This window comes from Micromonospora cabrerizensis, from assembly GCF_022230955.1.
In the GTDB taxonomy this organism is placed as follows: Bacteria; Actinomycetota; Actinomycetes; order Mycobacteriales; family Micromonosporaceae; genus Micromonospora; species Micromonospora cabrerizensis.
The window spans coordinates 57672-168243 of record NZ_JAKKFI010000047.1 but is presented as its reverse complement, the minus strand read 5'-3'; the positions used below and the strand labels follow the sequence as shown (position 1 = coordinate 168243).

110 protein-coding genes, 1 tRNA gene and 2 pseudogenes (2 of these 113 only partly in view) are annotated in these 110572 nt (G+C 72.0%); 47 read left to right on the top strand and 66 right to left on the bottom strand.

The genetic code is table 11. The annotated features are described in order from the left end of the window. The 10 genes in view from LADH09A_RS07460 to LADH09A_RS07415 are tightly spaced (at most 47 nt apart) and all read right to left on the bottom strand, a layout consistent with a single transcriptional unit that may run on beyond the window. Window positions 1–208: the 5' portion of a 3-hydroxyanthranilate 3,4-dioxygenase gene (locus LADH09A_RS07460; RefSeq protein ID WP_238644127.1), read on the bottom strand. Its footprint begins 317 nt before the window's first position; only the first 208 of its 525 coding nucleotides appear in the window; its start codon is at window positions 206–208; its stop codon lies off the left edge, out of view. After that, window positions 205–627, bottom strand: a complete 423-nt coding sequence (locus LADH09A_RS07455) for a RidA family protein (RefSeq protein WP_238644126.1) — start codon at window positions 625–627, stop codon at window positions 205–207. Before LADH09A_RS07455 ends, LADH09A_RS07460 begins: the two co-directional genes overlap by 4 nt. Then, complete coding sequence (locus tag LADH09A_RS07450; protein ID WP_238644125.1) at window positions 624–1397, bottom strand: 2-keto-4-pentenoate hydratase; 774 nt, start codon at window positions 1395–1397, stop codon at window positions 624–626. Before LADH09A_RS07450 ends, LADH09A_RS07455 begins: the two co-directional genes overlap by 4 nt. Further along, complete coding sequence (gene dmpG, locus LADH09A_RS07445; protein ID WP_238644124.1) at window positions 1394–2458, bottom strand: 4-hydroxy-2-oxovalerate aldolase; 1065 nt, start codon at window positions 2456–2458, stop codon at window positions 1394–1396. Before dmpG ends, LADH09A_RS07450 begins: the two co-directional genes overlap by 4 nt. After that, window positions 2455–3390: an acetaldehyde dehydrogenase (acetylating) gene (locus LADH09A_RS07440; protein WP_238644123.1), complete on the bottom strand. Its 936-nt coding sequence runs from the start codon at window positions 3388–3390 to the stop codon at window positions 2455–2457. Before LADH09A_RS07440 ends, dmpG begins: the two co-directional genes overlap by 4 nt. Beyond that, window positions 3387–4184, bottom strand: a complete 798-nt coding sequence (locus tag LADH09A_RS07435; protein ID WP_238644122.1) for a 2-keto-4-pentenoate hydratase — start codon at window positions 4182–4184, stop codon at window positions 3387–3389. Before LADH09A_RS07435 ends, LADH09A_RS07440 begins: the two co-directional genes overlap by 4 nt. A 47-nt stretch (window positions 4185–4231) precedes the next feature. Then, window positions 4232–5713: a 2-hydroxymuconic semialdehyde dehydrogenase gene (locus LADH09A_RS07430; RefSeq protein WP_238644147.1), complete on the bottom strand. Its 1482-nt coding sequence runs from the start codon at window positions 5711–5713 to the stop codon at window positions 4232–4234. A 23-nt stretch (window positions 5714–5736) separates the two neighbouring features. Next, window positions 5737–7074, bottom strand: coding sequence for an FAD-dependent oxidoreductase (locus tag LADH09A_RS07425; protein WP_238644121.1), 1338 nt, complete (start codon window positions 7072–7074; stop codon window positions 5737–5739). After that, entirely contained in the window at window positions 7071–8411 is a 1341-nt protein-coding gene (gene kynU / locus LADH09A_RS07420; protein WP_238644120.1) for a kynureninase, read from the bottom strand. The genes LADH09A_RS07425 and kynU overlap by 4 nt, the downstream gene beginning before the upstream one ends. A 14-nt stretch (window positions 8412–8425) precedes the next feature. Next, window positions 8426–9328, bottom strand: a complete 903-nt coding sequence (locus LADH09A_RS07415; RefSeq protein WP_238644146.1) for a tryptophan 2,3-dioxygenase — start codon at window positions 9326–9328, stop codon at window positions 8426–8428. A gap of 148 nt (window positions 9329–9476) precedes the next feature. Between LADH09A_RS07415 and LADH09A_RS07410 the strand changes: the two genes are divergently transcribed. From LADH09A_RS07410 to LADH09A_RS07400, 3 genes are all read left to right on the top strand, one after another. Beyond that, entirely contained in the window at window positions 9477–9941 is a 465-nt protein-coding gene (locus LADH09A_RS07410) for an Lrp/AsnC family transcriptional regulator (RefSeq protein WP_238644119.1), read from the top strand. Window positions 9942–10045: 104 nt separating this feature from the next. Further along, window positions 10046–10567, top strand: a complete 522-nt coding sequence (locus tag LADH09A_RS07405; protein ID WP_238644118.1) for a hypothetical protein — start codon at window positions 10046–10048, stop codon at window positions 10565–10567. Between the two features lie 12 nt (window positions 10568–10579). Then, window positions 10580–11416, top strand: a complete 837-nt coding sequence (locus tag LADH09A_RS07400; RefSeq protein ID WP_504854031.1) for a class F sortase — start codon at window positions 10580–10582, stop codon at window positions 11414–11416. A gap of 7 nt (window positions 11417–11423) precedes the next feature. Here LADH09A_RS07400 and LADH09A_RS07395 read toward each other — a convergent pair whose 3' ends face one another. Then, window positions 11424–11960, bottom strand: coding sequence for an HNH endonuclease (locus LADH09A_RS07395; RefSeq protein ID WP_030333470.1), 537 nt, complete (start codon window positions 11958–11960; stop codon window positions 11424–11426). 266 nt (window positions 11961–12226) lie between these two features. Between LADH09A_RS07395 and LADH09A_RS07390 the strand changes: the two genes are divergently transcribed. The 3 genes from LADH09A_RS07390 to LADH09A_RS07380 all read left to right on the top strand — a co-directional run bounded on the left by LADH09A_RS07390 (window position 12227) and on the right by LADH09A_RS07380 (window position 15398). Continuing rightward, window positions 12227–13285, top strand: coding sequence for a mechanosensitive ion channel family protein (locus LADH09A_RS07390; RefSeq protein WP_372492239.1), 1059 nt, complete (start codon window positions 12227–12229; stop codon window positions 13283–13285). 233 nt (window positions 13286–13518) lie between these two features. Then, entirely contained in the window at window positions 13519–14901 is a 1383-nt protein-coding gene (locus LADH09A_RS07385; RefSeq protein WP_238644116.1) for an MFS transporter, read from the top strand. 68 nt (window positions 14902–14969) lie between these two features. After that, window positions 14970–15398: a globin gene (locus LADH09A_RS07380; RefSeq protein ID WP_088949784.1), complete on the top strand. Its 429-nt coding sequence runs from the start codon at window positions 14970–14972 to the stop codon at window positions 15396–15398. An 18-nt stretch (window positions 15399–15416) separates the two neighbouring features. Here LADH09A_RS07380 and LADH09A_RS07375 read toward each other — a convergent pair whose 3' ends face one another. The 4 genes from LADH09A_RS07375 to ettA all read right to left on the bottom strand — a co-directional run bounded on the left by LADH09A_RS07375 (window position 15417) and on the right by ettA (window position 18996). Continuing rightward, a complete protein-coding gene (locus LADH09A_RS07375) occupies window positions 15417–16001 on the bottom strand; it encodes a type III secretion system chaperone family protein (protein WP_238644115.1) in 585 nt (194 codons plus the stop codon). A gap of 131 nt (window positions 16002–16132) precedes the next feature. Further along, the gene (locus LADH09A_RS07370) at window positions 16133–16864 is read right to left on the bottom strand and encodes a DUF8185 domain-containing protein (protein WP_238644114.1); all 732 of its coding nucleotides are present in this window, start codon (window positions 16862–16864) and stop codon (window positions 16133–16135) included. Next, window positions 16861–17307, bottom strand: coding sequence for an acyl-CoA thioesterase (locus LADH09A_RS07365; protein ID WP_238644113.1), 447 nt, complete (start codon window positions 17305–17307; stop codon window positions 16861–16863). The genes LADH09A_RS07370 and LADH09A_RS07365 overlap by 4 nt, the downstream gene beginning before the upstream one ends. 12 nt (window positions 17308–17319) lie before the next feature. Beyond that, on the bottom strand, window positions 17320–18996 hold the full coding sequence (gene ettA / locus LADH09A_RS07360) for an energy-dependent translational throttle protein EttA (protein ID WP_238644144.1): 1677 nt from the start codon (window positions 18994–18996) through the stop codon (window positions 17320–17322). Window positions 18997–19325: 329 nt separating this feature from the next. On the opposite strand from ettA, the gene LADH09A_RS07355 reads away from it, so the two are divergent. Both LADH09A_RS07355 and otsB read left to right on the top strand, forming a co-directional pair. After that, window positions 19326–20726 (top strand): alpha,alpha-trehalose-phosphate synthase (UDP-forming), encoded by a 1401-nt coding sequence (locus LADH09A_RS07355; protein ID WP_238644112.1) that lies wholly within the window; start codon window positions 19326–19328, stop codon window positions 20724–20726. A gap of 26 nt (window positions 20727–20752) precedes the next feature. After that, a complete protein-coding gene (otsB, locus tag LADH09A_RS07350; RefSeq protein WP_238644111.1) occupies window positions 20753–23332 on the top strand; it encodes a trehalose-phosphatase in 2580 nt (859 codons plus the stop codon). Between the two features lie 54 nt (window positions 23333–23386). Here the strand turns inward: otsB and LADH09A_RS07345 are convergent, their stop codons facing one another. From LADH09A_RS07345 to cobC, 4 genes are all read right to left on the bottom strand, one after another. Further along, window positions 23387–24673, bottom strand: coding sequence for a hypothetical protein (locus LADH09A_RS07345; protein ID WP_238644110.1), 1287 nt, complete (start codon window positions 24671–24673; stop codon window positions 23387–23389). A gap of 159 nt (window positions 24674–24832) precedes the next feature. Beyond that, window positions 24833–26074: a uroporphyrinogen-III C-methyltransferase gene (gene cobA, locus LADH09A_RS07340; RefSeq protein WP_238644109.1), complete on the bottom strand. Its 1242-nt coding sequence runs from the start codon at window positions 26072–26074 to the stop codon at window positions 24833–24835. 40 nt (window positions 26075–26114) lie between these two features. Then, on the bottom strand, window positions 26115–27311 hold the full coding sequence (locus LADH09A_RS07335; RefSeq protein WP_238644143.1) for a nicotinate-nucleotide--dimethylbenzimidazole phosphoribosyltransferase: 1197 nt from the start codon (window positions 27309–27311) through the stop codon (window positions 26115–26117). Continuing rightward, window positions 27311–28396: an Rv2231c family histidinol phosphate aminotransferase CobC gene (cobC, locus tag LADH09A_RS07330; RefSeq protein WP_238644108.1), complete on the bottom strand. Its 1086-nt coding sequence runs from the start codon at window positions 28394–28396 to the stop codon at window positions 27311–27313. Before cobC ends, LADH09A_RS07335 begins: the two co-directional genes overlap by 1 nt. 121 nt (window positions 28397–28517) lie before the next feature. Here cobC and LADH09A_RS07325 point away from each other — a divergent pair, with 121 nt between their 5' ends. Then, window positions 28518–30650 carry a transglycosylase domain-containing protein gene (locus LADH09A_RS07325; RefSeq protein WP_238644107.1) on the top strand — a complete coding sequence of 711 codons (2133 nt, stop codon included), beginning with the start codon at window positions 28518–28520 and terminating at the stop codon, window positions 30648–30650. 14 nt (window positions 30651–30664) lie between these two features. On the opposite strand, the gene LADH09A_RS07320 is transcribed toward LADH09A_RS07325, so the two are convergent. Beyond that, window positions 30665–31234, bottom strand: a complete 570-nt coding sequence (locus LADH09A_RS07320) for a GNAT family N-acetyltransferase (RefSeq protein ID WP_238644106.1) — start codon at window positions 31232–31234, stop codon at window positions 30665–30667. Next, on the bottom strand, window positions 31231–32634 hold the full coding sequence (locus LADH09A_RS07315; protein WP_238644105.1) for a cobyrinic acid a,c-diamide synthase CobB: 1404 nt from the start codon (window positions 32632–32634) through the stop codon (window positions 31231–31233). Before LADH09A_RS07315 ends, LADH09A_RS07320 begins: the two co-directional genes overlap by 4 nt. Before the next feature lie 206 nt (window positions 32635–32840). On the opposite strand from LADH09A_RS07315, the gene LADH09A_RS07310 reads away from it, so the two are divergent. Further along, window positions 32841–33662, top strand: coding sequence for an SURF1 family cytochrome oxidase biogenesis protein (locus tag LADH09A_RS07310; RefSeq protein WP_238644104.1), 822 nt, complete (start codon window positions 32841–32843; stop codon window positions 33660–33662). Window positions 33663–33778: 116 nt separating this feature from the next. After that, window positions 33779–34600: a hypothetical protein gene (locus LADH09A_RS07305; RefSeq protein ID WP_238644103.1), complete on the top strand. Its 822-nt coding sequence runs from the start codon at window positions 33779–33781 to the stop codon at window positions 34598–34600. 4 nt (window positions 34601–34604) lie between these two features. Here the strand turns inward: LADH09A_RS07305 and LADH09A_RS07300 are convergent, their stop codons facing one another. The 5 genes from LADH09A_RS07300 to LADH09A_RS07280 form a co-directional block, all read right to left on the bottom strand. Next, window positions 34605–36197, bottom strand: coding sequence for an ATP-dependent DNA ligase (locus tag LADH09A_RS07300; protein WP_238644102.1), 1593 nt, complete (start codon window positions 36195–36197; stop codon window positions 34605–34607). 84 nt (window positions 36198–36281) lie between these two features. Next, window positions 36282–36488 (bottom strand): hypothetical protein, encoded by a 207-nt coding sequence (locus LADH09A_RS07295; protein ID WP_030333429.1) that lies wholly within the window; start codon window positions 36486–36488, stop codon window positions 36282–36284. A 77-nt stretch (window positions 36489–36565) separates the two neighbouring features. Next, entirely contained in the window at window positions 36566–37927 is a 1362-nt protein-coding gene (locus LADH09A_RS07290) for a dipeptidase (protein WP_238644142.1), read from the bottom strand. Between the two features lie 36 nt (window positions 37928–37963). Then, complete coding sequence (locus tag LADH09A_RS07285; protein WP_238644101.1) at window positions 37964–39109, bottom strand: M48 family metallopeptidase; 1146 nt, start codon at window positions 39107–39109, stop codon at window positions 37964–37966. Between the two features lie 98 nt (window positions 39110–39207). Then, window positions 39208–39822 (bottom strand): uridine kinase family protein, encoded by a 615-nt coding sequence (locus LADH09A_RS07280; RefSeq protein ID WP_238644100.1) that lies wholly within the window; start codon window positions 39820–39822, stop codon window positions 39208–39210. 550 nt (window positions 39823–40372) lie between these two features. Between LADH09A_RS07280 and LADH09A_RS07275 the strand changes: the two genes are divergently transcribed. Beyond that, on the top strand, window positions 40373–40774 hold the full coding sequence (locus LADH09A_RS07275; protein ID WP_145785474.1) for a rhodanese-like domain-containing protein: 402 nt from the start codon (window positions 40373–40375) through the stop codon (window positions 40772–40774). Window positions 40775–40952: 178 nt separating this feature from the next. On the opposite strand, the gene LADH09A_RS07270 is transcribed toward LADH09A_RS07275, so the two are convergent. From LADH09A_RS07270 to LADH09A_RS07260, 3 genes and pseudogenes are all read right to left on the bottom strand, one after another. After that, on the bottom strand, window positions 40953–42500 hold the full coding sequence (locus tag LADH09A_RS07270) for a cobyric acid synthase (RefSeq protein ID WP_238644099.1): 1548 nt from the start codon (window positions 42498–42500) through the stop codon (window positions 40953–40955). A 197-nt stretch (window positions 42501–42697) separates the two neighbouring features. Continuing rightward, a pseudogene (locus tag LADH09A_RS07265) lies at window positions 42698–43702 on the bottom strand (cobalamin biosynthesis protein); the annotation flags it as partial. Window positions 43703–43998: 296 nt separating this feature from the next. Then, complete coding sequence (locus LADH09A_RS07260) at window positions 43999–44754, bottom strand: single-stranded DNA-binding protein (RefSeq protein WP_238644098.1); 756 nt, start codon at window positions 44752–44754, stop codon at window positions 43999–44001. Between the two features lie 305 nt (window positions 44755–45059). Between LADH09A_RS07260 and LADH09A_RS07255 the strand changes: the two genes are divergently transcribed. Beyond that, window positions 45060–45500 (top strand): HPF/RaiA family ribosome-associated protein, encoded by a 441-nt coding sequence (locus LADH09A_RS07255; protein ID WP_238644097.1) that lies wholly within the window; start codon window positions 45060–45062, stop codon window positions 45498–45500. 160 nt (window positions 45501–45660) lie between these two features. Continuing rightward, window positions 45661–46731: pseudogene (locus LADH09A_RS07250) on the top strand (alpha/beta hydrolase); the annotation flags it as partial. Between the two features lie 213 nt (window positions 46732–46944). Here LADH09A_RS07250 and LADH09A_RS07245 read toward each other — a convergent pair. Beyond that, window positions 46945–47649: a hypothetical protein gene (locus tag LADH09A_RS07245; protein WP_238644096.1), complete on the bottom strand. Its 705-nt coding sequence runs from the start codon at window positions 47647–47649 to the stop codon at window positions 46945–46947. Window positions 47650–47807: 158 nt separating this feature from the next. Here LADH09A_RS07245 and LADH09A_RS07240 point away from each other — a divergent pair. Beyond that, window positions 47808–47880, top strand: a tRNA-Arg gene (locus LADH09A_RS07240). 586 nt (window positions 47881–48466) lie between these two features. Here the strand turns inward: LADH09A_RS07240 and LADH09A_RS07235 are convergent. Next, window positions 48467–48769 carry a MerR family transcriptional regulator gene (locus LADH09A_RS07235; protein ID WP_238644095.1) on the bottom strand — a complete coding sequence of 101 codons (303 nt, stop codon included), beginning with the start codon at window positions 48767–48769 and terminating at the stop codon, window positions 48467–48469. A gap of 658 nt (window positions 48770–49427) precedes the next feature. Here LADH09A_RS07235 and LADH09A_RS07230 point away from each other — a divergent pair. Together LADH09A_RS07230 and LADH09A_RS07225 are read left to right on the top strand one after the other, a co-directional pair. Next, the gene (locus LADH09A_RS07230; protein WP_238644094.1) at window positions 49428–49925 is read left to right on the top strand and encodes a SigE family RNA polymerase sigma factor; all 498 of its coding nucleotides are present in this window, start codon (window positions 49428–49430) and stop codon (window positions 49923–49925) included. After that, a complete protein-coding gene (locus LADH09A_RS07225; RefSeq protein ID WP_238644093.1) occupies window positions 49925–50977 on the top strand; it encodes a hypothetical protein in 1053 nt (350 codons plus the stop codon). The genes LADH09A_RS07230 and LADH09A_RS07225 overlap by 1 nt, the downstream gene beginning before the upstream one ends. 22 nt (window positions 50978–50999) lie before the next feature. On the opposite strand, the gene LADH09A_RS07220 is transcribed toward LADH09A_RS07225, so the two are convergent. The 3 genes from LADH09A_RS07220 to LADH09A_RS07210 all read right to left on the bottom strand — a co-directional run bounded on the left by LADH09A_RS07220 (window position 51000) and on the right by LADH09A_RS07210 (window position 52878). Continuing rightward, a complete protein-coding gene (locus LADH09A_RS07220) occupies window positions 51000–51398 on the bottom strand; it encodes a nuclear transport factor 2 family protein (RefSeq protein WP_238644092.1) in 399 nt (132 codons plus the stop codon). Window positions 51399–51495: 97 nt separating this feature from the next. Further along, the gene (locus LADH09A_RS07215; RefSeq protein WP_238644091.1) at window positions 51496–51963 is read right to left on the bottom strand and encodes an STAS domain-containing protein; all 468 of its coding nucleotides are present in this window, start codon (window positions 51961–51963) and stop codon (window positions 51496–51498) included. A 168-nt stretch (window positions 51964–52131) separates the two neighbouring features. Beyond that, complete coding sequence (locus tag LADH09A_RS07210) at window positions 52132–52878, bottom strand: GAF and ANTAR domain-containing protein (RefSeq protein WP_238644090.1); 747 nt, start codon at window positions 52876–52878, stop codon at window positions 52132–52134. A gap of 418 nt (window positions 52879–53296) precedes the next feature. Here LADH09A_RS07210 and LADH09A_RS07205 point away from each other — a divergent pair, with 418 nt between their 5' ends. Beyond that, window positions 53297–53620, top strand: coding sequence for a plasmid stabilization protein (locus LADH09A_RS07205; protein WP_238644089.1), 324 nt, complete (start codon window positions 53297–53299; stop codon window positions 53618–53620). 56 nt (window positions 53621–53676) lie between these two features. On the opposite strand, the gene LADH09A_RS07200 is transcribed toward LADH09A_RS07205, so the two are convergent. From LADH09A_RS07200 to LADH09A_RS07190, 3 genes are all read right to left on the bottom strand, one after another. Continuing rightward, the gene (locus LADH09A_RS07200) at window positions 53677–54084 is read right to left on the bottom strand and encodes a four-helix bundle copper-binding protein (protein ID WP_238644088.1); all 408 of its coding nucleotides are present in this window, start codon (window positions 54082–54084) and stop codon (window positions 53677–53679) included. A gap of 79 nt (window positions 54085–54163) precedes the next feature. Continuing rightward, a complete protein-coding gene (locus LADH09A_RS07195; RefSeq protein ID WP_238644087.1) occupies window positions 54164–54877 on the bottom strand; it encodes a GAF and ANTAR domain-containing protein in 714 nt (237 codons plus the stop codon). Window positions 54878–55126: 249 nt separating this feature from the next. Then, window positions 55127–56128: a hypothetical protein gene (locus LADH09A_RS07190; RefSeq protein WP_238644086.1), complete on the bottom strand. Its 1002-nt coding sequence runs from the start codon at window positions 56126–56128 to the stop codon at window positions 55127–55129. A 103-nt stretch (window positions 56129–56231) separates the two neighbouring features. On the opposite strand from LADH09A_RS07190, the gene LADH09A_RS07185 reads away from it, so the two are divergent. The 6 genes from LADH09A_RS07185 (at window position 56232) to LADH09A_RS07160 (ending at window position 61144) form a co-directional block, all read left to right on the top strand. Continuing rightward, a complete protein-coding gene (locus LADH09A_RS07185) occupies window positions 56232–56693 on the top strand; it encodes a hypothetical protein (RefSeq protein WP_238644085.1) in 462 nt (153 codons plus the stop codon). Between the two features lie 78 nt (window positions 56694–56771). Beyond that, a complete protein-coding gene (locus tag LADH09A_RS07180) occupies window positions 56772–57167 on the top strand; it encodes a VOC family protein (protein WP_238644084.1) in 396 nt (131 codons plus the stop codon). A 119-nt stretch (window positions 57168–57286) separates the two neighbouring features. Further along, window positions 57287–58465 carry a sensor histidine kinase gene (locus LADH09A_RS07175; protein WP_238644083.1) on the top strand — a complete coding sequence of 393 codons (1179 nt, stop codon included), beginning with the start codon at window positions 57287–57289 and terminating at the stop codon, window positions 58463–58465. Continuing rightward, window positions 58455–59663: a hypothetical protein gene (locus LADH09A_RS07170; RefSeq protein ID WP_372492237.1), complete on the top strand. Its 1209-nt coding sequence runs from the start codon at window positions 58455–58457 to the stop codon at window positions 59661–59663. The genes LADH09A_RS07175 and LADH09A_RS07170 overlap by 11 nt, the downstream gene beginning before the upstream one ends. Next, window positions 59636–60349: a response regulator transcription factor gene (locus LADH09A_RS07165; protein WP_238644082.1), complete on the top strand. Its 714-nt coding sequence runs from the start codon at window positions 59636–59638 to the stop codon at window positions 60347–60349. The genes LADH09A_RS07170 and LADH09A_RS07165 overlap by 28 nt, the downstream gene beginning before the upstream one ends. 72 nt (window positions 60350–60421) lie before the next feature. Continuing rightward, window positions 60422–61144, top strand: a complete 723-nt coding sequence (locus LADH09A_RS07160) for a hypothetical protein (protein WP_238644081.1) — start codon at window positions 60422–60424, stop codon at window positions 61142–61144. Here the strand turns inward: LADH09A_RS07160 and LADH09A_RS07155 are convergent. From LADH09A_RS07155 to LADH09A_RS07135, 5 genes are all read right to left on the bottom strand, one after another. Continuing rightward, entirely contained in the window at window positions 61026–62006 is a 981-nt protein-coding gene (locus LADH09A_RS07155; protein WP_238644080.1) for a GlxA family transcriptional regulator, read from the bottom strand. The genes LADH09A_RS07160 and LADH09A_RS07155 overlap by 119 nt on opposite strands. 4 nt (window positions 62007–62010) lie before the next feature. Continuing rightward, on the bottom strand, window positions 62011–62619 hold the full coding sequence (locus tag LADH09A_RS07150) for an isochorismatase family protein (protein WP_238644079.1): 609 nt from the start codon (window positions 62617–62619) through the stop codon (window positions 62011–62013). Between the two features lie 79 nt (window positions 62620–62698). Continuing rightward, window positions 62699–63451 carry a lysophospholipid acyltransferase family protein gene (locus LADH09A_RS07145; protein WP_238644078.1) on the bottom strand — a complete coding sequence of 251 codons (753 nt, stop codon included), beginning with the start codon at window positions 63449–63451 and terminating at the stop codon, window positions 62699–62701. A 94-nt stretch (window positions 63452–63545) separates the two neighbouring features. Beyond that, window positions 63546–65606 (bottom strand): amylo-alpha-1,6-glucosidase, encoded by a 2061-nt coding sequence (locus LADH09A_RS07140; RefSeq protein ID WP_238644077.1) that lies wholly within the window; start codon window positions 65604–65606, stop codon window positions 63546–63548. Next, on the bottom strand, window positions 65606–65977 hold the full coding sequence (locus LADH09A_RS07135; RefSeq protein WP_238644076.1) for an SCP2 sterol-binding domain-containing protein: 372 nt from the start codon (window positions 65975–65977) through the stop codon (window positions 65606–65608). The genes LADH09A_RS07140 and LADH09A_RS07135 overlap by 1 nt, the downstream gene beginning before the upstream one ends. 196 nt (window positions 65978–66173) lie before the next feature. On the opposite strand from LADH09A_RS07135, the gene LADH09A_RS07130 reads away from it, so the two are divergent. After that, window positions 66174–67280: a winged helix DNA-binding domain-containing protein gene (locus LADH09A_RS07130; protein WP_238644075.1), complete on the top strand. Its 1107-nt coding sequence runs from the start codon at window positions 66174–66176 to the stop codon at window positions 67278–67280. 77 nt (window positions 67281–67357) lie between these two features. Here the strand turns inward: LADH09A_RS07130 and LADH09A_RS07125 are convergent, their stop codons facing one another. Continuing rightward, a complete protein-coding gene (locus LADH09A_RS07125; RefSeq protein ID WP_238644074.1) occupies window positions 67358–67774 on the bottom strand; it encodes a CBS domain-containing protein in 417 nt (138 codons plus the stop codon). Then, a complete protein-coding gene (locus LADH09A_RS07120) occupies window positions 67771–68538 on the bottom strand; it encodes a TMEM175 family protein (RefSeq protein ID WP_238644073.1) in 768 nt (255 codons plus the stop codon). Before LADH09A_RS07120 ends, LADH09A_RS07125 begins: the two co-directional genes overlap by 4 nt. Window positions 68539–68667: 129 nt before the next feature. Here LADH09A_RS07120 and LADH09A_RS07115 point away from each other — a divergent pair, with 129 nt between their 5' ends. Then, a complete protein-coding gene (locus LADH09A_RS07115) occupies window positions 68668–69249 on the top strand; it encodes a nucleotidyltransferase family protein (protein ID WP_238644072.1) in 582 nt (193 codons plus the stop codon). A gap of 16 nt (window positions 69250–69265) precedes the next feature. Here LADH09A_RS07115 and LADH09A_RS07110 read toward each other — a convergent pair whose 3' ends face one another. The 4 genes from LADH09A_RS07110 to LADH09A_RS07095 form a co-directional block, all read right to left on the bottom strand. Beyond that, the gene (locus tag LADH09A_RS07110; protein WP_308194491.1) at window positions 69266–69706 is read right to left on the bottom strand and encodes a PPOX class F420-dependent oxidoreductase; all 441 of its coding nucleotides are present in this window, start codon (window positions 69704–69706) and stop codon (window positions 69266–69268) included. A gap of 163 nt (window positions 69707–69869) precedes the next feature. Further along, on the bottom strand, window positions 69870–70895 hold the full coding sequence (locus LADH09A_RS07105; RefSeq protein WP_238644071.1) for an aspartate-semialdehyde dehydrogenase: 1026 nt from the start codon (window positions 70893–70895) through the stop codon (window positions 69870–69872). 218 nt (window positions 70896–71113) lie between these two features. Further along, window positions 71114–72457 (bottom strand): M16 family metallopeptidase, encoded by a 1344-nt coding sequence (locus LADH09A_RS07100; RefSeq protein WP_238644070.1) that lies wholly within the window; start codon window positions 72455–72457, stop codon window positions 71114–71116. Beyond that, entirely contained in the window at window positions 72454–73743 is a 1290-nt protein-coding gene (locus LADH09A_RS07095) for a M16 family metallopeptidase (RefSeq protein WP_238644069.1), read from the bottom strand. The genes LADH09A_RS07100 and LADH09A_RS07095 overlap by 4 nt, the downstream gene beginning before the upstream one ends. 101 nt (window positions 73744–73844) lie before the next feature. On the opposite strand from LADH09A_RS07095, the gene LADH09A_RS07090 reads away from it, so the two are divergent. After that, the gene (locus LADH09A_RS07090) at window positions 73845–74594 is read left to right on the top strand and encodes a phosphodiesterase (protein WP_238644068.1); all 750 of its coding nucleotides are present in this window, start codon (window positions 73845–73847) and stop codon (window positions 74592–74594) included. Here the strand turns inward: LADH09A_RS07090 and LADH09A_RS07085 are convergent. Further along, window positions 74561–74779 carry a hypothetical protein gene (locus LADH09A_RS07085; RefSeq protein ID WP_238644067.1) on the bottom strand — a complete coding sequence of 73 codons (219 nt, stop codon included), beginning with the start codon at window positions 74777–74779 and terminating at the stop codon, window positions 74561–74563. The genes LADH09A_RS07090 and LADH09A_RS07085 overlap by 34 nt on opposite strands. Window positions 74780–75051: 272 nt before the next feature. On the opposite strand from LADH09A_RS07085, the gene LADH09A_RS07080 reads away from it, so the two are divergent. From LADH09A_RS07080 to LADH09A_RS07070, 3 genes are all read left to right on the top strand, one after another. After that, complete coding sequence (locus LADH09A_RS07080; RefSeq protein WP_238644066.1) at window positions 75052–76146, top strand: 3-deoxy-7-phosphoheptulonate synthase; 1095 nt, start codon at window positions 75052–75054, stop codon at window positions 76144–76146. A 438-nt stretch (window positions 76147–76584) separates the two neighbouring features. Next, the gene (locus LADH09A_RS07075) at window positions 76585–76818 is read left to right on the top strand and encodes a hypothetical protein (RefSeq protein WP_218907803.1); all 234 of its coding nucleotides are present in this window, start codon (window positions 76585–76587) and stop codon (window positions 76816–76818) included. 23 nt (window positions 76819–76841) lie between these two features. Further along, window positions 76842–77036 (top strand): hypothetical protein, encoded by a 195-nt coding sequence (locus LADH09A_RS07070; protein ID WP_238644065.1) that lies wholly within the window; start codon window positions 76842–76844, stop codon window positions 77034–77036. Between the two features lie 64 nt (window positions 77037–77100). On the opposite strand, the gene LADH09A_RS07065 is transcribed toward LADH09A_RS07070, so the two are convergent. The 3 genes from LADH09A_RS07065 to LADH09A_RS07055 are packed head-to-tail and all read right to left on the bottom strand — an operon-like array spanning window position 77101 to window position 78373. Further along, window positions 77101–77655: a DUF1360 domain-containing protein gene (locus LADH09A_RS07065; protein WP_238644064.1), complete on the bottom strand. Its 555-nt coding sequence runs from the start codon at window positions 77653–77655 to the stop codon at window positions 77101–77103. A 38-nt stretch (window positions 77656–77693) separates the two neighbouring features. Then, window positions 77694–78032, bottom strand: coding sequence for an SRPBCC family protein (locus LADH09A_RS07060; RefSeq protein ID WP_238644063.1), 339 nt, complete (start codon window positions 78030–78032; stop codon window positions 77694–77696). Next, complete coding sequence (locus LADH09A_RS07055) at window positions 78032–78373, bottom strand: DUF6158 family protein (RefSeq protein WP_238644062.1); 342 nt, start codon at window positions 78371–78373, stop codon at window positions 78032–78034. Before LADH09A_RS07055 ends, LADH09A_RS07060 begins: the two co-directional genes overlap by 1 nt. Before the next feature lie 121 nt (window positions 78374–78494). Between LADH09A_RS07055 and LADH09A_RS07050 the strand changes: the two genes are divergently transcribed. Beyond that, window positions 78495–78917, top strand: a complete 423-nt coding sequence (locus LADH09A_RS07050; RefSeq protein WP_238644061.1) for a hypothetical protein — start codon at window positions 78495–78497, stop codon at window positions 78915–78917. Window positions 78918–78942: 25 nt separating this feature from the next. Continuing rightward, window positions 78943–79272 carry a DUF3817 domain-containing protein gene (locus tag LADH09A_RS07045; protein ID WP_238644060.1) on the top strand — a complete coding sequence of 110 codons (330 nt, stop codon included), beginning with the start codon at window positions 78943–78945 and terminating at the stop codon, window positions 79270–79272. A 48-nt stretch (window positions 79273–79320) separates the two neighbouring features. Here the strand turns inward: LADH09A_RS07045 and LADH09A_RS07040 are convergent, their stop codons facing one another. After that, a complete protein-coding gene (locus tag LADH09A_RS07040; RefSeq protein WP_238644059.1) occupies window positions 79321–79842 on the bottom strand; it encodes a DUF6232 family protein in 522 nt (173 codons plus the stop codon). 492 nt (window positions 79843–80334) lie between these two features. Between LADH09A_RS07040 and LADH09A_RS07035 the strand changes: the two genes are divergently transcribed. Then, window positions 80335–81312 carry a C40 family peptidase gene (locus LADH09A_RS07035; protein ID WP_238644058.1) on the top strand — a complete coding sequence of 326 codons (978 nt, stop codon included), beginning with the start codon at window positions 80335–80337 and terminating at the stop codon, window positions 81310–81312. A gap of 69 nt (window positions 81313–81381) precedes the next feature. Here the strand turns inward: LADH09A_RS07035 and LADH09A_RS07030 are convergent, their stop codons facing one another. The 4 genes from LADH09A_RS07030 to LADH09A_RS07015 form a co-directional block, all read right to left on the bottom strand. Continuing rightward, window positions 81382–82371, bottom strand: a complete 990-nt coding sequence (locus LADH09A_RS07030) for a sigma-70 family RNA polymerase sigma factor (RefSeq protein WP_238644057.1) — start codon at window positions 82369–82371, stop codon at window positions 81382–81384. Window positions 82372–82751: 380 nt separating this feature from the next. Then, entirely contained in the window at window positions 82752–83708 is a 957-nt protein-coding gene (gene murQ, locus LADH09A_RS07025) for an N-acetylmuramic acid 6-phosphate etherase (protein ID WP_238644056.1), read from the bottom strand. After that, the gene (locus LADH09A_RS07020; RefSeq protein WP_088949842.1) at window positions 83705–84619 is read right to left on the bottom strand and encodes a MurR/RpiR family transcriptional regulator; all 915 of its coding nucleotides are present in this window, start codon (window positions 84617–84619) and stop codon (window positions 83705–83707) included. The genes murQ and LADH09A_RS07020 overlap by 4 nt, the downstream gene beginning before the upstream one ends. A gap of 73 nt (window positions 84620–84692) precedes the next feature. Further along, entirely contained in the window at window positions 84693–85709 is a 1017-nt protein-coding gene (locus LADH09A_RS07015; protein ID WP_238644055.1) for an NAD-dependent epimerase/dehydratase family protein, read from the bottom strand. A gap of 163 nt (window positions 85710–85872) precedes the next feature. On the opposite strand from LADH09A_RS07015, the gene LADH09A_RS07010 reads away from it, so the two are divergent. Further along, on the top strand, window positions 85873–86562 hold the full coding sequence (locus tag LADH09A_RS07010; RefSeq protein WP_238644054.1) for an SDR family NAD(P)-dependent oxidoreductase: 690 nt from the start codon (window positions 85873–85875) through the stop codon (window positions 86560–86562). Here LADH09A_RS07010 and LADH09A_RS07005 read toward each other — a convergent pair. After that, window positions 86547–87218 (bottom strand): dTMP kinase, encoded by a 672-nt coding sequence (locus tag LADH09A_RS07005; protein WP_238644053.1) that lies wholly within the window; start codon window positions 87216–87218, stop codon window positions 86547–86549. The two genes, LADH09A_RS07010 and LADH09A_RS07005, sit on opposite strands and share 16 nt — an antisense overlap. Window positions 87219–87399: 181 nt before the next feature. Between LADH09A_RS07005 and LADH09A_RS07000 the strand changes: the two genes are divergently transcribed. The 5 genes from LADH09A_RS07000 (at window position 87400) to LADH09A_RS06980 (ending at window position 89867) form a co-directional block, all read left to right on the top strand. Then, on the top strand, window positions 87400–87984 hold the full coding sequence (locus LADH09A_RS07000; RefSeq protein WP_238644052.1) for a nucleotidyltransferase: 585 nt from the start codon (window positions 87400–87402) through the stop codon (window positions 87982–87984). Continuing rightward, a complete protein-coding gene (locus LADH09A_RS06995) occupies window positions 87981–88256 on the top strand; it encodes a BON domain-containing protein (RefSeq protein WP_238644051.1) in 276 nt (91 codons plus the stop codon). Before LADH09A_RS07000 ends, LADH09A_RS06995 begins: the two co-directional genes overlap by 4 nt. A gap of 10 nt (window positions 88257–88266) precedes the next feature. Next, on the top strand, window positions 88267–89043 hold the full coding sequence (locus LADH09A_RS06990; protein ID WP_238644050.1) for a metallophosphoesterase family protein: 777 nt from the start codon (window positions 88267–88269) through the stop codon (window positions 89041–89043). Beyond that, window positions 89034–89177, top strand: a complete 144-nt coding sequence (locus LADH09A_RS06985; protein ID WP_007464364.1) for a GPGG-motif small membrane protein — start codon at window positions 89034–89036, stop codon at window positions 89175–89177. The genes LADH09A_RS06990 and LADH09A_RS06985 overlap by 10 nt, the downstream gene beginning before the upstream one ends. 195 nt (window positions 89178–89372) lie before the next feature. Then, window positions 89373–89867 (top strand): TspO/MBR family protein, encoded by a 495-nt coding sequence (locus LADH09A_RS06980; RefSeq protein ID WP_238644049.1) that lies wholly within the window; start codon window positions 89373–89375, stop codon window positions 89865–89867. Between the two features lie 52 nt (window positions 89868–89919). On the opposite strand, the gene LADH09A_RS06975 is transcribed toward LADH09A_RS06980, so the two are convergent. Then, window positions 89920–90693, bottom strand: a complete 774-nt coding sequence (locus LADH09A_RS06975) for a M23 family metallopeptidase (protein ID WP_238644048.1) — start codon at window positions 90691–90693, stop codon at window positions 89920–89922. A gap of 250 nt (window positions 90694–90943) precedes the next feature. Between LADH09A_RS06975 and LADH09A_RS06970 the strand changes: the two genes are divergently transcribed. The 5 genes from LADH09A_RS06970 to LADH09A_RS06950 all read left to right on the top strand — a co-directional run bounded on the left by LADH09A_RS06970 (window position 90944) and on the right by LADH09A_RS06950 (window position 97216). Further along, window positions 90944–92290 (top strand): ABC transporter substrate-binding protein, encoded by a 1347-nt coding sequence (locus LADH09A_RS06970; protein WP_238644047.1) that lies wholly within the window; start codon window positions 90944–90946, stop codon window positions 92288–92290. Between the two features lie 30 nt (window positions 92291–92320). Next, a complete protein-coding gene (locus LADH09A_RS06965) occupies window positions 92321–93367 on the top strand; it encodes a carbohydrate ABC transporter permease (RefSeq protein WP_238644046.1) in 1047 nt (348 codons plus the stop codon). A 1-nt stretch (window position 93368) separates the two neighbouring features. Continuing rightward, entirely contained in the window at window positions 93369–94337 is a 969-nt protein-coding gene (locus tag LADH09A_RS06960; protein WP_238644045.1) for a carbohydrate ABC transporter permease, read from the top strand. A 68-nt stretch (window positions 94338–94405) separates the two neighbouring features. Then, window positions 94406–95452: a LacI family DNA-binding transcriptional regulator gene (locus LADH09A_RS06955; RefSeq protein WP_238644044.1), complete on the top strand. Its 1047-nt coding sequence runs from the start codon at window positions 94406–94408 to the stop codon at window positions 95450–95452. Between the two features lie 93 nt (window positions 95453–95545). Then, window positions 95546–97216 (top strand): glycoside hydrolase family 13 protein, encoded by a 1671-nt coding sequence (locus tag LADH09A_RS06950; RefSeq protein WP_238644139.1) that lies wholly within the window; start codon window positions 95546–95548, stop codon window positions 97214–97216. A gap of 127 nt (window positions 97217–97343) precedes the next feature. On the opposite strand, the gene LADH09A_RS06945 is transcribed toward LADH09A_RS06950, so the two are convergent. From LADH09A_RS06945 to xylA, 3 genes are all read right to left on the bottom strand, one after another. After that, the gene (locus LADH09A_RS06945) at window positions 97344–98798 is read right to left on the bottom strand and encodes an MFS transporter (RefSeq protein ID WP_238644043.1); all 1455 of its coding nucleotides are present in this window, start codon (window positions 98796–98798) and stop codon (window positions 97344–97346) included. A 93-nt stretch (window positions 98799–98891) separates the two neighbouring features. Beyond that, window positions 98892–100319: a xylulokinase gene (xylB, locus tag LADH09A_RS06940; RefSeq protein WP_238644042.1), complete on the bottom strand. Its 1428-nt coding sequence runs from the start codon at window positions 100317–100319 to the stop codon at window positions 98892–98894. Between the two features lie 9 nt (window positions 100320–100328). Next, window positions 100329–101516, bottom strand: a complete 1188-nt coding sequence (gene xylA, locus LADH09A_RS06935; RefSeq protein ID WP_238644041.1) for a xylose isomerase — start codon at window positions 101514–101516, stop codon at window positions 100329–100331. 81 nt (window positions 101517–101597) lie between these two features. Between xylA and LADH09A_RS06930 the strand changes: the two genes are divergently transcribed. After that, entirely contained in the window at window positions 101598–102836 is a 1239-nt protein-coding gene (locus tag LADH09A_RS06930; protein WP_238644040.1) for an ROK family transcriptional regulator, read from the top strand. A gap of 126 nt (window positions 102837–102962) precedes the next feature. After that, window positions 102963–104573: a PP2C family protein-serine/threonine phosphatase gene (locus LADH09A_RS06925; RefSeq protein ID WP_238644039.1), complete on the top strand. Its 1611-nt coding sequence runs from the start codon at window positions 102963–102965 to the stop codon at window positions 104571–104573. 66 nt (window positions 104574–104639) lie between these two features. On the opposite strand, the gene LADH09A_RS06920 is transcribed toward LADH09A_RS06925, so the two are convergent. Next, entirely contained in the window at window positions 104640–105293 is a 654-nt protein-coding gene (locus tag LADH09A_RS06920) for a MarR family winged helix-turn-helix transcriptional regulator (protein WP_238644038.1), read from the bottom strand. A 66-nt stretch (window positions 105294–105359) separates the two neighbouring features. On the opposite strand from LADH09A_RS06920, the gene LADH09A_RS06915 reads away from it, so the two are divergent. After that, entirely contained in the window at window positions 105360–106490 is a 1131-nt protein-coding gene (locus tag LADH09A_RS06915; protein WP_238644037.1) for a PP2C family protein-serine/threonine phosphatase, read from the top strand. Between the two features lie 9 nt (window positions 106491–106499). Here the strand turns inward: LADH09A_RS06915 and LADH09A_RS06910 are convergent, their stop codons facing one another. The 3 genes from LADH09A_RS06910 to LADH09A_RS06900 all read right to left on the bottom strand — a co-directional run. Then, window positions 106500–107981 carry a sugar transferase gene (locus LADH09A_RS06910; RefSeq protein ID WP_238644036.1) on the bottom strand — a complete coding sequence of 494 codons (1482 nt, stop codon included), beginning with the start codon at window positions 107979–107981 and terminating at the stop codon, window positions 106500–106502. Window positions 107982–108193: 212 nt separating this feature from the next. After that, complete coding sequence (locus LADH09A_RS06905; RefSeq protein WP_238644035.1) at window positions 108194–109948, bottom strand: substrate-binding domain-containing protein; 1755 nt, start codon at window positions 109946–109948, stop codon at window positions 108194–108196. 158 nt (window positions 109949–110106) lie between these two features. Next, window positions 110107–110572: the end of a lactonase family protein gene (locus tag LADH09A_RS06900; protein WP_238644034.1), read on the bottom strand. Its footprint extends 572 nt past the window's final position; 466 of the gene's 1038 nt are visible here — the last part of the coding sequence; its start codon lies beyond the right edge, outside the window — the gene reads right to left on this strand; it ends in the stop codon at window positions 110107–110109.

Here is a 110572-nt window from a genome sequence, read left to right as displayed (position 1 = left end):
TGATGTGCATGTTGCCCTTGACCTGGTAGAAGAACTCCTCGTACGGGTCCACGTGGAAGTCGGTGCGCTGGTTGGGCCCACCGACCACCATCACGATGAAGTCGTCCCCGCCGGGGAACATCTCCTTGTTGCCCACCGGCGGCTTCAACAGGTGCTGGTTGTCCGCGATCCACCCGGGAAAGCTGAACGGTTCGGCGATCTCACTCACGACTGACCTCCCGAGGGAAGAAGGGCCACGGCCTGGATCTCGATGAGCAGGTGCGGGTGCGGCAACTGGTGCACGGCCACCGTGGTGCGGGTCGGCCCGGACGCGTCGAAGAACTCCGCCCACACCTCGTTGTAGCCACCGAAGTCATTCATGTTGACCAGGTACGTGCTCACCTGGACGAGGTCGGCGAGGTCCGCGCCGACCGAGCGCAGCAGGTCCCGCACATTTTCGATGACCGCTCGCGTCTGCACCCGGATGTCGAGGTTCGTCGTGCCGAACCCGTCCACCTCGACACCGGCGAAGCTGTTGTCCGGCCGTCGCGACGACGTACCGGAGACGAAGACGAACCCGCCCGCGACCTTGACGTGCGGAAAGGCCCCCCGAGGCACGGCCTTCCCCGCCACCACCCGGGCGGTCACGACGAGGCCCGCAGCGATGCGGTGCCGAGCTTCTCCACGACCGCACGGACATGGGCGCCGGGACGCAGCGGAACGGCGGCGGTGGCGGCGCCGGCCAGGAAGACCCAGCCGGACTCCAGCCGCACACCGTGCCGGCCGGCCAGCCGGATGCCCTCGTCGAGGGCCCGGCGAGGATCGCCGAGGATCGCCGCCGTCGAGCCGACCTGCGCCACCCGGCCGTCGACCTCCAGCAGCACACCCAGGTTGTTTAGCCCCGCCGGCACCGGCGACCACGGCCCGATCACGAACGCGGCGGCCGAGGTGTTGTCGGCGATCACGTCCGGCAGCGAGAAGCGGAAGTCCGCGTACCGGGAGTCGATCAGCTCGATGGCCGGGGCGACCGCGCGGACCGCGCTGGTGAAGTCTCCGACCGGCTCACCCGGCTCGGGCAGCCGGTCCAGCAGGAACGCCACCTCCGGCTCGACCCGGGGGTGGATGTACGCGGACCGGTCCACCACGCCACCGTCGGGCACCCGCATCGCGTTGGTGAGCCGCCCCCAGATCACCTCGTCCACGCCGACCTGGGCCATCTTCGCCCTGCTGGTCAGCCCCATCTTCAGCCCGACGAGCCGCTCACCGGCGTCCACCCGCCGCCGCAGCAGCGCGGCCTGCACGCCGTACGCGGCGTCCACGTCGAGGCCGGTCTCGGCGGCGAGCTGCGGAATCGCGGTGGCCGTGGCCGCTGCCACGCCCAGCTTCTCGGCGATCCCGGCGATGTCCGGTCCGATCATGACTGTTGCTCCTTGCCGGCCAGGTCGAGTGCGACGTCCACGATCATGTCCTCCTGGCCGCCGACCATCCGGCGGCGGCCCAGCTCGACCAGGATCGACCGGACGTCCACGCCGTACTTGGTGGAGGCCCGCTCGGCGTGCCGCAGGAAGCTGGAGTAGACCCCCGCGTACCCCAGGGAGAGCGTCTCCCGGTCCACCTGGACCGGCCGGTCCTGCAACGGGCGGACGATGTCGTCGGCCGCGTCCATCAGCGCGAACACGTCGCAGCCGTGCTTCCAGCCGTGCAGCTCGGCGACCGCCACGAAGACCTCCAGCGGCGCGTTGCCGGCGCCCGCGCCCATGCCGGCGAGGGACGCGTCGACGCGGACGGTCCGGCCGTGCGCCGCGTCCGGGCCGACCGGGGCGGACCCGGTGACCCGACCGTGTTCGACGGCGAGCACGCTGTTGGCGACCCCGAGCGACAGGTTGTGGTGCGCGTGGATGCCGATCTGCGTGTCCGGGGAGAGGACCTGCCGGTACGCGTCGACCCGCTGCGCCACGTCGGACATCAGCAGCCGACCGCCGGAGTCGGTGACGTAGACGCAGTGCGCGCCGTAGGACTCCATGAGCTTGGCCTGCCCGGCGAGCGCCGCCGGATCGTTCATGTGCGACATCATCAGGAACCCGGCCACGTCCATGCCGTTCTCCCGCGCCCAGGAGATGTGCTGGGCGGAGATGTCCGCCTCAGTGCAGTGGGTGGCGATCCGGACGCTTGTCACCCCGAGAGCCTTCGCGGCCTTCAGGTCGGCGATCGTGCCGATGCCCGGCAGCAGCAGCGTGGTCAGCTTCGCCGTGGTGAGCACCTCGGCGGCTGCGGAGATCCACTCGGCGTCGCTGGCCGCGCCGTGGCCGTAGTTGACGCTGGAACCGGCGAGCCCGTCGCCGTGCGCCACCTCGATCGCGGCCACCCCGGCGGCGTCCAGCGCGGCGGCGATGGTGCGGACCTGCTCGACGGTGTACTGGTGGGCGATGGCGTGCATGCCGTCGCGCAGCGTCACGTCCTGGATGTACAGGTCGGTCATGGCGCGACCACCTCCGAAGAACGCAGGGCGACCAGCCGCTCCGCGGTACGCAGCGCGGCGGAGGTCATGATGTCCAGGTTCCCGGCGTACGCCGGCAGGTAGTGACCGGCACCGGAGACCTCCAGGAAGACCGACACCTGCAACGCGGTGAGCTGCCGCCCGAGCGTCGGCACGTACGCCTGCACCCGGTCGAACTGCACGTCCTGCTTGAGCCGGTAGCCGGGGACGTACTCCTGCACCGCCGCCACCATCTCCGCCACCGAGGCGGCGATGGCGTCGGTGTCGGCGTCCGCGTCCGGGCAGAGGCAGTAGACGGTGTCCCGCATGAGCAGCGGTGGGTCCGCCGGGTTCAGCACGATGATCGCCTTGCCCCGCTCGGCCCCACCGACCACCTCGATGGCCCGAGCGGTGGTCTCGGTGAACTCGTCGATGTTGGCCCGGGTGCCCGGACCGGCCGACCGGGACGCGATCGAGGCGACGATCTCCCCGTACGCCACCGGGGTGACCCGGCGTACCGCGGCGACGATCGGCACTGTCGCCTGCCCGCCGCAGGTCACCATGTTGACGTTCGACTCGTGCAGGTGCTCGTCGAGGTTGACCGGCGGCACCACGTACGGGCCGAGCGCGGCCGGGGTCAGGTCGACCACCGTGCGGCCGTGCGCGCGCAGCACCTCGTCGTGGCGTCGGTGCGCGCCCGCCGAGGTGGCGTCGAAGACCAACTGGACGTCGGCGAACTCGGGCATCGCCACCAGCCCGTCCACGCCGTCGGCGGTGGTGGCCACGCCGAGCCGGCGGGCCCGGGCAAGCCCGTCGGACTCCGGGTCGATGCCGGCCATCGCCACCATTCGCAGGCTGTCACTCAGCCGCAGCACTTTGATCATCAGATCGGTGCCGATGTTTCCCGATCCCAGCACCGCCACGTTGGTGGTCACTGGCCGCTCCTGTCGCTGAAGGAGGTCCGCACCGAGCCGAGCCCGGAGATCCGTGCCTCGTACGCGGCTCCCGGGGTGACCGGCACCATCGGGCCGAGCGCCCCGGAGAGCACCACGTCCCCGGCGCGCAGCGGGTCACCGGCGCGAGCGAGCGTGCCGGCCAACCAGTGCAGGGCGTGCAGCGGGTTGCCCAGGCAGGCCGCGCCCGCGCCGACCGAGACCGGCTCGCCGGCGTGCTCCAGCACCATCCCGCACAGTCGCAGGTCCACGTCGGCGAGCCGGCGCGGCGTGGTGCCGAGCACGAAGAGCCCGCTGGAGGCGTTGTCGGCGACGGTGTCCACGATGGAGATGTCCCAGCCCGCGATGCGCGAGTCGACGATCTCGATCGCCGGCAGCACGTGGTCCACCGCGCGGATCAGGTCGACAGTGGTGATCTGCGGGTCGGCGAGGTCCTTGTCGAGCACGAACGCGATCTCCGCCTCGACCCGCGGCTGGAGCAGCCGGTCGATGTGCACCTCGACCCCGTCGCCGACCGCCATGGCGTCGGTCAGCATCCCGAAGTCCGGTTGGAACACCCCGAAGGTCTCCTGCACCGCCCGGGAGGTCAGCCCGATCTTCGCGCCGACCCGGCGCTCGCCGCGGCCCTGCCAGGCCCGCGCCTGGAGCTGCTGCACGCGGTACGCGGACTCGACGTCACCCTCCGGCAGCAGCCGCCCGCGCAGCGGTGGGCAGGGCTTGCCGGTGCTGCGGGCGTCGGCCAGCTCCCGGTTGGCGGCCTCGATGTCAGCTTCCATGCCCGCTCCCTCGCTACGACTCACGACAGGTCCACGCTCGCTACCGCTCACGACAGGTCCACGCAGACGTTGGTGAGTTCGGAGTAGAAGTTCAGCGAGTGCACGCCGCCCTCCCGGCCGATGCCGGACGCCTTCACCCCGCCGAACGGGGTACGCAGGTCCCGCAGGAACCACGTGTTGACCCACACGATGCCGGCATCCAGCCGGGCACCGGCCCGGTGTGCGACGCCCACGTCCCGGGTCCACACGGTCGCCGCGAGGCCGTACTCGGTGCTGTTGGCGAGCGCGTACGCCTCGTCCTCGGTGTCGAACGGCGCGACGTGCACCACCGGGCCGAAGATCTCCTCGCGGTTGGTACGCGCCTGCGCGCCGAGCCCGGTGAGCACTGTCGGCTGCACGTACGACCCGCCGTCGCGGGCGTCGCCGAAGGTGGGCGTGCCGCCACCGGTGAGCACCTCGGCGCCCTCGGCGCGGGCCAGCTCGTACGCGCCGAGCACCTTCGACCGGTGCTGGTGGGAGATCAGCGGCATCGTCGCGGTGGCCTCGTCGGTCGGCCACCCGTACGTCAGCTCACCGGCCCGCTTCGCCAGCCGGGCCGTGAACTCCTCGAAGACCGGGCGCTGCACGTAGATGCGTTCGGTGCAGAGGCACACCTGCCCGCCATTGGTGAAACTGGAGCGCACCGAACCGGCCACCGCGGCGTCCAGGTCGGCGTCGGCGAAGACCAGGCCCGCGTTCTTGCCGCCCAGCTCGAAGCTGACCGCCTTCACACCGTCGGCGGCGGCCCGCATGATCGCGCCGCCGGTGGCCGACTCGCCGGTGAAGGTGATCGCGTCCACTCCGGGGTGGCGGGTGAGGAACTCCCCCGCCGAGTCCGGCCCGAACCCGTGCACCAGGTTGAACACCCCGGCCGGTACGCCAGCGGCGGCCATCACCTCGGCAAGCACCGTCGCCGAGGCGGGTGTCTCCTCGCTGGGCTTGACCACCACGGCGTTGCCGCAGGCCAGCGCCGGGGCGACCTTCCACGTGAGCAGCAGCAGTGGCAGGTTCCACGGCACGATGACCGCGACCACGCCGACCGGCTTGCGCAGGGCGTAGTTGAGCGCCCGGCCACCGGTCGGGGTGACCGTCGTGAACGACTCGGTGGGCGCGGTCGCGACGATCTCCGCGAACGCCCGGAAGTTCGCCGCACCGCGAGGAATGTCCAGCGTGCGGGCCTGGGCGATGGACTTGCCGGTGTCGGCGACCTCGGCGGTGACCAGATCGTCGAAGCGGCGCTCCAACTCGTCGGCGACCCGGCGCAGCACCTCGGCGCGTTCCCGTTCGCCCATCCGGCCCCACGGCCCGCGCAGAGCCGCCCGGGCGGCGGCCACGGCGTCGTCCACGGTGGACCTCGACGCCTCGTCCACCTCGAAGACCTGGTCCCCGGTGACGGGGCTGGCCTTGGCGAACGTCGACCCGCCGTCGACGAACTCGCCAGCGACGAAGTTGCGCAACCGCTGCGGGCCACCCGGCGCGTGGCCGGCCATCAGTCGCGGGTCCCACAAGCCGGTCATGCCTGCCTCCCTCGGCTCAGTGCCGCGCCGATCGCGCCGACCAGCAGCAACGCGGCCGCACCGACGACCGCCCCCAGCACCCGGTGCTGTCGACGCACCTGGCGGCGCACCTCCGCGTACGGGGTGGTGGAGAACGACACCAGCTCGTACTGCGAAACGTACCGGCCGGGGAGGGCTCGCTCCAGCGCGTGCTCCACCCGCCGCCGCGCCTGGAAGACCGGGGAGGCGACCTTGTCTCGCATCTCCACGAAGTTGGTCAGCGCCATCGTCGCGATGGCCTCGGCGTTCTCCTGCCGGCGTCGCTGGAACAGGGGCAGCGCCGCCAGCCAGTCGTCGGTGCACTCGTCCAGGCAGCGGTCCAGCTCGACCACGTCCTCGAAGGCGCAGTTGGCGCCCTGCCCGTAGAAGGGCACGATCGCGTGCGCCGCGTCCCCGAGCAGGCCGACGCTCCCGTTGACCTGCCAGGGCGTGCAGCGAACCGTGCCGAGCACGCCCACCGGGTTGTGCTGGTAGTCGTCGACGAGGTTCGGGGCCAGCGGGATGACGTCCGGGTAGTGCTCGGCGAAGTGCCGCTCGATCTCGGCCGGGCCGGTCAGCGAGGCGAAGCTGCCGACGCCGTCGTTGGGCCAGAACAACGTGCAGGTGAAGGAGCGGTCCGGGTTCGGCAACGCGATCATCATCGAGGTGCCGCGCGGCCAGATGTGCAGGGCGTCCGGGTCCAGGGAGAAGTCCCCGCCCAGCGGCGGGATCGTCAACTCCTTGTAGCCGTAGTCGAGGAAGTCCACGCTCTCGTTCAGCAACCCGTACGCCAGCAACTGCCCCCGCACCGCGGAGCCGGCGCCGTCGGCACCCAGCACGACCGACGCCTTGGCGGCGACAGTGCCCTGCGGGGTCTCGAAGCTCAGCGAGCCGTCGGTCGGGTCGAGCCCGACCAACCGGTGGTCGAAGACGACCCGCACACCGGGCAGCGCGGTGGCCTCGTCCAGCAGGGCGTTGTTCAGCGCGCCCCGGCTGATCGAGTTGATCGCCCGGTCGCCGGCCGCGCTGTACGACTGGAACTGCTGCTCCCCCTCGACCGGGTGGATCATCCGGCCCCGCATCGGCAGCGCGTCGGTCATCACCTGCTCGGCGAGCCCGATCCGGCGCAACGCGTCCAGGCCGCGCTCGGAGAGCGCCAGGTTGATCGAGCGGCCCCGCTCGGCCGTACCGGCCCGCGGGTCGGAGCGGCGCTCGTAGAGCGCCACCGGGTAGCCGCGCCGGGCCAGAAAGCAGGCGGCCAGACAACCGGCCAGGCCGGCACCGATGATCGCGACCTCGTCGCGCCGCGCGGTCACGGGTTCACCTTCCCCACGGTCGCCGCGAGCGCCGCCGCGGCCCGCCAACAGTCGTGGTACGTGGAGTAGAGGGGCACCGGGGCGAAGCGGACGACGTCCGGTTCGCGGGCGTCGGCGATGACGCCGTGCTCGTGTCGCAGGCGTTTGGTCAGCTCCGCCGCGCTGCCGGCGCCGATGCGCACCGAGAGTTGGCAGCCCCGCCGGGCCGGGTCGCGCGGGGTGACCACGCGCAGCGGCCGGCCCACCACGACCTCGTCGAGCAGCGACTCCAACCAGCCGGTGAGCCGCAGGCTGCGCGCGCGCAACGCCGGCATACCGACCGCGTCGAACACCTCCAGCGAGGTGCGCACCGGGCCCATCGCGAAGATCGGCGGGTTGGAGATCTGCCAGGCCTCCACGGTGGCGGGTGGCCGCGACACCGGGGTCATCTCGAAGCGGGTGGCCGCCGCGGTGCTCCACCACCCCTCGAAGCGGGGCAGGGTCTCGTCGCCGAGGTGCCGCTCGTGCACGAAGACGCCGGCCAGGGCACCAGGGCCCGAGTTGAGGTACTTGTAGGAACACCACGCGGCGAAGTCGACATCCCAGTCGTGCAGGGACAGCGGCACGTTGCCGACCGCGTGGGCCAGGTCCCAACCGACCACCGCGCCGGCCGCCCGGCCGGCAGCCGTGATCGCCGGGATGTCCAGCAGCTCACCGGTGAGGTAGTTGACCCCGCCGAGCAGCACCAGCGCCACCCGCTCGCCCTCGGCGGCCAGGTAGTCGGTCACGTCCTCGGTGCGCAGGGCGTCCTCACCGTCGCGCGGGCGCAGCCGGACCACGGTGTCGTCCGGGTCCAGGCCGTGGAACCTGGCCTGGCTGCGCACCGCGTAGCTGTCCGACGGGAAGGCCGCGTCCTCGATGACGATGCGCGTGCGCACGCCGGCCGGGCGGTAGAAACTCACCATCAGCAGGTGCAGGTTGACCGTGAGCGAGTTCATCACCACGGTCTCCGCCGGTCGGCCGCCAACCAGTCGCGCGGCCGGCGCGGTCAACAACTCGTGGTACGGCAGCCAGGCCCGCGCCGCCTCGACATGCCCCTCGACGCCGAGCCGCGCCCAGGCGTCCAGGTCGGCGAGGAGTTCGTCGCGGGTGGCCCGGGGTTGCAGGCCGAGCGAGTTGCCGGCCAGGTACGCCGACTCGGGGTGGTCGCCGCCGTCTGCCGGGGGTACGTGGAACAGGTGCCGGTGACCCGGGTCAACCTCGTCGAGGCGGTGGGCTTCGGCCTCGCCTCCGGCGAGGCGGTGGGCTTGGGCCTCGCCTCCGGCGAGGCGGTGCGCCTCTTGTTCTGGGGTGTGCATGTCTCGCTCTCCGGTCACATCGCGGTGCGGGCCGACCACAGCTCCGGGAAGACCACCCGGGCCATGCTGCGTTGCAGCCACGCCAGGCCGGCGGAGCCTCCGCTGCCGACCTTGGCGCCCATCGTGCGCTGCACCGCCTTGACGTGGTTCCACCGCCAGTCGCCGAACTCCTCGGCGACGGCGCTCAGCGCCTCACCGAGCAGTCGCAGGTGGTTGTCCGGGCCGCCGTCGTCGTAGATCCGCACCCAGGCCGCCTCGACCGACGGCTGCGGGTCGTGTTCGACGGCCACGTCCCGGTCGAGCAGGTCGGCGGGCAGGTCGAAGCCGCGTCGGGCGAGCAGCGCGAGCACATCGTCCCAGAGGCTCGGGGCGGCCAGCGCGTCGGTCAGCGCCGCGTACACCTCGGTCTGCCGACGGAACGGGCGGATCAGCGTCGGGTCGCGCAGCCCGAGCAGGAACTCCAACTGCCGGTACATGGCCGACTGGAAGCCGGAGGCCTCGCCGAGCAGGTTGCGGAACCGGTTGAAGTCGGCCGGGCTCATCCACCGCAGGCCCTGCCAGGCGGCGTTGAGCCCCTCCAGGTGCAGCTTGGCCCGGCGCAACGGGGCCATCGCCTCCCAGACCTGGTCGGCGCGGATCAGCCGCTGGGCCTCCCGCAACTCGTGGCAGGTCAGCCCGAAGTACAGCTCCATGATCTGACTGACCATCAGGAAGGACATCTCGCCCGGGTCGTCGCTGAGCGGCTGCTGCATCCGGTGCAGGGCGCTGGCCTGCACGTACGCGTCGTACGGCACCATGTCGGCGAACTCCAGCGTGGGCACGCCACCGGTGCGCGCCGCCTGGGCGACCCGCTGCCCCGGGGTCACCGGTCGCACCGTGGCGGGGCGGTTCGGCGCCCGCCGCTCCGTCTGATCCACCATCTCGTCTCCCTCCCCCGGACTGGTCGAGGTCATGATCCCTCGGTCGGATCGGCCTACGGAATGCCGGATCAACGGCTCTCGCCGCCTTCTCCTGACGAACCAAAGGCAACTAGGCGAAGTCGGTTCACGAAAGTAAGGTCTGAGCGTGGATGACATGGACTGGGCGCTGCTGCGCGAGTTGCAGGCCGACGCGCGGCTGTCGTTCAGCGAGTTGTCCCGGCGGGTGCACCTGTCCCCACCGGCGGTCGCCGAGCGGGTCCGGCGGCTGGAGGAGTCCGGTGTCATCACCGGCTACCACGCCCACGTCGACCTCAGCCGAGCCGGCCGCACCGTGATCGCGCTGATCAGGATGTCCTGCTACGGCGCGCGGTGCATCCTGCACGACCCGACGGTGGCGGCCTGGCCGGAGATCCTGGAGATCCACCGGATCACCGGGGACGCGTGCAGCGTGCTGAAGGTGGCCGCCGGCTCGATCGGCGCGTTCGAGGGGGTCATCGACCGACTCGCCCCGTACGGCCAGCCGTCGAGCACGATGGTCCTGTCGTCCCCGCTGGGCTGGCAGCCGGTCACGCCGCTCCCCCCGACCGGGGTCGCCCCGCGTCAGCGCTGACCCACCCACCCCCACCGTCTACGGGTTTGCTCCCGCGCCAGCGGGAAAGCAGCGCGCGTGCCCAGGGGAGGGTTCCGGCGGTCGTCGCCGGTTGGGGGGAAATCATGCAGGGAATCCGCACGATCAACCGCGCGCTCTCGTCCGCACTGACACTGGTCGGGCTGGTCGGGGCGTTCGTCCTGATGTCTGTGGCGCCGGCCCGTGCCGGCGAGAACACCTTCGTCGAGGTGACGCCGAACAGCGCCCAGGCCGGTAGCCGGGTCACGATCCGGGCGAGTTGCGACAACGACAACAACAGGCAGGCCAACGTGCACTCCGAGGCCTTCGATCACGTGATGCTCAGACCGGACAACGGCTTCCTCAAGGGGCAGGTCAGCATTCCGGGCAACAAGCAGGCCGGCGACTACGCGGTCGACCTGCGCTGCCAGAACGGCCAGACGGCCACGACGAACCTGACCGTGCTGAACATGGCGTCGCCCAGCAAGGGGCCGGCGACCGGGGGCGGCGGAACGGCCGGCGGTCGCGGCACCGGCTCGCTGCTGGTGCTCGGCGGCGTCGCGCTGGTGGCCACGGCGATCGCGCTCGGCATGGCGGGCGGCCGGCGTCGGACCGGGGCCGGCTCCTGAGCCGGACGACCCATGACTCGCAGATCCGCGCGTGCGCGGCCGGACCGCCGCGTCCGCCTCCGGGCCGGGCCGGCCCTGCGCGCCTCCGGCCGGCTGGTGGCCCGCGCCTCCGGCCGGCTGCGCCGCGTCGCCGGTCAGGCCGGGTCGGCGAGCTTCACCACCACCGATCCCACGGCCGCGCCGCTGCCACCGAGGCGTCCGGCCGGGTCGCCGTTGGCCGGACGCCGGATCGGTAGGGGACCAGGGTTGCCGGTCCTGGCCGTCGCCGCGCTGATGGTGCTGATCGTGGCGATGCTCGGCGTCGAGCAGGTGACCGGCATGAGCCTGTTGCCGGAGCAGCTCAGCGCCGGCTTCCGACCGCCGCCGAAGAAGTTCCCGGTGCTGTCGTCCAGCCGTCCGACCAGCGTCGCCATCGACAAGATCGACGTGCAGGCGCCGGTGCACGACGTGGGCATCGCCCCGGACGGCACCATCGCCGTGCCGGACGCGGCCCGCGCCCAGGAGGCCGGCTGGTACGACCAGGGGCCCACCCCCGGCCAGTACGGCCCGGCCGTGATCGTCGGGCACGTCGACACCACCAGTGGCCCGGCGGTCTTCCACCAACTTCGCGAACTGCGCTCCGGTGACCAGATCGAGGTCACCCGCACCGACCGGAGCGTGGCGGTCTTCGAGGTGGACTCGGTGGAGCGGTTCGACAAGGGGCGACTGCCGGTGGACGAGGTGTACGGCGACTTCAGCCGCCCGAGCCTGCGACTGATCACCTGTGGCGGTCAGTGGGTTGGCGGCGACACCGGCTACTCGGACAACGTGGTGGTCTTCGCGTCGCTGACGAAGGCGCGTACGGGCTGACGGCCGGTCAGGCTGCTGCTTCGGGCTCGCGCAGGTCCAGCCAGTCGGCCCAGCGGGGGTCGGGGGCACGGTGCCCGAGCACCCGCCAGGCGGTGCCCTTCGGCGCGGCCGGCAGCGCGTGCAGCCGCCACCCCATCTCCGCCGGGGTCTTGTCGCCCTTGGTGTGGTTGCACCGGGCGCAGGCGGCGACCACGTTCTCCCACGCGTGCCGGCCACCGCGGCTGCGCGGGAAGACGTGGTCGATGGTTTCGGCCGGGCCCCGGCAGTAGGCGCACCGCCACCCGTCCCGGGCGAAGATCGCCCGGCGGGACAGCCCCACGTGGGTCCGGTAGGGCACCCGGACGAAGCGCGTCAACCGGACCACGGACGGCACCGGGAGCGCGTCCCGGGCGCTGTGCAGGATGCCGTCACCGTCGGCGACGCAGACCGCCTTGGCGGAGAGGACGAGGATCGCGGCGCGGCGCACCGACACGACACACAGCGGCTCGTAGGTGGCGTTGAGGACCAACGCGCCGGAGCCCACCGTGGGTCGTATGTCAGGCATCGCGCTCACCCTCCCGGTCAAGCGGCTGCTGCGAACCGCCGCCGACCGGGGCCGGGCACGCCGGCCCACCCGGTCGACGCCGGGCCGATCACCGACGTCCGTTGCGCCAATAGTCCCTGATCGGACCCCGGATTGCACGCACTAATCCGGGGTCGGACATGAAGCTCTCTCCCGCACCTGTCACGATGGCCGGTTCGCCCCGTTCCGGTCGCGCCCTCTGCGGCAGTTCACCCGGCCGGTGGGTCGGCGGCAGCCGGTCGGGCCCCTTGCGGTACGAAGACAGGGTGAGTGCCGCCAGCGTGACGCCCCTTGCCCTGTCCACCGCCGATTCGGTGAGCTGCCAGGGCAGCACCTCCTGCGAGTGGATCTACAACATCACCAAATCGGCCTGGTTCGCCGAGGGCAGTTACTGGATCCTGCTCAAACCGCTGCGGGTGCTGCTGATCCTGGCGCTGGCGATGGTGGCCCGCTGGGCGCTGCACCGGACCATCGACCGGCTGGTCCGGACGACCACCGACGGTGCCGTGCCGACGATGCTGCGCCCGCTGCGCGAACGGGTGCCCACCACGACGGGTGACCCGGCGGAGTTCGTGCCCGAGCGACGCCGGCAGCGGGCCGAGGCGATCGGCTCCGTGCTGCGCAGCCTGACCACCGCGTTCGTCTTCGGCATCGCGCTGCTGATGATCCTGCGCGAGTTCAGCTTCGACCTGGCGCCGCTGCTGGCCAGCGCGGGCATCGCCGGCGTGGCACTGGGTTTCGGCGCGCAGAGTCTGGTCAAGGACCTGATCGCCGGCCTCTTCATGCTGATCGAGGATCAGTACGGCGTGGGGGACAACGTCGACCTGGGCGAGGCGATGGGCGTGGTCGAGTCGGTCGGGCTGCGGGTGACCACCGTGCGCGACGGTCGCGGGGTGCTCTGGTACATCCGCAACGGCGAGATCATCCGGGTGGGCAACAAGAGCCAGGGTTGGGCCCTCGTGGTGGTGGACCTGCCGATCGGTTTCAACAGCACCGAGGAGGCCACCGCCGTCCTGCGGACCGCGGCCGCCTCGATCGCGGTGGACCCGGAGCTGTCGCCGGAGATCGTCGAGGCGCCGGAGGTGCTGGGTGTCGAGCAGGTGACGGTGGACGGTGCGGTCATCCGGACGGTGGTGAAAACCACGGCCGACGGCCAGTTCGCGGTGGGCAGGGAGCTGCGTCGGCGGCTCGCCGAGGCGCTGGAGAACTCGGGGATCACCGCGCAGATCGCGGCTGCCCGTATCTATCCCGGGCTGCCGCCGCGGCCGTTGCCCGACAGTGAGACCGGCCAGGGTGGCGCCACCTGACCCAGGCGACACTGTCCGCCGATGCAGGGGTCGCCAGCCGCCCGGCCCCTCAGGTATCGTCCGTTCGTTCAGTCGGGGAAGCGACGATCGATCCGTTCGCCCTAGCTAGTTGTCAGACGATCGGGCAGAATCCGGGACACGCGTTCCCGCCGGAGCGTGATCACATACTCGCTGATCCGCAGATCTGACGAGGGCTTCCGGCCTGGCTGCCACGAGCGGCCGAACCGGAGCCGATGGAGGCGACGGTGCCCGACGAGCGACCTTCCGCGGAAGGCCCCGCCACCTTTCGCGAAGTGTTCGCCCAGCACGAGTTTCGGGCCGTGTTCGTGGCTGGTGCTCTCTCCTGGGTCGGTGACTACGTCGCGAAGGCCGCGGTCACCCTGCTCGTCTACCAGCAGACCCGGTCCGTCGCGCTCTCCGCGGCGGCCTTCGCGGTCAGCTTCCTGCCCTGGCTGCTCGGTGGTCCCGTGCTCGCCGCACTGGCGGAGCGGTACCCGTACCGCCGGGTGATGGTGGCGTGCGACGTCATCCGGATGCTGCTGATGCTGCTCATCGCCATCCCGAACCTGCCGTACCAGGCGGTGTTGGTGCTGATCTTCGCTGCCACGCTGGCCAACCCTCCCAGCCAGGCAGCGAAGTCCGCGCTGATGCCGCAGATGCTCACCGGGGACCGGCTGGTGCTCGGGCTGTCGCTGAACAGCAGCGTCGGGCAGGCCGCCCAGGTTGTCGGGTACGTGTTCGGCGCAGCGGTCGCCTCGATCGACCCGGAGGTCGCGTTGCTGTTCAACGCGGCGACGTTCGGCCTCTCAGCGCTGCTGGTCCGCCTCGGTGTGCGCGACCGCCCGGCGTCGATGACCCCCGCGCATCGCAGCCACCTGCTGCGGGAGACCCGCCAGGGGTTCAGCATCGTGTTCGGCACCCCGGTGCTGCGGTCGATCGCGGTGCTGGTCTTCAGCTCCATGCTCTTCTCGATCGTCCCCGAGGGGCTCGCGGCCGCCTGGGCCAACGAGGGCGCGCGGGGCGACCTGAGCAGGGGTGCGGCGCAGGCGGTGATCATGGTGGCCAACCCCGCCGGGTTCATCCTGGGCGGGTTGCTGGTGAGCCGGCTGTTCGGGCCGGCCCGCCGGATGAAGCTGATGCGGCCACTCGCGGTTCTCGCCCCACTGGTGCTGGTGCCGGCGCTGTTCGACCCGTCCCCGCTGGTGGTGGCGTTGCTGGCCGCCCTCTGCGGGTTCGCGGTCGCCGGCATGCTGCCGATGGCCAACGGGCTGTTCGTCCAGGCACTGCCCGACGGCTTCCGCGCCCGCGCCTTCGGCGTGATGGCCACCGGTGTCCAGGTCATCCAGGGCCTCTCGGTGCTGGTCACCGGTCTGCTCTCCGAGCGGTTCCCCATCCCGGTGGTGGTCGGGTTGTGGAGCGCGGCCGGGGTGGTGCTCATGGGGGTGGCCGTGCTGCGCTGGCCGGACCGGCAGATGGTGGACGACGCGATCGCCGCGGCCACGGCGGCCAACGCCGAGCCGCCCCACGAACCGGACAGCCCCGTCAGGGACGGCACGGCGGCGGGCACTCCCGAGCCGCGCTCCGGCGACGGGCACCGCCGTCACGCGGTCACCTGACCCCGGCGTGATCCGACGCACGCCGCACGGGTCGGGCCGGTACGGAGCGCACCTGGCAGGATGGAACGGTGAATCCCGCAGGTGAATCCGACCGTCCCGGTGCGTCGATGACCCTCTTCGAAGCGGTCGGCGGCGAGCCCACCTTCCGCAAGCTGGTCGATGAGTTCTACGCCGGCGTCGCCACCGACCCCCTGCTGCGGCCCATGTACCCGGAGGAAGACCTGGGGCCGGCCGCGGATCGGATGACCCTGTTCCTCATGCAGTACTGGGGCGGCCCCAACACGTACTCCGCCCAGCGCGGCCACCCGCGGTTGCGGATGCGGCACGCGCCCTTTCGGATCGGGGCCGCCGAGCGGGACGCCTGGCTGCGGAACATGCGTCGCGCCGTGGACCGGCTCGACCTCGAGCCGGAGATCGCCGCCACTCTCTGGGACTACCTGGAGCGGGCCGCGTACTTCATGGTCAACGCCGAGGAGGACCCAGCCAACGGCGGCTGATCGCCGGGCCGGACACCGTCAGAGCAGTGCGCCCTCGTCGTGCAGCCAGTCCACGAAGCTGGTGGCCACCGCCGCGCCGCAGTCGAGCATCTCGACCAGGAGCGCGTCGTGGGTGCCCGCGCCGAGCGGCACCTGAAGCTCGGCGTAGATCGGTAGCTGCCCGCGCTCGGTCGGGTCGCCGATGTACGCCTTGCAGAACCGGCGGGTGTGGTTCCACTCGTTGACCACCCGGTACGCCCGGTCAGCCCAGTCCGGCGGGACGGTGGCATGTGGGCGTGCCCGCATGACCAGGATCTCGTCCTCCGGCCCTTCGAGGGTGACCAGCACGGCGTGCCGTTCCCACATGGCCAGCAGGTTGCCGTCGCCATCGGCCAGGTAGCGCACGTCGAGCAGGTCGAGTGCGTCACAGACCCGGCGCAGACTCACCGGCTCGACGTTGACGGGCATCTCGGACAGCACCGGCCGCTCGTTGGCCGGGCAGTCGTCCCCCGGCTGGCGGGGGCTGGGCGGCCCGACCCGGACCGCGCTCTCCACTGTGATCCCGCTTCGGGTTTCCGGATCGCCGCCGTCGGCGGGACCGGGGCGCCATGACCACCACGGCATCGCTCGCGCACCTCACTCCCCAGCGGATCCAGCCGCCTACGGTGCGTTGGATCCGAGGATGGACGGTACCCGGACAGCCGAGTTGAAGCACCCCCCCAACGACCGCCCCAGCCCAGAAGAATGAGCAGGGGTCAGCCGTTCGGACGAGTAGTCAGGGGTGTCACGGCAAGATCCGTGGCCTTCTGCGACCATGCCGCTCCGTATGGTCCCACCAGGCCGACCCAACGACCCGCCACCCGCACCTGAACGTCGGGGTCGGCGGGGACGGCGGCCGGGCGGTCGGCGGCGCCGAGGAAGCCCATCCGGACCACCGCCTGCACCAGCCGCTGCGGCACCTCGACCGGCTCGGCGGGCGACCCGTCCGGGGTGACCAGCACCGCGACGTGGTCGAGCAACGCGTCGCGCAGCGCACGCTGACCCACCGCGCGGCCGGCCACCCCCTGCTCGCTCGCCGTCCGCAGGGTGCCCGCCGCGGCCTGCGCGATCCGCCGCAGCTCGGCGACCGGCAGCGCCTCCACCTGCCGGCTGCGCACCGGCGGCAGCGGCCACCGCCACTGCGCGTCCCGACGGGTCGGCAGGGTCACGCCGCCGCGCTCCAGCTCGGCCAGCAGCTCGGCGGCGGCCACCGTGACGTCCTCGGCCGGCCCACCGGCCACCGTGCGGACCACGAGGACCTGCCACGGCAGCCGGGCCCAGAGAGCGACCCGGCCAGGCCCACCGGCCGGCCGCAGCCGGACCGGTGCGACCGGGTCCAGCCGGACCAGCCGGGCCAGGAAGGCGCCCGCGTCCGCCACCCCGGCGACACCGTGCGTCGGGGTCGACGCGGCCGACCGTCCCGGCTCGGCCGTACCCGGTCGGGTCATGCCACGCCGCCCTGTGGGGCGTACGTGAGCAGGAACTCCCGCTCTTCGCCGGTGATCCGGCGGGGCACCTGGCGGGTCAGGTCGAACGGCACCAGCACGGAACGGGCCCGGCTGGCCAGCACCTCGCCGTCGTACAGCTCGTAGGCGACGGTGAACCGGGAGGCCCGGATCTCCTCCACCCACAGCTCGATCCGAACGGTGGGCGCCGCCTCCGCGGTGGCCCGGCCCAGCGCGTAGTCGACCGGGCGCAGATAGTCGACCTCGTGCCGACGGATCACCACCCCGTCGGCGAACGAGCCGACCCCCCAGGCCCGGCCGCCGGCGAACATCAACGCCACCCGCGCCTCCTCGTACAGGGTGAGGAAGCGCGAGTTGTTGATGTGGCCGTACGCGTCCAGGTCGGACCAGCGCAGCGTGCAGTGGTAGACGAACCGGTCAGACACCTTCTCGGCCGGTCAGTCGCGGGTCAGCTTGCGGTAGGTCACCCGGTGTGGCCGGGCAGCCTCCGCGCCGAGGCGGTCGATCTTGTTCTTCTCGTACGCCTCGAAGTTGCCCTCGAACCAGAACCACTTCGTCGGGTCCTGGTCGTCGCCCTCCCAGGCCAGGATGTGCGTGGCGACGCGGTCAAGGAACATCCGGTCGTGCGAGATGACCACGGCGCAGCCGGGGAACTCCAGCAACGCGTTCTCCAGGCTGGACAGCGTCTCCACGTCCAGGTCGTTCGTCGGCTCGTCGAGCAGGATGACGTTGCCGCCGATCTTCAGGGTCAGCGCCAGGTTGAGCCGGTTGCGCTCACCGCCGGAGAGCACCTTCGTCGGCTTCTGCTGGTCCGGTCCCTTGAAGCCGAACGCGGCGATGTACGCCCGCGACGGCATCTCGACCTTGCCCACCATCAGGTAGTCCAGCCCGTCGGAGACGACCTCCCAGACGGTCTTGTCGCCGTTGAGGCCCTCGCGGTTCTGGTCGACGTACGACAGCGAGACGGTGGGGCCGACCCGGACCTGGCCGCCGGTCGGCTCCTCCAGCCCGACGATGGTCTTGAACAGGGTGGTCTTGCCGACGCCGTTGGGGCCGATGATGCCGACGATGCCGTTGCGCGGCAGCGAGAACGACAGGTTGTCGATCAGCAGCCGGTCACCGAAGCCCTTGCTGAGGTCGACCGCCTCGATCACCGTGCTGCCCAGGCGCGGGCCCGGCGGGATCTGGATCTCCTCGAAGTCGAGCTTGCGGGTCTTCTCCGCCTCGTTGGCCATCTCGTCGTACCGGTCCAGGCGGGCCTTGGACTTGGTCTGCCGGGCCTTGGCGTTGGAGCGGACCCACTCCAGCTCCTCGGTGAGGCGCTTCTTCATCTTGGCGTCGCGGCGACCCTCGACGGCCAGGCGGGCGGCCTTCTTCTCCAGGTAGGTGGAGTAGTTGCCCTCGTAACCGATGGCCCGGCCGCGGTCCAGCTCCAGGATCCAGCCGGCCACGTTGTCGAGGAAGTACCGGTCGTGGGTGATCGCCATGACGGTGCCGGCGTACTTGGCGAGGTGCTGCTCCAGCCAGGAGACGCTCTCCGCGTCCAGGTGGTTGGTGGGCTCGTCGAGCAGCAGCAGGTCGGGCGCTTCCAGCAGCAGCTTGCAGAGCGCGACCCGGCGGCGCTCACCACCGGAGAGCTGGGTCACGTCGGCGTCCGGCGGCGGGCACCGCAGCGCGTCCATGGCCAGTTCGAGCTTGGAGTCGACGTCCCAGGCGTCGAGGTGGTCCAGCTCCTCCTGGAGCTTGCCCATCTCCTCCATCAGCTCGTCGGAGTAGTCGGTCGCCATCTGCTCGGCGATCTTGTTGAAGCGCTCCAGCTTGGCCTTGGTCTCGGCGACCGCCTCCTCGACGTTGCCGAGCACGGTCTTGGCCTCGTTGAGCGGGGGCTCCTGAGCGAGCATGCCGACGGTGTAGCCGGGCATCAGCCGGGCCTCGCCGTTGCTCGGCTTGTCCAGCCCTGCCATGATCTTGAGGAGGCTGGACTTACCGGCGCCGTTCGGACCGAGCACACCGATCTTGGCTCCCGGCAGGAAGCTCAACGTCACGTTGTCGAGCACGACCTTGTCGCCGTGCGCCTTGCGGGCCTTTTCCAGGACGTAGATGTACTGGGCCACGGTGCGGGCTACCTCCGTCGGTTGCTGTCGCTGATCGGCGGCGCGGGCGCGGGCTGCGAGGACCGCCCGCCGCCGCCGGCCGGTGACCGGCCGCGCGCACGCCATCGTCAATCCTGACAGGTACGACGCGCTTCGCCCACATCACCCCGCCTCAGGAGTACGCGAGCGTGCCGCGTCGCCGCTCGGACCCGCGGCCTGTCGACAAGATCACCTTTAGGATTCGGTCGGACCGAGGCGGGTAGGAGACTCCGGCACGGGGCACCAGACGCCGCAGCTACGCTCAGTACGCTCATCGCGGTGGACCCGTCAGTACCCGGAGGTGGCCGATCGTGACCGTCCGAAGCTCCTTTGTCGTAGTGGCGAACCGTCTGCCGGTCGACGAGGTGAGCACACCCGAGGGGCGGCAGTGGCGACGTAGCCCCGGTGGGCTGGTCACCGCGCTGCATCCCGTGCTCGCCGAACACCAGGGCACCTGGGTCGGCTGGGCTGGTGGCACCGGCCCGGCTCCCGAGCCGTTCGACCTGGAGGGGATCCGGCTGCACCCGGTCCCGCTCAGCGCCGAGGAGCTGGAGCGCTACTACGAGGGCCAGTCCAACGCGACGATCTGGCCGCTCTACCACGACGCGGTGGAGACTCCCGCCTACAAGCGCCGCTGGCGGGAGGCGTACCGGCTGGTCAACGCGCGGTTCGCGGAGGCCGCTGCGGACGTCGCGGCCGAGGGTGCCACGGTCTGGGTGCAGGACTACCAGTTGCAGCTGGTCCCGGCGATGCTCCGCGAGCTGCGCCCGGACCTGCGGATCGGGTTCTTCCTGCACATCCCGTTCCCGCCGATCGAGCTGTTCATGCAGATGCCGTTCCGCACCGAGATCCTGCGCGGTCTGCTCGGCGCCGACCTCGTCGGCTTCCAGCAGCGGCTGGCCGCCCAGAACTTCGTCCGGCTGGCCCGGCACCTGCTCGGGCTGCGTTACGAGGGGCAGATGATCCAGGTTGACGGTCGGCAGGTGAAGGCGGGTGCCTTCCCCATCTCGATCGACACCCAGGAGATGGAGCGGATGGCCGCCGACCCGGCGATCCAGGCCCGGGCCAAGCAGATCCGTGCCGAGCTGGGCGACCCGAAGACGATCATCCTGGGCGTGGACCGGCTGGATTACACCAAGGGCATCGAGTTGCGACTCAAGGCCTTCCGCGAGCTGCTTGCTGACGGAAAGTTGACAGTCCCCGACGCGGTTATGGTGCAGGTGGCCACGCCCAGCCGAGAGCGCGTGGAGCACTACCAGGCACTACGGGTCAAGGTGGAGCGCGAGGTTGGTCGGATTAATGGCGAATTCGGCCGGGTCGGCGTGCCGGCGGTGCATTACCTGCATCAGTCGTACAGTCGCAGTGAGCTGGCGGCGATGTACGTTGCTGCCGACGTGATGATGGTGACCCCGCTGCGAGACGGCATGAACCTCGTGGCAAAGGAATACGTAGCATCACGTGCCGACCAGGGTGGTGCGCTCGTACTCAGTGAGTTCGCCGGCGCCGCCACCGAGCTTCGCCAGGCATTTTTGTGTAACCCGCACGACCCGGACGCGGTCAAGGACGCCCTCCTCCGGGCAGTGCACGTGGAGAAAACCGAGGCACGCCGCCGGATGCGGACAATGCAACGTCACCTGCGTACCCACGACGTGGGCCACTGGGCCAAGTCTTTCCTCTCGGAGCTTGGGGTTTCCGAGGCGGAGGCCGAGTGAACACGACCGTCAACGATGGAGCGGCAATGGCCACCGGGGTGATGGACCCCGAGCTGCGCTCCGCCATCGGCCGGATAGCCCGGGTCCCCCAGCTCCTGGTCGCCTGCGACTACGACGGCACACTGGCGCCGATCGTGGAGGACCCGAGCACGGCCGTCCCGCTGCCCGAGTCGGTCGCCGCGGTCCGCGCGCTCGCCGCGCTGCCGCAGACCACCGTGGCGGTCGTCTCCGGCCGGGCGCTGCGCGACCTGGCCGCACTGTCCCGACTGCCCAGCGAGGTGCACCTCGTCGGCAGCCACGGCTCCGAGTTCGACATCGGCTTCGTCGAGCGGCTCTCCCCCGAGCTGGTCGCGGTGCGCCAGCAGGTGCGCAACGCGCTGCGCGACATCGCCTCCGCGCACCCTGGCATCCGGCTCGAACGCAAGCCGGCCAGCGTCGCCGTGCACACCCGAGGGGTCGACCCGGAGGTCGCCGCCGCCGCCATCGAGGCGGTCCGCAACGGCCCGGCCACCTTCGACGGGGTCACCGTGACCCAGGGCAAGGAGGTCATCGAGCTCTCCGTCGTGGCCACCCACAAGGGCACCGCACTCGACCAGTTGCGGACCCAGCTCGCCTCCAGCGCGGTGCTGTTCATCGGCGACGACATCACCGACGAGAACGCGTTCGGCCACCTGCACGGTCCCGACCTCGGCATCAAGATCGGCCCCGGGGACACCCAGGCCAGCTACCGTGTCGCCGACCCGCTGGAGGCCGCCCGCGCGCTGGCGCTGCTGCTGGAGACCCGTCGACACTGGCTGTTCGGCGAGCGGGCGGTGCCGATCGAGCGGCACTCCATGCTGGCCAACGGTCGTACCGTCGCTCTGCTCACCCCCGAAGCCAAGGTGAGCTGGCTCTGCCACCCCAAGCCGGACTCGGCGGCGATCTTCGCCGACCTGGTCGGTGGCAGCCCGGCCGGTCACTTCAGCGTCGCCCCGGAACGCGGCGGCATCCCGCTGGGCCAGCGCTACCGCTCCGGCACGATGACCGTGGAGACCCGCTGGTCCGGGCTCACCGTCACCGACTGGCTGGACAAGCCGGCCCGGGAGACCACCCCGGACGACAGCCCCGCGGTCATCACCGGCGACTCGACCCTGATCCGGGTGCTCACCGGCAGCGGCAAGGCCCGCGTGGAGTTCGCGCCGAGGCCCGAGTTCGGTCAGGTCGCCGTGCAGTTGCAGCCGATCGGCGACGGTCTGCTGGTGCTCGGCTCCAACGAGCCGGTCGCGCTCTACGCCCCCGGCGTGGAGTGGGAGGTCGGCAACGACGGCGGGTACGAGACCGCCAAGGCGATCGTCGACCTCTCCGCCGCCGGCGGGCAGGTCGTGCTGGAGTTGCGCTTCGGCACGCACAGCCTGGAGCACCACCGGGTGCCCATCCACGAGCGGCAGGCCGCCGCCGAGCAGCCGTGGAAGGACTGGGTGGCCTCACTTCGGCTGCCGTCCACCGCTCGTGACCTGGTCGCCCGCAGCGCGCTCACCCTGCGGGGGCTCTGCCACGAGGCCACCGGCTCGATCCTGGCCGCGGCGACCACCTCGCTCCCCGAGGAGCTGGGCGGCGTCCGCAACTGGGACTACCGCTACTGCTGGCTGCGCGACGCGGCGCTGACCGCCCGCGCGCTGGTCGACCTGGGTTCCGTCGAGGAAGCCGAGGCGCTGCTGCGCTGGGTGGACGGCTGCATCGAGCGCACCGGCGGTCACCCGGAACGCCTGCACCCGCTCTACACCATCGACGGGTACGAGCTGGGCGCCGAAGCGGTCATCGACACGCTGCCCGGGTACGCCGGCTCCCGGCCGGTCCGGGTCGGCAACCTCGCCAACCACCAGTTGCAGCTGGACGTCTTCGGCCCGATCGCCGACCTGATCGCGGCCGTCGCCGACGCTCGCGGCTCGGTCCGCGACGACGAGTGGCGGGTCCTGGAGAACATGGTCGAGGCGGTACGCCGCCGCTGGCACGAGCCGGACCACGGCATCTGGGAGGCCCGGCTGCCACCACGGCACCACGTCTTCTCCAAGGTGATGTGCTGGATGACCGTGGACCGTGCCCTGCACGTGATGCGCGAGCACGGCGGCGAGGACCGGCCCGAGTGGAAGGACCTGCGCGACCGGATCGGCTCCAACGTGCTGGAGCACGGCTGGCACTCCGACGTCGAGGCGTACAGCGTCGCGTACGGGGACGAGGACATGGACGCCTCGTCGCTCTGGATCGGGCTCTCCGGCCTGCTCGCGGGCGACGACCCGCGCTTCCTGTCCACCGTCCTGCGCATCGAGGCGGACCTGCGCAGCGGCCCGGTCGTCTACCGCTACCACTGGGACGACGGCCTGCCCGGCCGTGAGGGCGGGTTCCACATCTGCACGGCGTGGCTGATCGAGGCGTACCTGCGCACCGGCCGCCGCACCGACGCCGAGGAGCTGTTCGCGCAGATGGTGCTCACCGCCGGCCCGACCGGGCTGCTTCCCGAGCAGTACGACCCGCTCGCCGAGCGCGGTCTGGGCAACCACCCGCAGGCGTACAGCCACCTCGGGCTGATCCGCTGTGCGCTACTGCTGGACAACATGCTCAAGCAGTAGTTCGACAGCACGTACGACGACGGGGCCGGAGCGCATACGCTCCGGCCCCGTCGGTCACTGCGGGTACGGCAGGCTCGGTTGCCACCCGTTCAGGTGGGCTCCGAGGTCGGTGGGCACCGTCCAGTGCACGTACGGCAGCACAGCGCTGCTGCCGGTATGGATCAGACACAGTAGTGGGGCGTCGCCGGTGTGGTCGAGCGCGAGCTTCGGTTTACGGGCCGCGCCGACGCCACCGAGGCCGAACAGGACAACCGGGTCCCGGACCGGAAGTCCCTGTGCCTGTCGAGCGTCACGCCACCCTCGGTACGCCGCGTCCAGCCGCCAAGGCGCGAGGTCGGCGAGACCGCGGTACAGGTTCGCCACCCAGGTCGGTGTGAGTTCGGCGTCGGAGAGCCGGTACGGCACCCCGGTCAGCAACGCGTCGAGCTCCGGATCCGTCTGGACCCCGGCGTCGGTCAGCGCCTCGGCCAACGCGCCACGGCGGACGGCCGCTACCGCAGGGGCGGCTTGCTCGACCCGATCGACCTGCCAGCGAAGCCCTGCCGGGGTGGTCGCCGCCCGACGGTCCCACAGCCAGCGGGCGCCGTCCCAGCGGTGCCGTTGGTTGGCCGGGATCAGGTCGTCGATGCCGATGACCAACTCCTCGCCCTCGGCCCGTGCGGTGAGCCACCGGCCCCGCAGGTGCGGCCGCTGCTCGTCGTAGCCGGCCAGTGCGACCACCGCGGACCGCAGGTAGGCGCCGGTGTTCCCGCGCGGGAAGTGCCAGCACAACGCGGACAGGTCGAGGGCGTCGAGGTCGGCGGCTGCCTCGTCCGACACCACGCCGATCCGGACCGGCGGCGATGCGGCGCTCTCCTGGCGATTGTCAAACTGTCGACGGTCCCGGCGCTGCCGTGTCTCGGCCTGCTCCACGGACGGGCTGACCGAGTAAGCCGCCTTCTTCCCGGCCCACCGCAGCACCTCCGCCCCGGCGGCCTGCGGGTCGCCGAAGAGCCGGAACGCCAGAAGCTCGGGCTCGTCGGACCCGTCGTCCTCGGTCACCTGTAGCTCGTACACCAGGTCGCCGGGCGAGTCCAGGTCGTAGGCGGCGTGCGGGTCACGGCCGAACTCGTTGCCGACGAGCGAGTCGGCAGGCTGTTGGCGATAGCCGCGGACCACCGTGACCAGGACGGCCCAGGAGCCGTCCGCGTCCGTGCATCTCAGCGCCCGGACCGGGGCATTGCGCCATCGCGAGGGCAGGTCCTCGAAGGTGGTGGTCAGGCCGGGGCCTTCGCACCGCAGCGCGACGGGTGTGAGCAGTTCCGTTCGCCACGTCTCGTGCGGGTCCTTCACGGTGAGCATGAGCGACATTGTGTCCACAGCCACCGACAACCGCCGCCGCTCGCAATCTTGGACAGTTTCCGTTACGCGCTAACGGAAACTGTCCAAGATCTACCGTGTCAGTGCCCTCCGAAGCCCGGGTCCACCGCCGGACGGGTCGCCGGCGCTTCCGATCGCCGGTCAGCCGTCGAGCGCGCCCACCACGTCGCCCACCACCACGACGGCGGGCGGGCGTAGGTCGGCCGTACGCAGGTCGGCCGCGATCTCGCCCAGCGTGGACCGCAGCACCCGCTGGGTGCCCGTCGTGGCCTCCTGGACGACAGCGGCCGGTGTCTGCGGTGACCGGCCGTGCGCGATCAGGGTGGCCGTGATGGCGGCGAGGTTCTTCAGCCCCATCAGGATCACCAGCGTGCCGCGCAGACCCGCGAGGGCGTCCCAGCGCACCAGGGAGGCCGGCGAGTCGGGTGCCAGGTGCCCGGAGACCACGGTGAACTCGTGCGCCACTCCCCGGTGGGTGACCGGGATGCCGGCCGCGGCCGGCGCGGCGATCGAGCTGGTCACCCCCGGCACCACGGTCACCGGTACGCCGGCCTCCGCGCACGCCAGCAGCTCCTCGCCGCCCCGCCCGAAGACGTACGGGTCTCCACCCTTGAGCCGCACCACGAAGGCACCGGCCAGGGCGCGGTCGACCAGGATCTGATTGATCTCCTCCTGAGCCCGGGACGGGCCGTAGGGGATCTTCGAGGCGTCCACCAGCTCGACGTCGGGGCGCAACTCGTCCAGGAGCAGGCCCGGCACCAGGCGGTCGGCGACCACCACGTCCGCCTCGGTGAGCAGCCGCCAACCCCGGACGGTGATCAGCTCGGGGTCACCCGGCCCCGCCCCGACCAGCGCCACCCGCCCGGTCCGCCGCCCACCGGTCGTCCCGGTGGAAGCGTCGGGCCGGCCAGCGATCCCGTCCGTTGCCAGGCGGACGGCGAGAAGGTCGCGGATCGCGTCGCGGACCGTCATCGCCCGGCGCGGGTCGCCGCCGCCGAGCACCGCCACGGTCACCGGGCCGTGGCGGGTCACCGCCGGGGTCCAGGCGGTGGCGGCCGTGCGGTCGTCGGCCCGGACGCAGAAGATCCGCCGCTCGGCGGCCACGGCGCTCACCGAGGCCGCCGCCATCGGGTCGTCGATCGCGACCTGGACCAGCCACGCGCCGTCCAGGTCCTCGGGCACGAACCGGCGCGGCACCCAGTGCAGCCGTCCCGCGTCGACCCGGGCGCGCAACGCCGGGGTCAGCTCCGGGGCCACCAGCAGGACGTCCGCACCGGCGTCCAGCAGCGCCGGCACGCGCCGGGTGGCGACCGCGCCACCACCCACCACGACCACCCGCCGGCCGTCGAGCCGCAGACCGAGGGGGTACGGATTGGAGGTCACGCCGCACCACCCAGGCGGACAGCTCGCTCGCTGCGCACTGTCACTTCTCGGCCACGCCGGCGGAGTCGAAGGTGGCGACCTCGTGCAGCACCCGAACGGCGCCGGTGACCACGGGCAGCGCCAGCAGAGCGCCGGTGCCCTCGCCGAGGCGCAACCCCAGGTCGATCAGCGGGTCGAGGCCGAGGTGCCGCAGTGCCACCGTGGCTCCCGGCTCCGCCGAACGGTGACCGGCGACCATGGCGCCGACCGCCGCCGGGGCGAACGCGGCGGCGGCGAGCGCGGCCGAGACCGCGATCACGCCGTCCAGCAGCACCGGTGTACGGCGGGCTGCGGCACCCAGGATCAGCCCGGCCAGCGCCGCGTGCTCCAGGCCACCGACGGCGGCCAGCACACCCAGCGGGTCGGTCGGGTCGGGCGCGTGCCGGACCAGCGCGGCCCGCACCACCGCGACCTTGTGGGCGTACGTCGGGTCGTCGATCCCGGTGCCCCGGCCGGTGGCGTCGAGCGGATCGGCACCGGTGAACGCGGCGATCAGCGCGGCGGCCGGGGTGGTGTTGCCGATGCCCATGTCACCGGTGAGCAGGATGCCGGCCCCGGCGTCGATCAGCTCGTCGGCGATCCGGATGCCGGTCTGCACCGCCGCCAGCGCCTCGTCCCGGGTCAGTGCGGCGGTCACCGTCAGGTCGCGGGTGCCCCGTCGGACGGACGCGACAACCAGTCGCGGCACGGCCGGGTCGAGCACCGTCGCGTCGCGCCCAGCCGGGTCGGGCCGAGTTGGGTCGGGCAGCGCGGACTCGGGCGCAGCCGGGTCGAGCCCAGCCGGGTCGGACGCAGCAGCCGGGTCGGACGCAGCAGCCGGGTCGGCGACCGGTCCGGTGGGCAGCGGGGTGGCCACGCCGACGTCGACCACGGTGACCGACGCGCCGGCCTGCCGGGCGAACGCGTTGACCACCGCCCCACCCGCCAGGAAGTTGCCGATCATCTGCCCGGTGACCTCCTGCGGCCACGGGCTGACCCCCTGGGCGTGCACCCCGTGGTCGCCAGCGAAGATCGCCACCGCGGCCGGCTCGGGCAGCGGCGGTGGGCAGGCCCCGGCCAGGCCGGCGAGGCGTACCGAAAGCTCCTCCAGCAAGCCCAGCGAACCCGCCGGCTTGGTCAGCCGGCCGTGCAGCTCGCGGGCGGCGGCCATGGCCCCCTCGTCCGCCGGTCGGATCGCCGCGATCGTGGTCTCCAGCATCATGCCTCCATGGTCTCGCGCAGCACCTCGATGAACGCGTCGGTGGTGTTACGGTCGCGCACCGCCACCCGCAGCCAGTCGGGGCCGAGGCCGGGGAACGTGTCGCCCCGGCGCACCGCCCAGCCCCGCTCCCGCAGTGCGGCTCGGATCGCGCTCGCGCCCGGCAGGTGCAGCAGGACGAAAGCGCTGGCCGGGTGGCCGACGACGCGTACACCGGGCAGGTCGGCCAGGCGGGCGACCAGGTGGTCGCGGTCGGCGGCGAGATCGGCGGCGATCGCGCGTTCGGCCTCGACCGCGACGGTGCTGGCGCAGGCCGACGCGGCGGCCAGCGCGGGCGTGGAGACGGCCCAGAGCGGCTGGACGGCGGCCAGCCGGGTCAGCAGCTCCGGAGCCCCGAGCAGGTAGCCGATCCGGAGGCCGGCCAGGCCCCACGTCTTGGTGAGGCTGCGCACGACGAGCAGCCCGGGCAGGTCGCGCCGCTCGGCCAGCGACTCCGGCTCGCCGGGGTGACCGGGGGTGATGGTGGTGTCGGCGAACGCCTCGTCGACCACCAGCACCCGGCCGGGGCGGGCCAGGGCGGCCACCGCCCGCGCCGGGTGCAGCACCGACGTGGGGTTCGTCGGGTTGCCGATCATCACCAGGTCGGCGTCGGCGGGCACCCGGGACGGGTCGAGTCGGAAGTCGTCGGCGGGGTCCAGCAGCACCCGCTCGACCAGGTGTCCGGCGGCCCGCAGCGCCGCCTCCGGCTCGGTGAACTGGGGGTGCACCACCACCGGTCTCCGCACTCCGCGCAGCGCCTGGGCGATCAGCACGAAGCCCTCGGCCGCGCCGGCCGTGAGCAGCACCTCGTTCGGGTGACGGCGGTGTCGGGCGGCGACCGCTGCCCGGGCCGGCGTCGGGTCCGGATAGCGCGCCAGGTCGGTCAGGGTCGCGGCGATCGGGCCGGCCAACCAGGCGGGAGGCGCTGCACGGCGGACGTTGACGGCGAGGTCGATCAGGCCCTCGGTCGCCTCCGCGTCGCCGTGGTGCGCGAGGTCCGGCTCGGCCCCGGCGGGCGGCACCATCCCACTCGGCTGATCAGACATGCCCGCGATCCTGCCGGGAAGGTGGCCGGTGGGACAGTCGATCTCGGCGTAAGCCACGTCACCACCGGCCGGTTTAAGAGTTCTTCTCAGGTACGAATCGGAAATGTCATAACTTGGCCATGTGAGCAACCGACCCCTTGCTGCCGCTGGTCGACTCGTCCCTCTACTTCGCGCCGGGCTGATCGCCGGAATCGTGATCGCCGCCGCCGCGTACCCACTGGTCGCCCTCACCGGGCTCGGTGCCAAGGCGACCGCGCACGCCACCGAGCAGAAGACCAGAATGCTGACCACCGCCCTGCCCGCCGAGACCTCGTACGTCTACGCCCCGGACGGCAAGACCGTGCTGACCATGTTCTACGAGGAGTACCGGCAGTACACCAAGCTGTCGGACATGTCGCCGAACATCCAGCAGGCGATCGTCGCCGCCGAGGACTCACGCTTCTACCAGCACCACGGCGTCGACCCCAAGGGCGTGGCCCGCGCCTTCGTGTCCAACGCCCGCTCCAGCGGCGTCTCCCAGGGCGCGTCGACCCTGACCATGCAGTACGTCCGGATGGCCCTGCGGGACAGCGCGACCACGCCCAAGGAGGTCCAGGAAGCCACCCAGCAGACCAGCCTGCGCAAGGTCAAGGAGATGCGGATGGCGCTGGACCTGGAGAAGGAGATCAGCAAGGACCAGATCCTGGAGCGCTACCTGAACTCGGCGTACTTCGGGCACCGGGCGTACGGCATCTACGCGGCCAGCGAGATCTTCTTCTCCAAGACCCCGAAGAACCTCACTCCGGTCGAGGCCGCCACCCTCGCCGGGCTGGTCAAGTCCCCGTCGGAGTACGACCCGGCCGACTCCGATCAGAAGGAGGCCACCGGGCGGCGTGACTACGTGCTGGACCGGATGAGCCAGCTCGGTTACCTCTCCCCCGACTCGGCTACCGCCGCCAAGTCCGAGCCGATCCGGCTGAAGCTGACGACCCCGCCGCACGACTGCGCCGCGGTGGCGGAGAAGTACAACAGCTGGGGGTTCGCCTGCGACTACCTGAAGAACTGGTGGAGCGCGCAGCCCGCCTTCGGGGCGAACCGGCTGGAACGCATGGACAAGCTGCGCCGGGGCGGCTACCGGATCGTCCTCAGCATCGACCCGAAGATCCAGGAGGCGGCGGAGAAGAACGTCGGTTCCAAGGAGGCCACCGGGAGCCCGTTCGCCAACGGGATCGTGGTCTCCGAGCCGGGCACCGGACGGGTCAAGGCAATGGCGGTGAACCGGACGTACTCGCTCGACCTCGCCGACAACCCGCAGAGTTCCAATCCCGAGGCCGGGCCGAAGGTGAAGGCCAACTACCCGAACACGGTGGCGCCGCTGCTCGGTGGCGGTGACCTGGCGGGCTACCAGGCCGGGTCGACGTTCAAGATGTTCCCGATGCTGGCCGCGCTGGACTCGGGGATGACCCTCAACACCTCGTTCAACGCCCCGCACCGCTACCGGTCGTCCGTCTACGACGGGTGGGCGCCCTCCAACGCCAGCGGCGCGATGACCGGCCAACAGACCATGTGGTCCGGCTTCGGCAAATCGGTCAACACGTACTTCGTTTGGCTGGAGGAGAAGGTCGGCGCGGACCGGGCGGTCCGGTTGGCCGAGCAGCTCGGGCTGCGCTGGCGCACCGACGTGGACCGGGACCACGCGTCCCCGGAGAAGGCGAAGAAGTGGGGCGCGTTCACCCTGGGCGTCTCCGACGCCACCCCGCTGGAGATGGCGAACGCCTACGCCGCCATCGCCGCCGACGGCCGCTACTGCGAGGCGATCCCGGTGCAGTCGATCATGAACCGGGACGGCACGCCGACCACGTACGCCACCCCCGGTGGCATCCATCGTGAGGTGGCCAAACCCCGCTGCCGGCAGGTGGTCAGCGCGGACGCCGCCCGGGCTGCCACCGACGCGGCCCGCTGCCCGACCGGGGACACCCCGGCGCGCGGTAGCTGCGGAGGCTGGTCCACCGCCGACAGCGTGCGGGGCACGGTCGGACGCCCGGTGGCCGGTAAGACCGGTACCACCGACAGCACCCGGTCCGCCTGGTTCGTCGGCTACACCCCGGAGTTGGCCGCGGCGAGTTTCATCTCCGACCCGGACAACCCGTTCAACGCGGTCGGCGACGGGCAGTCCCAGATCCCGATCAAGGCGGTGTCAGAGACTCTGCGCGACGGCCTGAAGGGCACACCGACGCGCCAGTTCACCCCACCGTCGGACGCGATCGTCGGCTGACCGCCCCGGCGGGGTCAGCGCAGGTCGGCGGCGACGAACGACCAGAGTTCGAGATCCACCCGGCCGCCGCCGACCAGCCCGGCGTTGCGCAGCAGGCCCTCGTAGCTGAACCCGCCCTTCTCGGCGACCCGGCGCGAGGCCAGGTTGCCGGGCGCCACCCGCAGCTCGACCCGTTGGAAGCCGTGCTCCAGGATCAGCGCGATAGCCACCGCGTCGACGGCCTCGGCGGCGAAACCGAAGCCCCGCGCGTGTGGCGCCATCGCGTAGGAAATTTCGGTGAGCCGGGCACCCCAGTCGGTGCGCCGCGTCCACAGCGAGCCCACCACCTGGTCGTCCTCGCGTCGGACCACCGCGTAATGGTCACCCTCGCCGCTGTCGCGCCGCTGCCGGGCCAGTTCGGTGCACCAGGCGTGCCCGTCGATCGGGCCGGAGTTGTCAGGCAACGGCAGCCAGCGCCGGGTCAACTTGTCGGCGAAGATCTCACCGGCCGCCTCCGCGTCCGCCGCGATGTGTCGCCGCACCTCCGTACGCGGGGTGGAGACGGTCAACGCCGGGAAACGGCGCACCGCCACCTGACCGATCACGCCGGCACCACACCGGGCTGCGCCGGCACCGCCTCGGTTGTCGGCTCGACCGCCGCGGCGGCGACCAACCGGGCCGCCGTCGCCGGATGACCCGCCCAGTGCAGGGTGAGCTGCGAGGCGTGCACGTTGCGCCAGACGAACCCCTCCGGCGTGCCGCCCTCCCAGCTCCACGCCGGGCGCTGACCAGCGCGGGGGGTGAGCACCGCACGGTGCGCCTTGTGGCCCACCAGCACCGTGCCCTGGGCGGCGACCACGCTGTCGGTCTGGGCGGTCGCCTCCCGGTAGCCGGCCACCAGACCGTCCCGGCTGACACCGATCGCGTCCAGCACACCGCACATCGGCAGACCGTCCAACTCCCGGGCCAGCCACAGCAGCCCGGCGCCCTCGGCGACCACCGGACGCCCGGTCCGCGCCAACTCGGCCACCGCGATGCAGAGCCGCCGGTTGGCCGACAACTGCTCGGCGTACGCCTCGGGCAGCGCGCCGCCGATGACCAGCGCGCGGGTGCCGACCGGCAGTGCCTCGTCGCGTAGCGGGTCGACGGTGACGATCTCGGCACCGGCCGCGCGCAGCAACTCAGCGGCCTCCGGGTGGCCGAAGCTGCCGCCCGGCCCGCCGGCCAGCGCCACCAACGGCCGGTCCGCCGGGGCGGTGAACGCGGCGAGTGCCTCCTCGGGAGACCAGGCGGGGGCGGGCAACGCAGGGGCGGAGCGGGCCAGCCCGAGCAGTCGTTCCAGGTCGACCGTGGCGGCGACGGCCTCGCCCAGCCGCCGGACCGCGCGGGCGGCGTCGGCGGAGCCGTCGACCACCGGCGCCACCCCGTGCCGCCGCGACGGCAGCACCGCCGGCAGGTCCTGACGCCGCAGCGCCCCGTAGACCGGCACGCCGACGTCGTCCAACGCCTCGCGCAGCATCGCCTCGTGCCGCGACGACGCCACCCGGTTGAGGATCACCCCGCCGAGCCACAACTGCTCGTCGTACGAGCGGAAACCGTGCACCAGGGCCGCCACCGACTGACCCATCGCGGCCACGTCGACGACGAGCACCACCGGGCTGCGCAGCGCAGCGGCCGCGGCGGCCGTCGACTCCTGCTCCGGGCGACCACCGACCGCGTCGTACAGGCCCATGCTGCCCTGCACCACGGCGAGCCCGGCACCGGCGGCACCGTGCGCCACCAGCGGGGCGAGCCGGTCCATGCCGACCAGCCGGGGATCGATCACCCGACCCGGCCGACCGGAGGCCAGGCCGAGGTAGGCGGCGTCGACGTGGTCGGGCCCGAGCTTGAACCCGGCGACGTCCACCCCCCGCTCGGCGAGCGCGGCGAGCAGCCCGATCGCCAGCGCGTTCTTCCCGTGCCCGGAGGACGGTGCGCTGAGCACCAGGCGCGGCACGACGGTCATCATCGACTCCTCGCGAGCGGTGGCGGGTACGCGACGGGACGACCGGGGCCGATCCGTCGGCGTGACGATACCCGTCCGGTCAAAGACCTGAGCACCGCCAACCGGAGCGGCTGACCCTTGCCTGGCAGGGCCCCGGGACCTCGGTCCCGGCCGGGTCCGGCCCGGTCCAGGTCAGTGGCGCCGGTCATACGAGTAGCCTCGGTGCCGTGTACCGGTTCCTGCTGAGCCCACGCTGGCTGGGCGCTCTCGCGTTGACCCTGGTTGCCGCCGCCGTCATGGTGTTCCTCGGCAACTGGCAGCTGGACCGCTACCGGGGGCGTACCGAGGTCAACGAGCGGATCGACGCGGGCCAGCGGATGGCTCCGGCCCCACTGGCCGACGCTCTGCGTGCCCCCACCGGCGGCGCGGGCACGGCAGGTCCGGCCCCCGCCAAGGAGAAGGTCTGGACCCGGGTCACCGTCACCGGCCGGTACGACCCGACGAACACCGTGCTGGTCCGTGGTCGGACGGTGGACAGCCGGGTCGGCTTCGAGGTGCTGACCCCGCTGGTGCTCGCGGACGGCACGGCACTGCTGGTGGACCGGGGCTGGATCCCACCGGCGCCGGGTGGGGCCACCGCCCAGCCGCCGGTGCCGGCCGTACCGACCGGTGACGTGACAGTGGTCGGCCGGGTGCACGAGACGGAGAGCGGCGCCGGCACGGTGGCGCGACGCGACGGTCGGCTGGAGATCCGGCGGATCGGGGTGTCGCGGCTGGCCGGCGAACTGCCCTACCCGGTGTACGGCGCCTATCTGCTGCTGGACGAGCAGACCCCCGCGGCCGACCCGGTGTTCAAGGCGGTGCCGGTCGGGCACACCAACAACTGGCAGAACTTCGGCTACGTCGTGCAGTGGTGGCTCTTCGCGGTGATGGCCCTGTTCGGCTACGGCTGGGTGGCCCGCCGCGAGGCCCGCCGGGCCGCCGGCCTCGGCACCACCCCGGCCCCGCTGGACCGGGCGGCCGAGCCCACACCGAGCGCGTCCGCCTGACCGGACGGGCCCCGACCCGGGCCGTTCCGGCGCGACAAACGGACACTCGGGGGCAGCCGGGACACCACGGCAGCCGGTAGTCTCCGCCGGGTGTTCACCTCACGTCAGGGGTCCCGATGAACGCGGATCCCACGGCACCACTGCCCGAGCCGGTTCCGGAGACCCGGGCGCACCCGCCGATCGACCCGTGGGCCGCCGAACCACCGACCGCGCCACTGCCGACCAGCGCACCGACCGAGCCGTTCCCGACGACGGCACCCCCGGCCGCCGCCCCCTCCGGCCTGCCGCCGACGGCACCGTTCCCGGCCACGCCGCCACAGTTCTCCGGACCGCCCTTCTCCGGGCCTCCGGCGCAGTCCTCCGCACCGCCCTTCTCCGGGCCTCCGGCGCAGTCCTCCGCACCGCCCGCGCCCTACTCCGGGCCCCCGGCGGCGTGGTCGTCCGCTGAGCCGGCCGGGGCGTGGCCGTCTGCTCAGCCCGCCGGATCGTGGGCACCTGCTCAGCCGGCGGGGGCGTGGCCTCCGGCCGGGCCGTACCCACCGACCCCGATGGCGACGCCGACTATCGGCGGCTATGGCAGCGGGCCGGAGGTGGTCGCGGTGCAGATCGCCGAGATCGCGGTGAGCCCACCGGTCATCCGTACGCCGGCCGGGGTGCTGCCACTGGCCGGTGCGACCTGGCACGTGGCCGACTACTGGCAGCGCGAGGAGAAGGTGGCCACCTGGGCGCTGGTCTGCGCCATCGTCGGCTTCTTCTGCCTGTTCGTCCTGAGTCTGCTCTTCCTGTTGGTCAGGGAGACCCGGCACCACGGCACGGTGCAGGTGACGGTCACCAACGGCGGGCAGCAGTACGTGGCCCGGATCCCGGTCGCCGATCAGGCGCAGGTGGCGCACATCAACAACCAGGTGAACTACGCGAGGTCGCTGTCCAGCAGGTGACCCGTCAGCCGGTGGGACGGCCGGCGTGGATGGCGCGGACGGCGTCGATGGTGTCCGCCTCGGCGGCGGACTTGTCGTCGCGATACCGCACCACCCGGGCGAACCGCAGCGCCATCCCCCCGGGGTAGCGGGAGCTGGTCTGCACCCCGTCGAAGGCGATCTCCACGACCTGCTCGGGCCGGACCCGGACCACCCAGTCGCCGCGCTCCACCGCGAGGCCGAGGAACCGCTCGGTCTGCCAGCGCAGCAACTCGTCGGTGAGCCCCTTGAACGTCTTGCCGAGCATCACGAAGTCGCCGGTGTGCGGGTCGCGCGCGCCCAGGTGCAGGTTGGACAGCCAACCCTTGCGCCGGCCACTGCCCCACTCGACGGCGAGCACCACCAGGTCGAGGGTGTGCCGGGGCTTGACCTTGACCCAGGCGGCACCGCGCCGGCCGGCGTCGTAGGGGGCATCCGGTGCCTTGACCACCACGCCCTCCTGCCCGGCGTCGAGTGCGGCGGCGAACGCGGCGGCGGCCTGCTCGGGGCCGTCGACCTCCATCCGACCGACCAGCAACGACGAGTCGACCGCGCCGGCCAGGGCGGCCCACCGCTCCCGGCCGGGCAGGTCGATCAGATCCTCGCCGTCGAGGTGCAGCAGGTCGAAGAAGTACGGAGTGAGCACCGTCGCGCCGGTGCTGGCGGCTGCCGCGAGCACCGCCGGGGCGACCGGGGTGCGCCCGGTGGTGCTGGGGGTGGTGCGTCGGGCGGCCCGGCTGGAGGTCTGCTGGAACGGCAGCGGGCGGCCCGTCTCGTCCAGGCCGATCGCCTCGCCGTCGAGCACCAGCTCGCGGCCCGGCAGGGCCCGGACGGCGGCGACCACCTCGGGCACGCGGGCGGTGATCTCGTCCAGGCTGCGGGTGAAGACGGCGATGTCGGTGCCCGAGCGGTGCACCTGGATGCGGATGCCGTCGAGCTTCACGTCGACCACCGCCGGCGTGCCCGTCGCGGCGAGCGCCTCGTCGACCGAGGGGGCGCTCTGCGCGAGCATCGGTGCCAGCGGCCGGCCCACCTGAAGGCCGAACCCGGCCAGCTCGGCGGCCCCTCCGGACAGGGCGGCCACCGCCACGGCGCGCAGGTCACCGGCGAGCAGCAGGGCCCGCCGGACCGTCGCCACCGGCACCTCGGCGGCCCGGGCGACCGCGTCGGCGAGCAACCCCGCCTGGGCGCCCTGGCGCAGCTCGCCGCTGAACAGGCCGGTGAGCAGCCGCTGCTCCTCGACGGTCGCCGCCGCGTAGAGGGCACCGAGCAGCGCCCGCCGTCGGGCCTGCGAACCCGCACCCCGCACGGCGGCGATCTGCTCGATGCTCGCGTCGACGGACGCCACCGTCAACGTCGGCTCGGCGGCCGGTGGCGGCAGGTCACGCAGGCTCGCGTAGCCCACCCCGGTCTGCCGTTGGCGCAGCTCACCGGCGAGATAGCCGGCACCGGGCTCGACCTCAGCGGGGTCGAGCCGGCGCAACGCGTCAGCCAGCAGCTCCACCTTGGCCCGCCGGCCGCTGGTGGCGCTGACGGCGGCGGAGGTGGCCGCCAGGTCGAGGAACCGCACGCAGCTCATCCTGCCAGTCCCCTCCGACACCGCCCGGGCATTGCCGTGCCCGGGCGGTGTCGGCAGGGTGCCGCCCACCCACGCGGACGACGATCAGGCGGAGACGGGTTCCTCGATGCGCAGCCCCCGGGCACGGACCTCGCCGGCGACGCGGGAGAGCACCGAGTCGAGGGCGACCAGTGCGGCGGAGAGCTCACCGAGCTGTTCGTTGAGCGTGTCCTCGGACCACGCGGAGACGTCGACATCCCCCAGCGCGCTGACAGCGGCCCCCAACCGGGCCATCACCTCGTTCGTACTCATGTACGAAAGGCTATAACAGCTGACCATCCGACACGCCGTAAACTCCCAGATCAGGCCCAAAATCGCCGTTCCGTGACCTAACTGCCCGCAGCCGCTACCTTGCCCGCGGTGGCGACCTTGCCGAGCAACAGCGCCTCGGCGAGACAGACCTTGGCGAACTCACCCAGGTGCAGACTCTCGTTCGGGCCGTGCGCGCGGGCGTGCGGGTCCTCCACACCGGTCACCAGGATCGCCGCGTCCGGGAACATCTCCTGGAAGGTGGCGATGAACGGGATCGAACCGCCGATGCCGACGTCCACCGGGTCGGTGCCGTCCCAGGCAGACCGGAAGGCCGAACGGGCGGCGTCGAACATCGGCCCGGACGCGTCGATCACGCACGGGTTGCCGTCGTGCTCCAGGCTGACGGTCACCTGGGCACCCCACGGAGCGTGCTTCTCCAGGTGCGCGCGGATCGCCGCGTACGCCCGCTTGGGGTCGTCGCCCGGAGCGAGACGGACGTTGAGCTTCGCCTTCGCGGCCGGGACCAGGGCGTTCGGCGCCTCGGCGGTGGACGGCGCGTCGATCCCGAGCACCGCCACCGCGGGCTTGGTCCAGAGCCGGTCGGTGATCCGGCCGGTGCCGATGAACTGCACGCCGTCGGCCAGACCGGCCTCGGCCCGCACCCGGTCCTCGGGGTAGTCGACGGTGGCGCCCTCCCGGCCGACCAGCCCGTCCACCGCCACGTCACCGGCGTCGTCGTGCAGGGTCGCCAGCAGGCGGACCAGCGCGGTGAGCGCGTCCGGCACCGCACCGCCGAACATGCCGCTGTGCACCGCGTGGTCCAGTGTGCGCACCTCGACGAAACAGTTGACGACGCCGCGCAGCGAGGTGGTCAACGCCGGTACGCCGATGTCCCAGTTGCCGGAGTCGGCGATCACGATGACGTCCGAGGTGATCTCGTCGCGGTGCTCGACCAGCAGTTGCTCCAGCGAGTCGGAGCCGTACTCCTCCTCGCCCTCGATGAAGAGCACCACACCGACCGGCAGCGCGTCGCCGTACGCCCGCAGTGCCGCCACGTGCGCCATGATCCCGGCCTTGTCGTCGGCCGCGCCCCGGGCGTAGAGCCGGCCGTCGCGCTCCACCGGCTCGAACGGGTCGGACTCCCACAGCGACCGGTCGCCGACCGGCTGCACGTCGTGGTGGGCGTAGAGCAGGACGGTCGGCGCACCGGGCGGGGCCGCCCGACGGCCGATCACGGCCGGCTGACCGCCGGAACGCACGATCTTGACGTCCAGGCCGCAGCCGCGCAGTAGCTCGGCGACCGCCTCGGCGGAACGTTCCACGTGTGAGTGGTCGAAACCCTCGAAGGCGATGCCGGGGATGCGGACGAGACGTTCCAGGTCGGCGCGTACGCCGGGCATCTCCCGCTCGACGGCGGCCCGCACCTCGGACTCGGACATGATCGGTGAGGTCATGACCGGCATCGTATGCCGGCCTTACCGGGGCGTGCTGGCGGAGCCCGTCCCGTCACCGCCACCCGCCGGCCCGGTGCCCTGCCACGCGCCGGGCGCGGCCCGGCCGGCGCGGTGAGCGCGGCCGGCGGCCTCGGTGGCGGCGTCCATCCACGAGCGGGCCCGACCGGCGGTGCCGCCCACCCACTCGCCGACGTCGCTGGCACCGTCGCCGAGCCGCCGCAGCAACCCCACCAGCGGGTCGGTGGACTGACTGAACTCCTCCCGGTACGACTCGGCAGCGGCCTTGATCTCCTCCGACACGCTGGTCGAGCTGTCGTCGTCGCGGCGCGGGTAGTCACCGGCCAGCACCTGCCCGTACGCCCCGGAGTCGATCCACTGGCGCAACTGCGCCGCCCGGGCCACCGGGGCCGGGTGGGTGCTCCACGCCGTCATTTTGATCTTGTGCAGGCTGTCGCGCAGGTCGCCGCCGCCGGCGTACTCGGCGGCCTGCTCCAGGAACGCGGCGGTGTCGATCTGCGACAGGTCACCGCCGCCCGCGAGCTTCATGAGCAGCCGCAGCGCGGCGGCCGGGTCCTGCCCGGCGAGCAGACCGGCCCGATCGGCGGACAGCTCCGCCTTACGCCACCACTCCAACATCGCCGCGATGATCGCCCGCAGCGCGATCGCGCCCACCGGCAACCAGCTCAGGTTGGCCGCCCACCGGGTGAGGATCATGAGCATGGTCTTGTAGACCGCGTGCCCACTGCCCACGTGCCCCAGCTCGTGGCCGAGCAGGCAGCGCAGCTCGTCCTCGTCCAGGTGCTGCACGCACGCGGAGTTCAGCACGATGAACGGCCGTTCCAGGCCGACTGCCTCGGCCCCCAACCAGGGCGACTGGGTCACGTACAGCTCGGGCAGTTCCGCCACGTCGAGCGCCGCCGCGGCCTCGGCGTAGCGCTGCCACACCCCCGGGTACTGCCGGTGGTCGACCCGGATCCCGGAGGCCAGCACCGACAGCCGGAAACCGCGCTCGTTCCACATCCCGAAGAACGACCGCACCACGTCGTCGAACCCGCGCAGCTCCCGCAACGCGACCAGGGCGCCCCGGTCGGCCGGATGCTCCCAGGCCCGCGAGCTGATGCCGGTGAGAGTGATCCGGCGCCGCGCGGGCGTGTCCGTTGCCGACATGATGAGTCCCCCGATCGCCGCGCTGTCCCGCCCCGTGCCTGCCGGTGGCGGCCCTCTCGCATCGTGCCGTAGCCACTGGCGGACGTCCATGCCCCCGCTCAGCCGATGCGAAGGTAGTACCGGTCCGTGTCGTGCGGCAGCGTCGGCGCACCGTCCACCAGCAGGTCCGCGCGATTCGCCGTGTCGTCGGCGGCGAAGTGCGCCCGCTCACCGGCGTGCCAGCGACGCAGCTCGGGCAGGATCTCCGGCCCGTCCCGGGCGACCGCGCGCTCCAACCGCAACAATGCGGGGGCGGTGACGAACACGGCCAGCGTCAGCTCCGGCCCGACGACGGCACGGGCCGCGCTGACCCCCTCCAGGACCAGCACCGGCGCGACCGGAACCGGAACCGGCCGGGTCAGGAAACGTTGCCGCACCCAGCTGTAGCGCCGGTAGGCACCGGGCCTCCCCTCCCGCAGCGGCCCGAGCACCCAGTCATCGAGGCGGGGCCAGAAGGTGACCTGGTCGTCCCAACCGTCGAGCAGGTCGTCGGTGTGCACCACGGGCGGCCGGCCGCCGGGCAGCGCCGCCAGGGCATCCGCGAGGCGCGCCGCGAACCGGCTCTTGCCCGCGCCGCTCGGCCCGTCGACAGCGACCAGCCGGGTCCGCCCCAACCGCGCCGGGCCCGCGAGCACCCGACGGGCCAGTTCGGCGTACGCCTCGACCACTGCCACGGACGACCTGCCAGTCCGACGACCGGCCGGTCCCTCGACCTCGTCGGCCTGATCCGCCGCTCCTGCGATGTCCATGGCCCTCCGGTGTGCTGCCAGCCGCCCGGCCTCCGAGGTCAGCGAGGCCTCCCGATGCGCTGCCGACCGCCCGACCTCCGAGGTCAGCGCAGTCTCGCGATGCGCTGCCGACCGCCCGACCTCCGAGGTCGGCGCAGTCTCGTGCATGACCGAAGTATGCCGCCGCCGCCCACCCGAGTGATCAACTCCGGATCATTGATATCGCGGTATCCCGGTCGACCGGATACCGCGATTTCCGTAAAGCCGAGTGGATCACGCCGCACCAGCGGCCTGACCGGACTGGCCGGGCTACGTCAGGCTGGCCGGGTTGTGTCGGAGCGGCGACCGGCAACAGCCACGTGACACGTCCGGCTGATCGCCCCTGGCCGGCCATCGTCACGTCCGGGGGAATTGGGGTGGCGACGGGTGACGGGGGGCCCGTTCGCCGCCCTGGGTGCCGCCAAGTCGGCATCATCGGGTGGTGCTCCGAGACGTGATGAGCCCCGGTATCGACGCCCTGCTCGAACAGGCCCGTGCCGGGCTGCACCGACTTACTCCACAGCAGACCGTCGAGGCGGTCCGCGGCGGTGCGCTGCTGGTTGACACCCGCACCGAACTGCAACGCCGTGAACAGGGCGACCTCCCAGGCGCGGTCGTCATCGACCGTACCGTGCTGGAATGGCGGCTCGACCCGGCCAGCGCCTGGCGGATCCCGGAAGCCACCGGGTACGACCGGGAGATCGTGCTGGTGTGCCGGCAGGGCTACAGCTCCAGCCTGGCCGCCGCCAGTTTGCAGACCCTCGGTCTGCGTCGGGCCACCGACATGATCGGCGGCGTCGACGCCTGGCTCGCCGCCGGCCTCCCGACTACCGACCGCCCCGCCGACATCCGCCCCTAGACCCCAACATCCCACTCACCCGCCCGACCACACCGCGCCTCCGCCGGTCGCCCCACGCGAACGCCGAAGCCCGACGCTCTAGGCACCACGCCCCACGCTCTAGGCACCACACCCCCATGATCGACCAGGGTCAGCGGATCAACGCCGGCCGAGGGTGGTGGCGGGATCAGCTTTCGGGCTACCGGACGGCTGGTGGGGCACCGGGTGGGATGAAGGGGAGGCCCGCGGGTGCGCCGGTCTCGATGAGATGCCAGAGGGCGTCGGTATCCAGGTGCTCCTCGACCAGGTCACCGAGCAGATCGAGTGAGCGTTCCCGGGCGGCGGCGAAGCTGGTGGCCGGTGCGACTTGGAAACCGGTACGGCCAGCCAGGCGAGCCGCCTCGGTGAGGAACCACCGGCGGAACTCGTCGGACTCGAACGCCCCGTGCCAGTGCGTGCCGTGCACCACGCCGAGAACGGCGCCCTCGCCGACACCGTCGTCGCCGGTCAGCAACGGGGCCAGGGTGGGGTCGGTGTGTGAGACGTACCCGTGGTGGATCTCGTAGCCGCGCACCGGGAGGCCACCGTGCGCGGTGCCCACCGACTGCCGGACGGTCTTGCGTGCATCGAAAGTGATCTCGATGGGCAGCAGGCCCAGCCCCGGCACGCTGCCCTGTCGGCTCTCCACCGGGTCGTGGATGGCGCGGCCGAGCATCTGGAAGCCGCCGCAGAGACCGAGCAGTGGCTTGCCGGCCGCCACGTGTGCGGCAACCGCGTCGGCGAGGCCCGTCTCGCGCAGCCAGGCGAGGTCGGCGACGGTGGACTTGGAGCCGGGGAGGACGACCAGGTCGGCGGCGGCCAGCTCGGCCGGTTCGATGGTGAGGCGTACGCGGACACCCGGCTCGGTGGCCAGCGCCTCCACGTCGGTGGCATTGCTGATCCGGGGGAGGCGGACGACGGCCACGTCCAGCCATTCGGCGCCGTGCGGGGCGGCGGGGCGGCCGAGCACCCGGCCGTACACGAGTGAGTCCTCCGCGTCGAGCCACAGGTCCAGTGCCCAGGGCAGTACCCCGTACGTGGGGCGGCCGGTGACGTGACGCAGCATGTCCAGCCCCGGCTGGAGCAGCCCGAGGTCACCCCGGAACTTGTTGATCACGAAGCCGGCGATCAGCGCCTGGTCGGCGGGGTCGAGCAGCGCCACGGTGCCGAACATCGAGGCGAAGACACCGCCCCGGTCGATGTCGCCAACCACGATGGCCGGCAGGTTGGCGTGCCGGGCCAGCCCCATGTTGACGTAGTCACCGGCCCGCAGGTTGATCTCGGCGGGGCTGCCGGCGCCCTCGCAGATCACCACGTCGTACGTCTCCCGCAGCTCGGCCAGCGCCCCGTACGCGGTCTCGGCGAGCCGGGGACGCAGCTGGCGGAAGGTACCGGCGGTGATGGTGTCGACGGCTTCGCCGAGCAGCACCACCTGACTGGCCAGGTCGCTACCCGGCTTGAGCAGCACCGGGTTGAACCGCAGGTCGGGTGCCAGCCCACAGGCCGCGGCCTGCATGGCCTGGGCTCGTCCGATCTCCCCGCCGCGCCCGTCCGGCCCGACGACCACCGCAGAGTTGTTCGACATGTTCTGTGCCTTGTACGGCGCCACCTTCACGCCCTGCCGGTGCAGCCACCGGCAGATTCCGGCGGTGAGCACACTCTTGCCGGCGTCGGAGGTCGTGCCGGCGACCAGCAGCCCGCCGCTCACCGCCCGCTCCCCCGCCCCGCGCCAACGATTCCGCTCGATCCGACTGCCCCACGCGCTCCGACAGCCCCACCCGCTCCGACTGCCCCACGCGCTCCGACAGCCCCACCCGCTCCGACAGCCCCGCCCGCGCCGACAGCACGCAGCCCGCGCCCACTGACGGCGGCCCCGGGCCGGAACCCACCCGCCAGAACGACCAGCCCCCGCCCTCCGGTCACGGCGCCCCAGCCGCGCCGGCCCACCGCGCCGACCAGACGGCCGAGGGTCACCGGGTACGCGGCCGCCAACCCGACCGCCGCCAATCCGACCGCGCCGGAGATCCGGGCGGCGCGCTTCAGGTGCCGGGCCTCGGGGCGGGGCCCGTCGCCGAGGAACGGCCGCACCTCGGAGCGCCCGAAGTAGACGTTGCGGCCACCGAGGCGGACGCCGAGCGCGCCGGCCATCGCCGCCTCGCACTGGCCGGCGTTGGGGCTCGGGTGGTCGTTGCGGTCACGCCGCCACACCTGCCAGGCCCGCTGCCGGTCCCCGTGCGCGACGGGCGCGACAGCGATGGTGAGCAGCCCGGTCAGCCGGGACGGCACCAGGTTGAGGACGTCGTCCAGCCGCGCGGCCGGGGTGCCGAACCGTGCGTAGCGCGCCGATCGGTGCCCGACCATCGCGTCGAGGGTGTTCGCCGCGCGGTAGCCCAGGAGCCCGGGCAGGCCGGCAACCGCGCCCCAGACCAGTGGGGCGACGACCGCGTCGGACGTGTTCTCGGCGACCGATTCGACAGTGGCGCGGGCCAGCTCGGTCTCGCCCAGCGTCGACGGGTCCCGGCCGCAGAGGTGACCGAGACGTTGACGGGCAGCGGGGAGGTCACCGGCGCGCAGCGTCCGACCCATGACGGTGGCTTCGCGCCGCAGCGTACGGCCGCCCAGCACGGTCCATGTGCTGGCAGCCACGAGCACCGCACGGGTCACCGGCCGGTGCCGGGTGGCCGCCGCGGCGACGGCTCCGAGCAGCACCGGCCCGCCCACGGCCAGCGCGGTGAACGCCGCACCCGCCGAACGGTCCGGCCGGTAGAGGCGGCGCTCCAGAGCGCTGGCGGCCTGACCGAAGCCGGCCACCGGATGCCACCGACGTGGGTCGCCGAGCAGCCGGTCGAGCGCGTACCCGGCCAGCAGCCCCACCGCGTTCGCCACCGGCGCTGTCCGTCGCACCCGCATCACCTCCGGCCGGCCAGCCTAGACGAGCAACCCGGGAACCGGCCCGGCCCACGGTGCTTCCCCGGTGAAGGACGCTGTTGTGGCACGCCAGGCGGGCCGGTCCTTCAGTTGTTCACGCGGGGTGACGACGCTGGTCGCATCGCCACCCCGCCCCCGTCGTGCCGTGACGCCTGGTCTGGCCAGGCACCCACCGACCCAGCCACCGCCGACGCGGTGACGGGCGGCAGGGCGCCCGACCGGCACGGAACCTCAGGCAGCTCGGTTGCCGGCCGGCCGGCAGTGGCCGAACCGACGGGTCATGCCGGTTGCGGGAGCCGGCCCCTGCCACGCCGCCCCCGACCGGACGGCGCGGGCTCCGGCTGGCCCTCGTCCGGCACCGGCTCCAGTTCGTCGTCCAGGTCGGCGTTGTCGTCGTCCTCCTCGGGTGGGAGGGCCAGCTCGTCGTCGAGGTCCGGCAGGATGTCGATTGGCCCGCTTCGCCCGCCGCTCCGGACGAGATCCCCATCAGCCGGACCGTCGACGAACGGGCTGGTGCGCAGCGCGGCGTAGTCGGGCAGCTCGAAGTCGTCGTCCAGTGGGCGGTCGTCGGGCAGCACGGGTGCCTGCCCGGCCGGGACCGGCTCGGTGGGCTCGCCGTGCACCCGACTCTCGGCCTCCGCGTCCTCCACGGTGCTGGTCGTGACACTGGGCCGGTTACGCAGGAACCGGGCCCGCCCTCGGGACAGGTCGTGGCCGACGGCGACCGCCTCCAGCTCGTAGAGGGTGCGGTGGTTGCCGGCGTCGTCGGTCCAGTCACGGGTGTAGAGCCGCCCGCAGACCACCACCGGGTCACCGACCATGACTGATGCCGCCACGCCCTCGGCGAGCTTGCGCCAACAGTTGACGCGGACGCGCAGCGAGTTGCCGTCGACCCACCGGCCGCTGTCGCGGTCGAGCCGTCGGGCGGTGGAGGCGACCTTGAAGTTGGCCACCAGGGTGTTGCTCTGGGTGGTACGCCGCCACTCGGGCGTAGTCAGCACATTGCCGACAATTGTTACGTAAGTGTCGAACATCGTCCCTCCAGGGGGATCGGGGCCTGCCAGCGCGAGTCGACTCGACAACGAGCCTCTGCCCCGGGAGCGACCGCCACCAGCGCCCCACCCCCGACCTGTGGACGACGAACCGACCTGTGGACAAAGCCCTGATCACGCCCCGATGTGGTACGGCCGACCCGCCCGACTGCACGTCGGCGGTTTCCGGGGCCGCCCGAACTGGGTATGCATTTGATCAACGCACCACCGACAGCTCCACGTCGACGAGAGGTCAGCGTCATGATGATCACCGAAATCGGCTCCGCAAACGTCTCCGAGGCGCAGCGATGAGCGCCGTGGCGAACCCGGCCACCGTTGCGGAATGCCTGAGGGTGGGTGCCGGGTTCTCGCAGGGCGACCGCAACTGGATCGCCGAGCAGTTCGTCACCCTCGACGCCCGGCTGGCCAGTTTCCACGCCGACGCCACCGAAATTGAGGTGTCGGTGAAGGACCGGGAGGCCCGTGGCCAGAAGGTCACCCTGGAGTGCTGGATCGCCGGCCGGCAGAAGATCGTCACCACCTCCGCCGAGGAGGACCTGCACGCCGCGCTCAACGACGTCCGGGACGACCTGCGCCGCCGACTCAATGACGCCAAGACCCGCCAGGAGCCCCGGCACAACAAGCACCTGCGCGACGTTCCGCAGCCCCAGAGCGAGCTGGACCCCGCCGACGGCCAGGAGCAGCTGCCCGCCGCGGACCCGAGCCGCGCCGACGCGGAAACGGTCTGACCCACGCCCCGTCCCCCGCGATCTTGCACCTTCGGTCCGCGCGCGGTCGTCACAGGCCGCGCACGGCAACAGGAGCAAGATCGCGGGGCAGGCCAGGAGCGCACAGCAGGCCAGGAGCGCGGGCTACCGCTGGGTAGGTTCGCGGCGTAGCGTCGCGTTCGTGGAACCGGACGTGTTGGGGCCGCCGTACGAGCGGCAGACGATCGACCTGGGCACCGACGACGAAGGGCCGGTCGTCGCGACCCTGGTCCGGCGGCGCGCCGAGCGCCCCAGCGGGCGGGCCGTCCTCTACGTGCACGGCTTCGTCGACTACTTCTTCCAGACCCACCTGGCCGACTTCTTCGCCGAACGGGGCTGGGATTTCTACGCGCTCGACCTGCGCAAATACGGTCGCAGTCTGCTCCCGGGCCAGACCCCGAACTTCTGCCGCGACATCAGCGACTACTTCCCCGAGCTGGACGCCGCCGCCGAGATCATCCGCTCCGACGACGGGCACGACACCCTGCTGGCGATGGGCCACTCCACCGGCGGCCTGATCCTCTCGCTCTGGGCAGACGCCCGCCGCGACACCGGCACCGTCGACGGCCTGGTGCTCAACAGCCCGTTCTTCGACCTGAACGCCCCCTGGGCGGTGCGCCGACCCCTCGCGGCCGCCGTCTCCCGCCTGGGCCGCAGGGCGCCGCACCGCATCCTGCCGTTCGGGCTGGGCACGGTGTACGGCGAGAGCATCCACTCCGACCACCGCGGCGAGTGGACCTATGACCTGGCGTGGAAGCCGCTGGCCGGGTTCCCGGTCCGGGCCGGCTGGCTCAACGCGATCCGCACGGGTCAGCGCCGGTTGCGCGCCGGCCTGGACATCCAGGTGCCGGTGCTGCTGGCCTGCTCGACCCGCTCCTTCCGGGGCACCAGGTGGCACGACAACGCGACCCTGGCCGACGCCGTGCTGGACGTCGAGCACATGGTCCGGTACGCGCCCCGCCTCGGCCGGCACGTCACCCTGGCCCGCTTCGACGGCGGGCTGCACGACCTCACGCTCTCCGGCCCGGCCGTCCGCAAGAAGGTCTTCGACGAGGTGGGCCGCTGGGCCGAGGCGTTCCTCGCCGCCGGCCCCACCGCTCCGGCCGACCCGGTCACCGCCGGCCATGCGCCGACAGACGCGGCGCTGGTCACCCCGGCTTCCGCCGACCCCGCGCCGGCCGACTCTGTTTCGGCCGGCACGCCGCCGACCGCCGAAGCCTCGACCGGCACCGACCCGACCGTCGGCGTGGCCGGGCTCCCGGAGAGCCGACGGTCCACGGCTGACGCGGCAGGTGCGGCGCCAGCCGGAGGCTGACCAGACCGAAGGGCGGCGCGGCGCACAGCCGATGCGTCGCCGGGGCGGCTCGGACTTCTTCGGGCGTTGCCGGGAGGCGGCTCAGACGCCGCCAGCAACGCCGGGAGTGGCTCAGACGTCGCCGGGCGTCGCCGGGAGGACGGCGCGGATCCGGTCGAAGGTCGCCACCGGGTGCTCGCCGACGCCGGGCAACACCAGGCCGAGGCAGTACGGCGACAGCTCCCCGGTCGCGTCGGGCTGGACGACGAAGATCGGCGCGCCGACGTACCCCTGGGGCAGCTCCGTGGTGATCCGCACGGCGTCCCCGTCGCGGACCACCCGCTCGATCGCGACCTCCAGCGGACGCGACCCGTCTTCGCGTACCCCATGGGCCAGCACGAAAGCGGAACCGGCGTCGGCGCCGAGGCGGGCGACCACCTCGGGCCCGGCGGCGATCCCCGCGGGCACCGGCTGAACGCGCCACCGCCAGCCGCCGTCGCCGGCATAGCGGTGCAGGCCCGCGGTCGGCAGCACCGCGACCCCGTCGCCCGGGAAGCGGGCCCAGCCGGGCACGATCTCGACCTCGGCCACAGCGGTCGGGGCGACGCCGGCCGGCTCCGTGACACTCGTCCGCAGGCCCAGCTCACCACCGGGCGTGCCGACCAGGTCGGCCGCCGTCAGCAGCGACTCCCCCACCGGGTCGTCGCCGCCCTGGAAGAAGAACGCGGTGCCGTAGTGCTGGTCGTCGTCCGACGACCGGTACGGCAGGATGGCGCGACCGACGACCTGGCACAGCTCGTAGGCGACGTCGCTCTCGGCGTCGGAATCCAGCAACACCAGCCAAAGGTACGGCCCGAGGTCAGGTCGGTCCGCGGGAACCCGGATGCCCGCAGGGCGGCTGACATGAGACCCTGCGGCAACGTGGACGCGGGCACCCTTTTCGCCGCCGGGCAGTAGGACGGCGGTACCCTCTGGGCGCGACATCCACGTCACACGCGCCCGTAGCTCAGCGGATAGAGCAGGGGACTTCTAATCCCAAGGCCGCAGGTTCGAATCCTGCCGGGCGCACCCACTCCACCGCAGGTCAGCGTCTTCCCGCACCCGGTCTGGATGATCACCACGCCCCGGACGCAGCCATTCGTGCCGTCACATCAGCAGAAGAGGCACGTCGCGGCCTCGTCCACGGGCAGCACGTTCCCCGGCGCCGGGCATGGGCGGAGGTGTTCATCGTCAACCCGATCTGGCCGTGTCCGAGCACGTTCATCACTCTGAGTCGGGCGGGGACGGGTTGGAGGTGGTACTTGCCGTCTCCTCGATCGGCCACGGCACAACCGGCTCGGGTGCCGGACGATCGGGCTGCGCAAGAACGAAAAGGTAGAACAATCCGCACTGCGCCGCTAAGGCAATCAGCACGCCCACGGCAGCAGCCACCAGGGTGATCCGAATGCTCCTACGAGGAGCCTTGAACGTCTCGATCCCCCCGGATCCCATGGCAGGAGAGTACGAGCCCTTACAGCCATCCGCCATGTCCTGACGCGACATTGGGCGGCGCCCGACCAGGCCCTCCGCAGACGACGAACGGCCCCTGCCCTGGCGGGAGGGACCGCGTGGCGCTCGGCGTCACCTGTGCGGGAGGCCGCAGCGTGGGGTGTCTTCAGCCCTGCTGGTAGCGCTCGTTGCGTCGAAGGGCCTCTTCGAGTTGGTCTTCAAGGATGATGATCCGGCAGGCCGAGACGATATCGGTGCCCTGGTCGCACATCTCCCGGGCTCGCGCGGCGAGGCGCAGTTGATAGCGGGAGTAGCGACGGTGCCCACCACTGGAGCGCTGCGGGTCGATCAGTTTTGCCTCGCCGAGCCGGCGGAGGAAGTCCTGCGAGCAGCCGATGATCTCGGCGGCACGGCCCATGGTGTACGCGGGGTAGTCCTCGTCGTCGAGCATGTCGTCGGATTGGGTCATGAAACCTCCATCACGAGGGCCCCGGTGCTCGGAAGCACCGGGGCCCAAGGGTTGTGGGTCAGGAACACCATCTGCCGACAGAACGTCGGCTTGTCTTGTCCGCACCGGCCGTCGATGACGGCGTCGGGTGCGAGGATCGCGTATGCGTGACCGGAGACCACCTTTCGTTCGATGGATACTGCGGTGTCCGCGCTCAGCTCAACAATGCGGCTGGCAGCGGGCGATCCAACGGTGTTACGCCCTCCCTTGCCTCTGATTCCTCTGTCGTTCGTCGTGCTGTCCGTCGGTGTCCGAGCCCCACGCGACTTCATGGCCCTGACACGTGCGACGAACCCTGCTTTCCTCGGGTGAAGCCCTGAACGAGCATCGGCCTCACCCGCACTGTCACCAGCTGAGCAGGCCACGAACTTCCTGGCCCGGCTCCTTCGCCCTCGGCTGGGGCGGTCACGTCAGCGTCTTTACTTGCTCCGTCTTCGACCTCAGGAACGTTAGCCGACAGCCGCCAGAAAATCTAGCTCTTCGCACAGAGATTTTCTTTACCCACGTGAGCAGTCCCGTCGGCCGTGCAGCGGTGGATGCCGTCGGCAGACTCTGCGCAGCCGACAGAAACACCCCGGCGGGTGTCTACGGGCCGGTTGACCTACGGCGTTAATAGGGCGTGACGTTCGAGGAGTACGCGTTCGCTCGCACTTCGGCGCTGATCCGGCTCGCCCGGCTGCTGACCGATGACGAGCACCGAGCCGAGGACCTGGTTCAGGAGGTCCTCGCGAGGGCGTACGCCCGTTGGGGGCGTATCTCCCGGACGGACCGGCCGGACGCCTACGTCCGTCGGATGCTCGTCAACGCGCACAACTCGTGGTGGCGTCGGCGCAGCAGCCGGGAGGTCTCGGTCGCTGCCGTGACGGACCGGGCGGGCTCTGCGGACGAGGCCGCCGTTGTCGCCGAGCGCGACGCACTGTGGCGGCTCGTCCGCGAGTTGCCGACGCGTCAGCGCACCGTGATCGTTCTGCGCTACTACGAGGACATGGACGACGCGATGATCGCCGAGATCCTGGCGTGTTCGGCCGGCACCGTTCGTACCCACGCGAAGCGTGCCCTGACGACGCTGCGCAAGCGGCAGGAAGCACCGACCCCCGCACGCTCAGGAGGGTTCTGATGTCCAGCGACCTCGACCAGCAGCTCACCGCGACGCTCACGCAGCGCGCGGGTGGCGACATCGATCCGACACCGATCGTGGAACAGGCCCGTCATCGGGGTCGGCGGCTTCGACGGCGTCGTCGCGGGTTCGTCGCCGGAGGCGTGGCGGCAGCGTGTGTCGCGCTGACCGCGGTGGTGATGGTGATGCCGATCGGCCGGAACTCCGAGGACCCGGTCCTGCCGGCCGCGGCGCTCATGCTGCCGGAGGCGTCGGGGCAGCCCGGCGCCATCGCGCGCCCCGAGGACGTCGGTGCCGATCCTGCGGTGGTGCACTTCTCGGCCGACGCCCTGGTCGAGGGCGCCGAGTATGCGACGTGGCGCGCGGGGCGCGGCATCGAGAGCGTCGAGTTTCGGGGGTCGAGTGGAGGTCAGGCCCGGTTCGCGCTGGCGCGCACCGCGGCGGCACTGGACGGGTTGCAGCAGACGTTGTCCTCGGCTGGACGGCCGCAGCCTCGGACCGACGTGCAGGTCGGTGACCGCCCAGGTTTTGCCTGGTTCGATCCGTCCGGTGACCAGAAGCTCTGGTTCGTGCGCTGGCAGCCAGCCGACGGGCTCTGGGCCCAGTTGGACACGTACGCGACCAGCCGTGACGAGGCGACAGCCACGGCGAACCGGGTCCGTTTCGACGGGGCGCACCGCTGTGTCGTGCCGTTCCGCCTGGAGTCGCTGCCTCCCGGCGGACGGCTGCTCGAATGTTCGGTCTCGCTCGGGCGGTCGGGGCGTGGCTCCTTCTTCGAGGGCTCACTCGTCGTCGGTGACGAAGCGGGTCGCTGGTTGACCGTCCGGGCCCAACGCGCTCCGGAGGGCCACGAAGCCCGAAGCGGGGATCTCGTGGCGGGCCCGTACCGGGCACGTCGGCAAGGAGGCGACGTCCTGGAGATGGCCGTCGAATCATGCGTCGTCGAGGCGTTCCTCAAGGGCTGGGGGAAGGACTACCGCGAGTCGGACGGCCTGCTGGTCCTCGGCGGCTACCGGCCGGCCCGCGACCTGGACCGCCCGGACACCTGGTGACGCTCACCGCAGCCGTGAGACGTCACCCGAACAGGTTGGCGGGTGGCAGGAGTCGCCCCTCCCTGGCATGGGAGTAGTCGCGGGCCTCGGTCACCAGGCCCTCGTCGTCGAAGCGCAGCAGCGTGCAGCCGGAGACGGTGAACGGCCGGTCGTTCGGGTAGGTGACCGCCCAGTATTCGACGCTCGCCGTCTCGCCGTCGACGTGCGGGTCACCGAACCAGACCTCGGCCGGGCGGGTTTCCTCCTCGAAGCACTCCCGCAGGTACGCGCGGAGCCCCGCCCGCCCCCGGTACGGGCGGAACATCGACGCCCAGTGGTCGCCGGCCTCGGCTTGCAGCCCGGCGATGCCGTCGACGTCCTTGGCGGGCCAGCCGTGCGCCCACACGGTCGCCCACCGCCTGGCCGCGTCCCGTACCTCCACGCCCGACTCCCCTCGCGACACCTGCCTGCCGTCCTTCTACCACCGACCCCCGACAGGTCGCGCTGGCAGGCCGTCAGGTCGCACGGGTTGGCGTTTCTCAGCCTCGTCGGGGGTCGAGGAGCAACGACGCCACCCCGGTGATCCGCAACACGCGCAGGGTGACTCCGCTGGCACCTCGTACCGAGAAGCGAGAACCCACCTGGTCCGCCCGGTCATGTGCCAGCAGAAGCGCGTGCACACCTGCGGCGCTGAAGAAGCCGACGCCGGTCAGGTCGCAACAGACTTCGGGATGGCTGTCGACCGCGTTGATCAGTGCCGTCGCCAGCCGCGGCGCGGTGTCCATGTCGACGTACCCGACCGGGGCGACGACCATCCGGTCGGCGGAGATGGTCGCGGACAGGTCGGTGGGCTCGGTGAAACGTGCCACGTGGAACGACAACTCGGACGAATCCACTTCAGTGGCCGCCTGACGGATGGCGAGTGTCGCTGGTGTGACCTGCCCGCGGGTGACTGCCGGCGGGGAACGGTCGAAGTGGGTCTGGAGAAGCCAGGAACGCTCAGTCATGGAAGAGCACGCCTCCTGTCGAGATCCGTAACAGGATGGGCGCGTGTCTTGACCCGAACTCAACGGTAGTAGGAACAACCGCCGGCCGCCAGTCGACTCGTCCGCCCCTTACCGAACTTCAAGCCAAAACGGCGCCGCCGGCCGGCGTAGCAGTCCGTGGCCAGCCGCTCACGGCAGGTGGCCGGCGTCACCGCGATCACGCTTGGGGTTCGCCGGTCGTGCGGCCCTCTCCACCAGCGCGGCAGCGACGTCCCGCAGTTTGCGGTTGGAGTCCTGGGAGACCTTCGCGAGGACGGCGAACGCCTCGTCCGGGGTGCACCGGCGTTCGCCCATGATGATGCCCTTCGCCTGCTCGATGACCGCCCGGCTCTGCATGGCCGACTGCATCTGCGCGGCCAGGGTGGCGGTGGTGTCGTACAGGTGGGCGTTGGCGAGGGCGACGGCGGCGTAGCCGGCGAACGTCTGCGCGAGGGTGACCGCGTCGTCGTCGAAGGCGCCCGGTTCGATCCCGTAGATGTTCAGCGCGCCGAGAACGGTCTCCTGGATCGGGAACCCGATCGACAACGAGCTGAGCGCTCCGCCCTGAACGGCTCGCGCCGCCCACTGCGGCCAGCGAGCTTCTTCGGCCATGTCCGGAACGGACACGACGGCGGCCTCTCTGGCCGCCTCCAGACACGGACCCTGCTCATACTCGTACTGCAGTTCGTCGAGTCGGAGCGCCAACTCGCCGCTGAACGCGGCGGTGTGCGGCCCCTCCTGCTTCAGCAACGTCACGGACACCTCTTCGGCGCCGGGAATCGTTCGTCGTGCCAGCTCGGAGACCTGGGTCAACACCCCGGACAGGTCGGTCTCGCCGAATTTGATCTGGCCGAGTTCGGAGATCGCCGCATTGGGATCAATGGGCTGCTGTGCCATGACTTCAAGGTCCTCGTGCCCGGGGCGCGTACCGGTTGCAGGAAGGCGACGGCAGCGCGCGTGGTGATGACGCACCGCGAACACGGGGCGCCGCACAGGCTCGCCAACCGAGCCCGGCGCCCGCTGCTGGACGCTGACTGGCCGACGCACAGGCGTCGGCTGCGGCATCAACTATACGACGCGACGCGACGCGGTTCCGAAGGTGCAGCCGGGTCGGGCCCAGCGCGCGGGCCGGGACGGCCGGCGCTGTTCCGTCCCGGCAACTGCCTGCGGAGCGACGGTCGGGCAAAAGGGGTCGACGCACTCGTTTGACCTATGTGGCGACTGGGCATCGTGGCCGAAAAGCGTGAGTACGACCCGGCCCAGGAAGACCGAGCCGGGTCTCGACCTCACCCGACGGCGGCTGCGGGAGGCACCGATGCCAGCAGGATCGAATTCCAAGAGGGAGCGGCAGTACGAGCACATCAAGGAGAGCGCGCAGGAGCGGGGCGCCTCCACCGGCCGGGCCAAGGAGATCGCCGCCCGTACGGTGAACAAGGAACGGGCCCGCTCGGGTGAGGCGCGCACGTCGAGCCGGTCGTCGCGCAACGACGTCTCGTCCGGGCACCGTGGTGGTAAGCGCTCCCACAGCGGCGCCCAGGGTCGCACGAAGGAGCAGCTCTACAACGAGGCGAAGCAGCGCGGCATCAAGGGGCGCTCGTCGATGTCGAAGGCGGAGCTGGAGCGCGCCCTGTCGAAGTAGCCAGTCCGCGTGAGCGGTGCCGACGCACGTCGGCTGCCCGGCACCGCGCGCCGCGGTCAGCTCATCGTGGCCAGCAGGTCCCGACAGGCCCGCTCGCAGGCCCGGCAGGCGTCCGCGCAGACCCGGCAGTGCTCGTGCATGTCGGCGTGCCGGGCACACTCGTCACCGCAGGACTTGCACGCCGTGGCGCACGCCTCCAGCAGGCTGCGGCTGAGGTTCGCGTCGTAGCCGGTGTGCCGGGACAGCACCCGGGCTGTGGTGGTGCAGATGTCCGCGCAGTCCAGGTCTGTCCGGATGCACTTGGTCAACTCGGCGACCATGTCCTCGCTGAGGCAGGCGTCCGCGCACGCGGTGCACGCCTGGGCGCAGTCGTTGAGGGCGTCGATCGTCGCCGCGAGCTTCGCCCGGTCCAGGTTGATCGACTTCGGGTACGTCTCCAACATCGGCATCGTTGTGCTCGGCATCGAGGAATCCTCTCGTCGGGTTTCCTCGGCCCTACCCGAAGTCTCGCCCCGCACACGTCCGGCCGTGGCCGGATGGCCGTCAGGCCCCGGATGTACCGGCGGCCCGGTCGACAAGGGCCTGGGCCACGTCACGAACCTTGCGGTTGGAGTCCTGCGAGACCTTCGACAGGATCGCGAACGCCTCGGCGGGGCCGCAGCGCCGCTCGGCCATGACGATGCCCTTGGCCTGCTCGATGACCGCCCGGTTGGCCATCGCCTCGCGCATCTGCCGGGCGAGGTTCGCGGTGCTGTCGTAGAGCTGGGCGTTGGACAGGGCAACCGCGGCGTACGCGGCGAACGTCTCCAGCACCGCCACGGTCTCCTCGTCGAAGGCCTCCGGTGTCTGGGCGTAGACGTTGAGCGCCCCGACGACAGCGTCCTGGATCGGCAGGCCGATCGACACCGAACTGCCCAGGCCCTGCTTCCGCCCGCGGTCCGCCCACTCGGGCCACCGGCCGTCGGTGGCGAGATCGGGGACGGACAGGACGTCGCCGCTGGCCGCAGCCTCCAGGCACGGGCCCCGACCTTCGGCGTACTGCCGCTCGTCCATCTCCCGGGCCACCTCGTCGGTGAACGCGGCCGTATGTCCGACGCCGCCCCGGACCAACGTGACAGACACCTCCACCGGCACGGGCAGGACGCGTTTCGCGAGCTCGGCGACCCGTTGAAGGACCTCGTCGAGGTCGACCTCGGAGAGCTTGATGCTTCCCAGCTCGGCGAACGCGCTGGCAGGGTCCGACGGTAGGCGGGGCATGTGCACCAGGTCCTCGGGGCCGGCGCACCCCGCTGGGCAGCGGAGCCGAGGGGGCGCGAATGGCAGCACGCGGTGGCGAGCTGCTGCACAGGCCCACGGGGCGGACCTGGGACCCACGCCGATCACTTGACGCCGGCTCGCCACACCCCGTCCAGGGGCGCGGGCTACAGGATTTTCACCCTACTCCCCCGCCGGGAAGTGGGCCGCGACGAAATCCCTGGACGGGGGCCGGTCAGGCGCCGACACGGCTCAGAGGGGCCCCAACAGGGCGGCCAGCGCCTCGTCGCCCTGGCCGAGCTGCGCCCCACCCGTCGGTGGTGCGATCAGGAAGCGTCGGCAGCCGTCGAGTTCCACGTAGCGGTCGGGTCCGGCACCGCCGTCCAGCGGGCGCAGCACCGCGAAGCGGGACGCCGGGGTCCTGCAGTCGGCCACCGCTCGGCGGTTGGCCAGACCCCGGAGCAGGCCCGCCTGACGCTCGGCCGGCAGCGGGCCGCCGTACACGAAATCGCCCGCCGGCTTGCCGCCACCCTGTTGCGACGCGGGCACCTCGTAGACGCAGAGGCGCAGCGGCCCGGCGGTCGCGGACGGGGCCGGCGCGGGCGGCCCGGGACGTCCGTTGCTGGTCTCCACCCACACCATGTCCGCCCACCGTTGCGCGCATCCGGCGGCCTCGGCCGCCGGGGATTCGACCTCCCCGACGGTACGGGTGTCCACCGTGGTCCACGGCAGCCCGGCGAGCGCGTCGGTCACCTCGGCACGCGGCCTGCCGCAGGCGTTCGTGGGCAGGTACGGCCGCAGCCAGCGCCCCCGGTCGTCGAGCAGGGCCAACCAGGGAGGGATGACCATGTCGGCGGTGCAGGCGATCTCGCCGTCGGTCTGCTCGTCGGGCAGGCGCAGCGCGGCGAGCAGCGGTGCGATCTTTTCGGCACGCCGCTCCGTGGCGGTCTGCTCCTGGCCTCCGTTGGCGCCCGGCCGGATCTCCCGACCGCAGGTCACGGCGGCGACCGGGGTGAACGCGGGGTCGATGCGGCCGATCTTCGGCTCGGCCACGGTCGGTGTCGGCGTCGGTGTGTTCGGCACCGACAGCACCGCGCCGGCCCGTGGTGCCTCGGTGGCGCAGGACGTCCACGATTCGACGATCTGGGCCGGGCCGGGCTCCTCGGCCACGCCCGGCCCGACGGCCGTGTCACCACAGCCGCCCAGCGCGATGCCGAACAGGGCGAACGCCAGTACCGTCCGAAACGAGCGCATCCGGCTCACCACCTCTCCACCGGTTGATGGGACGGACGAGGCGGGCGCTCGGTTCCGGCACGGGAAGAGGGAACCGGCGCCTGCCGTGTGGCGTCACAGCGGGATGGACAGAGTTCGCGCGACGGTCCTCGGCGTGACCGCGTTGCTCGCCCTGGTGGGGTGCACCGGGCCGGACACGACTGTGCGGCCCGCACCGGCAAGCCCACCTGCGACGGCTGCCGTGCGTCTCGTCGAGGAGCAGCAGGCCGACCTGCACCTCTGGGTGAGCAACCAGTCGTTCGCGGACGACTCGGTCGTTCTGCGGGTCAGCATCGACGGCACCGGGATCGTCGACCAGCACTTCGCGGTCGAGCATCAGCACAACTGGTTCCTGTTTCCGGTGCGGGTCCCACCGGGTCTCCATGTGGTGCGCGTCGTCTCGAACACGGGAGTCGAGATTCAGGAGACCTTCACGATGCCCGAGACCGGGCGCCAGTACGCGGCGGTCGACTACGGGAACCCCGCGCACGGTGGTGCTCGGCACGTCAACTGGTTCATTCGGTCCACCCCGATCGCGTTCGCCTGACCGAGCGGCGGCGTGACGCGAGTGACCGGCGGGGACGCTGCCGGCTGCGCCCGGCCGACCCGGCGGCATGATGGTCGAATGGCACATCTGGGACTTGTCGCGCTGGTGGTCGGGGAGTACGACGAGGCGATCGACTTCTACGTCGGCGCCCTCGGTTTCGAGTTGGTGGAGGACACCGCCCGGCCCGACGGTTCTCGGTGGGTGGTGGTCCGCCCGGCGGGCGCCCGGGAGACGGCGTTGCTGCTGGCCAGGGCGAGCACCGCCGAGCAGAGGGCTCGGGTCGGCGACCAGACCGGCGGCCGGGTCGGGCTGTTCCTGTACACCGAGGACTTTGCCCGGGACCACGCCCGGATGGTGGCCGCCGGGGTGCGCTTCCTGGAGGAGCCGCGCCACGAGGCGTACGGCTCGGTCGCGGTCTTCGCCGATCTCTACGGCAACCGGTGGGACCTGCTCCAACCCCGCAGCACAGGGTGACGCATTAGCGACACTCCGCGCACAACCGGGTCAACACAGCCCACCGGTCATGCTATTGTCCGATGTCGATCTCTACCGCACGGACCCGGACCGGGTCGTTGTCGGAAGGACACTTCCCGATGCCGGCCGTTGCCACCCCGCCCGTGCCGCCGCCCACGCTGGACAGTCCGGCCGGTGGCGCGTTCGGCCTCATCTTCACCACACTGCCGGCGCTGCTGCGGCTGACCTGCGGGTTGGTCGGTGCGTCGGTGGCCCTGTCGGTGCAGACCCCGCCGGTCGAGCCAGCCGTGTTGCTGCCCGGCGTCGCCGCGCTGACCGGCTGGTCGCTCTGGTACGCGCACCGCGCGCTGCGCCACGGGATCACACCGAGCCTGGTCGCCGGTGACGTCGCGGTCACCGCGGTGGCCTGCCTCCTCATCCCCGTCATGGTGGCACCCGGGGTGCTGCCCGGCGAGGGCAGTTGGATCGCCGTGCTGGCCAGCACCACGGTGATCAACACTCAGGCCACCGCCCCGGCACGCTGGTCCATCCCGGCCGGGCTGCTCGTCGTCGCCACGTACGTGGCGGGCGCGCAGGCCGCCGGCAACCCCGCCGAGGCTCGGGCGCACGCCGCCACCCTGTTGGTGCAGACGGCCTGCACGGCGATGATGACGGCGGTGATGCGTCGACGGATCGGCCGGGCGGACAGCGCGTTCGTCGAGCATCAACGGTTGACCCGGGAGGCGTTGGTCGCCCGAACCGCCCGCGAGGCGGAACGCCAGCAGAATCGCGACCTGCACGACACCGTGCTCGGCACGTTGACCATGGTCGGGCTGGGTGCGGTGTCCGGGCCCTCGACTGCCTTCCGCGACCGGTGCGCCGCCGACCTGCGTACTCTCGTCGCGCTCACCGACGTCGGCCCGGTGGCCGGCGACGGCCCGGTGCCGCTCGACGGGCGGTTGCGGTTGGTGGTGGCCCGCCTGCCCGAGCTTCCGGTGCACCTTGACCTGGCGTCGTCCGCGGTCCCGTCGGGAGTGGCCGACGCGATCGGTGAGAGCACCTACGCGGCGCTGTCCAACGTGGTCCGTCACGCGCCGGGCGCGCAGGCCACGCTGCGGCTGAAACGCGACGCGATCGGCGTCGTGGTCGAGGTCGTCGACGACGGCCCCGGCTTCGACCCGACCACCGTCCCACCCCACCGGTACGGGATACGCGAGTCGATCGGTGGCCGGATGGCGGCGGTCGGCGGGCGGGCCGACGTGCACTCGGCACCCGGCACGGGCACCCGGATCCGACTGGAGTGGCCCGGTGTCGGCTGACCTCGGCGCGCCAGCGCACACCGCCGGTGCACCGGAGGCACCGCACACGACCAGCGTGCCGGTCCCCCGGGAGCCCGTCTCCGCCGAAGGGCTCGCCGCGCCGGCCGCCGTCGCGCAGGCGTCCGACCGGGGTGCCCGGATCGCCGCCGTCGCGATCGCGCTGGCCTGGCACGTCGCGATCGGGTTGCCAGCGGTGTGGGCCGCCCGCACGGAGTTCGCCGCGCCGGCGGTGGTGCTCGGCGCCTGGGCGCTGGTCGCGGTGGCCGGCGCGGTGGCCGGGGTACGGCTGCTGCGCCACTCACCGCTGCCACCGTGGCCGTTGGCAGGGCTGCTGCTCGCGGTCGACGCGGCCGTCTTCGCCGCGGTCGGTGAGCGGCAGCTGTTCACCGCCGCCAACTGGGTGTGGGGCACGCTCGGCTGGTTCTTCGTACTGGCCCTGTGGGGTCGGCGGGTCGCGGGGCTGATCGCGCTGCTGGCCACGCACGCGTGCATCGCGTTGGTCGCCGTGCTCTGGCACGGCCCCGACCCGGTCGACGTGGCCCGCTACGTGATGTACGTCTACGGCACGTTCTCGCTGCCGGTGGCGGTGTTCGTGGGCAGCACGGTGATCGTCTCGCTGGCTCGGGAACGCGCCGCCGTCTCCGCCGCCGGCCACACGATGGCGGCGGAGCGCGACGCCGCCGAGCGTGGCCTCCGCGACCGCCGCGACCGGCTCGCCCTGGTCAGCTCGGCGGCCGGGCGGGTGCTCGGGGAGCTGGCCGCCGGCCACGCCGACCCGGACGACCCGGAGGTGCAGCGCCGCAGCGTGCTGGCCGCCGCCCGGCTGCGCCGCCTGATCGCCGAGTCCGACGACGTGCCCGACCCACTGCTGCACGAGTTGCGGGCCGCCGCCGACCTGGCGGAACGCAACGGCCTACCGATCGACCTGGTCACCATCGGGGCCCCGCCGCCGCTGCCGGTGGAGATCCGGCGCCGGCTGGCCGACCCGCTCACCGGCACCCTCGCCGACGCCGAGGGCTGGGCCCGGCTGACCGTGGTCTCCGGCCCGAACGAGGTGGTGGTCAGCCTGGTCACACCCGACCGGGAGGGGCCGGAGGCGACCGGCCCGCCACCCGGGGAGTACGACGATGGGCAGGTGCAGCACCTCTACGAACGGGACGGGAACATCAGATGGGCGCAGACCCGGTGGCAGCGATGACCGGCGAACGGCCGATCGGTGTGGCGATCGTCGACGACCATCCCGTCGTGGTCGAGGGGGTTCGCGCCTGGCTCGCCACCGAGCCGCGGTTGACCGTGCTGGCCACCGGCGACGACCCGGACGAGGTGCTGCGGGCGGCGCCGGACGCCGACGTCGTCCTGCTCGACCTGCGGCTGCACGGGCGGATGGCGTTGGACAAGTTGGCCGAGCTGAGCACCGCCGGGCGGCGGGTCGTGGTCTATTCCGAGCACACCGACCCGCAGACCATGCTCGCCGCGCTGGACGCCGGGGCGGTGGCGTTCCTGGCCAAGCACGAGGGGCGGGAGCACTGCGTGGCGACCGTGCTGGCCGCCGCGAGCGACCGCCCGTACGTGCCGCCGGCGCTGGCCGGGGCCATGGTCGGCGACCCCCGGCCGGACCGGCCGATGCTGTCCGACAAGGAACGCGAAGCGCTGCTGCTCTGGTTCCAGTCGATGTCCAAGGCGTCGGTGGCACGCCGGATGCAGATCAGCGAGCACACGGTGAAGCAGTACGTCGACCGTGCGCGGATCAAGTACACCCGGGCGGGGCGGCCGGCCGCCACAAAGGCGGCACTGCTCGCCCGCGCGATCGAGGACGGCCTCGTCCGCCCGGAGGAGATTGGCATCTACCGGTCACAGGCGGCGCACGACCGGCCGACCCCCTAACAGGCGTCATGACATCGGCCCACCGATCAGACAGGCTTCACCACACAGCCAGCTGATCGGGAGGTCGTGACGATGCACGCCGACGCGTCCCCCTTCTTCATCGGTCCGCACCGGTTCGACGCTCCGGACGACGAGGTGGGGCCGACCCTGGACCGCCGCTACAACCTGCGTCCGGTGCACGGTGAACGGGTCCTCTCCCGCCACCGTCTGCTGGTCGCGGGCTACCTGCTCGGGCCGAGCGAGACGCGGCGCCGTTGGCAGCTGCCCGAGCCGGTCGCGGTGACCGTCACCGACCAGCGGGTCTGCTGGGTGGGCAGCGGTGCCCACCTGTCGCTGGTCGCCGACGCCGCGCCCCGGGCACGACCACCCGCCCGGCTGAACGGCCTGATGAGCGGGCAGATCCGCTGGCAGTGGCCGTCCCGGTTGGAGCTGCCGGTCGCCGAGCAGGACGCGCCCTCGCAGCTACTGATCGTCTGCGACGCGTTGCGCACCATCCAACAGCCCGCGTTGGCCCTCGGCGGCCCGGCCGGAGAGATCGTGGCGCTGGCCCGACAGGTCCGCCGGGCGGTGGCCATGTTCCGGCTCACCCGACCTCAACTGGTCGACCTCTCGGCTCAGGAGCGCGACGTGCTGCTGCTGCGGGCCGGCCCCGCCCTGCTCGCCGGGGACACCCGGGTCACGCTGCCCGGCTCGCTGCCGGTGGAGTTCCACTCCCGGGACGACTACTACCGCTCAGGGCCGGAGCCGACCCCGTGGCGCGGGCTCGCAGGCGGCGCAGCATCCGGGCATCGCTGAAACCGACGGTCCGGGCGGCGGCCTCCACGGTGGTGCCGTGCCCGATCAGGTGCTCGGCACGTTCTACCCGCAGCACCTGCTGGTAGCCGAGCGGGGTGAGCCCGGTGGCCGCGCGGAACAGCCGGGTCAGCGTCCGTTCCGCCAGGCCGCCGGCAGCGGCGAGCTCGGCCAGCGGCAGCGTCTCGGCGTACCGGCTGTCGATCAGATCCTGCACCCGGTGCACCGAGTCGGACAGGTGGGAGCGGTGCCGCATCATCGCGCTGGCCTGCTGCTCGTGCCCGTTGCGACGGGCGTAGACGACCAGCGTGCGGGCGATCTTCGCGGCGGTCGACGGGCCGTGCCGGGTGGCCACCAGGTGCAGCGCCACGTCGATGCCACTGGCGATGCCGGCCGAGGTGACCACCCGGTCGTCGACCACGTACAGCACGTCGCGGATGACCTGGGCCGCCGGGTGCCGGAGGGCCAGGTCGTCCTGCACCTCGTGGTGGGTGGTGCACCGTCGGCCGTCGAGCAGCCCGGCCCGCCCGAGGGCGTACGCCCCGGCGCAGACACTGGCCACCGTGCCACCGGCGGCATGGTGCCCGGCCAGCCGCCGCAGGTCGCCGGGCGACACCGGCTCCTCCGGCCCGTGCGCCGACGGTCGCCAACCGGGCACGATGACCAGGTCGTCCGGGGTCAGCTCGGGCCACCGGGTGTCGGCCACCAGGGGTACGCCCTGAACGGTGGTCACCTGCTCCCGCTCGGCGACGTAGTGCAGCCGATAGTCGAGACCGAGGTCGGCGGCGCTGGAGAAGACCTGGGCCGGCCCCGCGAGGTCCAGCAGGTGCAGCTGCGGGACCAGCAGGAAGACGACCCGGGTCATCGCGTCAGCTCCGGGTGCCGGCGAGGGTCGCGCCGGTCACCTCGGCCACGGTGCGGATGGTCGCGAAGCGGCCAGCCAGCGCGTACTCGGTGCGGGTGACGATCTCCTCGTTGGTCAGGGTGCGAGGGTCGGCCAGGATCTCCGCCACCGTGGCGGTCGCCGGCAGGTCCCGGTGCGGGATCGGGAAGGTCAGGGTGGCGTCGGTGACGAACGTCATCCGGTAGCCGAGGTCGGAGCCCACCCGGGCGGTGGTCTCCACGCACTGCTCGGTGCGGATGCCGCAGACGGTGACGTCCTGGATGCCCGCCTGGGTGAGCATCTGCTGGAGGTTCGTGGTGGTGAACGCGTTGTGCGCGGTCTTGACCAGCGTTGGCTCACCCTCGGCCGGGACCAGCCCGTCGATCAGCCGCACGTGCCCGGCGACAGGGTCGAACAACCCGCCCGTGCCCGGCTCGGAGTGCAGGACCCAGACCACCAAGTCGCCGCGCTCGCGGGCTGCGGCGACCAGTCGTTCCACCTGCCGCACCAGGTCGGGGTTGGAGCCGTACGCCCAGATCGGGCGCTGACGGAAGGATTCCTGGACGTCGATCACGACGAGTGCTGCTCTGCTCATGCTCCGATCCTGACCGGAGAAGGACCGCGCCGGCAGACACCATCATGCCTCGGTGCGGAACGATCCGGCCACGTCGGCGTCAGGCGCTGGGGGTGTGCTGCTCGGCGGCGGCGTCCAGGGCGGCGGCCTCCTCCGGCGTGGGCGCGCTGCCGCCCAGGTGCGCGGGCTGCCACCAGGTGTCGTCCGGGCCGGCCGGGGTGTCCGGGTAGTCCCGCTGTGCCCGGTCGACGAGCGCGCTGAGTCGGATGGTCAGCTCCTCGGCCAGCAGGTTCGGGTCCGGGAAGTCCGCCGGGTTGATCGGCTCACCGATCAGGATGGTGATCGGGGTGTGCCGGCGGGTCAGCGTGCGGGGGCGGCCCTTGGTCCAGAGTCGCTGCGTGCCCCAGAGCGCGACCGGCAGCACCGGCACCTTCGCCGAGCGGGCCATCCGGACCGTGCCGCTCTTGAGCTCCTTGACGGTGAACGACCGGCTGATCGTCGCCTCGGGGAAGACGCCGACGACCTCGCCGCGCTTGAGCGCGTCAACGGCTGCGCGGAACGAGGCAGCTCCGGCCTGCCGGTCCACCGGGATGTGCTTCATCCCGCGCATCAGTGGGCCGCCGATCCGGTGCGCGAAGACAGAGTGCTTGGCCATGAACCGGACCAGCCGCCCGGACGCGTTCGCGCCGAGCCCCGCGAAGATGAAGTCGAGGTAGCTGACGTGGTTGCTGGCCAGCACCGCCCCGCCGGTGCGGGGGACGTGGTGGGAGCCCTCGATGGTGATCTTCAGGTCGAGAAGACGGAACATCGTCTTGGCGGTGGCGATAACGGGCGGGTACACGAGCTCCGGCATCCGCAGAATCTACCCTGCCCGGCTGTGGTTCGGCTGGGTGGCGGACCGGCGACGACGCGGGTTGCGCGCCACCGCCGGTCCGTCGACCGATTGCTCAGTCGGAGAGCTTGTCCAGGTCCAGTCGGCCCCGGGCGAACGCGTCCACCCGACCCCAGCGACCCGGGATGTCCAGCACCTCGATCCGTCCCATGCCCACCGGCAGCCGTGGCTCGACCGACAGGTGACCCTCGTGGGGCTCCAGACCGAGCATGGTCCGCAGCAGCAACAGCGGGGTTCCGGTCGACCAGGCCTGCGGGCTGCACGCCGTCGGATACTCCACCGGGAACTTGGTCAGCTCCCGGGGATAGCCACCGAAGGCCTCCGGCAACCGGCCGTCGAAGTAGGTGGCCGCGTCCAGGATGCCGTTGGCGATGGTGGCGGCCTCCTCGGCGAAGCCGTACCGGCGCAGACCCCAGGCGATGAAGGAGTTGTCGAACGGCCAGATCGTGCCGTTGTGGTAGCCGATCGGGTTGTACCGGGCCTCCCCATCGGCGAGCGTGCGCACTCCCCAGCCGGAGAAGAGCCGCGGCCCCACCAGGTGGGCGGCCAGCTTCTCCGCCCGCTCGGGCTCGACGATCCCGCTCCACAGCAGGTGGCCGATGTTCGAGCTGAGGATGTCGCACTGGCGGCCGTCCGGGTCCAGCGCCAGGGCGTAGAACTCACCGTCGGCCACCCACCAGTCCCGGTTGAACCGCTCCTTCAGGTCTGCCGCCTCCCGCTCCAACTGGTCGGCGAACTCCGGGTCACCCCAGAACTCGCGGGCCATCCGGGCCGCGCGGATCTTCGCGTCGTACGCGTAGCCCTGCACCTCGCAGGTGGCCCGCGGGAACGGCGGCAGCGTGCCGTCGGAGTAGGAGATCGAGTCCCAGGAGTCCTTCCAGCACTGGTTCTCCAGGCCGGTGTCGGTGTTGCGCCGCTCGTACCAGATGTAGCCGTTGCCGACCAGGTCGGCGTAGTTGTCGATCCACTTCAGAGCCGCCCGGGACTCCTGCTCCAGCTCCTTGACCAGCGCGACGTCCCCGGTCCACCGCTCGTACTCGTCGAGCAGCACGACGAACAGCGGTGTGGCGTCGACCGAGCCGTAGTACGGCGAGTGCGGCTGCTCCTCGAACGCCGCGGTCTCGCCGTAGCGCATCTCGTGCAGGATGCGCCCCGGGTCCTCGTCCCGGAAGTCGTCGAACCGGCTGCCCTGCAGGGACGCCAGGATGCGCAGCGTCGTCTTCGACAACTGCGGCGTGAACGGCAGCGTCTGGAGGCAGGTGAGGATGCTGTCCCGGCCGAACATCGTCATGAACCAGGGCAGACCCGCGGCCGGCAGGGTGGCGCCGCCCAGCGACAGCGGCGAGAAGCGCAGCGCCGCCAGGTCGATCAGGCTGCGCCGGTAGGTGGCGGCCACCCGCCCGTGCTCACTGTTGACCTTCGGGGCGTCGGCGATCCACTTCTCCAGGTCGTGCTGGAGGGCGAGCCGCTCGTTGCCGTGCACCCGCAACCCGAACCGCAGGTCCCGGCCGCCCGGACCGACCGCGTGCGTCTGGACGTCGATCGAGGCTTCCCACTGCTCGTTGGGTTCCAAGTGCACGGTGTACACGAAGCCCTTGTCGTCGTACCGGGCCGACACCGACGAGGAGATGACCGTCTCGCGCCGGAAGTTGCCCCGGCGGTATCCCAGCCGCAGCTGGTCCGGCTCGACCTCGGTGTAGAGCTCGCCCTTCTTGTTCACGATCTCGTCCTTGACCTGGAACAGGTCGGCGAAGTCCGACGCGGCGTCCATCCGGACTTCCAGTTCGACCGGCTTCTCGTCGTGGTTGAGGATGGTGAGCTGCTCGCAGAAGCTGCCGCCCACCGCGCGCTCACGGATGATCGACAGCTTCGCGTCCACGTAGTGCGTGGCCATCCCCGGCACCAGGAAGAACCGCGACTCGAAGTACTGGAGATCGTCGAAGGACAGCGAGTTCAGCCGCTCGCCGTTGACGGTCAGCACCCAGGTCGACAGGAACCGGGTGTCGATGGAGAACAGCCCGGTCGGCTCGCTCGGTGTCGCCTCGATGTCACCGGTGTCCTCGCAGACGACGAACGTGTTGCCGTCCAGGATCCGGATCGTGTTGCTCTGCCCCATCAGTACGCCTCCCCCACGAAACGCCGACGAGGTCCACGGGCGTCCGGGGAACCCGGGAAGATCCGCTCCACCTGTACGACGAGACGAGCGTCCCCCAACACCGTCATGTCCCCCCGCAACAGCGCGGCCAGGCCGTGCTCGCGACCCGAGGCGATGTCGTCGAAGAGCACCGGGCTCGCGCCGATGACCGTGTCGGCCTCCTGGTCCTCCTGACTCACGTCCACCCGGCCGTGGTCGATCCTCAGCAGCCAGTGCCAGGTCTGCGCCCCCTCGTGCAGGTCGATACGCACTGTCCCGGAGGTCTTGGCCAGCAGGGGTTCGTACCCCCGCCGGTCCAGGTCCTCGAAGAACCTCGTGGTCGCGTCCACCATCGGGTCCACTCCTCCCAGTTGCCGGGCCCGGGATCCCACCCACCGCGCTCGCGTCGCGCGGCCGGCCGGCCGTTGCACGTCCCCGCAGGGGTCCCCGCCGGTTCCCCGGTCAACCTCGCCCGGATCGGGTGAGCGGCCGGGCGCTGTCCTACCTACGCGGTAGCGTCCGGACGGGACGTGTGGGACGGGAGGGCACATGACTGGTCGGGCACCGGAGGTCGACCGGCGGCAGGTGCTCGCCTACCGGGCGGCGGCCCAGCAGCTCGACCGCTCCGGCGGCCCTCGCCCGGGTGACCTGGCCGTGCTGGGTCTCGGCGTACAGGACACGCCCTACGGCACCGCCCGGCAGGCGCTGGCGGCGCGCGGCGCGACCGGGCCGGACGACCGCCTGGAGCTGGTCTGGTCGATGCGCGGCGCCCCGCACCTGCACCGCCGGGCCGAGTTGCCGACGCTGGCCGCCGCGCTCTGGCCGCTCAGCGACGCCGACGCCACCCGCCGGATCCCGGGCCAGATCGGCGCGGGGGCACGGCTCGGGCTGGCCGCCTTCCGGGCCACGGCCGAGGCGTTCCAGTCGGTGGTCACCACCGAGTTGGAGCGCGGCGTGGTGAGCCGTGCCGTCTCCGACCGGGTGCCCTCCGAGCTGACCTACGACTGCCGGGCGTGCCAGTCGCGGCACATCTCGGGCGCCGTCTTCCAACAGGCCGGGCTCGCCGGCGGGGTGCGCCTCGTAGTGTCCGGCCGCGCCGCGCACCTCGCCCCACTGACCGGGCACACCGCCCCGCCCGCCACCGCAGCGCACACCGCCGAGCTGGTCACGACGTACCTGCGGCTGCTCGGCCCGGCCACCCCGGCCGACGCCGCCGGCTTCCTCGGCTCCTCGGCGACGGAGCTGCGCCGGGTCTGGCCCACGGGCCTGGTCGAGGTGCGGGTCGACGGGCGGCCCGCCTGGCTCCCGGCCGACGCGGTCGAGGCGCTGACCAGCGCACCGCCTCCCCGACTGGTGAGGCTGCTGCCGCCGGGCGATCCCTTCCTCGCCGGCCGCGACCGTGACCTGCTGGTGCCCGAACGCGAGCACCAGCGGCACCTGTGGCGGCCCATCGGCAACCCGGGCGCGCTGCTGGTGGACGGGGAGGTGGCCGGCACCTGGCGGGCGCGGCAGGCCGGGAAGAAGCGACTGGAGCTGACCGTCACCCCGTGGTCGCCGCTGTCCGCCCGGGTCCGACGGGACGTCGACGCCGAGGCCGCGACGGTGGCCGCCGCTCGCGGGATCACCGACGTGCGGCTCCAGTTCGACCAGTCCTGATCCCTCGACCTGGTCCCGGACAGCGCAGCGCCGGCCCTCCCCACGAGGGGGAGAGCCGGCGCGCCCGCGGCGGACGGTCAGTTGTTCGGATCGTCGGCGCTGATGTCCGCGAGCACCGACTGCGGTTCACGCTCGACCGCGAGGTCACCCATCGAGATCAGGCCGACGAGACGCCCGTCGTCGATCACCGGGAGCCGGCGTACGGCGTACGTACGCATCAGGTCCGCGGCAGCCACCACGTCGTCGTACTGGCTCACCGTGATCACGTCGCGGGTCGTGATCTGGTTCAGCTGGGTCGAGCCCGGGTCCATGTTCTCCGCGACACCCCGGACCGTGATGTCCCGGTCCGTGACGATGCCGACCACGCTGTCGCCGTTCGTCACCACTACATCGCCGATCGCGCTGTCACGCATCTCCTGCGCGGCGGCGATGAGCGTCTCGTTGCCGTCCATCGTCACCAACCGGGTCGTCATGAACTCTCCGACCGTTGTCATGGTGCTCCCCTCTCGGTGTCGGCACGGTCGTCTACCCGGCGCCCCGGACGGGGTAACGCCGACGGCTCGCCGGACTGTCCGTGCGGGTGCCGCAAACGCCGCAGTTCGTAGAACCCGCTGCTGGTCAGGGTGTAGAACATCGGCAGCAGCAGGAAGATCACCAACGCGAACAGCGGGCTGAAGAGGTATCCGACGAGAATCGCCACCGCGTACCCCAGCAGGCCGACCGCGGCCCGTGCCCGTTCCGTCGGGAAGAACCGCCGCGAGACGGCCTGGTACAGCAGGTCGTGGTGCCGGGCGAGGTAGTGGTACAGGCCCAGCCAGCTCAATGACACCAACACGCCGACCACGCCGTAGAGGGCCACGCCGGCCCGCTGGTCCGCCTCGTCGCCCTCCCGCATCGCCTGCGAGATGACCGACGTGGCGAACGGCAGCAGCGCGGTGCTGAACAGGACGCCGAGGTTGTACCACTGGAGGGCCTTTCCGCTGCTTTCCACGCGGTTGAAGGCAGCCCGGTGGTTCAGCCAACCCACCGCCACGTACACGTACGACGTGACATAGGCGAGGTACGCCGGCCACTGCTCGACCAACGCGTGCAGCAACTGACCACGACCGACCCGAGGTGGCTGGAGGTCGAGCACCAGCAAGGTGATGATGATGGCGAAGACACCGTCGCTGAACGACAGCAGGCGGGAGGTCTCCCGTCGCAGGGGTGGGCCACCGGGGAGGGTCCCGCCTGCGTCGCTGCCCTCGTCGGCACCCATCCCGTACCCCCTATTCTCAGCTGGCCCGCGACGGCGGAGCAGGCACGGGAGGGCGGTATACCCGGCCACGGACGGCGCACCCCGCGCGTCGGTCTTCCGCCGCCCGGAGCTGCTGCCTACCGTGGGCGGATGACGACGGGCGAGCAGGAGTTGCGGGAGTTGGTCGCCGGCAGCGCCTGGCTCACCCGGGCACTGACCGTGGTCCGTGACTCCGGGCTGCCGGACGCCTGGATCGGCGCGGGCGCCCTGCGCGACCTGGTCTGGGGCGAGCGGTACGGCGACAGGTTCGACCCGACGACGGTCCGGGACGTGGACGTGGTCTTCTTCGACCCGGCGAGGCTGACCCGCGACGACGACCACCGCGCCACCGCCCGTCTGGCGGCGGCGTGGCCCGAGCCGCCGTGGCAGGCACGCAACCAGGCGGCGGTGCACACCTGGTACGCGGCGACGTTCGGCGGCGACCCGATCGAGCCGTACCGCAGCGTGGCTGAGGCGGTGGCCACCTGGCCGGAGTACGCGACGGCGGTGGTCGTCCGGCTGGACCCGGCCGACCACCTGGAGGTCTGCGCCCCGTACGGCCTGGCGGATCTGCTGGACGGGGTCTGGCGGCACAACCCCGCCCGGGTGGACGTGGCCCGGTCCCGGCAGCGGTTGGCCCGGCACCGACCCGCGCAGCGCTGGCCCGGGGTGACCGTGGTCGAGCCGGGCTGACCGGGCGACGGGAGCGTCAGCCCCGGGGCGGCATCCCGTAGATGCGCTCCACGTGCAGGCGCAGCACCAGCCGGCCGTCGTCGACCATGGCCTGGCGGTACTCGTCCCAGTCGGGGTGTTCGCCGCTGAGCGCCCGGTAGAGCGCCACAAGCTCCTCGACGGTGTCGTCGCCGGGTTCGGCGGCCGGGGCGGTCAGCTCGGCGCGACCCTCGACCACCGCGTACGCCCAGCCGTCGTCGCTGCTGACGTGGAAGCTGGCCCGCGGGTCGCGGCGCAGGTTGGCGGTCTTGGCCCGGCCGTCGGTGACCGAGACCCGGATCAGGCCCGCGTCGCGGTCGAAGGAGTAGACCACGGTGGACAGCTGTGGCCGCCCGTCCCGCTTGATCGTGGCGAGGACGCCCATCGAGCGACCGGCGACCAGATCGGTCAACGCCTGCTGGACGCGGTCATCCGGCACGGCTTCCTCCAGGTGGGACGATCGATCGGCTTCGTCCCATCCAAGCACGACCGGCCGATCGTCGCAGGAGGCCGCTGATCGTCGTGCTGTTCATCAAGGAGAAGCGGCCGGAACGCGACCGGGCCCTCGCCGACGTGCGGCGAGGGCCCGGTGACGGCGACGGTCAGCGGCGTTCGGCGGCGACCAGCTCGGCGAGCTGGACCGCGTTCAGCGCGGCGCCCTTGCGCAGGTTGTCGTTGGAGCAGAACAGGGCCAGCCCGTAGTCGGCGGTCTCGTCGGCGCGGATCCGGCCCACGTAGGTCGGGTCCTGGCCGGCGGCCTGCAACGGCGTCGGCACGTCGGTCAGCGCGACGCCGGGCGCGTCGGCCAGCAGCTCGTGCGCGCGCTGCGGGGTGAGCGGCCGGGCGAACCGGGCGTTGATCTGCAGCGAGTGACCCGTGAAGACCGGCACCCGGACGCAGGTGCCGGACACCTTCAGGTCGGGGATTTCGAGGATCTTGCGGCTCTCGTTGCGCAGCTTCTGTTCCTCGTCGGTCTCGAACGAGCCGTCGTCGACGATCGAGCCGGCCAGCGGGAGCACGTTGAAGGCGATCGGCTGGCTGAACGAGCGCGGCGCGGGAAACTCCACGGCCGAGCCGTCGAAGGCCAGCCCGGCGGCGTGCTCGGCGACCTTGCGGACCTGCTCGTCCAGCTCGGCGACGCCGGCCAGCCCGGCACCGGAGACCGCCTGGTACGTGGAGACGACCAGCCCGATCAGCCCAGCCTCGGCGTGCAGCGGGCGCAGCACCGGCATCGCGGCCATCGTGGTGCAGTTCGGGTTGGCGATGATGCCCTTCGGGCGGTCGAGGGCCGCGTGCGGGTTGACCTCGGCGACCACCAGCGGCACCTGCGGGTCCATCCGGAACGCCGACGAGTTGTCGATCACCACGGCACCGGCCTCGGCGACCCGGGGCGCCAGCTCCCGTGCCGTGCCCTTACCGGCCGAGAAGAGCACGATGTCCAGTCCCGAGTAGTCCGCGGTCGCGGCGTCCTCGACGGTCACCTCGCCGTCGCGCCACGGCAGCGTCCGCCCGGCCGACCGCGCCGAGGCGAACATCCGCACCTGCTCCGCCGGGAACTTCCGTTCCGCCAGCACCTGCCGCATCACGCCACCGACCTGGCCGGTGGACCCCACAATGCCGATCCTCATGCCCGCGAGGCTACCCAGCCCACCCCCGCGACCGGGAGCCCTTTCCCACGCCCCAGACCCGCATCACACAAACCCACTAACCCCCGAAGCCCTCCCGGCACCCACCCCCTCCTCGTGTGATCAAGAGGTTTGCGTCAGAAATCGCGCTCGGGTTGACGCAAACCTCTTGATCAACGGCGTGAGAGGGCGGTGGGGGGCGGTATGGGGGTGGGGGTGGGTCAGGGGTTGGTGATCAGGTCGCCCAGGGCTGCTGCTGTCAGGTCGTCGCGGATGACCGCCGCGTCGCCCTCGATGACCAGGGTCAGCGCCTCCGGGTGCAGGTGGGTGGCCGCCGCTGCGGAGACCTGGTCCACGTCGGCGGCGAGCAGCGACTCCCGCAGTCGGGCGTGGTAGTCGTCCGGCAGGTCGTGCACCACCAGCGTGGTCAGTGCGGAAGCGATCGCCCGGGGGCTCTGCAACTCGACCGAGAGCTGCCCCGCCCGCCAGGACCGCGCCACCTCCAGCTCGTCCTCGGTGACCCCGGCGGCCTGGGTACGGGTGATCTCGCCCACCGCCTCGACCAGGGCCGGCGCGGTGACCGCCGTCTGCACACCGGAGCTGACCGCGAACCGCCCGAACCGCCGGGACGACGCGAAGTCACCCCGGATGCCGTACGTGTAGCCGTGCACCTCGCGCAGCAGGTGGTTGAGCCGCGAGGTGAACGCCCCGCCGAGCACCGTGCCGGCGAGCGTCATCGGCACGTGGTCGGGGTGCGCCCGGTGCGGCGACGGGTGGCCCAGTCGCAGCGTCGACTGCACCGACCCCGGACGGTCCACCAGGATGATCCGCCGGCCGGTGTGCAGCGGCACGTCGAGCGGGCCGCCCCGCTGGGCCGGGCCGCCACCGGTGCCGGCGAACGCCGCGGCGGCCAGCGCGTCCAGGTCGATCCGGTCCAGGTCACCGGCGACGATCAGGGTGCCGGGGCGCAGGAACCACTCGGAGTGGAAGACGGTCACGTCCTCCACGTCCAACCCGGCGACCGAATCCGGGTCGCCGTGCATCGGCCGCCCCCAGCGGTTCTCCGCGCCGAACAGGTCCGCGCGCAGCGCGGCGTCGGCGCGCGGGCCCGGGTTGGCCCAGTCCATCCGCAGCGCGGTCGCCTCGTCGTCGCGGACCCGGCGCACGTCCGCGGGGTCCAGCTTGGGGGTCCGCACCGCCTCGGCCAGCAGCTCCACGGCCGCGCTGAGCCGGTCCACCGGGATCACCACGCTGGCCTGGAACGAGTCCCAGTCCAGCCCGGTCATCAACGCGGTGCCGAGCCCCTCGACGGCGAGCGCGTACGCGGCGGCGTCCCGCTGCGCGGTCCCCTCCTCCAATGCCTTGGCCAGCACGCCGGACAGGCCCTCCTTGCCGACCGGCTCCTGGCCTGCGCCCACGTCGAGCAGCAGCAGCGCCACGGCGAGGTTCTGCCCGGGCAGGTGCGCGGCGACGACCTGGCCACCGGCCACGGCGCGGCGGACCACCGGCGGGAACCGGTACGGGCGGGCGGCGCCCGGGCCGGGACGGTCGGCGATCAACGTCATGAGGTCTCCTCGGGCAGGTAGGTCAGGATCACCCGGTCGGTGGCGAGCACCTCGGCGGCGGCCTCGGCGATCTGCTCGGCGGTCACCGCGAGCAGGCCCGGCAACTGGTCGGCGATGCGGGCCGGGTCGCCGAACTGCGTGGCGTACCGGCCGAGCAGGTCCGCGCGACCGTCCACCGTGGACAACTGACGCCACCAGCCGGTGCTGAGCAGCGCCTTGGCCCGGTCCAGTTCCGCGGCGGTGACCGGCACGGTGGCCAGCTCGTCGACGACCTCGGCCAGCCCTTCGGCCAGCCGCTCGGCGCTCACGCCGGGGCGGGCGGTGGCCGTGGCGATCAGCGGTGCCGGCGCGTGCGCGAGGTCCACCCCGTACGCCCCGACCAGGTCCGGCTGGGCGATCCGCTCACCGTCGGCGAGCCGCTGGTAGAGCCGGCTGCCCCGACCGCTGCCGAGGATGGTGGCGAGGACGGTGATCACGTTGTAGCCCGGGGTGCCGAACGGGTAGCTGCGGTGGGCGATGTACACCCGGGGCGCCGGCACGTCGGCGCTCACCGACTCGACGGCCGTCTGCCCGGTGACCGGGACACTGCGACCGTCCGGGGCCGACGGGATGTCGTCGCGCGCGGGCAGCGCGCCGAAATACTTGTCGGCCAGCGCGAACACGTCCGAGGCGGTCGCGTCGCCGACCACGGTGAGCACCGCGTTGTTGGGCGCGTAGTAGGTCTGGTGGAACGCCTGGAAGGTGGCGAGGTCGGCGGCGTTCAGGTCGGCCATCGAGCCGATCGTCGCGTGGTGGTAGGGGTGCCCAGGCGGGTAGAGCAGGGGCAGCAACCGCAGCCAGGCGTCCCCGTACGGGACGTTCTCGTAGCGCTGCCGGCGCTCGTTCTTGACCACGTCACGCTGGTTGTCCAGCGTCTCCTGGGTGAGCGCCGGGACCAGGCCGCCCATCCGGTCGGCCTCCAGCCAGAGCGCCAGCTCCAGGTGCTCGGCCGGCACCGTCTCGAAGTAGTTGGTCCGGTCCGGGTTGGTGGTGGCGTTCAGCGAGCCGCCGGAGCCCTGGATCAGCTTCATGTGCTCGGTCTTCGCCACGTTCACCGAACCCTCGAACATCAGGTGCTCGAAGAGGTGGGCGAAGCCGGTCTGCCCGGCCGGCTCGTGCCGGGAGCCGACGTCGTACCAGAGGTTGACGGCCACGGCCGGCGCGGTGCGGTCCTCACTCACCACCACGCGCAGGCCGTTGTCCAGTCGGGACGTCTCGATGGGCCAGGGGTAACCGCTGTCGGGCATGCCCCGACGCTATCCGATCTCGCGGGCGGAAAGGTGACGTGCGGTCGGTCGGCGAGCCGACCCGCCGCATCGAGGCCGCCGGGCGGGGTAACGGAGGGGGCATGACCGCCACCCCGTCTCCGTCCCGGTCCGCCGGCTGGGCCGCCACCACCGTCGAACGCGCCAGCGCCGCACTCGGCCGGCGGCGTCACGGCCGGCTGCTGCATCCGGCCGGTCACTCCTTCGCCGGCGAGACGATGATCTGGGGTACGCCCGGACCACCCGTCGGGGTCGGTCTGCTGGACGACCCCGGCCGGTACCGGGCCACCGTCCGGCTCTCGAAGGGAACGCCAACGCCCGGCAGCTGGCCGGACGTGCTGGGCCTCGCGCTACGCCTGCACGGCGACGGCGACCGCCCCTTCGACCTGCTGGTCAGCTCCAGCGGCGCGGCCCCGGTGCTGCGTAACCTGCCGCTGCCCCGACGTCGCTTCACCGGGACGTACACCACGATCACGTGCTACCGCGTGGGTCCTCGGCGGATCTGGCTGGCCGCGCTGGCCGACCCCGACTCGGTCGGTCTGGGGAGCAGCCTGGGCGCGGCGGCCGCCGCGACCCGGACGGACACGCCGCGTCTGGTGCTCGCGGTCGCGTCCGCTGTGGGGCCGTGGCGGCCGGTGGGGCAGGTCAGCATCGGCGCGCAGCTCAGCGCCGAGGAGGACGCCGCGCTCGCGTTCGACCCGGTGCGAAACCTGCCACCCGAACTGCGGGTGGCAGGTCCGCTGGCCTGGCTGCGCGACAGGACCTACCGGGGGTCACGCCGGGCACGGGGGACGACTGCTCAGTCCGGCGGCTCGACCGCGACCACGGTCTGATCGGAGGTACGACGTTCCAGCACGGTATCCGGGGCCGCGTTCTGGTCCGCCTCGCGGAGATCCGACTCGGCCAGGATGGCCTCCGCCTGCGCCTCCGGGTCGTCGCTGCCCACGGCCTCCTCCTCGGGCAGGAGGTGGTGGGCGCGGGACTCCACGCGGTCCTGATCGCTCTGCTCGTTGGTCATGGCTCCCCTGTTACCCCGACCTCGTCCCCGGCACGCGGACTGCGCCCCGCATCTTGGGACGTCGGCCGGAGGTTCCCGTCCGGTCGGGTACGCTGGCCCGGTGACGCGTTCCTATCGATGGTTTAGGCAGCCGGCTCGCACGCCGGTGACTTCACCATGAACTGACGTCACCACGGACCGAGCCGGCTGGGCAGGAGCTGTCGTTCCTGCCCTTTTGCGTACGAGCAGCCGGCTCGTCCCGGGCACCGGCCCCGGGCACGGTCGGCGGAAGGATGCCCACCGTGACGACCCCGGAGACCAATCGGGTCAGCGATCAGCGGATCGACCGTGTCGTGCCGTTGACCACGCCCGCCCTCCTGCACCACGAGTTACCCCTGGACGCCCCGCTCGCCTCGGCCGTGCTGACCGGCCGCCGCGCGGTGGGCGGGGTGCTGGACCGCGAGGACGACCGCCTGCTGGTGGTTGTCGGCCCCTGCTCGGTGCACGATCCGGCCGCCGCCCTCGACTACGCGGAGCGTCTGCGTGGCGCCGCCGACCGGGTGGCTGACGACCTGCTGATCGTCATGCGGGTCTACTTCGAGAAGCCGCGCTCCACGGTCGGCTGGAAGGGCCTGATCAACGACCCGGGCCTGGACGGCAGCGGGGACGTCAACACCGGCCTGCGGCTGGCCCGGGCGCTGCTGCTCGACGTGCTGCGACTCGGCCTGCCGGTGGGCTGCGAGTTCCTCGACCCGATCACGCCGCAGTACATCGCGGACACGGTGGCCTGGGGGGCGATCGGCGCCCGCACCGTGGAGAGCCAGGTGCACCGGCAGCTCGCCTCCGGCCTCTCCATGCCGATCGGCATGAAGAACCGCCCCGACGGCAGCATCGGCACGGCCGTGGACGCGATCCGCGCCGCCGGTGTGCCGCACGTCTTCCCCGGCATCGACTTCTCCGGCACCCCCGCGATCATGCACACCCGGGGAAACACCGATGGGCACCTGGTGCTGCGCGGCGGCGGTGGCCGGCCCAACTACGACGCGGAGTCGGTCGCCGGCGCGCTGGACCTGCTCCGCGCGGCCGGGTTGCCGGAGCGGCTGGTGATCGACGCCAGTCACGCCAACAGCGGCAAGGACCACCGCAACCAGCCGAAGGTCGCCGCGGACGTAGCCGCCCAGCTGGCCGACGGGCAGCGCGGCATCACCGGCGTGATGCTGGAGTCGTTCCTGCTGCCGGGCCGGCAGGAGCTCGACCCGACCCGGGAGCTGGAGTACGGCCGCTCGGTCACCGACGCCTGCCTCGGTTGGGACGACACCGCCGAGGTGCTCGACCACCTGGCCTCCGCCGTGCGGGCCCGCCGGGCCACCCTGCCGACGACGGTGTGACGGCTGACACCTGACGGCACGGAACACCGGCGGGGGTCGGCTCGTTGACAGGGGTGTCGGTGTGTCCAGTGTCCCCGGGCCTCACCTAAATAGCCTTCGCGGAATACCGTCCGGCTGGAGCCGCGTAGTGCCACTCGCCGAGAGGCGACCTGCACACCGACACCAGCGCCGCCCCCGGCTCACAAGGCCGGGGGCGGCGCTGTCTGTACCCACGAGAACGAACCAGACCGGGACGAGATGGCCGCGCAGCATCAGCCACCACAACCCCACCCCCATCCCCCTTTGCTCTGCACCCACCCAGGCGACACGTACGGTCCGTAACTGGTGCATCGGTGGCTGCAGAGCAAAGGCACGGCGCGGGGCCATCGACAACGGGCGCGTCGACTACGGGGCAGGCGGGCCCGCAGCGTGACGTTTGACCGATTCCGCCCCGGGTAGCTGATCGAGGTGACCGACGACGCATCCGTGTCCGGCGAGCCGGACACCCGGGCCCTTGACGACCTGCTCGACGACATCTACCGGGCGCAGGAGCGGGTCACCCAGGCCGAGATCTACCGCCGGGCGGTGGCTGCCGAGCTTCCGCCGGATCTGCTCGCCCGCATCGACGCGCTGCCCGAGGGCGAGTACGCGGTGGACGAGGCCAGCGACCTGCTGGGCGGTTCGATCGGGTGAGCGACCGCAGAAGGGACACCGACATGACCGACCGCGACAACCACGACGAGGAAATGCCGGCGTTGGGTCAGCCCCCGGAGGGCAGGGACACCACCCCCGAGCCGGACTTCGCCAACGAGCACGACCGCACCGCCGTGGACCGGGACATCATCACGGGGGCGGACGAGGACGAACGGGAGCCGGAGTCGCCGCACGGCTGGGCCGGTATGGAGCGCTGAGGCGTACGACATTCGACAGCGGGGGCCGGCAAACGCCGGCCCCCGCTGTCGGTGTCCTCACCGGTCAGTCGTCGTCGTGCCCACCCTCGGCGGCCTGCTGCGCCGTCGCGTACGCCATCTGGAGGAAGTCGGACGCGGCGACCGCCGTCAGCGCGGTGGCCACCAGCCGGGTCAGCCGGGGCGCGAGCACCAGGCCGCCGGTCAGCCCGGTGGCCACCCAGACCGCCAGGCAGAACGGGCAGCTCAGCAACTCGCCGATGGCGTGCCGGGTGGGGCTGCCCGAGTCGCGGACCTGCTCCATCACCTCGCCGCTGCCGATGGGGCGGTCGTAACGGGTGAACGGCGCCCGCAGGGGGCTGGTCACCGCGTCCTTGGACAGCAGCCGACTCAGCTTGTGCGTGGCGATGGAGAGCAGCACCACGTCGGACGGGGCGGGACGCTCCGGCACCGGCCGACCGGTCACCTTGACCAGACCGGCGAGAGCGCCCGTCACCCCGGCGTAGGCGCCCATCGCCACCAGGTAGCCGCCGAGCGGCCGGTGTTCGTGCGGCGCGTACGCCCGGCGCAACCGCGCCGCCTTGTGCCGCAGGCCAGTGTCGCTCACCCGGTCTCCTCCCATGTCGTGGTGGTGCCGAACTGCTGTCCCGTGTGGCTGGCTCAGCCGGCCTGGAGGTTGTCGGCGACCTCGCGGGCCAGGTTGGTGAGCGCTTCGTCGGCCAACTGGTCCGGGCCCGCCTCTCCCGAGCCGTCGGCCAGGTCGAGCTGGATCCGGGCGCCGCCGGAGTCGGCGGGCTCCACCCGGATCTCGGCGGACCAGTCGTCGCCGTCGCCGTCACCCCAGCGGGCCCGCAACTCCTCGCCATTGATCTCGGCGGCGGGGCTGCCGTCGCCGCGCAGCGGCTCCGGCAGCCAGGCCGAGGCGCGATCAGGGTCGGTGGCCGTGTTGAAGACCACCTCGGGTGGCGCGGACATGCCACGCACGGCGCGCGCCGGCATCACGCGTCCCGCAGGCGGTTGGGGTCGACCTCGCGGCCCGGGTGGCGGGCCAGGTACTCGGTCTCAAGCTCCGCCGTGCGACGCAGGTGGTTGGCGAGGGCGGAGTCCGCCGCGTGCCGCAGGGTGTCGAGGCGGGTGCGGTGCAGGCTGTGCATCTCGCGGATCAGATCCTCGTCGGTCAACTCCGTCGGGTCGATGCCGGGGAGATCACCGTCGAGACTCGTGGAGCCCGCCGGGTCGGCAAGGTGGTCGCCGCCCCACTCGGGCACCCGCTGCTCCGGGCTCATGTCGCTGCTGCCGCTGGACGCAAAGCCGTCCTCACGTACCGATCCGGTCATCATCGCCCCCCTTGATCTCGTTTGGGCTGGCGTCTAGACGATTGCCCAGGCGCGGGAACGCCAAACCCACGGCAGCTACGACACGGTGTCGGAGACCGGCACCGTCCCCGGTACCCTCGATGCCATGAGGCGGCTCTGGACCCCGGCGTGGATCGCGCGTCACGTGGCCATGGTCGTGCTGACCGTGGGTTTCCTCGGGCTGGGTTGGTGGCAGGTCAGCCGAGCCGCGGCCGGCAACAGCCTGAGCTGGGGGTACGCGGTCGAGTGGCCGATCTTCGCCGGGTTCGTGGTCTACGTCTGGTGGCGTGAGGTGAAGCTGGCCCGCAACCGGGCGGCGGAGGCCGACGCGCCACCGCCGGACCCGGCCGTCACGCCGGAGCCGGCCGTCACCGCGGGTTCCCGCCCGGCGGTGCGCCGACCGGTACGGGTCTCCCGCGCGCCGGTCGGCGACGATGCCGTCCAGGACACCGACCTGGCCGCCTACAACCACTACCTGTCATGGTTGAACGCCAATCCGGGCGCCCGGCCCGGTGACTATCCCGGCTGAGCCGGGCTCGGAAGGACGGACGACGGTGGGCGCTGCCCTTACCCGGTACCGCGTGATCGCCTGGATCGTGGGCGTGGTGCTGATCCTGCTGGTCGTGATCGGCATGCCCCTGAAGTACGGGTTCGACAACCCGGTCGTGGTCGAGACGATCGGGCCGGCGCACGGCTTCCTCTACATGATCTACCTGGTGGCCGCGTTCGACCTGAGCCGCCGCGCCGACTGGCCGCTGAAGCGGATGCTGCTGGTGATGTTGGCCGGCACCGTGCCCTTCGTCTCGTTCTACGCCGAGCGCCGGGTCAGCGCCTGGGTGGCCGCGCCGCAGGAGCAACGGACTCCGGAGCCGGTCGCCCGCTGAACGGCCGCTGGGCCGACGTCACCTCGCCGCCGGCCCAGCGCCGTCGGGTCAACGACGGGGTCGCCACGGGTCGGCCGACGCGAGCGGGTCGACCCAGCCGCCGTACCGGTTCACTTCCCGGGCCCGCAACAGTGCCCGCGTGACCTGCCCGAACTGCCTCTCGTCGTCGGCGCTGAACAGCAGCGTCTCCGATCCTCGATACCACCCCCACAGCTCGTACGGCGGTGGGCGCCAGCGATCGCCCACCAGGGCGAGCGCGGCCGGGAGCAGGAACACCGCGCCCAGGATGAGGTACGCCCCGGCGGTCAGGCGGTGCAGACCGCCGGTGAAGCCGAGCAACAGGCCGACACCGCCGAGCATGCTGGCGGTGATGACCACGGCCCGGACGGCGATCCGGTCGTGCGGGCCCCGGGTGGTGCGCAGATGGGTCAGGTCGGCGACCTGGTAGCTGGTACGACCGGCGGTGAACCGGTCGACGGTCACGATGATGCCGGGCCGGGCGTACAGCAGGGTCGACCGGGCGCCCGGCACCGTTCGCGGCGGCTTCGTTCCTGCGCCTTCACGATTCACGGTTCCTCCCGCGGGGGACGGTTGGCCGAGGTGACCCCGAACGGCATCGCTACCTGTCGACGGGATTCCCGGCTCCGTTCATTGTGTTGGGACACCGCCAGCCGACCTGGGTGTTTATGGACTCCCGACAGCTCCCCCAGCCGGGGACATCGCCGAGAAACAGCATCCATTTCAGGTTTTATCGGTTATGAGGGGCAGGTATCCGGCGGCATACGCCCGGAACGACGAAAGTCGTATTTCCGTCAGTAGTCCACCAAAAGGGCGGTACGCCCCTCCCTGTCACGCGTCAACAGTCACGATGACGCCACCCACCGCAGGGGTACGACCCGCCACTTGGCCAACATTCGCCCCTGCTTCAACTGCGGGCGACATCAGTCCCGGGTTAGGTTGGGCGAGCCGGTCCGGCCCAGTGCCGTCCGCCCGGGTGGCCCCGGCCGGTGTCGCCGAGGGCGTCAGCAGCCCCGGCGGCCGTGGGAGAGGGGCCTTTCGCTCTTGTCATCCCTGAGAAACCTGCTGCGTACCGTGGCGCTGGCCGGCATGTCGGCCGCGCTGATCGCCCCGACGGCGGTGGCTCGCGCCGAGCCGTCCCCCGCCGACCTGACCCGCCGGATCGAGACGTCCTCGACCGAGTTGGAGCGGGTCGTCGAGTCGTACAACAAGCTGCGTGAGGAGATCAAGACCAACGAGGCCGCGGTGGCCCGATTACAGGCCCGCATCGGCCCACTCGAAGAGCAGGCCAGGCAGAGCCAGGCCGACGTGGCCGAGCTGGCCACCACCGCGTACAAGACCGGCGGCCTGCGGACCGCGGACGCCCTGCTACGCGCCGAGGGCGCCACCGCGCTGCTGGACCGTCTCGGCACGCTCGACCAACTGACCCGCCAGCGGCAGGAGAGCATCTCCGGCTACACCGCCGACCAGCGGCAACTGCTCGACGAGAAGTCCCGCCTGGACGCCACGCTGGCCCGACAGGCCGCACAGGCCCGTCAGCTCGCGGCGGGCAAGAAGCAGATCGAGCAGGACCTGGCCAGACTGTACGAGCTGCGCGAGCAGGCGTACGGGGCAGCCGCCGAGCGACCCGAGCCCAAGGCCGCGGTGGCCGAGGCCAAGAACGTGCCCGCGGTGGCCGGTGACGCCGGGGCCGCGGTGCGCTACGCGTTCGGCGCGCTGGGCAAGCCGTACGTCTGGGCGGGCGACGGGCCGAACGGCTACGACTGTTCCGGGCTCACCTCGGCGGCATGGCGGGCGGCCGGAAAGTCCCTGCCACACAACACCCGGATGCAGTGGGGTGCGGTGGCACACATCGGCCGGGGCGACCTACGTCCAGGTGACCTGGTGTTCTACAGCGGGCTCGGGCATGTCGCGCTCTACGTGGGCGGCGGCCAGGTGATCGACGCGCCCAGCGCCGGTCGCAACGTGCTCAAGCGGGGCATGAACATGATGCCCATCCAGGGCTACGGTCGGGTCCGCTAGTCCAACGGTTACGGCGAACGGCCGGCGTCCCCCTATCGGACGCCGGCCGTTCGCCGTATTACTACCAGGTCAGGCTGCCTGCAGCCCCTCGGCCCGGGCCAGCTCACGCAGCCGACCGAGAGCCTGGATCTCCAACTGTCGGATCCGCTCACGGGAGAGCGAGAACCGGGAGGCGACCTCGGTGAGCGAGTGCTCCCGGCCGTCCTCCAGCCCGTACCGGGCCCGCATGATGCCGGCGGACCGGTCGTCGAGGTGGTTGAGCAGACCCTCGATGCGCTGCCGCTCCAGACCGCTGAGGACGATGTCCTCCGGCGACGGGGCGTCGCTGTCGGCGACCAGGTCGCCGAGGTTGGTGTCGCCGTCGTCGCCCACCGGGGTGTCCAGCGAGACGGTGTCCTGCGACCAGCGGCGCAGCTCGTTGACCCGCTCGACGGTGACGCCGAGCGCGGCCGCGATCTGCTCCGGCTCCGGGTCGCCGCCCAGCTCACGGGTCAGCTGCCGGGCCACGTTGCGCATCCGGTTGACGTCCTCCACCAGGTGCACCGGCAGTCGGACGGTGCGCTCCTGCTGGGCGATCGCCCGGCTGATCGCCTGGCGGATCCACCAGGTGGCGTAGGTGGAGAACTTGTAGCCACGCTCGTAGTCGAACTTCTCGACCGCCCGGACCAGGCCGGTGTTGCCCTCCTGGATCAGGTCCAGCATGGGCATGCCCGAGCGCACGTAACGGCGGGCGATCGATACGACCAGTCGGAGGTTGGCGCGGATGAAGAGGTCCTTCGCCCGCTCCCCCTCGACGACCAGCCACTCCAGGTCGGCCCGGTCGACACCGGCGGGGACGGCGTCCTCACCGAGCAGGTGCTCGGCGTAGAGGCCCGCCTCGATCGCCTTGGAGAGATCGACCTCCTTGGCGGCGTCCAGCAGTGGCGTCCGGGAGATCTCGTGCAGGTAGACGCCGACCAGGTCGCGCTCCTCGGCAACCTCGTCGGTTCGCATGCCGATGTTCTTGTCCACGTTGCCCACGGTCCCCTCGCTCGCGCCGGTTGCCCGGTTCCTTGCCATTCCCCACGTCCGTCAGCCCCTGGTAACTTCTGCTGTGCCCATCGGTGCTGACACCTACACAACAGATGAGACGTGTCGGGGATTCCGTCTCGTGAGTCGAAAGTGTCACGAATGCCTGAGTAGTAGCTGAGAGCACGGTCCATGTTTGCTGTCAGGGACCCCGTCTGGCGGCTCTACGCTGGGCGCCACGCACGGGTCACCGACCATGGCAACACCGCCAGCCCGCAGGCACAGCGACCCGGGTCACCACCGCACTGCGATCCTGGTCACTGGCTGATACGCATCGGCGGACCGGCCGGTTCATCCACCGGGAGTGTTATTACCCCCCGGCCTGATGAACAATCCGAAGCCCGGTTCGCTTCCCGGTGGGGCGGGCGGGGCTAGGACGCGAGCAGGGCGAGCGCGCCGCGGACCTGGTCGGCGGAGCGGGCCAGCGCGGCCCGGGCGGCATCGACCTCGGCGCCGGAGACCAGGGAGACGAGCGCCGTCTTCAGGTCACCGTCGGCCTCGGCGAGGGCCTGCTGGGAGACCTGCTCGGAGCAGCCGGTGGCCTCGACCAGGATCGAGATCATTCGTCCCCGGAGCTTCGCGTTGGTGGCGACCATATCGATCATGAGGTTCGAGTAGACCCGGCCCAGACGCACCATGACGGCGGTCGAGAACGTGTTGAGCACCAACTTCTGTGCGGTGCCCGCCTTCATCCGGGTCGACCCGGTGACCACCTCGGGTCCGGTGTCCACCCCGATGAACACGTCGACCGAGCGGGCGGCCTCCGCCTCCGGATTGGCGCAGAGCAGCACCGTCGAAGCACCCTTGGCCCGGGCCGCGGCGAGCGCCCCGAGGACGTACGGGGTGCGTCCGCTGGCCGCCAGACCGACCACCAGGTCACCGGCGCGCACACAACTGGCCGCCTCGACCGCGCCGCCCCGCTCGTCGTCCTCGGCGTCCTCCACGGCCCGCCACATGGCGTCCGGGCCACCGGCGAGGTGGGCGCAGAACCAGTGCCGGGGCGAGTTGAAGGTGGGTGCCAGCTCCGCCGCGTCGAGCACTCCCAGGCGGCCGGACGTGCCGGCGCCGAAATAGTGCACCCGGTGACCGCCGCGCAGTGCCGCGACCGCCAGGTCGACGGTGGCGGCGATCTCGTCGAGCACCGCGGCGACCGCGGCCGGCACCCGCCGGTCCGCCTCGTTGATCACGGTGAGGACGTCCCGGGTCGACATCAGGTCGAGGTCGACGCTGAGGGGGTTGCGCCGCTCGGTGGGTGCACCCACCCGGACCGTCGGCCGAGTGGGCGGTGCTGGCATGTCCTCGTCCGGCTCCACCGCACCGGCCGTCATGCCCGCCTCCGGTTGGCACCCACCCGGTGCGACTGGACCGCCTCGGCGGTCGCCTCCAGTGCCTTGCGGGCCCGGGCCCGGTTGCGGGCGGCCACCCCGACGAAGAGGCAGTCGACGACGGTGAGCTGGGCCAGCCGGCTGGCGGTCGCGCCGGAGCGGTAGGTGGTTTCGCGAGCCGCCGTGGTCAACACGAAGTCCGCGACGTCGGTGATCGGCGAACGCGGGAAGTTGGTCAGCGCCACGGTGACGGCACCTCGGGTGCGGGCCTGCTCCAGCACCTCGATCACGTCCGAGGTGGTGCCGGTGTGTGAGATGCCGATCGCCACGTCGCCCCGGCCGAGGAGGGCGGCCGAGGTCAAGGCGGTGTGCACGTCCGGGAAGTAGAAGGCGATCCGGCCGATGCGGTGCAGCTTCTGCTGGAAGTCGGAGGCGACGAACCCGCTGGCGCCGGCGCCGTAGATGTCGATCCGACCGGCACCACTGATCGCCTCGACCACCTGCTCGCAGACGGCGGGGTCGAGCTGCTCGGCAGTCTCCTCGACCGCCCGGGCGTCGTTGAACGCGATGGTGGCGATGATCTGGGCGAGGTCGGCGCCGGGCGGGATGTCACCACCGACCACCCGGGCGTCCGGCGGCTCGATCCGGCGAGCGGCCTCGGCGGCGAGGCGGATGCGCAGTTGCGGGTAACCGTCCATGCCCACCGAACGGCAGAACCGGATGACGGTCGCCTCGGATGTCTCCGCTGCGGTGGCGAGGTCGGTGATGGTCCGCCGGGCCGCAGCGGCCGGATCGGACACGACCAGCCGGGCAACCCGCTGCTCGGCGGGCGACAGCGACGGCAACAGCCCACTGATGTGGACGATCAGCCCACCGGGCTCCTGACTCGCAGAAATCTTCGGACTCTTCGCCACGGGTGAAACTTACTTTCACCAGGCGTAAGCGTCAACTATGACTGTCCGGTAGGAAAAGTGTCGGCAGCCGGGATCACCGGTCCCGCACAGCCTGCCACTCCCGCAGGACCGCCGCCTCATCCGCCGGGTCGAGACCACCCTGCCGTACGGCGGCCGGCTGCGCTGCCATCCAGGACGCGGTCGCCCGAACGGTGTCGGGCAACGGACGGATCGCCAGCCCGGCGTCCAGAGCCGGTCGGGCGTCGCGGTCCATCAGGCCGCCGGACTCCGGCAGTCGCACCCAGAGCGGCAGCGCCCGCTCCCCCGACCACTCACGAACGTCGTGGGACGCCAGGAACTCCTGATCGACCCAGGTCAGGACCGGCTCTGGTACGCCCAGCCCGGCGGCCACTCCGGCCAGCAGGTCCGCTCGGCTCATCGCCGGCCCGATGCCGTCGTACGTGCCGCTGAGGCGGGTGTCGGCGGCGTGCAGCAACCAGGCCGCCAGATCGGCGACGTCCACGAACTGCACCCGGTCGGACGGCCGCCCGGGCGCGAGCACCTCGCCGCCGGCCGACAGCCGCCGCACCCAGTACGGAAAGCGGTCGCTCGGGTCCTCGGCACCGACGATCAGGCCCGCGCGGCAGATGAACGAGCGGTCCACGCCCACCCGTTCGCGGACCGCCTGCTCGATGCTCACCTTGCACTCGCCGTACCAGCGGTGGTCCGGGCCGACCGGACCGTCCACGTCCGGCGGGGCGGCCGGCAGCACGGGCGCGTCCGCGGCGGTCTGGCCCGGGGTGGTGTTGTCCGCGTACACCGAGATCGTCGACACGAACGACCAGTGCCCCACCCGGTCGGCCAGTGCGGAGAGCGCGTGTTGGGCGTGGCTGACCTGGCGGGTCACATCGACCACGGCATCGAAGCCGTCGTCGGCGAACGGCACCAACGCGTCCGGGTCGTCCCGGTCGACCGGCACGAACCGGGCCCCGGCCGGCACGACACCGGAGACGCCCCGGGCCGCGCAGGTGACGTCGTGGCCCTGCGCCAGCGCGAGGTGCGCCACCGCCCGACCGAGGAACCGGGTGCCGCCGAGAACAAGGATCCGCATCCGCCGATCCTGCGCTGCCGACGGGCGATCAGGCCAGCCAGTCTGCCCACGGCAGACCGTGATCATGAAGTTGTTGCCACGCGGGTCGGCGTGTCGCGGCAATAACTTCATGATCGACGGAGCGGCTGAGGGTGCGGTGGGACGGGGCGCTAGCGTGAGGCGCATGGCGGAGCGCAGCGTTCTGGTGACCGGAGGAAGTGGCGGGCTCGGCGGGGCGGCCGTCGCCGCGTTAGTCGAGGCGGGCTGGCGGGTGGTCGTACCGGAGCGGAAAGCCCGACCCGGGTCGGAGCCGGCGGCGGGGGTGGTCCGGCTGGTCGCGGACCTCAGCGACCCGGCGGACGCGGCGCGGGCGGTCGAGGTCGCCGCCGACGACCCGGCGGCGCCGCTGCGGGCCGTGGTCAACCTGGTCGGCGGGTACGCCAGCGGAGGTCTGGTGCACGAGACGCCGATCGAGGTGTTCGAGCGGATGCTCACCGTCAACCTGCGGCCGACCTACCTGGTCACCCAGGCCGCGCTGCCGCATCTCGTGGCGGCCGGCGGCGGCGCGGTGGTGTGCGTCTCGGCCCGCGCGGCGGTCGCCCCGTTTCCGGGCGCGGCCGGTTATGTGACGGCCAAGGCGGGGGTGCTGGCCTTCGCCAACGCGGTCGCGGTCGAATACCGGCCCCGCAACGTCCGCTGCAACACGGTGCTGCCCAGCGTCATCGACACCCCGGCGAACCGGGCTGCGCAGCCCGACGCCGACCACTCCCGTTGGGTCGCGCCGGCCGAGATCGCATCGGTGATCCGTTTCCTCGCCTCGGAGGAGTCGGCCCCGACCAGCGGTGCCACCGTCCCGGTCTACGGGCGGGCCTGAGTCACCAGCGGGCCCACCTCACCGGAGGCCGTCGAGGAGGGCGCGGGCAGCCAGGTCTCCAGGTGCGCCTGGATCTGCTCGGTGACCTCCTCGGCCGTGCGGCCCGCGTCCACCAGCACGAAACTCGGGTATTCGGGCAGGGCCCGGTAGGCGGTGTCCGCCGCCGTCAGCCAGCCCATCGTCTCGTGATCGGTGCCGCGTTCCTCGATGCGCCGGTACGCCTCCGCCGGGTCCACGGCCAGCAGGAAGGTCACCTGTGGCGTCGGAAAGAGCCGGTAGCCGGCCCGCGCGAGTCGCTCCCAGCGCTGCCCGCCGTGGGCCCGGATGCTCGCGTACTGGCAGGCGGAGTAGCGGTCCATCACCGCTGTCCGGCCGGTGAGCAGACAGCTGACCAGGGCTACGGCGATGGCGAGCCAGCGCAGCACGGACTCCACCGCCAGCACGCCGTCGCGCCCGACGAGCCGCTGGGCGTCGGGCCGCCCCAGCCGGTTGGCGAGCCGGCCGAGCCAGCGACGCCCGCTGGCGTTGCGGCGGTACGTCGCGGGGCGGCCGGCAGCGGTCAGCGCGTCGGCCAGTCGGTGTGCCTGAGTGGTCTTGCCCGAGCCGTCGATGCCGATGAGGGCGACGGTGCGCAACCGGGCCCTGCGTCGTCGCATCCCCGATGATCTGGCCACCCTCCATAGGTTATCCGACTCGCGCACCCGACCCGTGAGGTATGTGATGGTTTGTTCCTGTTGACACCCGACCGGGACACCCGCAGGTGTGGCCGACCGGAATGCCGGGTACCGGAGTTCGAGTCCAACCGCCGGTCCACCAACACGACGACGGGAGAACCAGATGGCTGAGCGCGGAGACGAGAGTCTGGTGCACACCCTCAAGAAGGTCGCCGCCGTGCTCAAGCAGTCCGAGATCCCGTTCGCCCTGGGCGGCAGCTTCGCCGTCTACGCCCACGGGGGCCACTCCAGCGAGCACGACGTCGACTTCCTGATCCGGGAGGCCGACGTGGAGAAGGCGCTCGAGGCCCTGGTCGCCGCCGGCTTCGTCGCCGAGCGCCCACCGGAGGACTGGCTGGTCAAGGTCTTCGACGACGGCCGGATGGTGGACCTGATCCACCGGCCGATCGAGACACCGGTGACGGAGGAGACGTTCGCCGACACGGTCATCCGGCCGGTGGACGCGATCCAGATGCCGGTCCTGTCCGCCTCCCAGCTGATGGTGCACAAGCTGCTCAGCTTCTCCCAGCACTACTGCGACTTCGCCCGTGGCCTGCCGCTGGCCCGGTCGCTGCGGGAGCAGATCGACTGGGAACGGGTACGCAAGGAGACGGAGCACTCGCCGTACGCCGAGGCGTTCCTGGTGCTGCTGGACCGGCTGGAGGTGGTGCCGGCCGCCGGCACCCCGACAGGAGAGGGGACATCGTGACCCACCAACGCGACATCGGCGCCGGGCCACCGGACGAGTACGTCGAGGCGGAGATCCAGCGCCTCCTCGCCGAGGACCCCGCCGTCGCCGAACAAGGGATCACCGTGGTCCGGCGGGAACGCGCCATCGTGCTCTACGGCGAGGTGGAGAGCCCGCATCGGCGCGAGGAGATCGTGCGCCGGGTGTCCGAACGCTTCCCGGACACACCGATCACCAGCGACATCGGAGTGATCCGCGCCCAGGCGCCCACGGAGATCGAGCAACTGCCCTGAGGGAGGTTCCATGGTGATCCGGATCGCCGCCGTGGGCGACGTACATCTGGACGAGGACGTGGTCGGCCGCTTCCGCCCCGCGTTGGAGGAGTTGCCGGAGTGCGCCGACGTGCTGCTGCTGGCCGGGGACCTGACCCGGCACGGCACCGAGGCCGAGGCGCGCTGTGTGGCAGAGGAGTTCGGTGGGTTGGCCGTGCCGGTGGTGACCGTGCTGGGCAACCACGACCACCAGTGTGACCAGGTGCCGCAGGTGGTCAAGGTGCTCGAGGACGCGGGCATCACCGTGCTGGAGGGCAACGGCGTCGTGCTGGACTGCGCGGGCGGTCGGCTCGGCATCGCCGGCGTCAAGGGCTTCGGCGGCGGGTTCGCCGGGCGGTGCGCCAGCGACTTCGGCGAGCCGGAGATGAAGGCGTTCGTCCGGACCACCAACGAGAGCGCCGAGAGCCTCGGCACGGCGCTCCGCTCGCTGGACTGCGACATGCTGGTCGCGCTCACCCACTACTCGCCGGTGCCGGACACGCTGGTCGGTGAGCCGTTGGAGATCTACCCCTTCCTCGGCTCGTACCAGTTGGGGCAGGCGATCGACTCGGCGCCCACGGCGCTGGCCCTGCACGGGCACGCGCACGCCGGCACCGAGCGCGGCACGACCCCCGGTGGCGTCCGCGTCCGTAACGTCGCGCACCCGGTGATCAAGCAGGCGTACAGCGTCTTCCACGTCGGCGATCAACTGGACACCGACCAGGTTTCCCCGATCGGCCAGTCGGGTAGTCAGAGGTCATGGAGCTGATTCTCTGGATTCTCGCAGTCGTACTCGTGGTCGCCGGCATTCTCGCGCTGTTCCGCCGGCAGATCCTGTGGGGCATCGTCCTCATCGTTGTCGGGCTGTTGGTCGGCCCGGGTGGTGTCAGCATCTTCAATTAGCGTGCACGCCTCTTAGAACATCGGGACCCGCCGGGGTCGCCGCGACCAGAGCTCCGTCCTCCCGACAGGAGCACTGGCCGGGGCGATCCCGGCGCTTTTTCGTGCACGCCCACGCCGCCGCGACGGTGGAGCCGCCGCGGGTGCCGCGTCGCCGTCCACGGTTTGACCTGACGCTGGATGGAAACTATCTCGACCATGGAGATATCTCAGGACGCGTCGAGGACCTCCGGCCGGCGGCAGTGGTGGGCTCTCGCGGGCTTCGCGGCAGCCGTCTTCGTCGCGGCCGCGATCGGCGGACTGGGGGTGCAGGGCACCACCGACGAGTACGCGAGCCTGCGGCAGCCCGGCTGGGCACCGCCCTCGTGGCTGTTCGGCCCGGTCTGGTCGCTGCTCTACGCGCTGATCGCGGTGGCCGGCTGGCTGGCGTGGCGGCGGGTCGGCTTCGGCCCCGCCCTCTGGGCGTGGAGCGTCCAACTGGTGCTCAACGCCATCTGGACCCCGCTCTTCTTCGGCGCGGGGCAGTACGGGCTCGCGTTCGCCGAGATCGTGGTGATGTGGCTGGCGATCGGGCTCACCGTGGTGCTGTTCGCCCGGGTGTCCCGGGTGGCGGCGGCACTGCTGGTGCCCTACTGGGCCTGGGTCACCTTCGCCGCCGCGCTGAACCTGTCCATCTGGCAGCTGAACTCCTGACCTGCCGGTCCCCGACGGCGGCGCCCGCCGGGGACCGTGGCCGTCCCCCCGGTCAGCAGCGAGGCACGCCGGGGATGTATCCGTCGGAGCCGGTGTACACGTACGCGTCGGCGATGTACCTACCGCTGCCGATCCGGTCCCAGATCGAGCTGGTGCCGTACGTGCCGGTGACCGTGGTGCCGCTGGTCTGGCAGGCGATGGTCACCCGCGTGCCGTCGGCGACGGTGCCCACCGAGGCGTACCCGGTGCCGGGGCCGGAGCGAACGGTCAGCGGGGTGCCGCTGGTGTCGACAGTGCCGTTGCCGCCGCCCGAGGAGCACCCGTTGTCGCTGGTGTAGGTCTTGGTGCCCCAGTAGAGCGCGAGGGCGCCGTTGAAGCGCACCTGGATGTCGGCGCCGTTGAGGCGCTGCTCGTAGTGCAGGTGGGGGCCGGTCGACCCACCGGTGGTGCCGACCCAGCCGAGCACCTTGCCGTAGCCGACCGTCTGCCCGACGGAGACGTTGAAGCCGTTGAGGTGGGCGTAGTAGGTGCTGTAACCGCCCCCGTGGTTGATCCGGACGTATTTGCCGTAGCTGGTGCCGCCGAGGTCGGTCACCCGGTCGACGGTGCCGGGGGCGCTGGCCACCACCGGGTCACCCTGATCGTCGGTGCGGTTGAAGTCGACGGCGTTCGCCGGGCTGTGACCCGACCGGGTCTGCCCGGACCAGGACTGGCCGCACGGGAACGGCACCTTGAAGGTCGGCGCGGCCAGCGCCGGGCTCGCTGGCGCCAGGACTCCCCCGACGAGCACACCCGCCACCAGCAGGCTGATCCACCGCTTTCGCATACAGCTCCTCCTATGTCGAAAACCTTCGATGAGGTGGCCCTAGCCTGACAGATATCGTCAATCTTCGAAAGAGTCGAAGATCCGTCCCGGGAGCGCGCCCACCAGGCAGACCGCAGGTTTCCGGATTGTTACTCGCTCGTGTCTGACAGGGGGTGGACCGGACCGGATGCAAGCGCTTACATGTGTGCACGCCCAATCGGACCGGCGACGGGTCACCAGCACGACCGCGCCGGCTAGGAAGGAGGACGGCATGGCGGTCTCTACCAGACCACGCCAGGCCTTCGTGATCGCCGGCGTACTCGGGCTGGCGCTCAGCGCCACCGCCTGCGGTACCGGCGACGACAAGAAGAGCAACAACGCGGGCTCCGCGGAGTGCGCCGCATACGACAAGTACGAGGGCCACGACGGCAAGAAGGTGTCGATCTACGCGTCCATCCGTGACGCCGAGGCCGACCTTCTTGAGCGCTCCTGGTCGGACTTCACCAAGTGCACCGGCATCGAGATCGACTACGAGGGCAGCGGCGAGTTCGAGGCGCAGCTCCCGGTCCGGGTCGACGGTGGCAACGCCCCCGACATCGCCTTCGTGCCGCAGCCCGGCCTCGTGAAGCGTTTCGCGGACGCCGGCAAGCTCAAGTCCCTGAGCGCCGACACCAAGGCCCTGGCCGAGCAGAACATGCCGGCCGACTGGCTGAAGTACGGCACCGTCAACGGGACGCTCTACGGCGTGCCGCTCGGCGCCAACGTGAAGTCCTTCGTCTGGTACTCGCCGAAGACGTTCAAGGAGAAGGGCTGGGAGGTTCCGACCACCTGGGACCAGCTCATCGCCCTGAGCGACAAGATCGCCGCCAGTGGCACGAAGCCGTGGTGCGCGGGCGTCGAGTCCGGTGACGCCACCGGCTGGCCGGCCACCGACTGGATCGAGGACGTGATCCTGCGGACCCAGGGCCCCGAGGTCTACGACCAGTGGACCACCCACGCGATCCCGTTCAACGACCCGAAGATCGTCGACGCCGTTGACCGCGCCGGCACCATCCTCAAGAACGACAAGTACATGAACGGCGGCTTCGGCGGCGTCAAGAGCATCACCACCACCTCCTTCCAGGAGGCGGGCGTGCCGGTCACCAACGGCAAGTGCGCGATGCACCGGCAGGCGTCGTTCTACGCCAACCAGTTCCCCGAGGGCACCAAGGTGGCTGAGGACGGCGACGCGTTCGCCTTCTACTTCCCGGCCATCGACCCGGCCAAGGGCAAGCCGGTGCTGGGCGCGGGCGAGTTCGTCGTCGGCTACGCCGACCGTCCCGAGGTCCAGGCGGTGCAGACCTACCTGGCTTCGGCCGAGTACGTCAACAGCCGCGCGAAGCTCGGCAACTGGGTCACGGCGAACAACAAGCTGGACATCGCCAACGTGGCCAGCCCGATCGACAAGCTCTCCGTCCAGATCCTCCAGGACAAGACCGGCACCTTCCGCTTCGACGGTTCCGACCTGATGCCGGCTGCCGTCGGCGCGGGAACGTTCTGGAAGGGCATGGTCGAGTGGCTGAACGGCAAGGCGACCGCCCCGGTGCTCCAGGGCATCGAGAGCAGCTGGCCTAAGTGATCCCGGCGGTGGACCCGAGAGGGAGGGTTGATGGAGTTCGACTTCGCCGATCAGCAGCCGAAGCTCCTCATGCTGATGTACGGGCTGATCGCCTTCGTGGTGGTGGTGGGCGGTCTGCTCCTGCTGCTCGATCTGGTGCCGGCCTGGTTCGCCCGGCGACGGGAGGCACAGCTCGTCGCCGCCTCGGCGAGTGGGGCTCCACTCCCCCGCCGAACCAAGCCGCGGGAAGGGCTCTTCGCGCTCTTCTTCCTGCTGCCGACGCTGCTGCTGCTCACCATCGGCCTGGTCGTGCCGGCCATCCGCACCACGCTGCTCTCCCTGATGGACGGCAGCAGCACCAACTGGGTGGGGCTGCGCAACTACGGCTGGATGTTCTCCGACGACTCGATCGTCCGGGTCCTGATCAACACGTTGGTCTGGGTGCTCCTGGTCCCCCTGGTGGCGACCGGCTTCGGCCTGATCTACGCCGTCCTGGTGGACAAGGCCCGGTTCGAGTCGGTGGCCAAGTCACTGATCTTCCTGCCGATGGCCATCTCCTTCGTGGGCGCCAGCATCATCTGGAAGTTCGTCTACGCCTACCGGGGTGAGGGCGACCAGATCGGCCTCCTCAACCAGATCGTGGTCACCCTCGGCGGCGAGCCCAAGCAGTGGCTGCTCGAATCACCCCTGAACACGCTCCTGCTGATCGTCATCATGGTCTGGATCCAGGCCGGTTTCGCCATGGTGGTGCTCTCCGCCGCGATCAAGGCGATCCCCGGCGACATCGTGGAGGCCGCCCGGCTCGACGGGGTCAGCCCGTGGCAGATGTTCTGGCAGATCACCATGCCGAGCATCCGGCCGGCGCTGATCGTCGTGGTGGTGACCCTCACGATCGCCACGCTCAAGGTCTTCGACATCGTCCGGACCTCGACCAACGGCAACTACGACACCAGCGTGATCGCCAGCGAGATGTACAACCAGGCGTTCCGGTACGGCCAGAACGGACAGGGCTCCGCGCTCGCGGTCTTCCTCTTCATCCTGGTCATCCCGGTCGTGATCTACCAGATCCGCAACCTCCGTCAACAGCGGGAGGGCTGAGATGACGACCGCAACGCCCACTGTCGCCGCCGGCACCCAGAAGACCGACGGCACCCCGACCACCACGGCCGGGCGGGTCCGCAAACGGCTGAACAGCCGCACCGCGACCCTCGTCTCGGTCGTCATCGCGGTGGTCTGGACCATCCCGACCTTCGGTCTGCTCGTCTCCTCGCTCCGGCCGGAAGACGAGATCAAGACCACCGGCTGGTGGACGGCCTTCACCAACCCGCAGTTCACCTTCGAGAACTACCAGCAGGTCCTGTTCGGGCGGTCGTCGTCCTCGGGGCAGCTCGCCGGGTCCTTCATCAACTCCCTGGCGATCACCATCCCGTCGGTGCTCTTCCCGCTCGCCTTCGCCTGCCTGGCGGCCTACGCGCTGGCCTGGATCAACTTCCGCGGCCGGGACTGGGTCTACATCGCGATCTTCGCGCTGCAGATCGTGCCGTTGCAGATGGCCCTGGTGCCGCTGCTGAAGTTCTTCTCCACCGGCGTCACCCTCGGCGGCGTCACCCTGATGCCGGCGTGGGATCTGGTCGACGAGCAGAAGTTCGCCCAGGTGTGGTTCGCGCACACCTGTTTCGCGCTCCCGTTCGCCGTCTTCCTGCTGCACAACTTCATCTCGCAGCTGCCGGGCGACCTGATGGAGGCGGCCCGCGTCGACGGGGCCACCCACCCGAAGATCTTCCGCACCATCGTGCTGCCGCTGATCACCCCGGCACTGGCGGCGTTCGGCATCTTCCAGTTCCTCTGGGTCTGGAACGACCTGCTGGTCGCGCTGATCTTCGCCGGCGGCGGCAACGAGACCGCCCCGCTCACCGTCCGGCTCGCCGAGATGGCCGGCACCCGGGGCAACGAGTGGCAGCGCCTCACCGCCGGAGCGTTCGTCTCCATCGTCGTACCGCTCATCGTCTTCCTGTCCCTGCAGCGCTTCTTCGTGCGAGGTCTGCTCGCCGGCAGCGTCAAGGGCTGACCCGCTTGCCCGCCGCCGCCTGGCCCCTCGGGCGGCGGCGGGCGCTCCGGGCACCGAGCGGGGGAACCGTGACGAGGATTGATGATGTGGCCCGGCTGGCCGGAGTGTCCACGGCCACCGTCTCGCGGGCCCTGCGCGGGTTGCCGACGGTCTCGGCCGCCACCCGACGCCGGGTGCTCGCCGCCGCCGAGCAGCTCGACTACGAGGTCTCACCGAGCGCGTCCCGACTGGCCGGGGGGCGGACCGGCACGGTCGCGGTGGTGGTGCCCCGGATCACCCGCTGGTTCTTCAGCACCATCGTCGAGGCGGTGGAGGAATACCTCCACCAGTCCGGTTACGACCTGCTGCTCTACAACCTGGGTGGTCGGGAGCAGGTCCGCCAGCGGGTCCTGCGTACGGCCAACCTGCACAAACGGGTGGACGCCATCATGCTGGTCGCCACGCCACTGCGGCCGGCCGACCTGACCGCGCTGGCCGCTCTGGAACTGCCCGGGGTGACCATCAGCTCGGGCAGCAGGGTGCCCAACTGGCCCTGCGTCCGCATCGACGACGTGGCCGCCGCCCGGGCCGCCACCCGACACCTGCTCGACCTCGGGCACCACCGGATCGCGCACATCTCCGGTGACCCGGACGACGAGTTGGCCTTCACCACCCACCTCGACCGCCGCCGGGGCTACCAGGCGGAGCTGCGCTCCGCGGGTCTGCGGCTCGACCCGACCCTGGACGTCGAATCCTCGTTCACCATCGACGGCGGCACCCGCGCCACCGAGGAGCTGCTGGCCCGCGGCGAGCCGCCGACCGCGATCGTCGCCGCCTGCGACGAGATGGCGATGGGTGCCATGACCGCGCTGCGCGACGCCGGACTGCGGGTGCCGCAGGACGTCAGCGTCATCGGCATCGACGACCACGACCTGGCCGGCGTGCTCGGGCTCAGCACCATCGCCCAGCCCGCCGCCGAGCAGGGCCGACTGGCCGCCCGGATGTTGCTCGACCCGCTCGAAGCCCGACCTCCGGGCCCCCTCCTGAGCCACCAGGTCACCGACGGCGCCACGCCGGTGATCCTGCCCACTCGGCTGGTGGTCCGGGACTCGACCGCACCACCCCGGGCACACTGAAGAACTCCAACCATCCGCCGCCGGCCGGCGGCGGGCGGCGACGCGGCCGGCAGCCGCCGGCGGTCCACCCACAGCGCGACACGGGAGAAGACCCTGAACACCGATCCGACGCAGCAGACCCCCTCCGGTCACCCGGTCACCGGCTGGTGGACCGAGGCGACCATCTACCAGATCTACCCGCGATCGTTCGCCGACTCGGACGGGGACGGCATCGGTGACCTGCCCGGCATCACGGCCCGCCTCGACCACCTCGTCGAGTTGGGCGTGGACGCGGTGTGGCTCTCCCCGTTCTACCCGTCACCGCAGGCCGACGCCGGCTACGACGTGGCCGACTACCGCGACATCGACCCGCTGTTCGGCACCCTCGCCGACGCGGACAAGCTGATCGCCGAGGCCCGGTCCCGCAGCCTGCGGGTGATCGTGGACCTGGTGCCGAACCACACCTCGTCCGCGCACCGCTGGTTCCAGGCCGCCCTGCCCGCCGCGCCCGGCAGCCCGGAACGGTCCCGGTACATCTTCCGGGACGGCCTCGGCCCGACCGGTGACCAGCCGCCGAACGACTGGCAGAGCGTCTTCGGCGGCCCGGCCTGGACCCGGACGGTGGACCCGGACGGGCGGCCCGGCCAGTGGTACCTGCACCTGTTCGACACCGGCCAGCCGGACCTCAACTGGGACAACCCGGAGGTCCACGCGGAGTTCCTGGACGTGCTGCGGTTCTGGCTGGACCGTGGGGTGGACGGCTTCCGGGTCGACGTGGCACACGGCCTGATCAAGCAGGCCGACCTGGCCGACTGGCAGGAGCCGCAGGAGATCCTCTCCGGCAACGAGATCGACAAGCCGCGCCCGCCGATGTGGGACCAGGAGGGCGTGCACGAGATCTACCGGCAGTGGCGGCAGGTGCTGGACAGCTACCCGGGCGAGCGGGTGCTCGTCGCCGAGGCGTGGGTGGAGCCGGCCGAGCGGCTGGCCCGCTACGTCCGCCCGGACGAGATGCACCAGGCGTTCAACTTCGAGTACCTGTTGGCCCCGTGGACCGCACCGGCCCAGTACGCGGTGATCACCCGCTCGTTGGAGGCGACCGACTCGGTCGGCGCGCCGACCACCTGGGTGCTGTCCAACCACGACGTGGTGCGGCACGCCTCCCGGCTCGGCCTGCCGATCGGCACCGTACGACCCAACGGCATCGGCATCGGCGACCCGCAGCCGGACGCGGCGCTCGGCCTGCGCCGGGCCCGGGCAGCGACTCTGCTGATGCTCGCCCTGCCCGGCTCGGCCTACCTGTACCAGGGCGAGGAGTTGGGTCTACCCGAGCACACCACGCTGCCCGACGAGGCCCGGCAGGACCCGACCTGGGCGCGCAGCGGGCACACCCAGCGTGGCCGGGACGGCTGCCGGGTGCCGATCCCGTGGGAGGCCGACGCCCCGTCGTACGGCTTCGGGCCCACCGACGCGAGCTGGCTGCCGCAGCCCGCGCTCTGGGCGGAGTACGCGCTGGACCGCCAGCGCGACGTGCCCGGCTCCACGTACGAGCTGTACCGCGCCGCGTTGCGGCTGCGCCGCGAGCACGGGCTGGGTCGCGGCACCCTGGAGTGGGTGCCCTCCGGCGACGACACGGTCACCTTCCGCAACGCCGGGCTGACCGTGCTGACCAACTTCGGCGCGACCCCGGTGCCGTTGCCGGCCGGTGCCGAGGTGCTCACGACCAGCGCACCCCTGGACGACGACGGCGCGGTCCCGACCGACGTGACGGTCTGGCTGCGCTGACCCTGCCCTGAGCCCGAGGGGGCCGACATCCCGCGCAACATCAGGGATGTCGGCCCCTCACGCTCACCCGAGGCCGCACTTTGCCTGATGTTGCCCGGCTCGAGGCGCCCGTGAGGTCGGTGGCGGGTCAGAGGCGGTCGGCGCGGGTGTGCAGCAGGTCGTGGACGTTCTCGATGTCCGCGGGTGAGGTCCGTGAGGCGAGCCAGTACATGACACCGGTGGGAATGAAGAAGAGCTGGAACGCGGCCAGCCCGACGGCGAAGTTCAACGGCGGCGGGAATGCCACTCGCAGGGCCTGGAACGCCACCCCGACCAGCCCGTTGCCGGCCGCGCGGCCAACGCCGTTGACCAGGTTGCCCAGGCTGTAGACCGTGCCCCGGTGCTCCGGCGGGTTGACGTCGGCGATCAGCGCGAACCAGTTCGGCGAGTTGGCCGAGGTCAGCGCGAGCGCGACGATCGCCGTGAGCAGGCTCAGCCCCACCGACGGCTCGGTGAAGACGCTGGACAGCACCGCGCCGACGACGGCCCCGCCACTCGCGCCGTCCGGCACGTCGATGGTCACCGGGACGAAGAACAACACCAGGTAGAACGGCAGCGCGGCGAGGATGCCGACCGCGGCGACCAGGGCACGCCCTCTCGGCGTACGCCGCTGCGCCGCGTCACCGATCAGGCCGCCCACGATCGAGAGCACCCCGCCGAGCTGGAACAGTGTGGCGAACACGCTGCCCACCACCACCGCGGTCGACGTCGAGTATCCCTGGGCCTCGGCCCGTTCGGCGAAGAGCACCGGCAGCCAGACCAGCGAGCCGAACGCGGCCTGCGCGGTAAGGCCCTGCAGGATCAGCCACCGGTTGGTCCGTCGGGCCAGGATGCGCGGTAGGTCGGCGCGGCTGATCCGGTAGTCGTACTCGGCGCCGGCGTCCAGCCTGCCGGCCAGCTCCGGCTCGCTCTGACCACGGCGGACGTCGTACGTGAACAGGTAGGCAAGGGTCGCGGCCAGGCCGACGCCGGTCAGGATCAGGAACGGTCGCCGCCAGTCGGCCGCCCCGAGCAGCCCGCCGACGAGCGTGCCGGCCAGGGTGCCGACTCCCTGGGAGAGCCCCCAGAAGCTCATCACCAACCCGCGCCGGGTCGGTGAGATCAGGTCGGTGACCACCGAGAAGCCGACCGAGCCGACCGCACCGAGGCCGACCGCGGCGACCAGTTGTGCGGCGAGGAACGTCAGGTAGCCACCGGCGAGCGCGCTGCCACCGGTGCCCGCCGCCCAGAGCAGCGTGCCGACCATGAGCAGGGGCTTGCGGTTGGTCCGGTCGCCGACGTACGCCCAGCCGACCGCCGCCACGGCGCTGACCAGGAAGCTGACCGCGGTGACCAGGCCCAGCAGCCGCCCCGACACGTCGAACGCGTCGGAGATCGGGCCGTACAGCGGCGGAACCAGCCCGATCGCCACGTTGTCCAGGGAGGCGAGCAGCACGAACACCACGACGCTGTACAACCGGTGGGCCGGGCCACCGCCCCGGCCGGGCGGGCGTGGGTCGGGCTGCGCCCGCCCCGGGCCGGGCCCGCCACTGGTCACCGTCATGACCGGCAGCCAACCAGACTCCGCCGAGGACGTCGTCACGCGGGTGGGTGCCGGTCACCGTCGACCGGCACCCACCCGCGTCGATCCCGACGGTCAGCGCCGGTCGAGAACCAGTCCGCGGGCTGCCGCGTACTGCTCACGCACGGCGGGGACGGGCTCGGCGGCGTACTCCTCGGTGCCCTCGACCGCCCAGACCGGCGGCGTGGGACCACCCAGGGCGACCCAGGCGGCCTGCCGGGCGGCGCCGTCGGCGACGTACTCCCCGGCCGGTGGGACGACGACCGGGCAGCCGAAGACCTGCGGCGCGATCCGACGGACCGCGGCCGACCTGGCGCCGCCGCCGACCAGGATGACCCGGCGAGCGGTGGCGCCCTGCGCGGTCAGCGCGTCCAGGCCGTCGGCGAGCGCGCAGAGCATGCCCTCCACGGCGGCCCGGGCCAGGTGCGCGGGGGTCGACGTGCGCAGGGTCAGGCCGTGTACCGCGCCGGTGGCGAGCGGCCGGTTCGGCGTCCGCTCACCCTCCAGGTAGGGCACCATGACCAGCCCGTCCGCGCCGGCTGGCGCGGAGAGCGCCAGCTCGGCCAGCTCGTCCAGGCTGACCCCGAGCATCGCGGCGGCGGCGTCCAGCACCCGGGCCGCGTTGAGCGTGCACACCAGCGGGAGGAAACGACCGGACGCGTCGGCGAAGCCCGCCACCGCACCGCTCTCGTCGGCGGCCGGCACGTCGGCGACGCTGAACACGGTGCCGGACGTGCCGATCGAGACGACCACGTCGCCTCCGACGGCACCGACGCCGAGCGCGGCCGCGGCGTTGTCACCGGTGCCCGCGCCGAGCAGCGCGCCGCCCGACCCACCCAGCTCGTCGGCCAGCTTGCCCGCCGACTCGCCCGGACCGAGCACCTCGGGCACCACCAACCGCCGGCCGAAGCCCCGCTCCAGCAGGTCCGGTCGGTAGTCGCCGGTGGCCGGCGACCAGTAACCGGTGCCGCTGGCGTCACCCCGGTCGGTACGCAACGCGCCCAGACCCGGTGCGCCGGCCAGCCGCCAGGTCAGCCAGTCGTGCGGCAGGCAGACGGCGGCCACCCGGGCCGCCAGCTCCGGCTCGTGCCGGGCCAGCCACCGCAGCTTCGTGATGGTGAAGCTGGCCACCGGGACGCTGCCGGCGGCCTCGGCCCAGAAGCGACGCCCGGCCGCGCCGCCGCCGGCCTCCTCTACGAGGTCGGCGGCGGCGTCGGCGGATCGGGTGTCGTTCCACAGCAGCGCCGGGCGGACCACCCGGCCGTCCTCGTCGAGGCACACCATGCCGTGCTGTTGGCCGGCGACGGAGATCGCGGCCACGTCGGCCAACCCGCCGGCCTGGTCGGCAGCACTACGCAGTGCCTGCCACCAGGCTTCCGGGTCGACCTCGGTGCCATCCGGGTGCGGCGCCCGGCCCTGCCGGAGCAGGGCACCGGTCTCCGCGTCCCGGATGACCACCTTGCAGGACTGGGTGGACGAGTCGACGCCCGCGACCAACGGCATGGCGGGGCCTCAGCGGGCGCCGAGCAGGTGCTCGACGGCGAGCTGGTTGAGCCGGACGAAGGCGAAGCCCCGCTCGGCCACCGCGTCGACGTCGACATCCTCGAACGCCGACCGGTCGGCCAGGAACTCGTCGTAGCTCTCGCCGTCGTTGAGCGTCGGCGTGCTCAGCTCGCCGACCTTGCTGGCGGCGAGCGCCTCGATCACCTCGGGGTCGGCGCGGAACGCCGCGGCCCGCTCCTTGAGCAGCAGGTACGTGCTCATGTTGGCCGCCGCCGAGGCCCAGACACCGTCCATGTCCTCGGTGCGCGAGGGCTTGTAGTCGAAGTGCCGGGGGCCGTCGTAGGCCGGCCCGCCGTTCGGGCCGCCGTTCTCCAGGAGGTCCACCAGGGCAAACGCGTTCATCAGGTCACCGTGGCCGAAGACCAGGTCCTGGTCGTACTTGATGCCACGCTGGCCGTTGAGGTCCAGGTGGAACAGCTTGCCCTGCCAGAGCGCCTGGGCGATGCCGTGGGCGTAGTTGAGCCCGGCCATCTGCTCGTGGCCGACCTCCGGGTTGAGACCGACCAGCTCCGGGTGGGCCAGCTGGGAGATGAAGCCGAGCGCGTGCCCGATGGTGGGCAGCAGGATGTCGCCGCGCGGCTCGTTGGGCTTGGGCTCCAGGGCGAACCGCAGGTTGTAGCCCTTGTCGATGGAGTACTGGGTGAGCAGGTCGACAGCCTCGCGGTAGCGGTCCAGCGCGGCGCGGACGTCCTTGGCGAGGTCGTACTCGGAGCCCTCGCGGCCGCCCCACATCACGAACGTGCTGGCACCCAGCTCGGCGGCCAGGTCGACCTGGCGCAGCACCTTGCGCAGCGCGTACCGGCGGACGTCGCGGTCGTTGCTGGTGAAACCGCCGTCCTTGAAGATGGGGTGGGTGAAGAGGTTGGTGGTGACCATGGGCACCACGAGGCCGGTCTCGTCGAGTGCCTTACGGAACCGGGCGATGTGCTGGTCGCGGGTGGCGGCGTCGACGCCGAACGGGATCAGGTCGTCGTCGTGGAACGTGATGCCGTACGCGCCCAGCTCGGCGAGCCGGTGCACCGCCTCGACCGCGTCGAGCTCGGGGCGCGTCGCGTCACCGAACGGGTCGCGGGCCTGCCATCCGACGGTCCAGAGCCCGAAGGAGAACTTGTCGGCGGGAGTGGGACGGGGTGCCATGAGCGACCTCCGGGGTGGTGGTGTTGTCCGCTATTTGTTCAGCCATTGAATTATTTGCCCGCCCTATGGCACTGTCAAGGGGTGAGCCTCACCCACGCCCCGGCCGGCGCAGTCCGTCAGGGCAGTCTGCGCGAGCTCAACCTCGCCCTGGTGCTCGGCCGCATCGCCGCGGCCGACCGCCCTCCGTCCCGGGCCGACCTGGCGACCGCGACGGGCCTGACCAGAGCCACCGTCTCCGCGGTGGTCGAGGACCTGCTCGCCGGCCAGCTGGTCAGCGAGTCCGACCCGGCACCACGCTCCGGCGCCGGCCGCCCGGCCCGCGGGCTGGTCCTGGCCGACCAGGGGCCGGCCGGGCTCGGCTTGGAGGTCAACGTCGACTACCTCGCGGTGTGCGTGGTGGACCTCGCCGGCCAGGTCCGCCACCGCACCGTGCACCGGGCCGATCTGCGCCCGGTGGCCCCCGCCGACGCCCTGGCCCAGCTGGTCGAGATGGCCGGGGTGGCCCGCGACGACGCCACCGGGCAGGGCCTCACCCTGGTCGGGGCCGCGCTCGCGGTGCCCGGCCTGGTGGACGACGCCGGGTTGGTCCGGCTCGCGCCCAACCTCGGCTGGCGTGACGTGCCCGTGCCCGCGCTGCTCGCCGCGCACCCGCCGCTGGTCGAGCAGGTGCCCGGCGTCCCGGTCCTGGTCGTGGACAACGAGGCCAACCTCGCCGCGCTCGGTGAGCTGCACTCCCGACCACCCGGCCCGTCCAGCTTCCTGCACATCTCCGGAGAGGTGGGCATCGGCGCCGGCATCGTGCTGGACGGGGCGCTGTTCCGCGGCGTCCGCGGTTGGAGCGGCGAGATCGGGCACCTCCCGGTCCACCCCGAGGGCCGCGCGTGCCGGTGCGGCGGGCAGGGCTGCCTGGAGCAGTACGCCGGCCAGGAGGCGATCGTGGCCGCTGCCGGGCTGGCCCGGGCGGAGCTTCCGGCGGACACCGCGACGGCGCGGCTGGCCGAGCTGGCCGAGGCCGGCGACGCCGACGCTCTGCGGGCGCTGCACGACGCGGGGACGGCGCTGGGTGTCGCGGTGGCCGGCGTCGTGAACCTGCTCGACCTGGACACCGTGGTGCTCGGCGGCGGGTACGCGGCGCTGGCGCCCTGGCTGTGCCCTCCCGTGCTCGCCGAGATCGCCAGCCGGGTGCTGACCGCCGCCTGGTCGCCGGTCACGGTCCGGCCGTCGACGCTCGGCGCGGAGGCCGCCGCGGTGGGTGCCGCCGGCTCGGTGGTCCGCCGGATCGTCGCCCAGCCCGCCGGGTGGCTGGCCCGCTCCGGCTGACCGACGTCCTGCGCCCTGGGCGTCCGTCGGTGGGGATCGGTATTCTTGCCCCTCAGCAACGATGCCCGGTGAGGAGTCGAGAAGCAGCATGCGCACGAGTCGTCAGACGCGAGCCGGCGTCCGGCGGTGACCACGACGCGGCAACCCAGCGGCACTCCGCTGTCAGCCGACCCGCCGTTGGCCCGCGAGCTGCTCGACGGTCTCGCCGAGGCAGTCCTCACGACGGACGAGACCGGCCGTGTCACCCTGCTCAACGCCAGGGCGGCGGAGCTGCTCCCGGAAATCGCCGTCGGCACCGAGCTGTCCCGCTGCCCGGTGGCGGCCCTGGCCCGGGCCGTCGCCAGCGACGCCGGCCGCTTCGACGCCGACCACCGTGGCCGACGCCTCCGCGGTGTGCGACGACAGCTCGCCAGCGCCCGGTTCGCGTGGTATGTGCGCGACGCCACCGAGGAGCACGCCCGCAGCGACGCCCTGCTCGCCGAACGCTCCCGCACCGCGTTTCTCGCCCAGGCCGGCAGCCGGCTCGGGCTGTCCCTGCACCGGGACCAGGTGCTCCTGGCGGCCACCACCCTCGCGGTGCCCTACCTGGCCGACGCCGCCGTGGCCCTGCCCCGACCAGCCGTCCCGGCCGAGCCGCACGCCCGCTGGATCCGGTACGCCGACGGCGAGCCCGCCCCGGTCAGCGGGCTGGCCCCGGCGACGCTGACCGACACCGTGCCCGGGCTCGCCGAGGCGCTGGCCGGCGACCTCACCGAGCCGAGCCGTTGGCGGGGCACCGAACTCGCCGACCTGGCCGCGATGCTGCCACCCGGGTTCGGCCACCCCGGCATGGTGCTGGTCAGCCCGATGCTCGGCGCCGAGGGGTCAGCCGGCGCTCTGCTGCTCGTCCGACGGGCCGGGCGGCCCGACTTCGACCAGCGCGACATCGAGCTCGCCCGGGAGTTCGCCGCCCGGGCAGGTGCCGCCCTGGCCACCGCGGACCTGCACGGCGAGCAGGCCCACCTGGCCCGGGTCCTCCAGGCCAGCCTGCTCCCGCCCGAGCTGCCCACCGTGCCCGGCGTGACCCTGGCCGGCGGCTACCGGGCCGCCGGCGACACCCTGCGCATCGGAGGCGACTTCTACGAGGTGTTTCCGCATCCTCGCGGCGCTCTGTTCGCGCTCGGCGACGTGTGCGGCAGGGGCGTGGGCGCAGCCGTGCTGACCGGCCGGGTCCGCCAGTCGTTGCAGACGCTGCGTCTTGTCGAGCAGCGCCCGCTGGAGCTGGTCAACCTGCTCAACCGGGCGTTGTTCGACGCGCCGGACGCGGCGCGGCGCAGCCAGCTCACCACACTGCTGCTGGGTTCCCTGGAGCGCGGGCCCGCTGGCGTGGACGTCCGGATCGCCGGCGGGGGTCACCCGGCGCCACTGCTGCTCACCACCGACGGCACCGTCACCCCGGTGCCGGTCGGCGGTATGCCGGTCGGGGCGCTGGCGGCCGCACGGTTCGCCGAGACCCGGGTGCACCTCGACCCGGGTGACCTGCTGCTCGCGTACACCGATGGGGTGACCGAGGCGCGTGGCCCCCGCGACACGGCGATGTTCGGCGAGGCCCGGCTGCGCGCCGCGGTCGCGGCGGCGGCCGGGCAGCCGCCGGCGGTGCTGATCGACCGGGTGCTGCGGGCGGTCGACGACTGGTTGGACGGCCAGGCCCACGACGACGTCGCGATGCTGGCCGTGTGCGCATCGGTGCCGGCGTGAGCGGGCCGGCGGCGGCGCGGAGTGTGCGCGACCTGGCCACGGCCGCACCAGCCCCGAGCGGCCCGGTCAGGCGGTTCGTGCCACCGGTGGGCCGCCGGCCGGCCAGTCCCGGGTGGGGCCGGCCGGGCGTTCCTGGTCGCCCGACGACGAGCCTGCCCAGGCCCCGCGGGTCTGCCGGCCCGGATCGGTGGGCTGAGGCCGCCCACCGGGTCGGTCCGGGCCGTCCGGCCAGCCCTCCTGCCCCGTCGGCTCGGCCAGTGCCGCCGCGGCGTGCGCCTGCTGGCGGCGACCGACCTCGTCGAATTCCCGCATCCCCCGCAGGAGCGCGTCGCGGCCCTCCGGGCTCATTTCGGCCAGCACGGCCCCGAGCTGTTCCTGACGGTCCGCCCGAAGCTCGGCGAGAAGCCGGCGGGCCTCCGGGGTGAGGTGCAGCGAGATCTCCCGCCGGTCGAAGCGGCCCGGCACGCGCTCCAACATGCCGGCGGCGACCAGCCGGTCACAGAGGCGGCTGGCGGAGCTGAGCAGCATGTCGAGTCGGGTGGCGAGCCGACGCAGGTTGATCCCGTCGGCCTGTTCCACCACCATCACGGCCCGTAGCTGGGCGCCGGAGACGCGACTGGCGGTCCCCTCCCGGGCGGATTCCCAGATGCCAAGCAGGCTTGCGGCCGCCGCGTCCAGCGCGGCAGCCATACTCGTCTCGGGGTCCGTCGGACCGTTCACGTCGGCCATGGTGGCCCGAGAGTACTCCGAACCCGCTGGTAGTCGAGCTTGAGCAAGGGAGCGACGATGAGCGAACCGGTCAATCAGGCACGGCGCGCCCTGAACCAGACACCGGCCGACCGGCTCGTGGGCGGTGTCGGGGACGTGCTCGACCGGTCGTACGGGATCACCGACGTCGAGCTGTACCAGGTCGACTACCGGCTCTCGGAGCTTCTGCCGCTCGGCGAAGGAGAGCCGGTCACCAGCCCCGGGCACCCCGCCTGGCGGGCCTTCGACCACCAGTCACCGATCGTCACCGACGGCACCGGGTGGTTCCCGGTCACGATGCGTGGCGAGCGGCGGGGAGTGTTGTGCCTGTCGCCCGTCCCGGACGACCCGGACGTCGTCACCGCGCTCGCCGAGATCGCCACGGCGCTCGCCCACGAGGTGGCGGCGGTGTCCGCCGGCACCGACGTCTACCGGGCGGCGCGACGCGCACAGCGCCTCACCCTGGCCGCCGAGATGCAGTGGGACCTGCTCCCCGGCCGTAGCCGGATCCGACCCTCGTTCAGCCTCGCCGGGCAGTTGGAGCCGGCGTACACGGTGCGCGGTGACAGCTTCGACTGGTCCGACGACGGGGAGCGGCTCTGGCTGTCCACCGTCAACGGCACCGGTGAGGGCGTCGCCGCCTCCCTGCTGACCTCGTTGGCCACCCACGCGCTGCGCAACGCGCGCCGGGCCGGGCTGAGCCTGGCCGACCAGGCCGCCCTCGCCGACCAGGCCATCTACGACCTGTACCGGGGCGAGCAGCACCTCTCCGCGTTGCTGATGGAGCTGGACCTCCACACCGGGACGATGACCGTGGTCGACGCGGGCTCGCCCCGACTGGTCCTGCTGCGCGGCGGTGAGGTCACCGAGCAGCCCCTGGAGGCGCAGTTCCCGCTCGGCATGTTCGAGGCGACCGACTACCACGAGCAGAAGCTCCCGCTGGAGCGCGGCGATCGGCTCTTCGTCGTCAGCGACGGGGTGGTGGAGGCCACCGGGCAGCACATGCGCTACGGCGAGACGGCACTGGACCGCTTCCTGCGCCGGACCGGGCCGATGGCGCCACTGGACGCCGTCCGCTCGCTGATCGGTGACCTGCGCGCGTTCGTGGCCGGCGACCTGGTCGACGACGCGGTGGTCGTCTGCCTGGACTGGAACGGCCCGCAACCGTGACCGGTCGGGTCAGTACGCCCCGCGGCCGTTCAGCACCGCTCCGAAGGTCTTCCAGAGGATGGTGAGGTCGGCGGCGAGGGACCAGTTCTCCACGTAGTAGAGATCGAGCCGGATGCCGTCCTCCCAGCTCAGATCCGAGCGACCGCTGACCTGCCAGAGGCCGGTCATGCCGGGTTTGACCAGCAGCCGCCGGGCCACGTCGCCGTCGTAGCGGGCCACCTCCGAGGGCAGCGGCGGGCGGGGCCCGACCATGCTCATCTGGCCCAACAGCACGTTGACGAGCTGCGGCAGCTCGTCCAGTGACCACTTGCGCAGCAACCGGCCCACCCGGGTGACCCGGGGATCGTGGCGCATCTTGAACATCAGGCCGTCGGTCTCGTTGCGGGCGGTCAGCTCGGCCAGCATGGCGTCGGCGTTGACCACCATGGTGCGGAACTTGAACACGCCGAACTCCTGCCCGCCCCGGCCGACGCGGACCTGGCGGAACAGCACCGGACCCCGGCTGTCCACTTTGATGGCCAGGGCGATGAACGCGATCAGCGGCAGCAGCAGCGCCAGCGCCAGCGACGAGACGGACCGGTCGACGAGACCCTTCACCAGCTTGCGGGCCCCGCGGAACTCGGGGGCCTCGACGTGGATCAGCGGCAGGCCGGCGACCGGGCGGGTGTGGATCCGGGGGCCGGCGACGTCGGTCAGCGCGGGTGCCACGACCAGGTCGACGCCGGTTCCCTCCAGCTGCCACCCCAGGCGGCGCAGTCGGGTCGCGGTCAGCTCGCCGGACGCGGTCACCGCGACGGTGTCCGCGCCGATCGCGGTGGCCGCCTCCGGGATGCCACGGAAGGACCCCACCACCGGCACGTCGCCCAGCCGCTGCGCCACCGGTGCGAGCAGCGCGTCCGGAATGCACGCGCCGACCACCTGGTAACCGGCGTACGGCTCGCGGCGCAGCGTGTGCACCAGCTCCAACACGTGGGCGGTGTCGCCGACCACCAGCACCTTTCGGGACCACCCCGCGCCCAGCGAGCGGGCCCGGTGCAGGCGTTTACGGGCGGCGAACCGCGCCAGCTCCAGCCCGACGGTGCCCACCGCGAAGGAGATTCCGAGAAAACCCCGGGAGACGCCGAAGTCGGCGATGTAGCCGACGATGGCGATCGCACCGGCCAGTCGCAGGCTTGCGGAGCTGACCCGCCGGTACTCGTCGGCCCCGTAACCGATCACCCGGTCGTCGTAGCAGCCGAGAAACTTGAGCGAGATCAGCCAGGCCAGCACCAACCCGGGGGCGACCAGCACGTACGGGACGTCGGAGCCGGTCGGCTCGTCGTCGCCGAAGCGGGTGACGTAGCCGACGAGCAGCGCGATGATGAGGACGGTGGTGTCCAGCACCACCAGAACCCGGACGTAGGACCGTTCGTCGGCGCGTGCCACCAGCCCGGCAGGACGCCCGTTCGGCCCCGCCGACGTGGCGGGGGTCAACAGTGTCGCCGCGGTCACCGGCCCTCCCACTCTGTTCAGGATGGCCCCGGCCGACGGGTCGGTCCGGAGGCGGACCGACTATGCCGGAACAGTCGACATCCTGCCTTGACAACTATGACGACCGATTGCTTCGGACGTATTGCCGTCACTTTTCTTCAATACGGTGGCCAAAAAGGGCCTGCCACACCGGATGGACGGTACGGCAGGCCCTCTGGTGTCTGAGCGTCGGATCAGCGCGGTGCCGGCGGGCGCCGGGCGATGGCGCTGAGGAAGATGGTGCCGATCTCGCTCGGGTCCTTGGTGACGAAGACGTCGCCGCCGGTCACCTTCGTGATCGACTCCAGCTCGGCCTTGCTGACGCCCTCGCCGATGCCGATCATGATGACCTGGACCGGCCGCTCCGGGTCGGCGAGTTCCTTGAGCTTGGCGAGCAGCTGCTGCTGGCTGAGGCCGTCGTCCTCGTTCTTGCCGTCGGTGAACAGCACGATCGAGTTCACCCGGCCGGGCTGCCAGTCCTCCTGCACGGCCTGGTACGCGGCCAGCATCGTGTCGTAGAGGCCGGTGTCGCCACTGGAGGGCTTGACGGTGGCGAGCGCCGCCTCCAGCTGGGCCCGCTGGCCGGAGAGCGGCCCGATCGGGATCAGCTGTCGATAGTCACGGTTGCCGACCAGCTTGGTGGAGAAGGTCCACAGGCCGATCGACCAGGAGTCGTCGAAGAGGCCGAGGCCGCGGCGTGCCGCCTCCACGGTGACCTCCTCCCGACTCCGGTTGTTGGCGGAGGGCACCGGCTCCTTCATCGAGCCGGAGACGTCGATGACGGCCAGCATCCGACCGGACTGGGTGGCGATCGACCAGCTGGAGACGACCCGCTGGATCGCCGCCGGGTCCAGGCCACCCGCGGCGGTGCCACCGTTGGCCGGTGCGGTCGGCGCGCCGCCCGACGGGCTGGGGGCGCCCTGCGGCGCCTTGAAACCCTCACCCCAGTTGCCGTCCGGCGCGCGCAGCGACTGTGCGGCGAGCCGGTTGCGGAAGGTGGGGCTGGTGAGCAGCTCGAACAGCACCCGGGCCGCCGACGCCTTGCTCGGCTCGATGCCGGGCAGCACCGCGAACGGGTAGTCCAGCGGCATCGGCGCCGGCTCCATGTAGAGCGCGGCGAGCGGCACCGGCGGCTTCTTGCTGTTGTAGGCGATCACGTCTTCTTCGGACAGGGCCGCCGCGCCGAGGCCGCTGGCGATGGAGGTCGCGTCGTTGGCGGTGGGGAAGCGGGCCAGCAGGTCGTTGCGGAGCGAGGAGCGCCCGGTGGCCAGTGCGCGAAGCGCGCCGACGGTGTTGCGCTGGGCGTCCCCGCCAGCGCCGTTGGCGGCCGCCGTGAGCGAGAGCAGGCCGGACAGGCCTGCCGCGTCGCGGGTCGGCTCGACGATCCCGGTCCGCAGCGGCGCGCTGGTGTTGTTGACCTGCTTGAGCAGGTCGGTCCAGTTGAACTTCTTGTCCGGCCAGCCCAGCCGGGTCGCGATCGGCTCGGGCATCGCCACGACGATGGGGCTGCGCGCGATGGACGCGCCGTTGGTCGGAGCGAACGCCGTCGCGTCCTTCTTCAACCGCAGCAACCAGGTCGAGGAGTCGGGCACCCAGACGTCGGGGCTGACGGCGGTGCCGCTGGCCTGCCCCACGCCGGCCAGGACCGCACCGTGCTTCGCCGCCACCACCGCGGCCACGTCGACCGGGTCGGACGCGGAGACGTCCACCCGGATGCAGGTGGGGCCCACCGCAGCACCGTCCTTGACCCACTGGGACGCGGCAGCGTCCACCGCGGGGGCCAGCTCGGAGGCGACCGCCACGGCGAGGCGGATCTCGCCCGAGCAGTTGGGCTGGATCAACTCCCGGTAGCCGAACCACACGCCGGTCGTGACGACGAGCACCGTCGCCGTCGCGGCGGCGGCTGCTAGATGGAGTTTCGAACTCATGCGATGGCGGCCTGCTGACACGGTGACCATCTTGCGTACAAGGTGCCCTCTCTGCCACATCCGTTCGGACTAAAGTTACGCAGGAGAAACAGTTGACCACTATTTAGCGACACAGAGTGACGCAGCGGCCTCGTGGCGTTGCCGAATCAGCACCACCTTCGCGTTTCGACGCCGCCGGATCAGGGGAGCACGCACGTCGGGCTCGGCACCAGCACCGGCTCCCCCACCGCCTCCGGGACACCGGTGTCGATGTCTCGCCGGAAAACCCGCACCATGTCGGCCCGCTCGTCAGCGACGTAGAGGTGCTCACCGATCAGCGCGAAGTGCCGGGGCCACTCGCCGCCGGTGTCCACTTCGGCCACCAGCTCCGGCAGCTCCCCGGCCAGGGTGAAGACCGCCAGGGTCCCCACCCCCCGGTTGGCGACGTAGAGGAAGCGGCCGTCCGGGGCCACCGCGACCTCCGACGGCTGGACATGACCGGACCGCTCGCTGGCCTCGACCCGACCGCGCTGGTGCAACGCGCCGTCGTCGGTCAGCTCGTACGCGGTGACCGAGGCGTCCAACTCACCGACGAGGTAGCAGCGTCGTCCGTCCGGATGCCGGGCCAGGTGCCGGGGCCCGGTGCCGGGCGCCGTACGGATGCGC

What these genes read in the sequence shown, in the direction of transcription:
- LADH09A_RS07450 (WP_238644125.1), bottom strand. Translation starts at nt 1,397, where the DNA reads ATGATCGGACCGGACATCGCCGGGATCGCCGAGAAGCTGGGCGTGGCA.
- dmpG (WP_238644124.1), bottom strand. Translation starts at nt 2,458, where the DNA reads ATGACCGACCTGTACATCCAGGACGTGACGCTGCGCGACGGCATGCAC.
- LADH09A_RS07435 (WP_238644122.1), bottom strand. Translation starts at nt 4,184, where the DNA reads ATGGAAGCTGACATCGAGGCCGCCAACCGGGAGCTGGCCGACGCCCGC.
- LADH09A_RS07430 (WP_238644147.1), bottom strand. Translation starts at nt 5,713, where the DNA reads ATGGCCGGCCACGCGCCGGGTGGCCCGCAGCGGTTGCGCAACTTCGTC.
- kynU (WP_238644120.1), bottom strand. Translation starts at nt 8,411, where the DNA reads ATGCACACCCCAGAACAAGAGGCGCACCGCCTCGCCGGAGGCGAGGCC.
- LADH09A_RS07405 (WP_238644118.1), top strand. Translation starts at nt 10,046, where the DNA reads ATGCAGGGAATCCGCACGATCAACCGCGCGCTCTCGTCCGCACTGACA.
- LADH09A_RS07400 (WP_504854031.1), top strand. Translation starts at nt 10,580, where the DNA reads ATGACTCGCAGATCCGCGCGTGCGCGGCCGGACCGCCGCGTCCGCCTC.
- LADH09A_RS07395 (WP_030333470.1), bottom strand. Translation starts at nt 11,960, where the DNA reads ATGCCTGACATACGACCCACGGTGGGCTCCGGCGCGTTGGTCCTCAAC.
- LADH09A_RS07385 (WP_238644116.1), top strand. Translation starts at nt 13,519, where the DNA reads ATGGAGGCGACGGTGCCCGACGAGCGACCTTCCGCGGAAGGCCCCGCC.
- LADH09A_RS07375 (WP_238644115.1), bottom strand. Translation starts at nt 16,001, where the DNA reads ATGCCGTGGTGGTCATGGCGCCCCGGTCCCGCCGACGGCGGCGATCCG.
- LADH09A_RS07370 (WP_238644114.1), bottom strand. Translation starts at nt 16,864, where the DNA reads ATGACCCGACCGGGTACGGCCGAGCCGGGACGGTCGGCCGCGTCGACC.
- otsB (WP_238644111.1), top strand. Translation starts at nt 20,753, where the DNA reads ATGGCCACCGGGGTGATGGACCCCGAGCTGCGCTCCGCCATCGGCCGG.
- LADH09A_RS07345 (WP_238644110.1), bottom strand. Translation starts at nt 24,673, where the DNA reads ATGCTCACCGTGAAGGACCCGCACGAGACGTGGCGAACGGAACTGCTC.
- LADH09A_RS07335 (WP_238644143.1), bottom strand. Translation starts at nt 27,311, where the DNA reads ATGCTGGAGACCACGATCGCGGCGATCCGACCGGCGGACGAGGGGGCC.
- cobC (WP_238644108.1), bottom strand. Translation starts at nt 28,396, where the DNA reads ATGTCTGATCAGCCGAGTGGGATGGTGCCGCCCGCCGGGGCCGAGCCG.
- LADH09A_RS07315 (WP_238644105.1), bottom strand. Translation starts at nt 32,634, where the DNA reads ATGACCGTCGTGCCGCGCCTGGTGCTCAGCGCACCGTCCTCCGGGCAC.
- LADH09A_RS07305 (WP_238644103.1), top strand. Translation starts at nt 33,779, where the DNA reads ATGAACGCGGATCCCACGGCACCACTGCCCGAGCCGGTTCCGGAGACC.
- LADH09A_RS07300 (WP_238644102.1), bottom strand. Translation starts at nt 36,197, where the DNA reads ATGAGCTGCGTGCGGTTCCTCGACCTGGCGGCCACCTCCGCCGCCGTC.
- LADH09A_RS07295 (WP_030333429.1), bottom strand. Translation starts at nt 36,488, where the DNA reads ATGAGTACGAACGAGGTGATGGCCCGGTTGGGGGCCGCTGTCAGCGCG.
- LADH09A_RS07290 (WP_238644142.1), bottom strand. Translation starts at nt 37,927, where the DNA reads ATGTCCGAGTCCGAGGTGCGGGCCGCCGTCGAGCGGGAGATGCCCGGC.
- LADH09A_RS07285 (WP_238644101.1), bottom strand. Translation starts at nt 39,109, where the DNA reads ATGTCGGCAACGGACACGCCCGCGCGGCGCCGGATCACTCTCACCGGC.
- LADH09A_RS07275 (WP_145785474.1), top strand. Translation starts at nt 40,373, where the DNA reads ATGAGCCCCGGTATCGACGCCCTGCTCGAACAGGCCCGTGCCGGGCTG.
- LADH09A_RS07260 (WP_238644098.1), bottom strand. Translation starts at nt 44,754, where the DNA reads ATGTTCGACACTTACGTAACAATTGTCGGCAATGTGCTGACTACGCCC.
- LADH09A_RS07255 (WP_238644097.1), top strand. Translation starts at nt 45,060, where the DNA reads ATGAGCGCCGTGGCGAACCCGGCCACCGTTGCGGAATGCCTGAGGGTG.
- LADH09A_RS07235 (WP_238644095.1), bottom strand. Translation starts at nt 48,769, where the DNA reads ATGACCCAATCCGACGACATGCTCGACGACGAGGACTACCCCGCGTAC.
- LADH09A_RS07225 (WP_238644093.1), top strand. Translation starts at nt 49,925, where the DNA reads ATGTCCAGCGACCTCGACCAGCAGCTCACCGCGACGCTCACGCAGCGC.
- LADH09A_RS07215 (WP_238644091.1), bottom strand. Translation starts at nt 51,963, where the DNA reads ATGACTGAGCGTTCCTGGCTTCTCCAGACCCACTTCGACCGTTCCCCG.
- LADH09A_RS07210 (WP_238644090.1), bottom strand. Translation starts at nt 52,878, where the DNA reads ATGGCACAGCAGCCCATTGATCCCAATGCGGCGATCTCCGAACTCGGC.
- LADH09A_RS07205 (WP_238644089.1), top strand. Translation starts at nt 53,297, where the DNA reads ATGCCAGCAGGATCGAATTCCAAGAGGGAGCGGCAGTACGAGCACATC.
- LADH09A_RS07200 (WP_238644088.1), bottom strand. Translation starts at nt 54,084, where the DNA reads ATGCCGAGCACAACGATGCCGATGTTGGAGACGTACCCGAAGTCGATC.
- LADH09A_RS07195 (WP_238644087.1), bottom strand. Translation starts at nt 54,877, where the DNA reads ATGCCCCGCCTACCGTCGGACCCTGCCAGCGCGTTCGCCGAGCTGGGA.
- LADH09A_RS07190 (WP_238644086.1), bottom strand. Translation starts at nt 56,128, where the DNA reads ATGCGCTCGTTTCGGACGGTACTGGCGTTCGCCCTGTTCGGCATCGCG.
- LADH09A_RS07185 (WP_238644085.1), top strand. Translation starts at nt 56,232, where the DNA reads ATGGACAGAGTTCGCGCGACGGTCCTCGGCGTGACCGCGTTGCTCGCC.
- LADH09A_RS07180 (WP_238644084.1), top strand. Translation starts at nt 56,772, where the DNA reads ATGGCACATCTGGGACTTGTCGCGCTGGTGGTCGGGGAGTACGACGAG.
- LADH09A_RS07175 (WP_238644083.1), top strand. Translation starts at nt 57,287, where the DNA reads ATGCCGGCCGTTGCCACCCCGCCCGTGCCGCCGCCCACGCTGGACAGT.
- LADH09A_RS07165 (WP_238644082.1), top strand. Translation starts at nt 59,636, where the DNA reads ATGGGCGCAGACCCGGTGGCAGCGATGACCGGCGAACGGCCGATCGGT.
- LADH09A_RS07160 (WP_238644081.1), top strand. Translation starts at nt 60,422, where the DNA reads ATGCACGCCGACGCGTCCCCCTTCTTCATCGGTCCGCACCGGTTCGAC.
- LADH09A_RS07155 (WP_238644080.1), bottom strand. Translation starts at nt 62,006, where the DNA reads ATGACCCGGGTCGTCTTCCTGCTGGTCCCGCAGCTGCACCTGCTGGAC.
- LADH09A_RS07150 (WP_238644079.1), bottom strand. Translation starts at nt 62,619, where the DNA reads ATGAGCAGAGCAGCACTCGTCGTGATCGACGTCCAGGAATCCTTCCGT.
- LADH09A_RS07145 (WP_238644078.1), bottom strand. Translation starts at nt 63,451, where the DNA reads ATGCCGGAGCTCGTGTACCCGCCCGTTATCGCCACCGCCAAGACGATG.
- LADH09A_RS07140 (WP_238644077.1), bottom strand. Translation starts at nt 65,606, where the DNA reads ATGGGGCAGAGCAACACGATCCGGATCCTGGACGGCAACACGTTCGTC.
- LADH09A_RS07135 (WP_238644076.1), bottom strand. Translation starts at nt 65,977, where the DNA reads ATGGTGGACGCGACCACGAGGTTCTTCGAGGACCTGGACCGGCGGGGG.
- LADH09A_RS07130 (WP_238644075.1), top strand. Translation starts at nt 66,174, where the DNA reads ATGACTGGTCGGGCACCGGAGGTCGACCGGCGGCAGGTGCTCGCCTAC.
- LADH09A_RS07125 (WP_238644074.1), bottom strand. Translation starts at nt 67,774, where the DNA reads ATGACAACGGTCGGAGAGTTCATGACGACCCGGTTGGTGACGATGGAC.
- LADH09A_RS07120 (WP_238644073.1), bottom strand. Translation starts at nt 68,538, where the DNA reads ATGGGTGCCGACGAGGGCAGCGACGCAGGCGGGACCCTCCCCGGTGGC.
- LADH09A_RS07115 (WP_238644072.1), top strand. Translation starts at nt 68,668, where the DNA reads ATGACGACGGGCGAGCAGGAGTTGCGGGAGTTGGTCGCCGGCAGCGCC.
- LADH09A_RS07105 (WP_238644071.1), bottom strand. Translation starts at nt 70,895, where the DNA reads ATGAGGATCGGCATTGTGGGGTCCACCGGCCAGGTCGGTGGCGTGATG.
- LADH09A_RS07100 (WP_238644070.1), bottom strand. Translation starts at nt 72,457, where the DNA reads ATGACGTTGATCGCCGACCGTCCCGGCCCGGGCGCCGCCCGCCCGTAC.
- LADH09A_RS07095 (WP_238644069.1), bottom strand. Translation starts at nt 73,743, where the DNA reads ATGCCCGACAGCGGTTACCCCTGGCCCATCGAGACGTCCCGACTGGAC.
- LADH09A_RS07090 (WP_238644068.1), top strand. Translation starts at nt 73,845, where the DNA reads ATGACCGCCACCCCGTCTCCGTCCCGGTCCGCCGGCTGGGCCGCCACC.
- LADH09A_RS07085 (WP_238644067.1), bottom strand. Translation starts at nt 74,779, where the DNA reads ATGACCAACGAGCAGAGCGATCAGGACCGCGTGGAGTCCCGCGCCCAC.
- LADH09A_RS07080 (WP_238644066.1), top strand. Translation starts at nt 75,052, where the DNA reads ATGCCCACCGTGACGACCCCGGAGACCAATCGGGTCAGCGATCAGCGG.
- LADH09A_RS07070 (WP_238644065.1), top strand. Translation starts at nt 76,842, where the DNA reads ATGACCGACCGCGACAACCACGACGAGGAAATGCCGGCGTTGGGTCAG.
- LADH09A_RS07065 (WP_238644064.1), bottom strand. Translation starts at nt 77,655, where the DNA reads ATGGGAGGAGACCGGGTGAGCGACACTGGCCTGCGGCACAAGGCGGCG.
- LADH09A_RS07060 (WP_238644063.1), bottom strand. Translation starts at nt 78,032, where the DNA reads ATGCCGGCGCGCGCCGTGCGTGGCATGTCCGCGCCACCCGAGGTGGTC.
- LADH09A_RS07055 (WP_238644062.1), bottom strand. Translation starts at nt 78,373, where the DNA reads ATGATGACCGGATCGGTACGTGAGGACGGCTTTGCGTCCAGCGGCAGC.
- LADH09A_RS07050 (WP_238644061.1), top strand. Translation starts at nt 78,495, where the DNA reads ATGAGGCGGCTCTGGACCCCGGCGTGGATCGCGCGTCACGTGGCCATG.
- LADH09A_RS07030 (WP_238644057.1), bottom strand. Translation starts at nt 82,371, where the DNA reads ATGGCAAGGAACCGGGCAACCGGCGCGAGCGAGGGGACCGTGGGCAAC.
- murQ (WP_238644056.1), bottom strand. Translation starts at nt 83,708, where the DNA reads ATGACGGCCGGTGCGGTGGAGCCGGACGAGGACATGCCAGCACCGCCC.
- LADH09A_RS07015 (WP_238644055.1), bottom strand. Translation starts at nt 85,709, where the DNA reads ATGCGGATCCTTGTTCTCGGCGGCACCCGGTTCCTCGGTCGGGCGGTG.
- LADH09A_RS07010 (WP_238644054.1), top strand. Translation starts at nt 85,873, where the DNA reads ATGGCGGAGCGCAGCGTTCTGGTGACCGGAGGAAGTGGCGGGCTCGGC.
- LADH09A_RS07005 (WP_238644053.1), bottom strand. Translation starts at nt 87,218, where the DNA reads ATGCGACGACGCAGGGCCCGGTTGCGCACCGTCGCCCTCATCGGCATC.
- LADH09A_RS07000 (WP_238644052.1), top strand. Translation starts at nt 87,400, where the DNA reads ATGGCTGAGCGCGGAGACGAGAGTCTGGTGCACACCCTCAAGAAGGTC.
- LADH09A_RS06990 (WP_238644050.1), top strand. Translation starts at nt 88,267, where the DNA reads ATGGTGATCCGGATCGCCGCCGTGGGCGACGTACATCTGGACGAGGAC.
- LADH09A_RS06985 (WP_007464364.1), top strand. Translation starts at nt 89,034, where the DNA reads ATGGAGCTGATTCTCTGGATTCTCGCAGTCGTACTCGTGGTCGCCGGC.
- LADH09A_RS06980 (WP_238644049.1), top strand. Translation starts at nt 89,373, where the DNA reads ATGGAGATATCTCAGGACGCGTCGAGGACCTCCGGCCGGCGGCAGTGG.
- LADH09A_RS06975 (WP_238644048.1), bottom strand. Translation starts at nt 90,693, where the DNA reads ATGCGAAAGCGGTGGATCAGCCTGCTGGTGGCGGGTGTGCTCGTCGGG.
- LADH09A_RS06970 (WP_238644047.1), top strand. Translation starts at nt 90,944, where the DNA reads ATGGCGGTCTCTACCAGACCACGCCAGGCCTTCGTGATCGCCGGCGTA.
- LADH09A_RS06965 (WP_238644046.1), top strand. Translation starts at nt 92,321, where the DNA reads ATGGAGTTCGACTTCGCCGATCAGCAGCCGAAGCTCCTCATGCTGATG.
- LADH09A_RS06960 (WP_238644045.1), top strand. Translation starts at nt 93,369, where the DNA reads ATGACGACCGCAACGCCCACTGTCGCCGCCGGCACCCAGAAGACCGAC.
- LADH09A_RS06945 (WP_238644043.1), bottom strand. Translation starts at nt 98,798, where the DNA reads ATGACGGTGACCAGTGGCGGGCCCGGCCCGGGGCGGGCGCAGCCCGAC.
- xylB (WP_238644042.1), bottom strand. Translation starts at nt 100,319, where the DNA reads ATGCCGTTGGTCGCGGGCGTCGACTCGTCCACCCAGTCCTGCAAGGTG.
- xylA (WP_238644041.1), bottom strand. Translation starts at nt 101,516, where the DNA reads ATGGCACCCCGTCCCACTCCCGCCGACAAGTTCTCCTTCGGGCTCTGG.
- LADH09A_RS06915 (WP_238644037.1), top strand. Translation starts at nt 105,360, where the DNA reads ATGAGCGAACCGGTCAATCAGGCACGGCGCGCCCTGAACCAGACACCG.